Origin of the sequence: Pseudomonas sp. ES3-33 (assembly GCF_000952175.1) — a bacterium.
Lineage (GTDB): Bacteria > Pseudomonadota > Gammaproteobacteria > Pseudomonadales > Pseudomonadaceae > Aquipseudomonas > Aquipseudomonas gregormendelii.
Window position 1 is genome coordinate 54,066 of the sequence record NZ_JZRI01000104.1, and the last position, 83,174, is coordinate 137,239.

Consider the following 83,174-nt stretch of genomic DNA (forward strand, 5'->3'; position numbering starts at 1 on the left):
CGTTATGAGAGAGACACCAAAAGCCCCGCCACCGAGCGGGGTTTTTTATTGCAGGAAGAAAAGCCAACCCACGAGGAATACCCGAATGGTAAAGCGACTCACGATGCACCTGGGGGGTGGCGTTCGCCACCTGGCGTAGTCTGCGACAACCAGAAAGCCTTGGCTCGCTGTGAGGCTCGCGTTGCTGAGCCCTAGCGGCGAGCCCAGAGGCTCTGCTTCATGAGTTCAGATCGGAGATTGACTCACGGAAAGTATCAATGAAGATGCTTTGCCGCCACCGCGTGGGAACCGAGGACTAAGCCCCTACGCCCTTGGCCAGCACCTGAATCCCGATGGATAGCGCTTGGTTGAGAGCCTCTTTAGCCATTTCCTTCGCCCCGGTCTTGGTGGCAGTGGATAGCTTTTCACCCAAAGTTTCGCTGCCAAGTGATGGCTTGGGTACATGCTTGAGCGCCTGAAGTCCAAGCGAGGTCAGCACGTAGGTGCAATAGAAATGACCTTTATCTTTGCGCTGCACAAATCCTGACTGAACCAGCCAAGCCAAAGTTGCTTCGAAGAACTCGGTTTCAGGGTCGCGTTCCCCAGAGGTGACAGCAGTTTCCTCTACGGGGTCATAGCTCAGCGTTTCAGCCTCGGTGAGACCTGCTATCCGAGGTGACACGCCAGTATGCACAGGGAATGACTGGTACAGATGCGCCAGTATGCCCGCACTCATCTCATCGAAGCGCTCAATGTTTGTCTTCACCATGGTTCCGTCCATCGTTTTGCTTTAGGGGCATCGACGATAGCACGAAGCCACCATGCCGCCGTTGTGCGTGCTTTCTTTTCGGCTCCACCACACCCATTGCTCCGAGCTGGGAGTGCTGTTGGAGCCGAATTTATTACGCTCCCCGCGAGGGAGGACAGCCGGATGTCCAAGATGCCTGAGAAAAATCCCGACTTCTGGGCGCAGGTCTGGCTCGTCCTCAGTACTCCGCTTTGGCAGGGTGCAATCATGGCCTTCACCGTCTCGCTATTGCGCGTGCTGTACGAGGGGAAAGAGGCCAACAAGTGGCGCGTGATACTTGAGGCGATGATCTGCGGCTCATTAAGCCTTTCTGCCAGCAGCGTAATTGAATGGATGGCTTGGCCCTCCAGTCTCTCAGTTGCTGCTGGTGGCACTATCGGATTCATCGGTGTTACCGCGATTCGCGAACTGATAATCAAGTTCCTCGGGCGAAAGGCGGACTCAACATGAAGGCCATAGCTGCAGCATTCATCATCGCTCTGGTCGGCATCTTGCTCGTCGGCATCCAGCAGTACCGCGTTATCGCACTGCGTGGCGAGATGCAGATCGAAACCAAGAGCAAGAACGACGCACTCACGGCCAACAGCGAAAGCCAGGCCACGATCACCACGCTTCGGGCTGAGGCGCAGCGCAACACGGACTACCTGAAAGACCTGAACAGCCGGCTCAAGGCCAGTCAGGCAAAAGCCAAAAAGGCGGAGAAGAACTTTGAAGATCTCAAGCGCAACAGCAAGCCTGTTCGTGATTGGGCTGCTCAGCCTTTGCCTGACGGCCTGCGCGGGAAAGCAGCCAGTGGTGACAAAGACAACAGCGGTAAGGCTCGAACCCCCTGAGCTGGTCCCATGCGAGCGCATCGACGAAGCCCAGGCCGACCTTCGCGACAACGGTGATGTGTGGCAGTTGAAGGATCAGGCAATCAACCTGCTCGATACGTGCGCCGATCAGGTCGACGCCCAGATCAAGCGAAGTCACAGCAAGTAAGCCCACCAACCGTGATCGGAGTTGCGTATGTCTCGACTGAGAACTCTTCCCGCCCGTATGCAACAACCTGAAGGTAGAGCATTCGCTGCTCCAGTGGCGTTGGAGGGAGCGGATGGTTGGGGCTCGGGCCGTGGAGGTCGACCTTGGCGCCGTAAACGCGCCGCAATCCTCTTGCGCGATGAGTACACATGCCAGGCCTGTGGCGTCATCACGTTGCAGCTTGAGGTGGATCACATCGTGAACCGTGCCCGTGGTGGTTCAGATGATGAGGACAACCTCCAGGCTCTCTGCGTCCCCTGCCACAAGGACAAGACTGCCGTGGAGTCATCCGAGGGCGCGGGCCGAGCGTGATGTCCATCGATCTCGTCGAGCAAGCGAGAAACGGTATCGATTGGCGTCTGTGGCACGCCAGTACCCCGGGACGGGTCGAAACCGTGGAAGGTTTTGCATAGGACACCGCCCCCGACCGCACGGACAGATTTTTTCCCCCACACAGGTTTTTTGTTAATGGCGTTAACAACCAAGCAGCGTGCTTTTGTCGACGCTGTGAGGGGAGGTGCGTCCCATAAAGATGCAGCGATCGCCGCAGGATACGCGGCCTCCAGCGCTTCGGTAGCCGGTTCACGGTTGGCGAAACACCCGAATGTCATTGCAGCGCTGGCATCTTCACCCATTAACAAAAATGTTAATGGGGTGGGTCGACCTGCTAGTGCGAATTTGCCACCCCTGGATCGTGACGAGCCTGGTGACGAATCCGCTTTCGACTTTTCCAAAGCGATGACATTCACAGATCCGAAAGCATTTTTGATCGCGACGATGAACGACTTCGACGCTGACGCGAAGCTTCGGGTCGATGCTGCCAAGGCGCTGATGCCGTTCATTCATCCGCGTAAAGGCGAGGGTGGGAAGAAGGAAGAGAAGGAAGACGCAGCGAAGAAAGCAGGCAAAGGCAAATTCGGAGCTGCGCCTCCACCCCCTACACATTTGCGATCGGTGAAATAAGTGAACGAACCCACCTGGGACACTGCGTGCCCAGACTGGGAGTCGCGAATCATCAACCGGCAATCGTTGGTGCCGTTCCCGCCTTTATTTCCGAACGAAGCAGCGGCGTGCATGCAGGTCTTGAACGACCTGCGGATTGTCGACGCACCTGGTAGCCCGCTGATTGGCGAATCCTGTGCACCATGGATCAGTGATCTGGCCGGCGCGATTTTCGGGGCTTACAACTCCGACACCGGAGAACGGCTGATCCAAGAGTTCTTTCTTCTCATCAGTAAGAAGAACGCAAAAAGCACCATTGCCGCGGCGATCATGCTGACCGTGCTGATCCGCAACTGGCGCCAATCAGCCGAGTTCATCATTTTGGCGCCGACGATAGAGGTCGCGAACAACGCGTACGCCCCCGCACGCGATATGGTCAAACACGACGAAGAGCTCTCGGCCCTCCTGCATGTGCAGGATCACGTGCGAACCATTACGCATCGCGAGTCCGGCGCCACTTTGAAGGTAGTCGCAGCGGATCAGAACACAGTCGGTGGCAAGAAGGCGGCGGTCGTCCTGGTAGACGAATTGCACCTGTTCGGCAAAAACCCGCACGCAGCCAACATGCTGCGCGAAGCCACCGGCGGGCTAGCGTCTCGTCCCGAAGGTTTCGTCATCTACCTGACGACGCAGTCCGACCAGCCACCTGCGGGTGTGTTTCGGGAAAAGCTGCAATACGCTAGGGGCGTTCGTGACGGCACGATCATCGATCCTAATTTCCTGCCGGTGATTTACGAGTTTCCCCAGAAAATCCTCAGTGCCGATGATCACCGGAAGCCAGAGAACTTCTACATCACCAACCCGAACATGGGGTACTCAGTCAGCGAGAAATTCCTGATTCGAGAAATGAAAAAAGCGGAGGAGGCGGGCGAGGCTGAGGTGCTTGGCTTTATGTCAAAGCATCTCAACGTCGAGATTGGACTCGCATTGCGCTCGGATCGTTGGGCCGGTGCCGATTACTGGGTCGCTGCAGCAGAGAAGAAACTCACTCTCGATGATCTGATTACCCGATGCGACGTTATCGACATTGGGATCGACGGCGGTGGTCTGGACGACTTGCTGGGTTTCGCCGCCGTTGGACGCGACAAACGAACCCGTGACTGGTTGGTGTGGACCCATGCCTGGGCACATCCCTCCGTGCTCGAGCGAAGAAAGGCAGAAGCTCCGCGCGTCCATGATTTTGAGAAAGACGGCGACCTGACCTTGTCGAAGCGAATTGGCGATGACGTGCTTGAGGTAGCCGACTTGGTTGAGCAGGTTGAAGCGTCGGGTTTGCTGGACAAAGTCGGTGTCGATCCAGTCGGAATTGGCGCGATTTACGACGCGATGATCGAGCGCGAGATCCCACCAGAAAAAATTGTGGCCATTAGCCAAGGCTGGAAGCTGGGCGGGGCAATCAAGACCGCCGAACGCAAGTTGGCTGAAGGCGGTATGAAGCACGGCGGACAACCCATGATGGCCTGGTGCGTCAGCAACGCGAAAGTCGAGCCGCGCGCGAACTCCATCCTGATCACCAAGCAAGCCAGCGGCTCGGCCAAGATCGATCCCTTGATGGCCCTATTCAACGCAGTGACCCTGATTTCTCTTAACCCTGAAGGCCGGGGTAATGATGACTTCATGGCTGCCATTCGGAATCCGATCATCGTATGAAACCATTACACGTCTTCGTATTGACCGCTTTGTGCGGCTTCGGTCTAGCGGTTGCAGCCGTCTACATTCTGGCAGGCCTTGGTTGGTCTTTGCTGGCCGGCGCCGGCGCGTTGTTTCTCATCGCGGGCTTTGTGCGTAGGGGGCTGACCGGTGAATAGATCCTTATCGGCCGTAATCGGCCGTGCAGCCCGAAAGCCCAGCGCTTCCGTGGGAGAGTGGTTTGGAAAATCGATAAAATTGAGCGACGGGGGATTCTGGGGGCAGTTCCTGGGTGGTCAGTCCAGTTCCGGAAAAACGGTGAACGTCGATAACGCCATGAAGCTGTCGGCGGTCTGGTCCTGCGTACGGATCATCTCTACTTCGGTGGCAGGATTGCCCCTCGGCGTTTACCGTCGAGAGTTGGATGGCGGCAGGAGCGATGCCCGCGATTTCCCAATCTACGACGTCATCCACACCAGTCCCAACGAAGACATGACCGCCTTTCAGTTCTGGCAGGCGATGGTCTCTGCCATGTTGCTGCGGGGTAACGCTTTCGCCGAGATCATGCGGATTGGAGGACGGATCGTTGCATTGGATTTCCTCTTGCCATCAAGGGTCGACCTCGAGCTTGATGCTGATGGTCGTGTTGCGTATTGGTTTCGACCGAGAAAAGGCGCCAGACGTAAAATCGAGCGCGAAGACATGCTGCACATCCCCGCCTTCAGTCTCGATGGTCGAGTGGGGCTATCAGCCATCCGCTATGGCGCGGATGTGTTCGGCGCTGCGATGTCAGCGGACGACGCTGCTAACGGCACCTTCAAAAACGGTCTTCTACCTGCGGTGGCTTTCAAGGTCGACCGGGTACTCAAGCCCGAGCAGCGCGAGGAGTTCCGTGACTACGTGAAGCAAGTGTCGGGTGCGCTGAACGCCGGGCGCTCGCCTGTGCTGGAGCAGGGCATTACCCCAGAGTCGATAGGGATTAACCCGGTCGACGCTCAATTGTTGGAGTCCAGGGGTTACAGCATTGAGGAGGTCTGTCGCTGGTTCGGGGTTCCTCCCTGGATGGTCGGCAAAACCGATGCCGGTAGCAACTGGGGCACGGGCCTCGAGCAGCAAATGATCGCTTTCCTCACCTTCAGCATCAGCTCGATCACCAATCAGATACAGCAGTGTGTGAACAAGCGTCTTTTGACTGCGGTTGAGCGCCGCACTTTTTACGCGGAGTACTCCCTGGAAGCGTTTCTCAAAGCGGACAGTGCGGCCCGGGCTGCGCTGTACAGCACCATGGTGCAGAACGGCATCTATACCCGGGACGATTGCCGCGTTAAAGAGAACCTCCCCCGCAAGGGTGGCAACGCTGCCGTGCTCACCGTACAAACCAACCTCACCCCGATTGATCAATTGGGGCAAACAACCGACGGGCAGGCTGCGCAGGCTGCGTTGAAGAACTGGCTCGGCCAGAAACAGGAGTAAGCAATGGCGCTGAATATCAAAGCCAGCGGCTTCCGCTGTGAGCTGAGCCCTCGTGCGCTCGAGATGTGGAATCCGGATATCCGTGCTGCCATGGAAACCGGAACGGACACGATCACCATGTACGGGATCATCGGTGAGGATTGGTGGGGCGAGGGCGTGACAGTGAAGCGTGTGGATGCGGCACTACGTGCCATCGGCGACAAGCCCGTCACCGTGTACATCAACTCGCCCGGCGGGGACATGTTTGAAGGCATCGCGATCTACAACCGTTTGCGTGAACACTCTCAAGAGGTCACCACTAAGGTTTTGGGCCTGGCCGCCTCAGCTGCGTCCGTCATTGCGATGGCCGGCGAGAAGCGTGAGGTGGCAAAAACTGCATTCCTGATGATTCACAACTGCTGGACCTATTTCGCCGGGAACCGACATGCGATCCGCGAGCTGGCCGATACCATGGAAGAATTCGACCGCGCCATGATCGGCCTGTATGCCGACACCAGCGGTCAGGATGAAAAGGTCGTCGAAGCGATGCTGGATGCGGAAACCTACATGGGCGGTGCCACGGCCATGGAGAAAGGTTTTGCCACCGGGCTCATTTCCGCCGATGAGGTAAAGGAAGCCGCCGACCAGGAGCAAAGCCAGGCGCATTCTGCCCGTCGTCTGGATGCGGCCCTCGCCAAGTCCGGCATGCCCCGCACCGAAAGACGCAAACTACTTTCCGAAATCAAGTCCGGTACGCCTAGCGCTGCCGGCGGCGACACGCCTCGCGCTGTCGTGCCGGGTATGCCTTGCGCTGCCCTTGATGTATCCGCGTTTGAAGAAACCGCAACCCAGGCGTCTGCATTACGGAACCTCATTCCCATTCGCTAGACGACTGAATTAGCACCCCGATCAGTAACCGCCCAAGTGGCGGTTTTTTCATTTCTGAAGGAAGCAAAACCATGCCAGTAGATCTTTCCCAAATCGAAGCTTCTCAAAAGCAAACCCAGGCCGATCTGAAAGCCGTTGGCGATCAGATCAAAACCTATGCCGAGCGCACCGAGAAGGAAATCAAGGCCTCCGGTGAAATGCAGGCTGAAACCCGCGGCAAGGTGGACGAGCTCCTGCTCAAGCAAGGCGAGCTGCAGGCCCGGGTACAGGAGGCCGAACAGAAGCTGGTCAATGCCGGCAAGCAGCATGATCCAGAAATTCAGCAATCGGCCGGTCAGTTGGTGTCGGCCAAGATGCAGGAAGAGGGGGTTAGCAGCTCGTTCCGTGGATCTCGCCGGGTCGAGGTCCCTCGTGCAGCGCTGACTTCCGCCCCTGCATCGGGTGGCGCACTGGTACCCGCTGAACGCCTGGGTGTGATTCTCGCACCGCAGCGTCGACTGACCATTCGCGATTTGGTTGCCCCCGGCACCACAGGTTCCAACGCGGTGGAATACGTTCGCGAGACGGGCTTTACCAACAATGCCGCGATTGTTGGTGAGGGCCTGGCCAAGCCTTACAGTGAACTGACCTTCGGCTTGGAAAACGCCAACGTTCGCACGATCGCGCACCTGTTCAAAGGTAGCCGCCAGATCCTCGATGATGCTGCCGCTTTGCAAAGCTACATCGATGCCCGGGCGCGTTACGGGTTGCTGCTCGCTGAAGAAGCGCAGCTGCTTTACGGCAACGGGACCGGGAACAACCTGCACGGCATCATCCCGCAGGCTCAAGCATATGTTTCGCCGGCCGGCATCATCGTCGATGCAGAGCAACGCATCGATCGCATTCGACTGGCGTTGCTCCAGGCAACGCTGGCTGAATTTCCATCCACTGGCATCGTGCTTAACCCGATTGACTGGGCCGCGATCGAACTGCTCAAAGACGGCGAAAATCGTTACATCATCGGCAAGCCACAAGAGGGCACTTCGCCGCGGCTTTGGAATCTGCCCGTGGTTGAAACACAGGCGATTGTCCAAAACCAATTCCTCACGGGTGCATTCAGCCTCGCTGCGCAAATCTTTGATCGCATGGGCATTGAAGTGCTCGTCTCGACCGAGAACGACAAAGATTTCGAGAACAACATGGTCACCATCCGTGCTGAGGAGCGCCTGGCGTTTGCGGTGTATCGACCAGAAGCATTCGTCACTGGACCTTTGATTGCCGCGCCTTAATTCTCACCACTTCATGTGGAGCCGCCTAAAAGCGGCTCTTACTTTTTTGGAGACACAAAAATGGCTCGCGTCACTCAAGCAAAAACAGCATCAACGCCCGTCGTCGATGGCACTAGTGGAATGGGCAGCACTAATTCTTCGGAACTCGATCAGGACGCGACGAGCGTTGATGGGCCAACGCTCAGCTCTCCAGCATCAGAGGCTGACACTGACGACAGTCCCGGCAATCGGATGGTTATCTATCCAATTCGAAGTTACCTGGATGGCAAAGAAATTCGTCAGGCTGGTGGTGCAGGGTATGACTCACCTAAACACGAAGCGCTTTTGCTTATTGCAAAGGGGCTGGCGACTGAGACCGACCCAAAGGCTTGATATGAACGCAATCTCGACAGAGGAAGCGATGCAGCACCTGCGGGCTGAGGACGACGATCGTGACAGTGTCGAGCTGCTCTTGGCCGCGGCCGAAGACAGCGCAGCGCAGTTTCTAAATCGGCGATTTTATGCTGATGAAGTTTCGCTCGCTGCTGCATTGGCGGATGGCTCCGCTGGCAGTAAGCCGATAGTCATTAATCCTTCCATTCGCGCCGCCTGCCTGCTGATCGCGGGCAGTCTCTACGCGAATCGGGAGGATGTGGTCGTCGGGACAATTTCTTCTGAATTGCCCATGGGCTCCCGCTCGTTGTTGACGCCATATCGTGTTGGCTGGGGGGTTTAATGAGAGCCGGATCATTGCGTCATCGTTGCATCATGCAGAGGCCAGTGCGCGTTAAAAACCCATCGGCCGGCTTCGACGTCACCTGGTCGGACATTGGCAAAACATGGGCTGATATTTCTCTGCCCACCGGGCGCATCGCGCCTGTAGCAGAACAGCTGAAGGCGGTGGTCTCAGCTGAAATTCGCATTCGGCCTCGCGCTGATGTGATAGCTGGAATGCGTCTAGTGCATGTAGCCAATGGGCTCAGCGTGACCTATCTCATCGAAGCAGTTTTGCCCGACAACGCACGGTCGATGTTTCGACTGCTTTGTTCAAACGTTCCCAATTGATAGAGGTGAGCAATGAAAGTAATCGCATTAGGCAACCTGTCGGGTGCCATTGGCGAAAAAGCCAAAGGTGAGGAATTCACCGTCGACGCCAAGACAGGCACCGACCTGGTCAATCGCGGTCTTGTTCGTGAAGTCGTGGAGTCGCCTGGAACGAAAAAGACCGAGGCGGTCAAGGAGTAAACCATGGCTCGCCGCTCACGCATGTCCGGCGACTTCAAGTTACGGCGCACGCTTCGCAACATCCACCTGACAATGGATAACGAATTGGTCCCAGCGATGCAAGAGTCTGCGGACCAGATTTTGGCAACCATGCGGCAGTTGGTACCGAGGGACACCGGGGCCGCTGCAGGTGCTCTAAAGACGTTCGTTTCCAAAAGCGGCCTGGATGCACAAATCGGTATTCGCGGTAAAAGGGACATGCGCCGGTTCTTCTATTTACGCTTTCTCGAGTACGGTACCAAGGGTTACAACGGTGCGCTTTATCGACGTGCTGATGCCAACGCAGTGGGTGGACAACACACCAATAACCGGGACAAGTCGCAACTGAAAGGGCGGCACAATGCCCTGAACGAGCGGCCCACTAAGAACAAAAGTGATGGTGGCCACTTCTACGGTAACTATCCTGATATCCCGGCTCGACCTGCGCATCCATGGCTTCGACCGGCGATGGCCGTGAATCGAGAGTTCGTTCTGGCCAATATCCGCGCCGCTGTGGCCAGGACTTTGAGCAAAGCAAGCAAGGGAATTACCGATGGCTGATCCGTCTCTTGCACTTCAAGAAGCGTTGGTGGCGCGACTGGAAGCCGAGGTCTCGTGTCCTGTATACGACGGCGCGCCGATGGACACGCCGATGCCTTACATCTCGATTGATCGTGAAGTCTCGGTGAACGCCCGGCCCATCTCAGGCCGTAAGCGCGAGACTCGCATGCTCTATATGTCGGTTTGGTCTGATGCCCACGGCCAGGCTGAGGTGAAGCGCATAAACGGTGAGGTTGTTGCCGCCTTGGACGAACGCCGGCTACCTCTTTGTGTAGGTCGCGCCGTATCCGTCCGGGTCGAACAAGCCGATGCCCAGCGCGATGCTGACGGCATCACTTACCAGGGCTCAATCACGGTCCGCGTAATCACCACCCACTAAACCCTACACCCGGCCGCCCTGCGGCTTTATCCAATGCGCCTTTGGAGGACTCCCCATGGCCGATGACAACCTCAACACAGCCGCCGGCTGCCGATTCTCGATCGGCAGTAAGAACGGCGCAGACACCGAAGCGCTGTACAAAGCTGATACCTATGTCGAAGTGGGCGAGATCGAAGACCTCGGTGAGTTCGGTGACACCTTCAGCGCGGTGAACTTCACCTCCCTTCGCGACGGTCGAGTGCGCAAGTACAAGGGTACTGCGGATGCGGGCGACCTGACCCTGACCGTGGGCCTGGACAACGGCGACCTGGGCCAGGCCAAACTGAAAGTGGCGCACAAGGACCGCAGCAAAGGCGACTACAACATCAAGGTCACCCTGAATGACGGCGATCCTGATGCGACCCCGGCCGTTCTGCCGACCACCTTTTACATGCGCGGCAAGGTGATGAACAACACCGTCGCCCCCGGCGCCGCCGATAACGTGGTTCGCCGTAACGTCACCATCGGCATCAACTCCGACATTCTTGAAATCCTTCCAACGTAACTGGCGGGGCTTCGGCCCCAGCCTTTAAGGACTTGACCCATGAGTAAAACTCTTCACGGCACCATTGAGGTCACCGTTGGCGATGACGTTTACACGATGGTGCCTACCTTGGGCGCCGTTCGTGCAATCGAGGCGCACTTCGGCGGACTGCGAGGTGCCTCTCAAGTAGTGAGCGCTCTGAGTGTTGATGGGTGCGCGCGCATAATTGCGGCGGGTGCAGGCTTGTCGGGCAAGGAGGGTGAAGCGCTTGCCGAACAAGTTTGGCAGTCCGGTGTGCTCGATGTGTCCGTCCAACTCAATGCTTACTTGGTCGCGCTCTATAATCCGCGAGGGAAAGAGTCGGGAAAGAACGAAGCGGGGAAGGAGTAAGCGCTGTCGAGGACGGTAGCTATGTTGATCGGTTGTATGCCGTGGCCACGGGCTGGCTGGGCTGGTCGCCTGAGGTAGCTTGGCGTACGCCGCTCCCTGAGTTGTTTCTGGCCATGGACGCCAGGATCGAATGGGCGCAGATGACGAATCCTTTTGGCGGAAAGCCGTCCGGATCCAAGGAAAAGCCGAAACCGTCGACCGTTGCAGAAAAGCTGCGGCAGGTTCTGACGGGGCGGCAGGCATAATTTAGCCTTTTTGCTGTCCCCAATGTGATGATAGATTGCCGCCATCTACAGGGAGGGTTGAAAGTGCTGAAAGTGATATGCGTGACGGTTTTGGCGTTCGTGATTTCGGGATGTGAGACCACTCAAGTGTCTGCGGATCGCGCAAAGCAAGTAGCTCAATCAGATGTTTACGCGTTCAGCCGTCAAAAAAATCCCGACGACGCGAGGATCGTGTTCACCCAGGATGCGGGTGCAATGAGCTGTTTTGGAGCGGGGATGTCTGTTTACCTTGATGGTCAACTTGCAGCTAAGACTAGTCATGGGGAAAGTGTGAAGCTCTATCACGCGCCGGGTCCGGCGCAGCTCAGTATCAAGAACAACGCCATGTGCGCTGGCGGTGACTTGAGCGGCCTGCTGCTGGAGCTCAAGCCGGGCCTCTCCTATCAGGTTCGAGGGTACCGGGGTATGTGGGACAAGCCTGAACCGCTGCTCACCGCTCCTTCTCCTTTTAAATACACGAAGCAATAGCCTGAAGAGGGGTGGCAGTATTAGCTGCTGCCCTGAAGGCTCAACAAAAAAACAACTCGCTTCGGCGAGTTTTTTTACGCCCGGAGAAAGCAATGGCTGACACAGACGTTCAGGGAATGCTGGTCAGGATTGAGGCAACTACCGCCCAACTGCGGCAGGAAATGGCTCGGGCTGACTCCAGTGTTGCCCAAGCATCGGGCAAAATTGATAAGAGCTTGGCAGGTATTGATGAGGCGTTCGATCGAGCCGGAGAAAGCGCGCAAGGAGCTGCCGGTTTCATCAAAGGCGCGCTGGCTGGGGCGATCGGAATTGCTTCAATCAGCAAGATCGTCGAGGCGGCGGACTCCTACGGTCAGATGTCTGATCGGATCGGCATGGCCACGAGCAGCGTGGGCGAATACGACCTGGTTCAGCAGCGGCTGCTCGAAACTGCCAAGCGCACTTACCGACCGCTGAGCGAAGCGCAAGAGTTGTACATCCGGACCTCGGACAGCCTGAAGTCGATGGGGTACGACACCGGCCAGGCCCTGGACGTGATGGACAGCTTCAGCTTTTTGCTGGTGACCAACTCCGCTTCAGCTGATAAGGCCAGCTCGGCGATCGATGCGTACTCCAAGGCGTTGCAAACCGGCAAAGTTGAAGCTGATGGCTGGCAGTCGATTCTGGCAGCGATGCCGACGGTTGTGGACACCATCGCAAAATCGACCGGGAAAACAGCAGAGGAAATCCGAAGTCTCGGAGCACAAGGCCAACTGAGTTTGGATGTGCTCACTGAAGGGCTGCAGAAGTCTGCCGGGGCCAACGGTGTATTGGCTGACAGCATGAGCGTAGCAGTGCGCGATGCCGTACAAAATCTCTCGAATGCCTTCACCGTTTATCTTGGAAAACTGAACGAAACTACTGACTTCACCGGCGTCTTGGCAGGGAGTATCGGTGCGCTCGGTGACAATTTCGGAACATTAGCGGATATCGCGATCGTTGCGGCCATCGCTGCTCTGACCAAGTACGGCGTGAGCGCCGCTGATTCCGCTGGCGTGGCCATCTATTCGGCATTTCAAGATGCGGCGGCTCGCAAAGCCCAAGCGGCAGCCATTCTCCTCGCCGCAAAAGCAGAGCAAAAGAAAGCTCAGACATCGGTGTTCCTGGCTGAAAAAGAAGTGGCCGCAGCACGCGGCACGGCTGTGCAGACACAAATGTCGATCCAGCTTGCCGAAGCGCGAATGCTCGAAGCGCGGGCAACAAACGCGGTCGCCGCTGCCCAGGCCGGCCTGGGTCGGGCCGGTGGCGTCATCATGGGGCTGCTCGGCGGCCCTGTAGGTATCGCAGCTCTCGCCATTGGCGCTGCTACTGCGTTCCTCACTCTGCGCGACAACACTAGTGTTCTCGAAAAGAAGCTGGGCGACCTTAGCGATCCCATCGACAAATTGGTCGAGCGATTCAACAAACTCAACCGAGCCACCCAATCGGTCACCCTTCGCGAACTAAAGGCTTCCATCGAGGATGCTGAGAAGGATCTATCGACGGCTGCCGGTTCGATTGCGTTTGAGTTCCAAAGCAGTCTGACCAATGCAGGATTGGCAGGCGCCTCCGGCTTCATGGGTGGCATTGCGCCGCTGCCGGCTGAGTTCCAGTCTGCGATGGATGTCATCAACAAGGCCTCTGCCGACCAGTCCGCTGGTATGGTTGTCGACTGGAAATCGGTAGCGGACCAGGTACGCGTTGTCCCTGGTGTGACTGCTGAAATGGCAGACGCGCTGGAGAAAAGTGGAGGCGCTGCGGCAGAGAATGCCGAACAGGTCGCCCAACTTAAAGCCGCCCTGGCTGCGCTTACTGGCCAGACCGATGAAAACACCCGCGCCCAGCTGGAGAACGCTGCCGCCAAGGCTTCAGCCGCCGGCGTCGGCCAGAAGTACCTGGAGCAGTTGCAGAAACAGCTCGGCGCAGCTCAAGACAAAACAGCACTCCAGGCGGCAAACAGGTTCATCGCCGAGAATACGCTGCTCACCGAAGACATGATTGTCGCCATTCGCTCGGCCGCTGCCGCCAAGGATGCGCAGAAAGCTTCCGATGATGCTGCTGCCAAAGCCCTGAGGAAGAATGCGACCGAGTCCAACACTGCCGCGAAGCAGCAACTGAAGTCGTTTGACACTGCAGAGGAAGCCTACAAGCGTCAGATCGAACTGATCAACACCACCGGCGACAAGCAGAAAGACGCAACCGAGGTCGCCAAACTTTCCTTTGAGCTCCAGGAAGGCAAGCTGGGCAAATTGTCCGAGGCGCAGAAGACACGTCTGCTAGGCATGGCGGCTGAGTTGGACGCGCTGAACAAGATCAAGAAGGCCAACGAAGACGACCTGAAGTTGACCGCCTTCAAAGCGGCACAACGCACTGGCACGCAAACCTCACAGGATGGATTCGATCAAGAGCTGGCTGGTATTGGCCTGGGCGATAAAGCCCGTGATCGTATGCGCGCCGATCTGGCGCTTCGGCAGAAATATGCGGCCGACCTGGCCGCTTTGAACGAGCAACGCAACACCGGGCAGATCTCGCCGGAGCTCTATGCCAGCGAGACCCAAGTTCTGCAGGACGAGCTCGGCAAGCGCTTGTCGGCTCAGCAGAGCTATTACAGCCAGGTGGATGTAGCGCAATCCAACTGGGCCAATGGCGCGTCGAACGCTCTGCAGAACTACGTGGACCAGGCTGCAGACGTCGCGGGTCAGACGCAGGAGCTGTTCTCTAACGCGTTCGGCAACCTGGAAGATGGCATCGTCAATTTCGTGAAAACCGGGAAGCTGTCCTTCAAGGACATGGCCGACTCGATCATCGAGGACCTGATCCGCATCCAGGTCAGGCAGGCCGCTGCCGGTTTTCTCAGCAGCGCCTTCGGCTTTATGTCCGGCGGCAGCCAGGCGCTGGGGCAGGGCACGATGACCGGATTCAGCGAAGGCGCAATGGTCGCGAATGCTAAGGGCGGTGTGTACAGCTCGGCCAGTCTCTCGTCCTATTCGGGCGGTGTTTACAACACCCCGCAGACGTTTGCCTTTGCCAAGGGCGCCGGCATCTTTGCGGAGGCCGGACCCGAGGCAATCATGCCGCTCACCCGGGCCGCTGACGGATCGCTGGGTGTTCGAGCGGTGGGCGGTTCAGCGGGAGGTGCTGCCGGTAATGAAAGTGCGTCCACCACCACCGTCGGCGGGATCACCCAATACATCACGGTGAAGGGCAATGCTGATGAGTCGACCCTGGCGCAGATCCAGGACGCAGCTCGTCGCGGTGCTGAAGGCGGCTACCAACTGATGCTGAAAGACCTCAAGCAGAACGGACCAGCACTTCAATTAATCAAGCGCCGATAACCGGCTGTAGGAGTTTTATGGCTATCGTTTGGCCGGCTTCGCTGTGGCCGTCGCAAATGACCTGGGGCATGGTCTACAACAACCGGGCATTCACGTCGACGCTTTCCAATGCACAACAAATCATGGGCTACCCCGGTGCGTATTGGCTGTGCACGCTCAACTTCGACGATCTATTCGACGAGGATGAGCGCGAGCTGACAGCGTTGCTGGGCAGGCTGCATGGCATGTTTGGCACCGTGAATATCCCTGCATTCACCAGGATCAGAACCGACAACATCGGCGCCCCGGTCATCGTGACGGGTAATGCCCAGGCCACCAACCTGACCATCGGCGGCGTGACGCCCAGCAAAAAAGTCTTTGCCTACGGCGACTACATCACGATCGCGGGTGAAATGTTTGAGGTGGTTGAGGACGCCGTTTCGACGGCGCAGGGACGGGTCCAGGTGTTTCTCAACAAGCGGATCCGGCGGTCGCTGCCCGCCGGCGCCGTCGTGGAGTACAAAAATCCGTATTCGGAGATGCGCCGTGTCGACGACACCAACCAGCTGACGGTGCAGCCCGTCGTGGCCAATGGCAGCTTTCAATTCAGGGAGGCCTTCTGATGCCGTCTTCGTTCCCTTTCAGCCAAAGCGTGGTGAACATCATCGCCACCGGCAAGTTCATGCCGGTCTATGCCGTGCAGCTGGATTTTGCCGACGGCATGGTGTTCGCGCACACCGGTACCGGCCAGCTGGTAATCGACAGCATCACCTACGAGGGTGTCGGCACCTTTGGCGAGGTGAGCCAGTCGCAGGAAAGCGATAACTCCAACTCTCCCATGTCGGTCGAGCTGACCCTGAGCGGCCTCGATGCCTACATCCTGACCGAGACCAATGTGCGCGGCTGTCGTGGGCGCCTGGCGAAAGTGATGTTCGTGGTGTTCGACGAGAACGGCAACTATGCCGCTGACATCCTCTTCTCGGGTCGCATGGATGCCGCCAAGTTCTCATTTGCCGGCAATGGCCAGGAAGGCAACAGCATCACCGTTCCGGTGATTGATCGCATGGCCGAGTGGAGCCGCACCGGTACCGAACGTTTCACCGATGAAAACCACCGTGCTCGCCATGAAGGCGATCGCTTCTTCTATGCCATCGCCCAAATGTCCGAGTGGCCCATTTACTGGGGTTCCACCAAGGACGCACCAGTATTCACCTACGAGTAAAGCCATGCGCTATCAGGACTGGACCACGCGTCTGCATGACGTGATCAAGGCTGCCCAAGGGCGGCCTTTTTCGTGGGGCGAATTTGACTGCTGCCTGTTCGCCGCTGATTGCTCGGCCGCCGTTTGTGGTGTCGATCCAGCTGCGCAGTATCGCGGCAAATACACATCGGAGGCGGGCGCCAAGCGGCAGCTGAAAAAGCAGCACGGCAGCCTTGAGGCGGCTTGGGACGCATCCTTTCAGCGGGTGTCTTTAGCCTTCGTTCAGCGTGGCGACGTGGTGCTGTACGACGCCCCGAACGGGCGAAGCATGGCGGTTTTCTGGGCGGGTGACTTCTGGTCCACGACCGATGAAGGCGTTACCCGGGTTGAGTGTGAGCCGTTGGCGGCATGGAGGGTTGAGTAATGAGTGCGGGCGTAAAAAAACTTGCGCAGGTCGTGGTGGGTGCGGTTGTAGGGTTCGCCCAGGGTGGCCCTTGGGGCGCCGCAATCGGTGCGGGCCTGGCGTTCTATGCGGCTGAGCAACAGGAAAAGCTCAACACCAAGTCGCCTTTGCGCGATAACGAGCCTTCGGCGCAAACCGTCCGATCCTCAAAGGCACCAGTGCGTTTTATCCTCGGACGTGTTGCCACGGGTGGCGTGCTCGTGTGGGCCCAGGAACAAACCGGCAACCAGGCGGATGGCGAATGGCTGCACATGGTCTACGTGCTGAGCGAAGGGGATATCGACTCCCTGGAGAATATTTATCTGGGTGAAGAGGAAATCGGTTCGTTCGGCGCATTTGCCAGCTATGAGTTGATCGTCAATCCCACCCAGGTTAACGCGTTCCTCAAAACCAACTGCCCAGGCTGGAAGGACAGTCAGATCGGCCGTGGCCTGTCATTCGTGCGCGTGTCGCTGCGTTACAGCGCGGAAAAGTTTCCCTCCGGCATTCCGGATGCGCGGTTTGTGGTGAAAGGGCGCAACGATATCTTTGACCCGCGCACCGGCGCCACGGGCTACAGCGCGAACACCGCACTCCATATTCTGTGGTACCTGCGCGCACGTTGCGGCGTTCCGGATGACGAGATTGTGTTCTCGACCTTCGCCAGTGCGGCCAACGTGTGCGATGAAACTGTCACCAATGCTGATGGCTCAGTCAGTCAACGTTATCGGACGGCCTGCGTCATTGGCGCAGACGAGCAGCGCACCGGCGTACTACAGAAGCTGGAAGCGGCGTGTGCCGGCAAACTCATTCGCGTGGGCGGTCGCTGGATGCTCCAAGCGGGTGCCTATTACGGCCCGTACGATTTTGAGCTCACCGAAGACATGGTGGTGGGCACGATCACCGGCAGCACCGAGCCAGCCAATGATGCGGCGATCAACGTCGTGCGCGGTACCTTCGTTGATCCTTCGCAATCGTGGACTGAAACTGACTATCCGGAGGTGCGGGTCGATCAGTGGGTCATTGAGGATGGCGGCGAAGCGGCAGAGACGCTGACTTTTTCCTACGTCACCGACCCCTACCAGTGCCAGCGCCTCGCGAACATCGAGCTTCGGCGCCGGCGCGCCGGCGGTACCATCAACATTCCCATGAACCTATCCGGCTACAACTGCCGGCCCGGGCGCGTGATCCGGGTGAATCTGCCGTCGCTCAACATTTTGGGTGAGTTCATCGTCACCAACTGGTCGATGGGCGACAAAGAGGGCTGCAGTGTCTCTGTGGCCCAATACGAGCAGCCTATTTTCAGAGACGCGGTTGGGCAGCCCTACAACCCGATCGGCTTTATCAACCTGCCCGCCGGGGGCCTGGGCTCGCCGACAAACCTCAAATGGGCGCCGGTGGGTTCGGCTGAGGTAACGCAGGGCGTTCTGTCGTGGCTGCCGCCGACCGGCATCGTGAAGGAATACGTGGTCATCGTTCGCCAGGGCGGAATCGCGATTCAGTCGCACAACGTGCCGGCCACCTCCACGTCGTGCGCGATCAACGGTTTGGCTTCCGGCAACTACACGATGAGTGTGGCAGCAGTGGGACCGATGGCCCGATCGGGCGAAACCACTCTGTCAGTCAATGTGAACGGGCCACCGATTCCGGAGGCCTGTGTGGTTCAGTCGTCTATCGACTCGATCACCCTGATTCCGTCCAACACCCTGCGCGGTCTGAACGGTGGGACGTACGAATATTTCTTCAGTACAGTCCCTCAGTCCGATCCGAAGGACGCGGTGTATGTGGGGCAGGGCCTTTCGTTCACTCACACTGGCCTTGGGTTTTTCACCAACTATTACTACTTCGTCCGGTCCTCGAACGCCTACGGCAAAAGTGCGTTTCTGTACGTGCCGGCGTCGACTTCAAACGATGTGGGGGCCTACCTCGATGCGCTGGATGGAAAGCTCACCGAGAGTCAGTTGGGCCAAGCGCTGTTGGATCGAATCGAGCTGATTGATGGTCCGCCGGCATTGCCAGGTTCTGTGAACAATCGCCTTGAAGTCTTGGATGGTCAAATCAGTGAAGTGACTGATTACCTTCAGGAGCGCGTTAACGATGGCCAGCAAGCACTCGCCGAGGCTCAGGCGAACTTCACCGAGGCGCAGGAGACGCTGACCGAAGCTCAAGCCGCGATGCAGCTGCAGCTCAACCAGGTCAGCACTATCGCCAAATCGAGCGAGTATCAAAAGGACAAGGCCTACGGCGTCGGGGCATCCACACGCCTGAACGATCGTCTGTATCAGGCCAAGATCGCGGTACCGGTGGATGCGACCGGGGCGAAGTCGCCGCCTAATGCCACCTATTGGCTGGACGTCGGCCAGGTCGTGACGGATTCCAACGGCCTGGCCACACGGGTCAGCACCGCTGAAAGCAAAATCACCAACATCGAAGGGGTCAACACCAGCCAGGGCACGGCGATCACCGGGCTGAACAACAGTCTGACGACCACCAACGGCAACGTGACCGCGGCGCAGACTGCAGCGAATGCGGCGAACACCCTGGCCGGCGGCAAGGGCAAGGTGATCGTGCAGACCAGCGCACCGGCGGCAGCCGATCAACTGGCGCAGAACCTGTGGATAGACATCACTGGTGGAGCCAACACGCCGAAACGTTGGACGGGTTCGGTCTGGGCGGCAGTAACGGATAAGGTGGCAACCGATGCGGCAGCGGCCGCAGCCAATGCCCTGTCAGTGGCCAACACCAAGGCCGACGCGGCCGCGCTCACCAGCCTGACCACGCGAGTGGAATTTGCAGAGGGAACGATCAGTAGCCAGGGCACGGCGATCACCGGGCTGAACAACAGCCTGACGACCACCAACGGCAACGTGACTGCTGCGCAGACTGCAGCGAACGCGGCGAACACCCTGGCCGGCGGCAAGGGCAAGGTGATCGTGCAGACCAGCGCACCGGCGGCAGCCGATCAACTGGCGCAGAACCTGTGGATAGACATCACTGGTGGAGCCAACACGCCGAAACGTTGGACGGGTTCGGTCTGGGCGGCGGTGACGGACAAGGTGGCAACGGATGCGGCAACGGCGGCAGCCAATGCCCTGTCGGTGGCCAACACCAAGGCCGACGCGGCGGCGCTGACCAGCCTGACCACCCGGGTAACCTCGGCGGAAGGGACGATCAGCAGCCAGGGCACCTCGATCACTGGGCTGAACAACAGCCTGACGACTACCAACACCAACGTGACGGCAGCGCAGACTGCAGCGAACGCGGCGAACACCCTGGCCGGCGGCAAGGGCAAGGTGATCGTGCAAACGGGTGCGCCGGCGGCGGCCGATCAACTGGTGCAAAACCTGTGGATCGACATCACCGGCGGGGCGAACACGCCCAAACGCTGGACGGGTTCGGCCTGGGCGGCGGTGACGGATAAGGTGGCAACCGATGCGGCGGCGGCGGCAGCTAACGCCCTGTCGGTGGCCAGCACCAAGGCCGACGCGGCGGCGCTGACCAGCCTGACCACTCGCGTGGAGTCTACAGAAGGGACGATCAGCAGCCAGGGCACCTCGATCACCGGGCTGAACAACAGCCTGACCACCACCAACGGCAACGTGACCGCTGCGCAAAACGCAGCGAACGCGGCGAACACCCTGGCCGGAGGTAAGGGCAAGGTGCTCGTGCAGACTGCTGCGCCGGCGGTGGCGGATCAACTGGTACAAAACCTGTGGATCGATATCACCGGCAGTGCTAACACGCCAAAACGCTGGAATAGCTCGGCCTGGGTCGCCGTGACGGACAAGGTGGCAACCGATGCGGCAGCGGCGGCGGCCAACGCCCTGTCGGTGGCCAACACCAAGGCCGACGCGGCGGCGCTGACCAGCCTGACCACCCGGGTGACCTCGGCGGAAGGGACGATCAGCAGCCAGGGCACCTCGATCACCGGGCTGAACAACAGCCTGACGACCACCAACGGCAACGTGACCGCTGCGCAAAACGCGGCGAACGCGGCGAACACCCTGGCCGGTGGTAAGGGCAAGGTGATCGTGCAGGCCGCTGCGCCGGCGGCCGCCGACCAGCTGGCGCAAAACCTGTGGATCGATATCACCGGCGGCGCGAACACGCCCAAACGCTGGACGGGCTCGGCCTGGGCCGCGGTGACGGACAAGGTGGCAACCGATGCGGCATCGGCGGCAGCTAATGCTTTGTCGGTGGCCAACACCAAGGCCGACGCGGCCGCGCTGACGGCGTTGAATTCGCGAGTGACCAGCGCCGAAGGCGTGATCACCTCACAAAGCGACAGCCTGACGCAGCTCAACAACAGCCTGACGCGCTTCGGTGATAACTCGCCGACGAGCGTCTATCAGAGCTTGTTTAATGGTCTGGCGGTGGATACCTGGGCAAAAACTCAGGCGGCTGCGGCGGCCACTGATTCGCTGTCGAACGTGGAAGGCAACATCAGTGGTGCCACGCTCACTATCGACATTCCGGCGAACGCGAACTGGTGGGGTGCGACCAACAAAAAGGTCCGCTTTGATCCGACTCGTTTGTACAAGCTGGCAGTGCGAGTGCAGCAAGTGTCTGTGCGCGCAGGTACACCGCCGCAGTTTTATGCGGGCCTCGATTGCTTCGCTGATGATGGTGTGACCCGGGTGAACACCAACGGGGCCAACTCGCCAAGCTCTTCGCATTACCTGTTGGCGAACGCAAAGACCTTGGTCGTGGGTGAATGGACCGAGCTGGTCACGTATGTGAAAGGGCACACCACCGGCGCGGGCGGTTCGGGGCCGGGCACTATTGCCAGTCCTAAGCCCCTCAAGGCGGGATCACGCTACATCTCGCCCATGTTGATTGCGGGATACAACAACATGGGGGGCGTGGTCGCGCTGGACTATTTCACTATCGACGACGTGACCGATCAGGTGCAGATCGATGCAACTTCGGCCGCACTGTCGTCGCTGGATTCCACGGTGACCCAGCAAGGCGCAACGCTCAGCAGCCAGGGCACCTCGATCACGGGGCTGAACAACAGCCTGACGGCCACCAACACCAACGTGACGGCGGCGCAGACTGCAGCGAACGCGGCGAACACCCTGGCCGGTGGCAAAGGCAAGGTGATCGTGCAGACCGGTGCGCCGGCGGTGGCCGATCAGCAGGTGCAAAACCTGTGGATCGACATCACCGGTGGCGCGAACACACCGAAACGCTGGACGGGTTCGGCCTGGGCTGCGGTGACGGACAAGGTGGCAACGGATGCGGCAACGGCGGCAGCCAATGCCCTGTCGGTGGCCAACACCAAGGCCGACGCGGCGGCGCTGACCAGCCTGACCACCCGGGTAACCTCGGCGGAAGGGACGATCAGCAGCCAGGGCACCTCGATCACCGGGCTGAACAACAGCCTGACCGCCACCAACACCAACGTGACGGCCGCGCAGACTGCGGCGAATGCGGCGAACACCCTGGCCGGTGGCAAGGGCAAGGTGATCGTGCAAGCCGGCACACCGGCGGCAGCCGATCAACTGGTGCAAAACCTGTGGATCGACATCACCGGCGGCGCGAACACGCCGAAGCGTTGGACGGGTTCGGCTTGGGCGGCGGTGACGGACAAGGTGGCAACCGATGCGGCGACGGCGGCAGCCAACGCCCTTTCGGTGGCTAACACCAAAGCCGACGCAGCAGCGGTCACGGCCTTGAATTCACGGGTGACCAGCGCCGAAGGCACAATCACTTCCCAAAGTGACAGCCTGACGCAGCTCAACAACAGCCTGTCGTCGTTGCAAGGTGATGTGGCGGGGCTGGGCTTGGACCCAGCACCCAATGCGCTTTGGCAGTTCGATACCGGCGTGGAGGGTTGGACTAATGGAGGGTCCACTGTTGCCTGGGCGGATGGCCAGGTAACGATCAGCTCGACAGGTACTGACCCAACGTTCTCCAGCCCATCCGGGTTGGGGATCAGCGGCTCGCTGTATACCAAGGTTCGGGCGCGGATCACGCGAATCGCCGGTGCGGGTTGGGATGGCAAGGTGTTTTATGCCACGCCATCGCACGCTGTGGGGTCGGGTTACTACAAAACCTTGCCAAACCCAATGTTGGCCAATGGGCAAAGCGCGGTGCTGGAATGGGACATGGCTGCGCTCTCCGTGGGCGGCTCGGATTGGGTCAACTCCACTATCTCGCAGATCCGCCTCGATATTGGCGGCGGATCTGCGGCAGACGTGTTCGCAGTCGACTGGGTGGTTGTCGGTCGAGCAGGTCCGGGGGCCAGCAGCGCGGCGCTGTCGTCGATTGATTCGAAGGTCACTCAGCAAGGCGCCACCCTGACCAGTCAGGGCACCAGCCTGACGTCGCTGAGCAATAGCCTGACGACTACCAACGGCAACGTGACTGCTGCGCAAAACGCGGCAAACGCGGCGAACACCCTGGCCGGTGGCAAGGGCAAGGTGATCGTGCAAACGGGTGCGCCGGCGGCAGCCGATCAACTGGTGCAAAACCTGTGGATCGACATCACCGGCGGCGCGAACACGCCGAAGCGTTGGACGGGTTCGGCGTGGGCAGCGGTGACGGACAAGGTGGCTGCTGATGCAGCAGCTGCAGCAGCCAGCGCCTTGACCGTGGCCAACACCAAGGCAGACGCCTCGGCGGTCAGCAGCTTGACCACGCGCGTGACCAGCACCGAACAACAGATCACGGCCCAGGCTACCAAGCTGGACGGGATCTATGTCCAGGTAAACCCGACACTCGCTGGGGAAAGTTCAGGCTACGCGGGTTCGACCGGAAGCTTTGTCGGGGTGTGGTCCGAGCAATCAGCCAGGATTGAGGACGGCATTCTGTCCGCCAATCGCATCGATACGGTCGAGGCGACCGCCAACATTGCCGTGGATTTAGGTCAGCAGAACAGCACCGCCGTACAGCAGGTTAGTGCAGTCGTTCAGCAGGTCAGTCAGGCGCAGATTGCGGCGGACGGAAAGGCGTCGGCCATGTGGTCGGTCAAGATGCAGGTAAACGCCCAAGGGCAGTATGTAGCTGCAGGTATTGGGCTTGGGATTGAAAACGGACCTGCTGGATTGCAAAGCAAGTTCTTGGTGAGTGCTGACACGTTCGCGATAGTTAACGGAATAAACGGCACGCTGTCATCGCCGTTTGCCGTTACCGGCGGACAAGTGTTTATGCGCTCTGCCTTTATCCAAGACCTTTCTTTATCGTTCGGCAAGATCGCAGACAACATCCAATCCGATAATTACGTGGCAAACAGCACGGGCTGGAAACTGAGCAAGGCCGGTGGCATAGAACTCAACTCGACGGTGGCTGGCCAGGGACGAGTTCAAGTAACTAATCGGGCGGTAAAGGTTTGGGACGCGAACGGCGTTCTTCGAGTACAGCTGGGAGATCTATCGGCATGAGCTTTGGACTACGAACATGGGGTGATGATGGTGCGGTACAAATTGACGAGAATTCCTTTACGGTTCGGTTGGTGTTATCGACTCTGGTGACATTCACCACTGTAAAGGGAAATCAAGATTTCTCTGTGCCGGGTTGCAACCCAGGTAATTCAATTGCGTTTGTCGTTCCTAGTGGTCCCGTCTCAAATGATCAGCGACAGTTTGAGACGGAAATGCTTGAAGGGGTGGCTCGCGTTTACAACTACACGCGGACTTTCGACGCCAGCTCGACGAAAGGCGGAACTATGCGTTTGTTTGTCGTGAGGTTTCGCTAATGAGTTTCGGTTTGAGTTTTTCCAATAATGACGATGTGGTTGTTTTGGATTCAGAGTATTCAAGGCTTTGCATTATTTACTCTGGACGTTATGCACCAAACTATGGGCCTGGAAATTTCCAATCGCTAATTACGTTTCCCAGTCCGATCACAAGCGCAGAGCAACCATTGGTGTTTCTGCGCCCGGACACTGTAAATGGCATTGTTAAAATGGGCACCGCTGCGTACGTGCTGGGAAGTCCTGGGAACTGGACCGGCTTTTTGACCAGCATGTATGACCAAGTGGGGTTTTATCCGAATGGTCGATATGTGGTTGCTTCGTTTGGTGCTCAGGCGAGAGCTAGTTTTGGCCTGCGCCTGTTCTCGTCTGCTGGGTTGCCGATTTTTGATTCAGGCACACCTAATCTTCTATTTACGCGAGCATTTCAAAATTGGAGCTATGTTACTTATTCTCGTCTCCCGCAAGGAGAGTATGTTAACTATTACACTGTGCCATTTGATTTTCCAGAGAATGAATATTTATTGGGCAACTCATTTATGATGAGGATGAATAACGCGGACAATCTTGGTCGGTCAGTACATACGTGGTGGGATTTTCAGAATAAAATTCTGTATGCTGTAACGATAGCGCTTGTTAATCCCTACGCGTTTTGGTTGCCAGCGATGTTCGCAAAAATAAATTGATAAGCAATTTAAGTATAACGTTGTGCTTTGCAGATTCTTTACTACTAATTCAAGGGAGGCATAATGGCTAAGCAGACAATATTATTAGGCGCTGCGCCTACTGGCGTTGGCGGTGATACGCCACGCACCGCGTTCACAAAGGCTCAGCAGAATTTTGATGAGCTGTACGCCCGCGATGCACAGCTAGGCTCGGCAGCAAATGCAAACATAGGTACAGCGCTTGGTAATGTGATGGCGGTTGGGGCTTTCGGGATTGGTTCAGCCGCACCAGCTATTTCCACAACAATGAATGAATTTGTTACTCAGTGTAAGATTGTAACGCCATCCACTCAGTATGTGTCGAATCTACCTGGTTTAAGTTACGGGACGAGGTTAGACCTCGCGTATCCGGGATCGACGCTGGGCAGTCAAATTATGATGGGGATCTCGCCAGGAAACATTATTGGTTTCAGGTCGGGCGACTACGCGACTGCAGCGTTTAATATTATTTATCACACAGGCAATACAACCCGAGCTGCTGACGGCACATTAAAGGCCATCTAATTGAGGAATTATTAAATGACCACTCGCGCCGCATTAAATATTTTAGGATTTGACGGAAGTGTCATTGATGTAACTTCCCTTGGTGTCTCCACGATAACCACAGAACACCCATCAACAGGGAAATATTTGGTCTTCGGAACACTCGGTATGGCCCCGCCTCCTTTGGGCTGGGGATACGTCGTAAACCAGATGGATAACAACGCGAGCGTTGCTATCAGTTACGCCGACCAAGTGTTGACCGTTGATATTGCGGTGGATGGCCAGCCGGCGAACCTACAGCACAGCATCACGTTACATGTTGAGGTTGAGGAAATTGTTGTTATTCCACCCGTTGTCGAACCTGTGGTTGTTGATCCGGTGGCCAGCGCCGCCGCAGAGCTTGTCGCACGCAGCAGCAGCGCTGCAGTTTTTATAGCCCGGATTCTGGATCGAGTAGAAACGCTCAGCTACGGCATCGAGGCCGGCGAGGCGAGCGAAGAGGACGAGGCCGAACAAGCCGCGCTGCAGCTCAGCCTTAAAGCGTGGAAGGGCTACAAGTTCGCCTTGGGCAAGGTCGCCACACAGTCCACTTGGCCTGCTGCACCTCTCTGGCCACTTGAACCCGTCATGCCTGGCATCCCGGCCGATCCCGAGGCCATGGCTTCCGATACCCAGTAACACCCCTGCAATACCCATCACCCGCCATCGAGCGGGTTTATTTTTACCCAAATTTTGAAAACCGGAGATTCCCCATGTCCTTTATCGTTATCAACACCAGCAATAACTTCGATCCAATTCACCAGATGGAATTCGCGACCGTCGACGAGGCAGATGCCCATGCGCGGGAAATTGTGACAACGCAACCTCAGGCAGTCGTTCGCACGGCTCAACTGATCAACACCTACACCGCGAAGGTAACCGTCACTTCGAAGCCGGTGCAGATCGTTCCGGATTCGCCTGCCAGCTGACAGGAGCACGTGATTCGCGCCCGCCCCGTGCGGGCTTTTTTTCGTCTGGAGGAAAGTTATGACTGCAACTGAGAACGATCGCGACATCCTGGCTCGAACACTGTGGGGCGAGGCACGCGGCGAAAGTCTCGCTGGACAAATTGCTGTGGCGTGGACCATCCGAAACCGCGTCAACGATGGCAAAGCCAAGTCGTGGTGGGGGGAGGGCTACGCTGGGGTTTGCCAGAAACCGTACCAGTTCAGCTGCTGGAACAAAAACGACCCCAATTATGCGTACCTGAGCGGCGCGAAGCCGATCCCGTTCCGCGAGTTGGCTCAGGCAAGGATCGCTGCTGACCAGGTCATCGCGGGCAAGGTGCCAGACCCCACCGGCGGGTCGACTCACTACTACGCAACCACAATGACGAAACCGCCGGCTTGGGCGAAGGGTGCCAAGCAAACCCTGAAGCTCGGCCAACACATCTTTTTCAAAGATGTGCCCTGAGGCCAAAGTCTCAGCACGCTCGACCTAAGAGCACGGTACTCAGAAACCATCTGGTCTAACGTAAAGCCCGCAATCAAGCGTGTCAGCGCGTGGCTTTCCGGCGCCGATTCTTGATCGACAAAAGCGCCAAGACCGTGAGACTTATCGATCTGCTGTAGCTCGGTTTGAGACGAACGCATATCGAGCGCCACCGCCCGCAGGATATTCTTGGCATGATTTCTCAGACCTTTCGAATCCATCGTCGGCATCTCAGTGTCGACCGACCTAGCAAACGACTACCAAGCTTGCAAAATAAGCTCAAGGTTGTCGGAGATTAAGTCTGGAAGTCTCATGGCGATCCTATTGGCGTTCGTTGGCTATGAGAGAGAGCAAAACGAGGAATAAATTAATCAATGGAGACAGCGTAGTTGCAGATTCCAGCCTTGATGTTCCACCACCGGCGCCATGGCAATCACTCCACCAATACTGAAGCACCGCTACCGGCTATCGACGCCATGCAAGCATTACCACACCGACGGTTATCAAGCTGATGCCAATCCATTGGCGAACATCGAGCTTTTCTCCCAGTAGTGTCACTCCCAGTATGGAGACAAGTACAACGCTGAGTTTGTCTACCGGGGCAACCAGGGATGCTTGTCCGAGCTGCAGAGCGCGGTAGTAACATACCCACGAGGCCCCAGTCGCCAAGCCAGACAGGACCAGGAACACATAGCTGCGCGCCGATATCGTGCCAAGGGCCTGGTATTGTCCGGTCGCGTACACGATCAGCGCCAAGCTGAGTAAAACCACTACGGTGCGTATCAGGGTGGCGAAGTCAGAGTTGATTCCAACAATGCCAATCTTGCCAAAAATAGCCGTCATTGCAGCGAACAGTGCTGACAGCATTGCCCAGAATACCCACGATGAAAATAACGACGTGCCCATTGAAGAAAGCCTGAAGGTGAAGTGGTCGTAGTGTCCCGCGCTCCCAGGGAGTGCAACTCAGCCCTGCGCAGGGTCCGCAGAATTCGCTTTTTGCAAGCGTATCGAAACACACAAACCGCTATTCTGCGTTTCGTCCGAGAAACCTAGCTGAACGGATATTCCGGTGCGCTCCGCTATCGCCTTGACGATCGACAGGCCCAGCCCCGAACCTGCTTCATCGGTTCCCAAACTGCGGTAAAACGGATCGAACACTCGCTTGCGCACATCTACCGGGATCCCCGGGCCCGAATCTTTTACCTGCAAGATTGTAGTCTCTTGTACCCGATCAACCGAAAGGTCAATCCGTCCTCCCGGGGGGGTATAGCGGATCGCGTTCTCCACCAGATTTTTAACCAGAACCAACAAGTCCATTTCGTTGATGATGACCTGTACATCTTCGATACTTTCCACGCCGATATCGATGTGTTTACGTTCTGCCAACGGCAGTAAATCCTCTAGCACTCGTCGGTAGACCGCATGGACTGAAATGGCAGACTGTAGCCGCTCAGTATTTGATTGCGCGGCTGCAAGAGTCAGCAACTGATGGATCAGATTTCTGCTGCGCTCTATTCCCCGGGATAGCGGTAGCAGGCGCTGACGAGCAGGTTCCGGCATCTGCGTGGCAGCCAGCCGTTCGGCTTGCAGGGACAGGGCGGCCATGGGCGAACGCAGTTCGTGTGCAGCGTCTGCAATGAAGCGTCGCTGGTTTTCCCTGGACAACGCAACACGTGCAAGCAAGCGATTGATGGCAATGACGAAAGGACGGATCTCGGTCGGTAAATGGCGCTCATCCACTGGGTAGAGGGCCTGGTCATCGCGTTGATCGATTTCAGCCGAGAGGGTGGCTATGGGCCGGAACAGTTTGCGCACCAGATCGCCGACCACCAGCAGTAACACGGGGAATAGGATGAGAAAAGGTAGCGAACTACGCCAGGCGCTCTCGCGAGCCTCTTTATTGCGCGAATCGGTTTCTTGGGCGACCACGATACGGTCACCGCGGGCTGTGGTTCTGACCAATACACGAAAATCTTCGCCCGCGACATTCTGAGTCGACAGGCCATCGGCGAGAGTTGTGGGGAAAGGTAATGGCATCAAACTATCATCGTGGCCGATGGCTTGGCTGCCGTCAGCCAGATACTGCACGATGACCCTGGATTCCTCGTTGTCGCCATCAACTTCCTGAGCCGCAGAATAGTGCAAGGTCATCTGCTGCCGATCAAACAGGACGGCCACCTGACGCAAGGTATCGTCCTGCATTTCGTGAGCTTCATTGATCGCTGAAACGAACGCAAAAATCCCAGCCATCAATGCAACGATGAGGATGGCCAGAGACAGCGTCATGGACAAGCGCAATTGAACCGAATCGCTCAACCGTTTTTTAAAACCATCCATCCCAGACCTCTGACGTTCTTGATTACATGGCTGCCCAGCTTGCGTCGCAAGGCGTGAATCAGGAATTCCACCGCGTTGCTTTCTACCTCGTTGCCCCAGCCATAAAGGCGGTCTTCGAGTTCACTGCGCGAGAGAATTGCGCCAGGGCGGATCATCAGTGCCTGCAGCAAGGCGAATTCGCGACTGGAAAGCTGCATTGCGGGACTGCCTTCCACGGTGGCTTCTTTGGAAATCAGGTCCAGCGTCACCACGCCGTTGTCCAGCAGGGACAGGGCATTGCCACCCTTACGGCGCAATACTGCGCGTGTCCGGGCCAGAAGTTCCGCCATGGCGAAGGGTTTGAGCAGGTAGTCATCGGCGCCGCCGTCGAGCCCTCGCAGGCGATCACCCAGGCCATCCCTCGCGCTTATGATCAGCAGTGGCACTGCGTTGTTACGCGCGCGGATGCTGTCGAGTACATCCAACCCATCTTTGCCGGGCAATCCGAGGTCCAGCAGCACCAGGTCATAGTGTTGGGTGTCCAATGTTGCAAGCGCGGTGAGACCGTCATTCACCCAGTCAGTGGCATAACTCGCATCGTTCAGCGCGCCTTGGACTGCATCTCCGATCATCGGGTCGTCTTCGACCAGCAAAATCCGCATTACCCGCTCCCGAAAAAAACGCGACGGCTTTGGTCGTCGCGCTTGTATTGAAGCACTTGCTCAAGCGTTTGTCCGACGCCATGTCAGCGCTGCATCGAACTCATGCCTGGCTTTTCATTGAATCGAATGCGCTCAGCAGTTCCTTCATTCGGGCCTTGCATTCGCTCTGCTGCGGATCTTTGGCGCGCAAGGCATCGAGTGCGTGGTCGATCGCCTTGTCCACCACATGCCAGTCGCCTGCCGCACGGGGTTTGATCCCTGCTTCGGCGGAGTCCCAGGCGGTCTCCAGAGATTTGATCCGAGCTCTGGCGCCCGTCAGGTCATTTTCATCCACGAGGGTGGAAACGTCGGTTGCAATAGTGCGGAACTCGGAAAGGTCGCCCAGTTTGGAGCCCGATTGAGGTTGTGAAGTGACCGGGCCTGACGATGCGCCCGTATTGGGTTTGTCTGCGGGCTTCGAGCAACCGGCGGCAATGCCGAGCAAAAAGATGGACGCAACGATGGCTATGTGACGAATGATGGTCTGAATCTGGCCCATGACGGTTCCTTGAGTGGCTTCGGGATGTTTACTGAATGGCGGCTTTACGGTTGACGACGCTGATTTGCGCTACGGCAACCAGCATGACAATCACGCACAGGAAGATCGCGCTGGTCCAGGTGGCACCCATTCCGAGGCCCCCATAGGTCTTGGCCTGGGTCAGCAGGTCGCCGAGGGAGGCGCCAAATGGACGAGTAAGGATGTAGGCGATCCAGAACGTCAGTACGCTGCTGCAGCCCATGCGCCAGGCCATCAAGGCGGTGGCGATCAGGACAGCGAAAATCACGGCGCCGAGGGTAAATCCCAGGCCCAGCGCTTCGGTAGCCAGGTCACCGGCAGCAGTGCCAAGGGCAAAGGTGCAGAGCACTGTCGCCCAGTAGAACAACTCCCGTCGCGGGGTGACAATTTCGCGTATCGACAGGCTGTGTTCCACCCGGTACCAGACCAGGAAGTTGATAGCCAGCAAGATGGAAAATACGGCCGTGCTGGCGTATAGGCTCACGTCCAATATATCGGTCAGAATGTCGGTGATCTGGGTGCCGACGATGCTCACCAGTACCACCGTCAGCCAATAGATCCAGGGCGTGAAGGCCCTGGTGCGCATTTGCCAGAACAGTGCGACTGCCAGCAACACTCCCATACCGATGCTGGTCGCTCCCACGCCGAAACCGGCATCGACGGTTAGAAAATCGGCACCTGTTTCCCCCACGGTCGTGGACAGGATCTTGATCATCCAGAATGACAGGGTCACCTGCGGAACCTTGTTGAGCCAGCCCGCTGTTGCGGATTTCATCTGCCGATACCCTCTGCTGAGCAGCGCGGAATTTGCGCACAACAGAAGTTACCTGGTGAAACTTAGATGAGCCTGAGGAGATGCGGGTCGCCTTGAGGACTATTGATGCGTATTGTTCAAAGCGCACAGCTTGTACCCGATCCCATGCACAGTCTGCAGCAGTGGTTCGTCGAAGACCTTATCCAGAGCCCGTCTCAACATGTGAATGTGACTGCGAAGGCTGTCGCTGTTGGTGCGATGTCCTCCCCAGATGATGTCTTCCAGTTCGGTCCGTTTGACAACGTGCGGGCTTCTGCGCATGAGCGTTTCCAACAGCTTCATGCAGGTAGGGTTCAGCTTGATGGTTGTTCCGGCGCGGGAAATCTGCATGGTATCCAGATCGAACAGCAGATCGGCGACAACAATGGTCCGATTAACCTTGCCAACGCGCCGCGTTACTATTGTTTCGATTCTCGCAAGGATTTCGGACATGGCAAAAGGCTTGGTTACATAGTCATCCGCTCCTACTTTGAAACCGAGCAAACGATCTTCCAGTTGATCACGCGCACTTAACATTATGATCGCAATGTCAGTTTTTGAGTTCTGACGCAGGCTTCTGCAAATCTGATTACCATCGATGCCCGGAAGCATGACATCCAGAACAATCGCATCGAAGTTTTTCGAAGCGGCCAGATGAAGCCCGCTGAGTCCATCAAGCGCTCCTTCGACGTCATGCCCCTTGAGCGCGAAGAACTCCATCAGGTTGTCATGAATGTCGTGATTGTCCTCAATAATCAAAATGTTCATGGCATAGCCTTCAGGCGATTAATAAAGTTAGACAAACCAGGCGGTTGATACATCATGTCGGTAAGCCCGCGTATCGAGATCATGACCGGCTCAGGACATGCGCATGTCCTTTGGCCGAGACATGTACCACACTGCCGGCGGGCGGTGCGTACAGGCCCGTACTGCGCACCATCAGGGATCGACCTGGCAGGTCGCCCTCACCCGATGCCTGAAGCTCTACCGTCAGGGTGCAGGAATTGCCGCTGAAGTCGCGCTCGGTCACAACGGCGCGACATCCATTGGCCCCGCCGGGGGTGGAGTGGGCGTCAACCAGATGCAGTTGTTCGGGGCGCAGCATAATCCTCGCTGAACTGTTGTTCCGGTGGTTGTTGACCAGTACCCGGCCCAAGTCACAATGCGCCCAGCCCGCCTCGATTCTGGCGGGCATGACCACGGCTTCGCCGAGAAACAGTGCGGTGTGTTCATCTTCGGGGTAGCGGTACAGATCTTGCGGATCGCCAGACTGCACCAGCCGGCCCTGGCGCATTACCGCCAGCTGGTCGGCGAACGACAATGCCTCGCTCTGGTCATGGGTGACCAGGATGGTAGTGACGCCAGCGTCGGCCAGCAGCCGCCCGACCAATTTGCGCATGGTAGCCCGCAGGCCGGTATCGAGGGCGGAAAACGGCTCGTCCAGCAACATCAGCCGTGGTTGCTGTGCCAAGGCTCGCGCCAGTGCCACGCGCTGTTGCTGACCCCCCGAGAGCTCATGGGGCCAACGGTTGGTCATGTTCGCATCCAGCGCCACGCTGTCCATCAATTCGGCAATTCGCTCGTGTTTTTCTGCGCGCGTACCCGAGAGCCCGAACCCGATGTTGGCGGCCACCGTCATGTGCGGGAACAGCGCCCCGTCCTGGGGTACATAGCCAATCAAGCGCTGATGCGCAGGCACTTCATGGGTCTCGTCGACGAGTGTTTGGCCATTGAATGACAAACGGCCAGTGTCGGGCAATTCGAAGCCGGCGATCATCCGAAGCAGGGTGGTCTTGCCGGAGCCGGACGGACCGACGATCACCGTTCGACTGCCCATCGGCACCGACAGATTGATGCTCTGCAGCGCTTGATGGGCGCCATACGACTTGGAAATGCAATGGATTTCAAGAGCGTTCATCGACCAGCCGTTCGTTTGGATTGGTAATAAAGAAGCCCGGTTAACGGAAGCGATAGCAGGATCATCAACAAGGCGTAGGGCGCTGCGGAGGCGTAGTCGATCTCACTGGTGAGAGCCCAGAATCCGGTGGCCAGGGTGCGGGTTCCGTTTGGGGCGAGTAACAAGGTGGCGGTCAGCTCGTTGGTGATTGCCAAAAACACTAGTGCGGCGCCCGCGGCAGCACCCGGTGCGGCCAGTCGCAAGGTGGTCAGCCACAGCGCTCGGCCGGGAGAGCGGCCGAGGCTGCGGGCGATGTTTTCCAGCTCGACCGGTGCTTGTGCAATGCCGGCTCGCAGACTCACCAGCGCGCGGGGCAAAAACATCAGTAGATAGGCGAGCAACACGGTGATTGCCGTCTGGTAAACGGGCCGGGCGAAATGAATGGTAACGGTCACCAGCGCCAGGGCCACGACTATCCCTGGCAACGAACTGGTGATGTAGTTGCAGCCTTCCAGAATGCGTTGCAACCGGCCCGGAGAGCGCGTCGACAGCCAGGCAATCGGGATGGCAGCGCAGGTGGTGAGGACGGCGCCCGCGACACCCAACATCACGGTCTGCTGCAGTGCCGGCAGTAGATCCGCCATCTGCCAGACTTGCGTGCCGCCAGCGATCAGCCAATCACCCAAGGTGAGCAGTGGCACGCCTAGGGCCAGCGCGCAGGTGGCAACCAGCAACGTCAGCGCGAAGAGGCTGGCTTTGGGTTTCAGGTGCACCACCCGCTGCTCGCGCGCGCTGCCCGCCCCGACCCGTGCATAACGCGCCGTGCCGCGAGCGGCGGATTCGGAGGTCAACATCACCAGGCAACACAGCGCGAGCACACTGGCCAGCATGTTGGCGGCAGGTCCGTTGAAGGTGGACTTGAATTGATCGAAAATTGCCGTGGTGAAAGTGTCGAAGCGGATCATCGCGTACAAACCATATTCGGCCAACAGGTGCAGGCCCACTAACAAGGCGCCGCCGCAGATGGCCAGGCGCAGCTGTGGAAGCACCACGCGGAAAAATGTCGCCCTGGGTTTAAGACCGAGCGATTCGGCAACGTCTTCGATGGCCGGATCGAGTCGACGAAGCGTTGCGGCAACCGGCAAGTACAGGAACGGGAAGTAGGCGATCACAGAAACCAGCACTGCCCCAGGCAGCCCGTGAATCGGCGGGACCAGGCTGACCCACGCATAGCTGTGTACGAAGGCAGGCACAGCCAGCGGTGCAGTCGCCAATAATGACCACCCGCGTCGTCCGGGCAAATCGGTGCGCTCGGTGAGCCAGGCCAGTGCCACACCGAGTGTGACGCACAAGGGAATCGTGATCACCACCAGCAGCACAGTGTTGATCAACAACTCGCCAACGCGCGGCCTGAACATCAGCGGTACGAGTGTTGCCCATCCGGTTTGAAACGATACTGCAACGATGAAGCCAATCGGCAGTAACGCCAACAGCGATACCAGTACCGCCAGGCTGACCACCCAACCGTTCCAGCGCCCGGGGAAGAGTCCCCGTGAGCGCCGGCGCAAATTTGGCGATACCGCCGTTGGGAGAGCCATCGATAGCTCTTCAGGTTTCAATTAAAGCAGTCCTGCCTGAGTCATCAGTTCCACAGCTTTTTTGCTGTTGAGTTTCGACGCGTCGACGGTCGGTGCGTCGAGCTGCTGCAGGGGCACCAGTTTCGGGTTGGATTCGGCATTTGTTCCGACCGCGTATTCAAACGACTTACCGGTCTTGAGCACCTCTTGACCGTCTTTACCAGTAATCCATTGCAGGAACGCCTGGGCTTGTTCCTGATGTTTACTGGAGGCTAATACGCCGCCACCCGAGACGCTGACAAATGCGCCCGGATCCTTGTGTTTGAAGTAGTGCAGGGCGGTGTTCTTACTGTTTTCGCCGGTCTTGGCCTGATCGCCGAAGCTGTAATAGTGATAGATCACGCCGCTGTCGATTTGCCCGGCGTTGACCGCTTTGAGCACCGCACTGTTGCCACGGTAAGCCGTAGAGTTCGTTTTCATCGCTTTGAGCCACTCCAAGGTGGCGGCTTCGCCTTTGATTTCCAGCACAGCGGCGACAATGGCCTGGAAGTCCGCACCGGCCGGCGAGGTGGCCCAGCGACCTTTCCATTTCGGATCGGCAAGCTCCATCAGGGATTCTGGCAATTGGGCTTGCGCCAGTTTGCTCGGGTTGTAGACAAACACGGTAGATCGCGCCGCGATCCCCACCCATTTGCCATGCGCCGGCCGGTACGTTGCGCCGACCTGCTCCAGGGTAGCCGGAGCTACCGGGGCGAACAGCCCCGCGTTGTCTACCAGGACCATGGCCGGGGAGTTCTCGGTCAGGAACACATCAGCTGGCGACGCCACGCCTTCCTGCACCAGCTGGTTGCTCATTTCGGTATCGTCACCATTGCGCACCGTGACTTTGATCCCTTTTTCCTTGGTGAAACCGTCAATCCAAGCTTTGGTCAGGCTTTCGTGTTGCGCATTGTAGACCACAATGCCATCAGTCTCTGCCGCTTGAACTTGACCAATGCCCACCAGCGCGGTGGCCAGCAAAGCAGTTTTGAGGAATGAGGGAATAGGGGAAATCATGCTGTTGCAGCTCCTGGCTCTTTTTAGAATTCACGCGGAGGACTCGCTGGCATTCAACGCGAATCATTTGCATGTTTGGAAGTGCGGAGAATGTAGGGAGCAAAATGAGAAAAAAACGTCAAAAAAACGGTTATAAATCACTCTTTCTTTCCATCAGCTTTGATTTGTAACCTTTCGCTGCTTTTAACGAAATTTTTCTGATTTTCAGTATAGAGTCATCGCCCCTCCAAATGAGTGGCGGCTCTCTGCATCCGAAGACATGAATGTCCTCATGCACTGACTTGTCAGCCAATAGCCACAACAAATTTCAACAAGGAGGGATTACAACAAGGAGTTTCTCATGCGGTTACCTGCTTCAGCCCCTCTGCGTTTCCTGCTATTGATCACCAGCCTGTGGCTAGTGATTTTTTCTCTCACCCGCCTGGTGTTGCTCGTCACTCATCTTTCAGAAGCGGGTACCGCATTCGCGTCGATCTTTGGTATCGGCCTTTTATACGACCTGAGCTTTTTGCTATATGCAGCCTTGCCCATGAGCCTGTATGTGTTGCTTTGCCCGCCGTCGTTATGGCGTTCACGAGCGCACTCGTGGTTTTTGCAGGGGCTGCTGACGCTCAGCGTCTTTGCCATGTTGTTTACTTCGGTGGCAGAATTTCTGTTCTGGGACGAGTTCGGCGTACGCTTCAATTTTATCGCCGTGGACTATCTGGTGTACTCCGACGAGGTGCTGAACAACATCCTGGAGTCCTACCCCATCGGCAAATTACTTGGCGGCCTGGCGGTAATCGCGGTTGTCATCTGTATGGCTCTGCACAAACCTCTACAACGGGTGATTGCTGCCCCGTTGCCTTCCTGGCGCCAACGCTTGCTTAGTATTTCAGCAATACTGGCTTTGAGTGCTGTTGTACTGTTGGCCGTTGACCAGGACACCCCGCGGGGGAAAGGCGGCAATGCTTATCAACATGAACTCGCCAGTAATGGCCCGTACCAGTTTTTCGCCGCATTTCGCAATAACGAACTAGACTACGCTCAGTTTTACGGCACGTTGCCTGACAGTGAAGTTGGCCAGCACATTCGTAAGGAATTGGCGGAAGACAATGTTCAGTTCATCGGTAGAGATTCGCTGAATGTTCGCCGTACCGTGAGCCAGGGCGAAAAGCCCCAGCCCCATAACATTATTCTGGTGACTATCGAAAGCTTCAGCGCCAAGTACATGGGCAGCAACGGCAACCCCGGAAAACTGACGCCCAACCTCGACCAGCTGCGCAAAGAGAGCCTGTACTTCAACAACTTTTATGCAACTGGCACCAGAACAGACCGCGGCCTGGAAGCCATTACGTTGTCTATCCCTCCTACGCCGGGGCGCTCGATCGTCAAGCGGGTAGGGCGTGAAAGCGGTTTCGCCAGCCTGGGCCAACAGCTCAATCACGTCGGCTACGACAGCGTGTTCGTGTACGGCGGCCGTGGTTACTTCGACAATATGAATGCGTTCTTCGGCGGCAATGGTTATCGGGTTGTCGATCAGTCTAGTATTGATGAAGCTGATATCCATTTCAAAAATGCCTGGGGTATGGCTGATGAAGACCTCTACCAGCAGACGCTGAAGCTGGCAGACGAAAACTTCGCCAACAGCAAACCTTTCTTGCTGCAATTGATGACCACCTCCAATCATCGTCCCTACACTTACCCTGAAGGCAAGATCGATATTCCATCCGGTGATGGGCGCGACGGCGCGGTGAAATACACTGACTATGCAATTGGCCAGTTTCTTCAAGCCGCGCGAAAAAAGCCTTGGTTCGACGACACCATTTTCGTCTTTGTCGCGGACCACACCGCTGGCAGCGCGGGCAAGGAAGATTTGCCGATTCGTAACTACCAGATCCCCCTGTTTATTTATGCGCCAAAGCTTGTTCCTGCTCGTGAAGACGGCCAGCTGGCGAGCCAGATCGACCTGGCTCCTACTCTGCTCGGCCTATTGAACCTAAGCTACGAATCGACTTTTTTCGGTCGTGATTTGCTTCAACCTTCCACCTTGCCGCCCCGCGTACTGGTAGGTAACTACCAGCATCTAGGTCTGTTTGATGGTAAAGACCTGGCGATTCTTAGCCCGCGGGCAACGTTACGTCGACACGATGACGCGCTGGGTGCCAGTCAAGAGGTGACTGTTCAACTCGAAGACCCACTCATCGTGCGTGCGGTCACTTATTATCAGGTCGCGAGTTATGGTTTCACCCACGGCTTGTTGAACTGGTCCAATAGTGAAAACACCCCGAAACATTAGCCCTGCTCGTTGTCACGCCCCGCGCTTGTCTATAGACGTGGGGTATTGACGTGGGAAACGGGTGCTAGATTTGCTTAGCTGTGTTTACAGACCCGAGCGGTATCGACCTGAATCGTAGTCTCTCAATCGCTTGCTACTAAAATTCGGCGATAAGTCGGCGACCGACATGCGTGAAGTGAGAAATATATCTTGTGAGAGGTGTGGCGCCGCCCCAAAACAGCAGGGTAATGCGCCCTGAAAATTGGAGGTGCGGACGTCAACAAAATTCCCGCCAGCTGCAGGTGAGCTTGCGCAAAACCTCCGCTGCAGGCCACGGGTTACCGTTTGCATAAGCACAAAAAAGCTGATGTTTTGCCACCCTAGAAACGGGACTTATCCGTTTTAAATCAATAAGTTAGGCGGGTACAGTCCCCAGCATGGGGTGCTAGGGGTAGAGTGTTCGAATCACTCCGTCCCGACCATATAATTCAAAGGGTTGCGAGATTTTATCTCGCGACCCTTTTTTATTTTTGATTGTTTTTACCCCCACAAAACCACTGGCTCTAGGTGGAAACTTCACGATATCCATACAGCTTTACACCCCAGCATCTGATGGCTTTCTCGGCCCCAGTGCGCTGGCCGAGGCGATGGTGGCGGCTGGGCAATGGATCGACAGTCAGCTGCATTAGAGCGATACCGATCGTCATTCCCAAACCACATGATGATGCTCGTATCAGCCCTGCAGGTTTGCGGTTATCCATGGGGCAAGCTGCCAGGCGCCAAAGCTGGCGTGTGAGACATGGGCAGCTTTTCTATATGCACAGAAACTGACCCGATGCCGCTGCTCGACGGCCGGGCGGAGGACAGCTTCTTCGCGCTTCGCGCAGATTATGAGCGCTCCATGGGAGTTCCATTGTTGGTGATCAATGGCCACGGGCTTGATTCGAGAGAATATTTAAAGTACGCCCCTGCAAGTAATCAGCGTTAAGCGTCTTTAAGCAGTTAATGCCCTACACTGATAGTTATTTTTAACATTATGTAGGAAACCCTCTACTCAGTTTTTAGTGTTGATACAAATGTAGCCAGCAAAGGATCTTTTTCAGCATTTTGCTTGTGCCTGCCGATGAAAATCCACTCGTCCTCTGTCCAAAGAATTCGTGTTGTTTTAGGTGCTTTGCAGTCAAAAACAACCTGATAGATTTTTGTTTCTCGCTGCTGGACGACGACGCATTGCTCAAGGCAAACCAACAATCGCTGCCCGGGCTCTAGTGTCGGCACATTGAGCGGGACACACATTTTAATTTCTGTTTTTCGCATGATGACTTTCGTCCTTAAAATTCAGAAACCGTACGCGGTAAATCAAAAGCAAAGGCGATCCGTTGTGGCGAGGGACTCATCTCATGTCTTTTAAAATGACGTCCTATGTGCACTTGAAGGTGCAATCATCACGGTGAAGTAAGTCACTATGAACCCGTACAGGCAATTACCTCCAGGGTGTGGAGCTGATAGCTCATTGCTGATCGTGAGAGCTTTTTGGGTTCGGCTATGTCCTCGATCTGGCCGTCAGAGCTTTATCACTTGACGCTTACCCGCAAGGTTGTGGGCTTTCAAAGACAAAGAATTGGGTGGCAGCGCTCAGGCCGGCGTACCTCATAGAGATCGGTGGTTTTGTTCATGACTAGCCTCCGGGGGTTCATATGTGCATAATATTATCATACGGTGATAATAGAAAGGCAATCTGCTCGACCTTGCCTCAGGCGGGAGCGACGGCTTTGCTCAACTGCCGGGAGGCAAATCACGCATGAGAACAGAAAGATGTGAGCGCTTGGAGAGCTGCATGAAACGTGAGGACGTAAAAATCAAACACGCTGAAGGCATTCAGTTTGACACCCATTTAATTGCCAATCCGGCCAACACCCAGGAGTGGATCGCATTCTTTAAAAAGGAAGCAGGAAGAAGCTTTTTCCTGGTCAATGACAATGAAGAAATTGAACCCTTCCGACACCTTGATGATTTGATTCATGAGCTGCGTGAAATCGGTATCAAGGTGGCTGAAATTCATTTTTGAATTTTTTTTCTTGGAGTGTCGTCATGTCTGTCAGGGTCGAACATCTGTCTAGTCAGAGTGAAGATCTATGGTCCGTGTGTGTAGGTGTCCGGCGAATTCAGTTCCGCAATGAGCAGGGTGCAAAGGACTATGCGGCAAAGCTGAAAGAGCGTATAGAAGCTCCACATATATACCCGTATGCAGTGCCGGCAACCGGCGACAGAAACTGCAGTAAGTAATTAAATGTGTTGCCCTTGTTTTATTATAAAGATTGAAACATAAAAAAAATAACAAGATTCCCTGCTTGAGGGTGGTGCAAGACTCGACGAGTTATAAGTTCCAATCAGAGGAGCACCAGGAGGTTTTTTAATCGGGTTGCCTGTCTTCCTGTTGCGAAGGGGCGCCAGTGATTCGTGGGTAATTTTGCCTGTAGTCGGTGCTGATGGGTAAAGACCTACCCCTCTTGGGCATTTTGATTTCTCTTCAATCAAAGAGGGGCGGTAGGCGTAGCGCAGGATATAAAAACGCCAGCTCTGACTGAGCTGGCGATTACGTCTATCTAGTCACGCAAGTAGGCCACCAAGGCGTCAGCGAAGGACTCAGTCGTTCCGGTTCCCCCCATATCCGGTGTCACCTGATCGCAGGCGGTTTTCAAAACAACGCGGATAGCGGTACGAATGCGTGTCCCCTTGTCCACCATGCCCATATAATCAAGCATGTCCGCGGCAGCCAACAACAATGCACAAGGGTTTGCGATATTCTTGCCAGCGATGTCCGGTGCCGAACCGTGGACCGCTTCGAAGATGGCCGCATCGGCGCCGATGTTAGACCCGGGCGCCAAGCCCAATCCACCCACCAGGCCTGCGCACAAGTCTGAAAGGATGTCACCAAACAGGTTGGTGGTGACAATGACATCGAATTGATGGGGGTTCATTACCAACTGCATACAGGCGTTGTCGACGATCATTTCGTGGAATTCGATTTCCGGATAATCCGCAGCGACCTCGCGCGCAACCTCAAGAAACAAACCGGAGCAAGACTTTATGATGTTGGCCTTGTGCACCGCGGTAACTTTCTTGCGGCCTTTGCTACGAGCCAGCTCGAACGCGTATCGCACGATGCGTTCGGAGGCGGTGCGTGTTACGCGGATGCTCGCCAAAGCGACTTCGCCGTCTTCTGAAATACTCTGTCCTTCGGGTAAGTAAGCCCCCTCGGTATTTTCGCGCACTGTGATGATGTCGATATCTTCGAAGCGCGAACGGGTTCCCGGGAAACTGATCGCTGGTCGAACATTGGCGTAGAGATCGAAATGGCGGCGAAGGTGAACGTTGATCGATGAGAACCCACGGCCAATCGGTGTCGTCAGAGGGCCTTTAAGTGCGATGCCATGTTTGGCGATCGTATCGATAGAGGCGGGTGGCATCAGCTGTCCATGTTGCTGCAACGCCTCCAGGCCGGCCTCAACGAAGTCGTAGCGAAGATTGCAGTCAAGGGCGTCGAGTACGCGTAGCGTCGCTTGCATGATCTCGGGGCCGATGCCGTCGCCCTTGATGATTGCGATTGTTCTGCTCATGGTCTCTTCCTTAACAGAGCTTTGTCAGCCTGCTGTATTGATTGGGTCATTGAGACTGGTGTCACGAGTCTGCTGATAGGCATTGACTGTCTGACGGCTTTCACCGCGCCAGTGTGCTGTGTTTCATCCTCCGCGCCGTGACTGCGCAGGTCATCGCGGATCAAATGACGGTCATCCTGAGACGGATGTCAGATCTCGCGCCGCACAGAACTACTCGAGGATGCTGCTGTTACGGGGCGAGCTACCGGATCAAGCGTGCTGTCACTGCTCCACCGAATACGCGCATAACATTAACATATAATGTTAATGTTTGCGGTGGGCGCGCTCAGCAAAAGTCATTGGCTCACTTTCGCATGGCGCGGCGGACAAAAAGCCTGGCGTCATCAAAGGCAGGCACGATTGCCAGCGTCACCAGAACCATCGCGAGCGGTACCGTTGAGATGTAACCAATGTGCTTGAACCCAAATGCCCCCATCACGCCGCCGAAGAAAAAACTCAGCGCCAGCAGTATCAGTATTTTGAGCCGGGTCCGATTGGCGAGAACTTTTGGGTGTGTCGATGTGCTGGCGGCATTCCAGTAGAGGAGTTTTCCCAGCTCAATTCCGATGTCCGTGATGATGCCGGTGATGTGTGTCGTTCGGATTTCGGCTTTTGAAATTTTGGTGATCACCGCGTTTTGTAGCCCCATGATGAAGCACAGGAGCATCACGGTGACTGACACGAACAAACCATTCACTGTGGATAGTTGGGCGCCCAGAAAGCCAAAGCAGATAAGCAGAAAGGCCTCGACCAAAAGTGGCACTGCAAACTCACTGTGCATCCGTCTGCGTCGGGAGTAATTGACCATGACCGCAGAGCACGCAGCCCCAACCAGAAAAGACAACAATGCGCCGGCGCCACTAAGTACCAGGTCGTAGGCTCCCAGCACACTGTTGTCTGCCATCGAAGAGACGATGCCCGTCATGTGTGAGGTGTACTGATGCACTGCCAGGAAACCGCCAGCGTTGATTGCTCCCGCGACGAAGGCCAAGGAGAAGCCAAGATGTCGGTTTGCGGCGGTGGTACGCCTTCGCCCGGTGAGACTCCTGACATATTTGATCGGCATTTATTCACCCTTGTCTCAAGCAGATGAGGAGCAAAAAAGCCAACCGATTATGTATATCTGATATCACCTGGTCCTCGCGATTTGGACGGAGCTGCGCGTTGAGTGTTGAAGCCGATGGCTGCCGTTTCTTCTGATCGGTGATCAGGACTGCCTGGGATGGCAAACCTGCGTGCTGATTGCCTGCCGGGGATCGCGATAGCTTCACTTGGCGATAGGCCAAAAGCGGGTAATTTTGCAAAATGGCGGACTGTCGATATTCAGGAGGTGCAGCGGCTGGATAACCCGGGGTGCAACAGCTGCCAACCGTGAAAAAGGTCTTGTAGCTGCTGCACTTCTGCATGATTGACGTCAGCTTAAAGCGGGTAGTGCGCCGGGTAATGCAGCTTCGCAACGCCGGTGTCGATAGCGGCCTTGGCCACTGCACCGGCTATTGCTCCGAGCAGGCGAGCATCGAGCGCTTTGGGGAGGATGTAATCGCGGCCAAACTCAAGTTTATCGACGTTGAATGCTTGCAGCACTTGCACCGGTGTCGGCTCTTTGGCCAATTGGCGCAGTGCTTCCACTGCCGCAATTTTCATCGCTTCGTTGATCCGGGTTGCGCGAACATCCAGCGTCCCGCGGAAAATGAACGGAAAGCCCAGAACGTTATTGACCTGGTTAGGGTAATCAGAGCGACCGGTCGCCATGATCAGGTCATCACGTGTGGCCATGGCCAGCTCGTAGCTGATTTCAGGGTCCGGGTTCGAGCAGGCAAACACGATCGGGTTAGGTGCCATCGCTGCCAATGCTTCTGCCGGGAGGAGATTGGCTCCAGACAGGCCGACAAACACGTCAGCACCGGTCATGGCTTCCATCAGCGTACGAGGGCCACCGTCGTTAACGAACTGTGCTTTGTATTGATTGAGGCCTTCCCGAGCGGAGTGGATAACACCGACACGATCGACCATGTATAGGTTGCTTTTTTGAGCGCCGAGACTAAGCAGCAGGCGCATGCAAGCAGTGGCAGCTGCACCGGCGCCGAGGCAAACAATTCTCGCATTACCCAGGGTTTTGCCCTGAATCTCAAGTGCATTGAGCATGCCGGCGGCAGTGACGATGGCCGTACCGTGTTGGTCGTCATGGAAGACTGGGATGCTGCACTGTTCGATCAGTGCTTCTTCGATTTCAAAACACTCAGGCGCTTTGATGTCTTCCAGGTTGATGCCACCAAAGGTGTCGGCAATGCGCACGACGGTCTCGATAAAGGCCTGGGAGCTCTCGGCATTGACTTCGATATCGATCGAATCGATTCCGGCGAAACGCTTGAACAGCAATGCTTTGCCTTCCATTACCGGCTTGCTGGCCAAGGGGCCTAGATTGCCGAGGCCCAGAATGGCCGTGCCGTTGGTGATCACGGCCACCAGATTGCCTTTACCGGTGAAGCGGTAAGCGTTCTCTGGATTCTTCGCAATTTCGCGTACGGGCTCCGCTACGCCTGGGCTGTAGGCCAGTGCGAGCTGGGCGGCTGTGTCGGCAGGCTTGGTCAGCGCGATGCTGATTTTTCCTGGGATTGGGAATTCGTGGTAATCCAGTGCAGCCTTCTTGAAGTCGGTAGTCATGCGAGCACCTAATTAGATGTTGATTACAATCACATGCTAACACTATTATAATTATAGGCAACGAGGTCCTGATCCACAGACCAGGATCAAATTGTCAGTTGCGCGCTGCTGATGAAGGGGTTTATCAGCCAGCGGACCCACTCTATTGGCCCTAAGACTTCAGGGTGGGCCTGTATCTATTGGTCAATAGAGATCCTCCTATGCTTGAACCCGTCTTAGGCCACCTTGTGTGGCCATTTTTTTTGCGCGCTCGAATGCCCTGCGCGTCAGACACTCAAGTCATGGGGTGAACGAGTGGCGCGGATGAGCGCGGTGTAGCGGATCAAAATAGCGGGGAGCGAAAGGGGAGGAGGCCATGATCAACCTTTACTGACATGATCGAACGCCTTGGGTGGAACAATCAAAAATGAACTTCGGCGGACTTGATACCCAGCTCTCGAAGCTCGCGGATCAGTTCATCGAGGTGTCCAAATGACTCAATTTCCTCATTGTCATTGACCAGAAAATAGCTTCTCCCGGCTTCCTTTTTAAAAAGAATGATCCACTCGTGTGTATTGGCCGGGTTGACTATCACATGCGTGTCGAAGTGCATGCCTTCACCGTGTTTGGTTTTGACGTCTTCGCGTTTCATTCGGGGTCTCCGGGCATATGTTGCTGCGCTCTCGACACTGTATCTACAGGGTCGCTGGTGTCGTACGAGGCTAGGCCAATTGCTTTGGTATTATCACTACGTGTGAATAGTATGCACATGCCGCCAGCGTGAGGCTAGTCATGATTGCCATACGAGAAGCTTGGAAAGCGGGCTTGCTAGGGGCGCAAGCACTGGCTCCGAAATATCGTCTCGGGGGTCATAGTCGGCGTCGTGGCGTTACCCTTGGCCATGGCGTTTGCCATCGCCCCGGGCGTCAAGCCGGAGCAAGGAATCTACACGGCAATTGTTGGTGGCTTATTGGTTTCGCTTTTCGGCGGGAGTCGACTACAGATTGCCGGCCCTACTGAGGCGTTCATCGTCATTTTGGCCAGCGTGACAGCCAAGTACGGCATTGATGGCTTGCAGATCGCGACAATGATGGCGGGTGCAATATTGTTACTGCCGGCATCACCAAGCTTGGCGCACTTATCAAGTTCATTCCCGATCCCGTGATCGTTGGGTTCACCGCCGGCATCGGCGTGATCATTTGGGTCGGGCAGTGGAAAGACTTTTTGGGCTTGCCGATTCCTCAAGGACTGCCCAAAATTGGCCTTCCTGAAATAACGCTGCCGCAGATCATTGAATTGATTGGTCCTGCGTTCGCGATCGCGATGCTGGGGGCGATCGGGTCGCTGTTGTCTGCTGCTGTCGCCGACGGGATGGCCGGCACCAAACATGACTCCAATCAGGAGTTAATCGGACAAGGCATTGCCAGCCTGGTCACTCCTCTGTTGGGTGGCTTTGCTGCGACAGGCGCGATCGCTCGAACTGCGACCGACATCCGCAACGGCGGCAACAGCCCCATTGCGGGTTTTGCGCACGCCGTCACGTTGATCACTCTGCTCGAAGTTATTGAGCAGTGCGTAAACGCAGCATTGTCGTGAAGTTGTGTGAAGCCAACGAAAAAGTCCTTGGCAAGCTCGACAAGGCAGGGGTTCTTCAGGCACTCGGCTCACAGCATTATCATGCTGACTTCAGTGGTGCACTGGGCAGCTACTCCGAGCCACAGGGCTAGAGATAGGTGCAAGAGAGTAGAAGGAGCGATGAGCAGGCATTCGTCGTGCCCGCTCAGGCGCAGATGAATCACTTACCATTGGCCGCAGTTTTGCTTTTGGTGGCGTAGGACACGCCATGCGTCTCCAGATAGTCCCGAATAAGCTGACGAACGACCTGAGAGGGCGTCAGATCCTGAGACGCGCACAGCTCTTCAAGCGCTTTTTTCTTGACGGGATCAATGAGCACAGTTAGTCGTGCAGTCTTATTTTCCATGGAATTGCCAGTACCCTAAAACGGTCGATGTTAATCAAATTGTAATGGTCGGGGATTTATTTGTCACCGATTAGGTTCGTGACAGTTAACTAGATTGACCGTGATCAGAAAATGGCGACGGTACGCTTACCAGAAACGGGTAAATGAAGGGATAGATGGCCTCGCCCGAATCAATTGCCGATCTAGCCTCTGCTCCAGCTACCCCCGAATGCAGGCGCCCATCCAACGGCTTGGGAAACGTCGTCCGGATTTTTGGCTATTGCCAAGCAAGGCCGCGCGACCCCTGGGCTATACGCCATTGCCAGGTCACCTATCGTTTCGACCCGCACGCTTGATTCGACAGTGGTTTTTCCAAGTGGATAACCCTCATGACGATACGCGGCTGTGTCTATTGCCCTGTATTCATCGCTCGCCTCAGTTATGATTTTATTATCATGCTATGATAATGTGATTAGACCTAAATGTGAGTCTTTGAGGGTGCTTCATTTCAAGAACTTCTCCCATTTGCAGTACAGGCTGGTTCCGTAAATGAAGGTTTACCACGCTGGTTGGGTGATTTATTACTGTGAGTTGTCAGGCGTTGCAGCCTTCGCAGTGACTGGCACCCTGATGGCAGGGCGAAAATCGTTGGACTGGTTCGGTGTGATCACCATCAGTTTAGTCACCGCTTTAGGCGGCGGTGCCTTGCGTGACGTACTGATGGCACATTATCCGATCGAATGGGTTTCCAATGAGAATGGCTTTTTGGTAGGGGTTAGTGCTTCGCTAGGAACCATGATTTGGGCGAGGACCTTGAAAACCTTCAACGAGAGGGTGTTGTTGGTAGCCGATGCATTTGGATTGGCTGTATTTACGGTCAGAGGAACAGATATGGCTCTTCAGCAAAACCTCCCCCCCAGCATCGCAGTGATCATGGGTGTAGCTACCGCAGTCGCCGGGGGTGTGATGCGTGATGTGTTGTGTAACGAAATACCGTTGGTGTTTAAACGTGAGGTTTATGCATCCATCAGTATTTTGGGTGCAGTCGCCTACATCACGCTGTTGGATTTTCAGATTTCTCTTGAAGTGGCGTCTGCAATCGCCATTGCGTTCGTTTTTGTCAGCCGTATTGCCGCCATTCGTTGGAAATGGATGCTACCCAGGTTCCATGTAGTCGATTGATCTTGTTGCCTGGCCGACAAAGCTACGCTCTATAAGAAAACATGAGTGATGCTTAGTCATCTCTGCCCCCCCATCCTTGAGGCTGCACCTGCAGCCTTTTTTTCCTTCACCCTGTTTCCTCACGCAAGACATGGTTTGCGCGGGACAAATGGTGGTACGCGTTGCCCATTCAGGGCACCGCGAGGCCGTGATCCAGTTACCCGAGACGCTACATCCTGCGCTGTGGCTCGGCGGCGACGGTTGAGCTCTACGGGCAAACCCGCGTGCAGGCAGCGTCCGTTTAGGCCAGCTGACTGTGGTTCGCACCTTCAGTCTGGCACTCAAGATGCCGAAGTGAGGAAGAGTCCATCCCATTGCTTTTGGCCGACTCTTGCCTGTCGCGAAGGGCAGCAATTGAAGCAGGCCCTCGACGTCGCGGTGGCACAACCCAGGTATATCCGTACCTGGGTTATGGTGATGCCACGCAGTCTGAATCCAATTCAGGGACAATTGGCGAAGACCAATACCCTAACGGATTACCAGAACTTGAACGTGTAAGCGACGATCAGGCGATTTTCGTCGACATCCGTCGTTTCGCTTCCGCGATAAGTGACGTTGCGCCAGCGCAGGCTCAGGTTTCGTAAAGGCCCACTCTGGATCACGTAGCCGATGTCGGTATTACGCTCCCACTCTTTGGCGGCAACCCCTCGAATATCGAAATCATCGCCTCGCATGTAGCGGGTCATCAGGGTGAGCCCGGGGATGCCCAGGACGGCAAAGTCAAAGTCATAACGCAGTTGCCATGAGTCTTCTTTGGCGCGGACGAAGGGCTGGTAAGTGCCGTTGTTCAAGGCCCATGGGTCGGCGACCAACAGGTAGGGCAGGCCAGTGTCGCCGCTCTGGTTCTGATAGCCCAGGCCCAGGGAGTGGCCGCGGCTGCTCAAGGTGAACATGCTGCCCAGGTAGCGGTTATCGACGTTGGTCCGGCCCTCATCAGCGCTGCCGAAGTAGCGCAGGTCGGCCTTCAAGTTGACGCTTTCGCTTAAAGGCGTCTTGTACAGAAGACTGGCGGCATTCTGGCTGTAGTTGTCCTTCAGTTCGGCACGATAAAACGTAGCACTTAGGTTGGGCAGGAAGGCGTAGGTCACTCCGCCATAGTTGAAGCGGTCGGTGGGCACGCCGCCGGTGGAACCGTCGGCCGCCATGCGCAGGTCTTCGTAGTCGGACGAGTCGCGCTGATGGGCCTGGCGAAATTGCCCGGCAGTGAGGCTCAGGTTCTGAATGTCGGTGGAGACGACCTGGCCACCCCGATAGGTTTGTGGCAGCAGGCGCGTGTCATTGCGAAACAGTACCGGCATCACCGGTTCGTGGTCGCCGAGGGTAACCAGGGTCTTGGCGACCTTGAGCTTGGCGGTCGGTGCCAGGAAGCTGTACTCATCGACGGGTTCGCCGGTCCGTTGATTGCGCTGCAGCACGCCGGTCCCGCTGCTGCCGCCACCGGAGTCGAGCTTGACGCCGACCAGCCCCAGTACATCCAGGCCTACACCAACCGTCCCTTCGGTGAATCCCGAATTGCCGCGCAGGATGAAGCCTTGTGCCCAGTCTTCAGCTTTGCTTTGCGGTTTCCCGTCATGGCGCGGGCCATCAAACAGACCCGCATCGCGGTAGTCGCGGTTCATGTAGAAATTGCGTGTTTCCAAGCTCAGATGACTGTCGCCGAGCAGGTCCGCCTGGGCCTGGGTGGTGAGCAATAACGCCGAGACAAAAGGGACTTTCAAGAAATACCGGGCACGAGTCGGCCCGGCCAGATGCCCGGTGACGGGATTGGCTGTACGCATGATGAGAAGTTCCTGCCTGCTGTGAGTAGTTGTTGTTCAGCAGCCCCGCACAGGGGCTTTCAGGTTTTCATGAACAGTGACGCTTCGGCGAGGGCAGGAAGGATGGGGTCAGCCTATTGCGCCTCGTCGTCTTGCTGCTCGTTGCCGAGCGATATGGCCGCCATGTCGTCTTGTAGTTTGTTGAGAAAATGCAGCAGGCTGATGCCGTCGTCGAAACTGAAGCTTTTCAGGCCCTGCTCGTAAAACGTCTGGATCCGCTCCTGCAATGAATCCCAGAACGCCTTTCCGGTGTCAGTCAATTGCACCAGGCGCGCGCGCCCGTCGTCCGGGTGCGGCACGCGCAGCACATGGTTGTCGCGCTCCATGCGCTTGAGCACGCCGTCCAGGCTTTGTCGGCTGACGACCAGGTACTCGGTCAGTTCAAAGAACGAGATACCGCCTTCATAGCCTTGGCGTGAAAGTGCGCCAAGCACGGCCCATTGCACCGTGCTGATGCCCATTTCTTTCTGGACCTGCCTTTGCAGGACGTTGCCGGTCTGGAACAACCGGAAAAACAACCTGTTCGGGACGGATCGGGTGTCGCTGTTGTTCATGGATGCTCCTTGTCGGCTCCGTGAGGTCAAGCGCGGTTGCATGAGCGCCCGGCCTGGTAGAGCAGGCAGGGCGTCAATGGGGGACAAACTCACGGGCAATGATATTTTTCATGATCTGCGCGGTGCCGTCACCGATTTGCAGGCCAAGTACATCGCGCAAGCGCTGGGCAAACGGCAGATCCTCACCGTAACCAGTGTGCCCGTGGGCCAGCAAACACTGCTTGACCACATCGAATGCGAGCTTCGGCCCCCACCATTTGTTCATGGCCGCCTCGGCATTGTGCGGCATCTTATTATCCTTGAGCCACAAGGCGTAATAACACTGCAGGCGCGCAGCATGCACGTAGGTCTGCAATTCTGCCAGAGGGTGAGTCAAGCCCTGGAAGGTTGACAAGGCCTGGCCAAAGGCCTTGCGCTCGGTCAGCCACTGCCAGGTTTCATCCAGCGACTGCTGGGCCAGGGCCAGGCACTGCAGGCCGATCAGGGCGCGGCTGTAATCGAAGCCTTGCATGACTTGCTTGAAGCCCTTGTTTTCATCGCCCAGGCGATGGTTGACCGGTACCTGGACGTTGTCGAAAAAAATCGAGCCGCGACCGATGGCGCGCTCGCCGGTATCTTCGAAACGCGTGGTGCTGATGCCCGGCAGGTCCATCGGTACAAGAAAGGCACTGATGCCGCTGGCGCGTTGTTCCACGGTGCCGGTGCGGGCGAAGACCACGGCGACATCAGCCTGGTCGGCCATGGAAATGGAGGTTTTCTCGCCGTTCAGCACATAGACATCGCCCTTGAGCTCGGCCTTCAGGCGCAGGCTGGCGGCATCCGATCCGCCGCTGGGTTCGGTCAGGGCGATGCAGGCAACCTTGCGCCCGGCGGTCATTTCGCCCAGCCATTCTCGGGCCAGCGAGGACTCGGCGTATTGGGCGATGATCTGGCCGTTGAGCGAAGTCAGCAGCGGGATATACGCCACATTGAAGTCGCCACGGGCCAGTTCTTCGATGATCAGGCCGGCGGTGACGCAGTCCAGGTCGCTGCCGCCGAAGGCTGCCGGCAGTTCGCCGCCGAGCAGCCCCATTTCGCCCATTTGCGCAATGACTTCACGCTCGATGCGGCCCTCGCGATCACGCTGACGGTAACCGGGGGCGAGGACGTCGGCGCTGAATCGTGCAACGCTTTCGCGGATGGCATTTTGTTGTTCTGTGAAGGCGAAATTCATGATGCTCTCCAGGACATTCAGGTGCTGTGCCGGCAACGGGATGGTTGCCGGCACAGGGCTCACTTGTAGAACTTGCGGAACTCGGGCTTGCGCTTTTCCTTGAAGGCTGCGACACCTTCCTTGGATTCTTCGGTGTCGTAGTACAGGCTCAGGGCTTGCATGCCAAGGCCACCGATACCGCCGATGTTGGCGCTGTCGGCATTGAACGAGCGCTTGGCGATGGACAGGGCGGTCGGGCTCTTCTCGAGAATCTCCTCGCACCACTTCTGCACTTCTTCATCGAGCTGCTCGTGAGGCACCACGGCGTTGACCAAGCCCCAGTCCAGTGCCTGTTGGGCGCTGTACTTGCGGCACAGGTACCAGATCTCGCGGGCACGTTTTTCGCCAATCAGGCGAGACAGGTACGCGGTGCCGTAACCCGGATCGACCGAGCCGACCTTGGGGCCGACCTGGCCGAATACGGCTTTGTCGGAGGCGATGCTCAGGTCGCAGACCACGTGCAATACGTGCCCGCCGCCGATGGCAAAGCCGTTGACCCGGGCGATCACCGGCTTGGGCACTTCGCGGATCAGGTTCTGCAACTCTTCGACCGGCAGGCCGATCAAGCCGCGACCGTCGTACTGTCCTTCATGGGCGCCCTGGTCGCCGCCTGTGCAGAAAGCCTTGTCGCCAGCGCCAGTGAAGACGATGACGCCGATTTCCTTGTTCCAGCCGGCGCGGTTGAAGGCGTCGAGCAACTCCATGCAGGTCTGGCCGCGGAACGCGTTGTAGCGCTCCGGGCGGTTGATGGTGATGGTGGCGACGCCGTTGAGTTCCTGGTAGAGGATGTCTTCGTAGTTCATTGCAATAACTCCTGGTAGTGGGTCGTCGGGCTTAGCCGGCCATCGTCAGTCCGCCGGACACGCTGATCACTTGTCCGGTGATGAAGTTGGCATCGTCGCTGGCGAGTAGGGCGATGATGCCCGGGTAGTCTTCGGGCTGGCCGAGGCGACGCATCGGTACGGCATTCTTGAACGCTTCCAGAAGCTTTTCCGGGTTGCTGGAGGTTTCGGCCACGCTCTTGAGCAGCGCAGTGTCGGTCGGGCCGGGGCAGACCACGTTGACGTTGATGTTCTTGGTCGCCAGTTCCCGCGCCAGGGTTTTACTCAAGCCCACCAGGCCCGCCTTGCAGGCCGCGTACACGGCCTCGCCCGAGGAGCCGACGCGGGCGGCATCGGAAGCGATGTTGATGACTTTGCCGCCACCGGCCTCAAGCATTTTCGGCAACACCACGTGATGCATGTTCAGGGCACCGGTCAGGTTGATCGCAATCAGCTGCTCCCACTGTTTGGGCTCGGTCTTGAGGAAGGGCATGAAACGGTCGAAACCGGCGTTGTTGACCAGAACCGTCGGTACGCCCAGGTCTTTTTCGATCGAGGCCACGGTGTCGGTGATGGCGGCGTAATCGGCGATGTCGGCGGCGTAGGCAACCGCTTTGCCACCGGCTTCGCGGATCAGGTCGACGGTGGTTTGCGCGGCGGCGCTGTCGCGATCGAGCACGGCAACCAGGCTGCCTTCGGCGGCGAAACGCTGGCAGACGGCGCGACCGATGCCACCGCCACCGCCGGTGATGATCACGGTTTTTCCACTAAGGCCTTTCATAGGGGCATTCTCCAAGTCAGTTGTAATGCATGATTCGAGTGAGTGCGTCAGCGGCGCCTGACCGGGTCGATGCGAATGCTCGCGGCCCGCTCATGCAGTTTGAATTTCTGGATTTTTCCGGACGGTGTGCGGGGCAGGGCAGGCAGCACTTCCAGGTATTCGGGCAAGTAGTTGCGCGACAGGTGGTGTTCGACCAGGAAGGCCACGGCGTCTTCGAGGCTCAGGTCCGTATAACCGCCATGCAAGGTGACGTAGGCACAGACACGTTCACCGAGACGCTCGTCGGGGCAGCCGACCAGTGCCACCGCCGAAATGGCCGGGTGCTTGTAGAGCAGGTTCTCGACCTCCACTACCGGGATGTTTTCGCCGCCACGAATGACCACATCCTTGGTCCGCCCGGTGATGCGGATATAGCCCTGGTCATCCATGCGGGCCAGGTCACCGGTGGCGAACCAGCCCTGGGCATCGACGCTATAAAGATCGGGGCGCTTGAGGTAACCGACGAACAGGCTGGCGCCGCGGACTTGCAGATGACCTTCGCTGCCAGCTGGAATCTCAAGCCCGGCATCGTCGACCACCCGTACTGCCACCAGGGGCAGGGCCACGCCGTCGCTGAAAATGGCTCGCTGGGGATCGTCTTGCGGGCGGGTCATGGTGACGGCACCGGTTTCGGTCATGCCCCAGGCCGAGACGATTTTCGCGTTGAGGCTGTTGCCCGCCTTTTCCACCAGGTTTTCCGGAATCGGCGCGCCCGCCGAGACAAAAATCCGCAGGCTCGACAGCGCATCACGATGCTCAGGCGCAAGCTCGATCAGGTCGGCGAGAAAAGGTGTCGACGCCATCGTGAAGGTCGGGCGCTCGGCGGCGATGATCTTCAGCGCGATGTGCGCATCCCAGACATCCTGCAATACCGCTGACGCACCGAGGTAGATGGGCATCAGCATGCCGTACAGGAAACCGGTCTGATGCGCCATGGGTGAGGCCATGAAGATGATGTCGTCGCGGCCTAGCGCCAGGCGTTCGGCGTAGGGGCCGACGTTGTTCAGCAGGGTGCTGGAGGTATGCAGCACGCCCTTGGGCTCGCCGGTGGTGCCGGAGGTAAAGAGCAGCTGGACGATGTCATCGGCATGGGGGTGGCGCTGGGCAAACAGGCTCTGGGTATCGCAGCGTGTTTCCCATTCCTGGTTCAGCAGTTGCTGTTCAAAGCTGTTGTCGCCGTCAGCACCGATCACCAGTACGTGGCGCAGTTCCGGCAGTTCTGCGCGCAGGCCTTCCACCATGCCGGCGTAATCGAACCCCCGGAAGCGTTGCGGCACTATCAGCAAGTGACTGCGGGCGTGGTCGAGCATGAAGCGCAACTCGCGCTCACGAAAGATCGGCATCAGCGGATTGAACACCGCACCGAGGCGGGCGCAGGCCAGGAGCAAGGCGGTCATCTGCCAGCAGTTCGGTAACTGGCAAGACACCACGCCGCCTTTTTCCACACCCATGGCGGCCATCCCGGCTGCCATGCGAGTGACCACCGTATTCAGCTCGGCGTAGGTAAACGAGACAGGACTGTCCTCACCCGCCTGATAGCTGGTCAGGGCGAGGTCATCTGCGCCTCGGACAAGCTGCGTGCTCCATAAATCTGTAATGGACATGTCATTATGCGCACTAGTTCTGGAATGACGATCTGGTGGTGAGCCTGTGCAGATATTCATTTCGAGGTCGACTCTTCAGGGTTGCGGTTATTGTTTTCATTGAATCTGGATGTGCCCTTTCGATGTGCTGAAGATAATGCTTTGAAAATTAATATGTCAACATGTTGTCTTTATATTTTTCGGTGGATATAGTCGAAGCCAGCCCCGAATAACAAGAGGTAGGTGACATGGCTTTCCTGAACATCCTTGTCGAACAGCGAGCGGCCGTTGGCCTGATCCGCCTTAATCGCCCGGCCGTCTACAACGCGCTCAACGACGCCTTGATGATCGAGCTGGGCCAGGCGTTGCTTGCCTTCGAGGCCGACGAGCAGATTCGAGCCATCGTCATTACCGGCAACGACAAAGCCTTCGCGGCCGGCGCCGACCTCAGCGAATTGCAGTTCAAGGGCTTTGCCGATGTGTACCTGGAGAATTTCGTCACGGCCAACTGGGAAACCGTCACTCGCTGCCGCAAACCGGTGATTGCAGCGGTTGCCGGTCTGGCACTGGGCGGTGGCTGCGAGCTGGCGATGATGTGCGACATGATTATCGCCGCCGACAACGCCCGTTTTGGGCAGCCCGAAGTCAAGGTAGGCACGTTGCCCGGTGCCGGTGGTACCCAACGGCTGACCCGGGCCATCGGCAAGGCCAAGGCCATGGACTTGTGCCTGACCGGGCGCTTCATGGAGGTCGATGAGGCCGAGCGCCTGGGATTGATCAGCCGTGTGGTACCCCTGGCCGATCTGCTCGATGAAGCGTTGGCCGTGGCTGCGCAAATCGCCGGTCACCCGGCCATTGCGGTAAAGCTGAATAAGGAGGCGGTCAATCGCGCTTTCGAAACCACGCTGGCCGAGGGTGTGCAGTTCGAGCGGCGCTTGATGCACGCCAGCTTCGCCAGTCAGGACCAGAAGGAAGGCATGCAGGCCTTCGCGCAGAAGCGCAAGCCAGTGTGGACCCATCGCTGATTCCCGCGATTGATGGACCAGCAACATACAAACAACAAGAGCAATAGGAGCTGTCCGATGACTTCAGTCGTGCAACTGACCCGCGAGGGCGGCGTGGCCCTGATCCTGGTCAACAACCCGCCGGTCAATGCCTTGGGCCACGCCGTACGCGCCGGGCTGCTGGCAGCCTTCATGGAGGCGCAGCGCGACGAGCAGGTCGAGTTGATCATGCTCTGTTGCGCAGGGAAGACTTTTATCGCCGGTGCTGATATTCGCGAGTTCGGCCAGCCTGCCCAAGCGCCGATCCTGCAAGAACTGACCCTGGCAATTGAAAACTGCAACAAGCCTGTGCTGGCGGTGTTGCACGGATCAGTGCTGGGCGGCGGACTGGAAGTTGCCCTGGCGTGTCATTACCGCATTGCCAACGGCGCCACCCGGCTTGGCTTGCCCGAAACCCGCATGGGTCTGTTGCCCGGTGGTGGCGGCACCCAGCGCCTGCCGCGCCTGGTAGGTGTGGCCACAGCGCTGGAGATGATCATCGGAGGAGAGCCGATCGAGGCGCTACAAGCGCTGGATCTTGGCCTTGTCGATGCTCTGTACAGCGACGAGCCGCTGGTTGCTGGCCTCAAGCATGCCCGGCAACTGCTGGCCGAAAAGGCCCCCGTGCGGCGCGTTGGCCAGGCTGCGGTGCCCACTGAACCTGCCGAGGCGAACGCCTTGTTTGCCGCGCAGCGCAGCGACATCGCCCGCACTCGGCCCGATTCTTTTTCAGCGCCGCGCTGCGTCGCCGCGATCGAGGCGGCGACCCGGCTGCCCTTGATCGAAGGCCTTCAACATGAGCGCGCGCTGTTTCTCGAATGCATGGCCTCACCCCAGCGCGCGGCGCTGATCGAAGACTTCTTTGCCCGGCGCCAGGCGGCCAAGAACCGCCAGAGCTGAACCCGCGGCCAGCCTGGTGTTGGCCTGACCATCGATCGAGGACTTTGCATGGACATTCACTACACACCTGCCGAACTTGAGTTCCGCACTGAGGTGCGCGCCTTTCTTCGTGACGCGCTGCCGGCAGACATCGCCACCAAAGTTCGCCTGGGCAAGCGTCTGAGCAAAGAAGACCACCAACGCTGGCAGCGGATCCTCGCCCGGCGCGGCTGGTACGCAGCCAATTGGCCAAGGGCCTTTGGAGGCACTGGCTGGGGCGTGGTGCAAAAACACATTTTCGAAGAGGAATGCGCCGCCTTCGGTGCGCCGCGCCTGATCTCCTTCGGCGTCAACATGGTTGCGCCGGTGATCATGAAGTTCGGCAGCCCAGTGCAGCAGGCGCATTACCTGCCGCGGATTCTGTCCGGCGAAGACTGGTGGTGCCAGGGCTATTCCGAACCGGGCGCAGGCTCGGACCTGGCCAGCCTCAAGACCCGCGCCGTGCGTCAGGGCGACCACTATGTGGTCAACGGCCAGAAAACCTGGACCACCCTGGGCCAGCACGCCAACATGATTTTCTGCCTGGTGCGCACCGACAGCGAAGCCCAGCAGCAGCGGGGCATTTCCTTCCTGCTGATCGATATGACCACGCCCGGTATCAGCGTGCGGCCGATCATCACCCTTGAAGGCGAGCACGAAGTCAACGAAGTCTTCTTCGACAACGTCCGCGTACCGCTGGAAAACCTGGTGGGTGAAGAGAATCAGGGCTGGACCTGCGCCAAGTACCTGCTTACCCACGAGCGCACCGGGCAGGCCGGCATCGGCCAGTCCAAGGCCGCACTGGCACACCTCAAGCAGGTCGCCGAGCAGGAGCTGCGCAACGGTCGGCCGTTGCTGGACGACCCGCAGTTTCGCTTGCAGGTCGCCGAAGTGGAAATTCAGCTGCTGGCCATCGAGATGAGCACCCTGCGCATCCTCGCCGCAGCCCAGGCCGGCGGGGTTCCGGGCGCCGAAAGTTCGATCCTGAAGATCAAGGGTTCGGAAATCCGCCAGGCCATCAGCCACTTGCTGCGCAAGGCGCTGGGCGCCAAGGCGTTGCCTTTCGTCGAAGCGGAACTGCATGACGATTTTGCCGGAACCCCATTGCACACCGACTACAGCGCCGCCCCCGCCAGCCAGTATTTCAATCTGCGCAAGCTGTCTATCTACGGCGGCTCCAATGAAATTCAAAAGAACATCATCGCCAAGATGATTCTTGAGCTTTAAGGAGGTAAGCAATGGACTTCACACTCAGCTCCGAGCAGCAGATGCTACAAGATACCGTGGCCCGACTGGCCCGCGATCACTACAGCTTCGAAGCCCGCGAAGGCTACTACCACAGCGAAGCCGGCATGAGCCCGGCGTTCTGGAACCAGATGGCCGAACTGGGCCTGTGTTCGGTGCCGGTTGCCCAGGAACATGGCGGCTTCGGTGGCAGCGGCGTGGACAACATGCTGATCATGACCGAGCTCGGTCGCAACCTGTGCCTGGAGCCGTTCTTGCAGTCGCAGATTCACGCGGCCGGTCTGCTGCAGCAACTGGGCGATGCCAGCCAGCAGGCAGACCTGTTGCCGCAAGTGGCTGAAGGCTCGCTGCAACTGGCGGTGGCTTTGGAAGAACTGCAAAGCCACTACCAATTGCACGATGTGCTGACCCAGGCGCGCCCGGTCGAGGGGGGCTGGTGTCTGTCCGGACGCAAGATTGCTGTGGTTGGCGCTGCCAGTGCGGCGTTGATCCTGGTGTCGGCGCGCACCGGCGGTGATGCTCGTTGCGAACAAGGCATCAGCCTGTTTCTGGTCAAGGCGCAAGCCCAGGGGCTGCAGCGTCGCGATTACCCCTGCATCGATGGCCCGCGTGCCAGCGACCTGATCCTGGACGATGTGTTTGTGGCCAGCGCTGCGCTGCTGGGCGATGTCGGCGAGGCCTTGCCGGCCTTGCGTTATCAGCAGGGCCGAGCCATTGCTGGACAGTGCGCCGAAGCCATCGGCGGCATGCAGGAAGCCTTTCGCCTGACCCTCGACTACCTCAAGACGCGCAAACAGTTCGGTGCGCCGATCGGCAAGTTCCAGGTGTTGCAACACCGCATGGCCGACATGCGTGGCGAACTGGAAATGGCCACCTCGATGGCAATCCTTGCCGCCTGCGTGGCCGATCAGGCCGATAGCGATGAGCGCAGCCGGCAACTAGCCGCCGCCAAATTCGTGATTGTCCGCGCCGCACGCCTGATCGCCGAGCAAGCGATCCAGTTGCACGGTGGTATCGGCATGACCTGGGAATACAACCTGGCCCATCACGCCAAGCGCCTAGTGATGCTGGGTCATCAGTTGGGTGATGACGACCACCATTTGCAGGCCTACGCAGACTTGCTGCGCAGCGCCTGATCAATCACTGCAAAAGCGGTGACCGCCTCGGGCACAGGTCACCGCGCCAAGACGGGAACACACTATGAAAGTACTGGTGGCGGTAAAGCGTGTGGTGGATTTCAACGTCAAGGTCCGCGTCAAGGCGGACAACTCCGACGTCGACCTGGCCAACGTCAAGATGGCGATGAATCCCTTCTGTGAAATTGCCGTGGAAGAAGCGGTACGCCTCAAAGAGCAGGGCATTGCCACTGAGGTTGTGGTCGTGAGCATCGGCAGCAGTGCGGCACAGGAGCAACTGCGCACGGCGCTGGCCCTGGGTGCCGACCGCGCCATCCTCGTCGAATCTGCCGAAGATCTGACTTCCCTGGCCGTGGCCAAGCTATTGAAAGCTGTTGTCGACAAGGAACAGCCTCAACTGGTGATCCTCGGCAAGCAGTCTATCGACAGCGATAACAACCAGACCGGCCAGATGCTTGCCGCGTTGAGCGGCTACGGTCAGGGCACTTTTGCTTCGAAAGTCGCCATCAGCGGCGACAGCGTTGCGGTGACCCGCGAAATTGACGGCGGCGCACAGACGGTTGCTCTGAAACTGCCGGCCATCGTCACCACCGACCTGCGTTTGAACGTACCGCGCTACGCGTCGCTGCCCAACATCATGAAAGCCAAGAAGAAGCCGCTAGAGGTGCTCACGCCCAGCGCTCTGGGCGTCAGCTGCGCTTGCACCGTGCACACCTTGAAAGTCGAAGCGCCGGCCGCTCGTAGCGCCGGGATCAAGGTCAAGTCGGTGGCCGAACTGGTCGAGAAACTGAAAAACGAGGCGAAGGTAATCTAATGGCTATCCTGGTTATCGCTGAACACACCCACGCAGCACTGGCAGCTGCCACCCTTAATACAGTGACCGCTGCGCATCAGATCGGTGGCGACATTCATGTGCTGGTCGCAGGTCAGGGCGCTGGTGCCGTGGCAGAAGCGGCGGCGAAGGTGGCTGGCGTGACGAAAGTGCTGCTGGCCGACAACGCCGCCTACGCTCACCAACTGCCGGAAAACGTCGCTCCTTTGGTAGTCGCTCTTGTTCAAGAAGCAGGGGCTGACCGCTACAGCCACATCCTGGCTGCCGCCACCAGTAACGGTAAAAACATTTTGCCGCGAGTTGCCGCGCAACTGGATGTGGACCAGATCTCCGAGATCATCGCGGTCGAAAGCGCCGACACCTTCAAGCGCCCGATTTATGCAGGTAACGCCATCGCGACGGTGCAGTCGTCTGCCGCCGTAAAGGTGATCACTGTGCGCGGTACCGGGTTCGACGCCGCTGCCGCCGAAGGTGGAAAAGCCGTCATCGAAACGCTCGCCATGGTCATCGATAGCGGTCAGTCGACTTTCCTCAGTGAAGAACTGGCCAAGTCCGATCGCCCGGAGCTGACCGCCGCGAAGATCGTCGTGTCGGGTGGGCGTGGCATGCAGAACGGCGACAACTTCAAACACCTTTATGCGCTGGCGGACAAGCTCGGCGCGGGCGTTGGGGCGTCGCGCGCCGCCGTCGATGCCGGTTTTGTGCCGAACGACATGCAGGTCGGCCAGACCGGCAAGATCGTGGCGCCGCAGTTGTACATCGCCGTGGGCATCTCCGGCGCGATCCAGCACCTGGCTGGCATGAAGGATTCCAAGGTCATCGTGGCGATCAACAAGGACGAAGAGGCGCCGATCTTCCAGGTGGCCGACTACGGCCTGGTGGCGGATCTGTTCGACGCCGTGCCGGAACTGGAACGGGCGATCTGAGGAGGTGCTTGTGAATACTTTCAAACAAATCGGTGTGATCGGAAGCGGCGCCATGGGCCGGGGGATCGCTCAGTTGTTCGCCACCGCAGGCGTTCCGGTTCTGCTGTACGACAGCCGCAGCGAAGCGACGGAAGAGGCGCTGCAAGCCAACCGGGCTTTGCTTGAGCGCTCCGCAGCCAAGGGCAAGTTGAGCAGTGAAGCACTGGCGACCGCACTGGCTTGCATGCGACCGGCCGTAAGCCTTGAGGCCCTGGCCGATTGTGATTTGTTGATCGAGGCGATCGTTGAAAACCTCGACGCCAAGCAGGGGCTGTTCCGCGCGCTGGAGCAAGTGGTCAGGGCCGATGCGGTGCTGGCGACCAACACCTCTTCCTTGTCGGTGAGCCTGATTGCCAGTGCCTGTCAGCATCCCGAGCGGGTGGCCGGGTTTCACTTTTTCAACCCGGTGCCACTGATGAAGATCGTCGAAGTGGTACGCGGCGAGCTGACCGATCCGCAGGTGATCGAACGCCTGGCGACACTGGCCGGGCATGCGGGACATTTTGCCGCGACGACGCCAGACTCTCCGGGTTTCCTAGTCAATCATGCCGGTCGGGCCTTCGGTCCGGAGGCATTGCGTATCCTGGGCGAGGGGATTGCCACCCCGGCGCAAATCGATCGCATCCTCAAGGACTGCCTCGGATTTCGCATGGGGCCGTTCGAGCTGTACGACCTGGTCGGCCTCGACGTCTCCCATGCGGTGATGGAGTCGATTCATACCCAGTTTTATCAGGACCCGCGCTACACCCCGTCGGCGCTGGTGCCACCCCGTCTGGCCAGTGGCTTGTTGGGGCGCAAAACAGGGCAGGGCTTCTATCGCTACCAGGATGGCAGTGTCGTGGAGGAAGCGCAGCAGACGCCGCCGCAGGTGGCCATCACCCAGCCATTCTGGCTGGACTGCGGTGACTCGACAATGCGCGAGCGGATAGCGGCGGTTCTGTATGTTGCCGGCGTGGTGCTGGAACAGGGTGATCAGCCCAGTGCGAGCGCCATCTGCCTGGTGACGCCGCTGGGCGAGGATGCCAGCAGCGTGATCGCCCGCAAGCGACTGCCGCCGCGACGCAGCCTGGCGCTGGAGACCTTCGTCGGCTTCGACACGCGCCGCGTACTGATGCGCCAACCGGCGCTCGACGCGCAGGTGCTGGCGCAGGCACGCCAGGCCCTGGGCGCCGATGGCGTACCGGTGGAGGTCATCAATGACTCGCCGGGCTTCATCGCCCAGCGTGTGCTCGCCGGGATCGTCAACCTGGGCTGCGAGATTGCCCAGCGCCGTATCGCCGAGCCCGCCACTTTGGACCGTGCGGTGCAGTTGGCCCTCGGTTACCCCCATGGCCCGCTGGGGTTCGGTGACCATTACGGTGCGTTGCAGATCCAGCAGATCCTGCACCAACTGCATGAGCTGTATCAGGAGCCACGCTATCGGGTCAGCCCCTGGCTGCGTCGCCGGGTCCAGCTCGGCCTGCCACTGACCACTGCTGAGGATTGAGCATGACGGCCTATATTTATGATGGTTTGCGTTCGCCGTTCGGTCGCCACGCAGGGGCTTTGGCCGGTGTGCGCCCCGATGACCTGCTGGCCAGTGTGGTGCGTGCCCTGGTGGCGCGTAACCCGTTCGACGTGGGCGACTATGAAGACCTGATCGCTGGCTGCAGCAGCCAGGCCGGTGAGGACGGGCGCAACCTGGCGCGTCATGTGGCTCTGTTGTCCGGTCTGCCGACGGCCGTGGGCGGTTTGACCGTCAATCGTTTATGTGGCTCCGGCCTCGCCGCCGTGCTTGATGCTGCCCGCGCCGTGCGCACCGGCGAAGGCGAGCTGTTTATTGCAGGCGGCGTCGAGAGCATGAGCCGGGCGCCGTTCGTGGTGGCCAAGGCGCAAAGCGCCTGGTCCCGTGACTTCCATGTCTACGACAGCACCATCGGAGCTCGCTTTCCCAACCCGAAGGTAGAGTCCGGGTTCGGTGCCGATTCGATGCCGCAGACGGCGGACAACATCGCTCATGAACTGGGCATCACTCGCGAAGAAGCCGACACCTACGCCGCTCGCAGTCAGGTGCTGTTCGACGCGGCGGTGCGGGACGGTTTCCAGGCCGGTGAAATTCTGCCGATCGAGGTCCCCCAAGGGCGCAAGCAGCCACCGAAGCGGGTCGAACGTGACGAGCATCCGCGTCCCCAAAGTAACTTCGAAGTGCTGTCAGGCCTGCAGCCTCTGTTTGCCGGCGGCGTTGTTACCGCCGGCAACGCCTCGGGCATCAACGATGGCGCTGCTGCGCTGCTGATTGGCTCGCGCGCCATCGGTGAGAAGGCCGGCCTCAAGCCGCGCGCACGCATCCTGGCCGGTGCCGTGGCCGGTGTCGAACCGCGCTTGATGGGCCTCGGCCCGGTGCCTGCCTGCACTAAGGTCTTGCAGCGCGCAGGCTTGAGCCTGGCCGACATGGACCTGATCGAAATCAACGAAGCGTTTGCCGCGCAAGTGCTCGGCTGTGCCAGACAACTCGGCGTGGCCTTCGATGATTCGCGCCTGAACCCAAACGGTGGTGCCATTGCCATCGGTCACCCGCTCGGTGCTTCTGGTGCCCGTCTGGCCTACAGCGCGGTGCGTCAACTGGAACGCAGCAACGGGCGCTTCGCCCTGGTCAGCTTGTGCATTGGCCTGGGCCAGGGCATTGCCTGCGTAATTGAACGCCTCGACTAACAAACATCACAAGAACTAACCCGGAGAATTACCCATGGCCAACAAGGCAAGCTTCAACTGGATCGACCCACTGCTGCTGGATCAGCAACTCACCGAAGAAGAGCGCATGGTCCGCGACAGTGCCCAACAGTTCGCGGCGGACAAGCTCGCGCCCCGGGTGCTGGAGGCTTTTCGTCACGAACAGACGGACCCTGCGATTTTCCGCGAGATGGGCGAGACCGGCTTGCTCGGCGCCACCATTCCCGAGACCTACGGTGGCAGCGGTCTGAACTATGTGTGCTATGGCCTGATTGCCCGTGAGGTCGAGCGCGTGGACTCTGGTTATCGCTCGATGATGAGCGTGCAGTCCTCGCTGGTGATGGTGCCGATCAATGAGTTCGGCAACGAAGCCACCAAACAGAAGTACCTGCCGAAGCTGGCCAGCGGTCATTACATTGGCTGCTTCGGTCTGACCGAACCGAACCATGGTTCTGATCCGGGCTCAATGATTACCCGGGCGAGAAAAGTCGACGGCGGCTACCGTCTCACCGGGAGCAAAATGTGGATCACCAATAGCCCGATCGCCGATGTCTTTGTGGTCTGGGCCAAGGACGACGAAGGCCAGATTCGCGGCTTTGTCCTGGAGAAGGGCTGGCAGGGTCTGAGTGCTCCGGTTATCCACGGCAAGGTTGGGCTGCGTGCGTCGATTACCGGCGAAATTGTCATGGACAACGTGTTCTGCCCTGAAGAGAACGCCTTCCCTGAAGTGCGCGGCCTGCGCGGTCCGTTCACCTGCCTGAATTCGGCGCGATACGGCATCGCCTGGGGCGCGCTGGGTGCGGCCGAAGACTGTTGGCACACGGCGCGCCAGTACGTGCTTGATCGCAACCAGTTTGGTCGACCGTTGGCTGCCAACCAGTTGATCCAGAAAAAACTGGCGGACATGCAGACCGAAATCACCCTGGCCCTGCAGGGTTGCCTGCGCCTGGGACGGATGAAAGACGAAGGCACTGCCGCGGTCGAAATCACTTCGATCATGAAGCGCAACAGCTGCGGCAAGTCCCTGGACATCGCGCGCCTGGCGCGGGACATGTTGGGTGGGAACGGCATCAGTGATGAGTTCGGCGTGGCCCGTCATCTGGTCAATCTGGAAGTGGTCAACACCTACGAAGGCACCCATGACGTGCATGCGCTGATCCTCGGCCGCGCGCAGACCGGTATCCAGGCATTTTTCTGATGCTAGCCTGAAAAGGTTTTTCGCTAGGCCCGATACCCATGTGGGTGTCAAGCCTGAGCGAAGTGATTGGCCGAGTGGTTCTGAATACAGATTGTTCGTAGAGGGCCATTTCTCGTGCTGGCGTACCGTGCCCAAGCACGGCACCGCGATAGGCTCGCTGATCTTCAGGGATGTGGAATTTCACATCTATATCAGCAACTGGTTGGTCAGGCCAGGTGCGTTTTTTCGCGCCTGTCGCAGTGCAGCAACTGCGTTAGTGGGTCAGCAGCAATCCTCGGTTTTCCGGGTATGAACACAGTGATTGGTTCGAGGTGCCGGACGAAATAATCAACCGCCTTCAGGCTGATTGCCACCGGCGATGTGCCCGGCTCGGTCAATAGGTATTGACCCGGCGCCCAAGGCTAGACCAGGCAAGCACCATCACTCGCAACCTGATAGAGATGCTGAACCGGACTGATTGATCAGTACCGTCACCAATCACAGAAAATCGAAGCAGAACGCGTGCCTAGGGCTATTTGTTCTAAATCCGGAGACTATCCATGCATGTAGATAATGCCATACGTTCACGCAAGTCGGTCCGCCGCTTCCTGCCCCTGGGCATCTCGAAACCGGTGATTGAACATATTTTGCAAGTAGCTTCACGGGCGCCCAGCGGAAACAATCTACAGCCCTGGCATGTGCATGTGCTGACCGGCGATGCCAAGCAGGCGCTGTGTAGCGATATCCTGGAATCCACGGCGCTTGAGGCCGAGGGACATGATCCCGAATATCAGTACTATCCGAACAGCTGGTTCGAGCCCTACCAGAGCCGTCGCCGCGCCTCCGGTTTTGGTCTGTATGAAGCGCTCGGCATCGACCGCAACGACCTGCAGGCACGCGAGCGCCAGAACCTGCGCAACCTTCACTTCTTCGACGCGCCGATCGGCTTGCTGATCAGCCTTGATCGCCGACTCAATACCGGCAGCTACATAGACTTGGGCATGTTTATCCAAAACATCATGCTCGCCGCTCGCGGCCAGGGATTACACACCTGCCCACAGGCAGCATTCGCCTCGTATCACCAGATCGTCCGCCGCCATGTGCCGCTCGCGGACGAGGATATTCTGGTGTGCGGTATCGCACTGGGGCATGAAGACCGCGACGCTCCGGAAAACAGCCTGCAGACACACCGCGAACCGGTGGCCGCGTTTACCTCTTTTCATGGTTTCAAAGCGCGGGCGCAGGGTAACTAGGAGCAACCGGTTTGTGAAACCCGGGCGCGCTGCCCGGGGTCAATCAGGCCGCTCGGTAAGTCAGCAACGAACGATTACCGCAAGCGATGGGTCGCTGTCGCCGCTTACGATGGAAAAGACAACATCGACTCGTTTGGCGTGTGCTCGTAAGTTGAGGACAGCACGGTACTGAGTCGGTCGCTTAACAGGTTCCAGGCGTTTTTCTTCACTTGTGCATAGTCGTGGTGCAAGTCATGGCGCCTCACCCGAGAGCCGGCCAGTACATGATTTTGGCAGCGATCGATGACATCCAGGCTAACGCCTAAGGCTTGCATCATGGTCGCCCCCGTACGACGCAGGTCATGCGGAGTCCAGTCGCCGTTGTGGCCGTCGGCAAGGACCAGGGTATCGTCATGGCACCGTCTGGAGAGGGCCTTGCGGTTTTTGAAGCGGGCCTGGCGATCGCGAACCTGTTTGCTCACCACTTTCACGTCCACATGCCCATCATCCAGCTCGATGATCGACTCAGCCGGGTTATTCGGCACCACCAGTTGCTCGTCGTCGCTCTTCAAGCCTGGCTGCTCGTTTCGGCCGCCTCCCTTTTACCCGTTTGCCGATCCCTTATCGTAGGGGGAAACGGTGTCCTGTGCTTCACGGGGCTCGTGAAAAATCCTGCATTGCTCTCGGTATCCCCATCTCCATCAATCCCTTGCACAGCACCCCGACGCGACTTATAGTCCGCCCGTCGCCCATATGGCGTCCGGGTTTGGCGACCCGCAGTGGAATGCAAAAGCGTTTGCTTCGTTGCAGGCGTTTTTGCATGCGCAAAGTTGTCGTAATGGCAGCTGTGCGCGGGAGACCTTCGGGTCTGCCGGCTTCCACTCCGGTTCGCCAACCTGCGTACAGTTGCCACCCCTTCATTTGGCGACGATTGGTTGGTAAACCTCTAAATAGTGGAGATTTACTCATGAATGAATACATGGCTTTAACAAGCAACGCCGACGACCTTCCTTCGCTTTACGTGAATACCACGCAGCCGCTCCATTCTCTACTCAGCACCGCCAGCTATACAATTGGTGCCGTCACCCAAATGCTGGAAAATCTCGCGATGCGTGGTGACATCAACACCGACTCTGTAATCCTCAGTGACTTCGCTTTGCTCTGATGTATCCCGCTGCGCGACGGATGCGACGTTCTTGATGTCATCGCGCGGCGCATGGACAAAGAGCCCGCCTCTTCAAGAGAGTAGAGGGCTTCCGATAACATCAGGAAATAAACCCTGAGTTTTGCGTCTTGAGGTAAAGCAACCTTTGCCCAGGGTAAAACGCAGCGAGGCCTGCAGCGTAAAAGCCCGAACATAAGACTGACTCTATCAACCTTATGTTTGGGCTTTCTTGCTATCGGACAAACTCAAAACCAGCCGTGCAGACTCGGCACGAGCCGTATGTGGTAGTTCCGCACGTACGGATCTGTGCGGGGGCAGCAGGTAACTGCCTTCCCTACCGCGACCGGTGGTCGAAAACCCTATCCGCTGGAAACCATGTTGCGCATTCATTTGCTGCAAAACTGGCTCTCCCTGAGCGACCCGACGATGGAAGCGCTGTATGAAATCACGCCAATACGCCAGTCTGCACGCCTGACCCTCAGCGCGCCTACCTCCGAAGACACCACGATCATGACCTTCGGCTCCTGCTGGAAATACATAAATTGGCCCATGCGATCTTCACCATCATCAATGGTTATTTGCAGGAAAAAGGCTTATCCCTACGTCAGCTGTGTTAACGTTGTGAACGGTTTCAAGCACTTTTTCTCCTGTTTGACCGGATCGAACGCTGCCTTCCAGCGTTTTCTCGAGAACCTTCGCTTCATTGGTGGCCTGCCCACCCCCGGCCTTCTGTTTCACCGACAGATGCAGCCTTCATCACATCGCGCCATCGGTTAAGCCGATTTTAGTGCGCATCACTCAGAGCTTGATGGCCCGACCGATACCGGTACGAGCGTCACTCTTTTCCGCGTTCAGTCGTCGCTTGGGCCAAGATCCCGCGTGCGATGAAGCGCCTGAAGGAAGGAGTCTTTATGACTTTTAGAGTTGCCATTCTTGGCGCCGGCCCTAGCGGCTTGGCACAGTTACGTGCTTTCGAAGCCGCCCATTGCGACGACGCTGAATCCCCCGAGATCGTTTGTTACGAAAAGCAGAGTGACTGGGGCGGTATGTGGAATTACACCTGGCGCACTGGTTTGGATCTGTATGGCGAGCCCGTCCATGGCAGCATGTACCGGTATCTCTGGTCAAACGGCCCCAAGGAATGCCTGGAGTTCGCCAATTACAGCTTCGAAGAACACTTCGGCCGGCCGATTCCTTCCTATCCGCCACGCGCCGTGTTGCGTGACTACATCATCGGCCGCGTAGCCAAAAGCAACGTGCGCCAGCACATCCGCTTCAATACAGCGGTGCACTGGGTTGCCTATGACGAGAGCACCAGCAAGTTCGCAGTCACCGTGCGCGACCTCAACCAAGACCAACTGATCACCGAAGAATTCGATCACGTAATCGTTGCCACGGGACACTTTTCGACGCCCAACGCGCCTTACTTCGAAGGCTTGGAGCAGTTTCCCGGTCGCGTATTGCACGCCCATGATTTCCGCGATGCGTGCGAGTTCCAAGGCAAAAACTTGCTGCTGGTTGGCAGCAGTTACTCGGCAGAAGACATCGGCACGCAGTGCCACAAGTACGGCGCCAAGTCGGTTACTTTCAGCTATCGCACCAAGCCTATGGGCTTTGATTGGCCAGAGTCCTTTGCCGAAGTGCCGTTGCTCACCCGTGTGGTCGGCAAGACCGCACATTTTAAGGATGGCACCAGCAAAGAGGTCGACGCGATCATCCTGTGCACCGGGTATCGGCATCATTTCCCGTTTCTGCCCAACGAGCTGACGCTGACCACGCACAACCGGCTGTACCCGGAAGGTTTGTACAAAGGCATCGTGTCTTTGGCTAATCCGAAGCTAATGTTCCTCGGCATGCAGGATCAGTACTACACCTTCAACATGTTCGATGCCCAGGCCTGGTATGCCCGGGACATTATGCTGGGTCGTATCAAGCTGCCAGCAGAACAAGCCATGGCCAGCGACACCCGTGAATGGGTGGCCCGCGAAGAGCAAGTGGCTGATCCCTTTGAAGCCATCGACTATCAGGGTGCCTACATACTCGACCTGCTTGAGTCGACCGATTACCCACCCTTCGATGTTCTCGCCGTGTCTGATATTTTCAAGGAGTGGGAGCATCACAAAGCAGCGGACATCCTCGGCTATCGCAACAAAAGCTACCGCTCCACGCTGACCGGCACCATGGCGCCCGTGCATCACACGCCGTGGATGGATGCGATGGACGATTCACTGGAAGCCTTCCTGCACGGCAAGCAATCGAAGCCAGCAAAGGTATCTACATGAATCAGCCAAGCCTGAGCCAGGCGCGGTCGCGCTTTACCACCAGCAGCATCCGCTGGGGTTTTACGTGGGCGTTGTGGTGCGCCGTGCTCTGGGGGGCTTGGTACGTGCCAGGCTCCGCGGTTTGGTTCGAAGCGCCTTATGTAGACCTGAAGTACGACACCAATGCCGAGTTCCTGTTGGCGGCAGCCGTGTTGACCACCTTCAACGCCGTTGCCGTGTTGTTCTTCTTGTTCGTTTGGAACGGGGTACTGGGCAAGTGGGGCGAGTACGTTCGCACCATCAAACAGATGCGTTACATCTCTAAGTGGTTCTTCATCGGCGCCATCTTTGGCGGCCCGATGGCCATCTTTGGCTCGTATTTGGCGATCGGTTATATCGGCGGGGCCTTCGCGGCGATTTCCGCATTGATGTACCCCGTCATCGGCGCAACGCTGGCCAGGCTCTGGTACCAGGAGAAAATCACCCTGCGTGCAGCTGTGGGTATTTTCATCATCTTAGCCGGCGGTGTGACGGTGTATGCACCCGGCATCATTGCTGAAATCACCGGCACCGGTGACACCGGCTGGCTGGGTTATTTAGGCGGTGCAATGGCTGCTATTGGCTGGGGTGTAGAGGGCGCAATCGCCGGTCGCGGGCTCGATGTTGCCGACCCGGATGTAGGCATTACAGTGCGTTTTACCGCTGAAGTGCTGTATTGGGTCGCACTGATTTTGCCTGCCATCTATTTGTTTACCGATCAGCCGGTAGTCGAACTCGTGGTCGCCACATTCAATTGGGCCGCCATCGGCTGGCTGACGTTAGCGGGCGTGACTTTCGCCTTCTGCTACGTCTCTTGGTACAAGTCGTTCCCACTGATTGGCGTCGGCCGCGGGCAAGCTATTGCCGCGCTGTATGGTTTGTTTGCGGTGATCTTCCTCGCCGCCTTCACGCTGAAGTTTCCCGAGTGGAACTTCCTGGCAGGTTTGGTGCTGTTTGTGGCGGGCGGGTTTGTGATGTTCACCGAAAGTGATGAGGTGCTCGAAGTCGTGCGCGCCGTATCAACCGACCGCAAAAAAACTGGCACTGCCGCTGATGCAGTTACCTCGTGATGATGGGAGCAAGCCATGAATAAACTGCATATGAAGGGCCGCATTCTCCAGTTGATCAACGATCAGCAGGACGTCGGTATCTGGGACTGGCAAATCACCGATACGCTGATGAGTGAGTACGGTATTAGCGGTGCCTACTGGCGCGGTAACACCCGTGTCACCCTGACGGACCTGTTCTCCAGCGGCATCATCGAAAGTGTTGAGGAGAAGCTAGATGATCAGGCCTATTTTGGTGCCGGCCGAGTGCTGTTCAAATTCAGGGTTAACGACTTTGGTCGTCAACGCATGCGCGACACTGCGCTGGCCTGATGGTTGTTGCTACTTACTATTATCAATAAGGAAGCACTATGTCTGAATTCTGGGGTTTTCCGGGGGCCGACATGCTCGCAGTCGCCCTTATTATCGTGCTTAGCAGCTTTGCGCTGTATCAGGCGCGGACTTTTGTGACGAAGCTGTAGTTTTGTAAGGCCGCTGCTGCCACTTTGCGCTTCCAAATGTGGTGAATCGCCCCCGGGTTTCTAGACACGCACGAAGCTTCGGAGATCTATAAGCGTCCGCCGAAGTTACCTTGCATGACTCAGGCAGATACCCACCGATGCGGCAGCAGTCGTTCAATCTCACTCGCCCGCTGCGCCGGCAGTCGCGTTAGCACCTCTTTGAGGTAGGCATACGGATCGTGCCCATTCATACGTGACGATTGGCACGTGCCGAGGAAGTTACGCGCATGCTCACCGGCCCGGCTCGGGCCGAAGTCATAAACCACAGCTTTAATCACCTTTGCGGTGCTGGGTAGATGACCTGGCCGGACGTACGATTTTCCGAGGTGAGCGCCAGGCCCAGTAGACACAGCAGATTTTCCGGCATCGCTTAAGGTTCCAGAACCCTCTGCGGCAGAATTACAAGCACTTGAAGGAGCTAGAAGCGCTGCTAGGCGTTCCGCCCGGGCACATCCATTCGGTAATCGCCTTCGTCGGCGGCGGCAGCTTCAAGACCGCCATGCCGGACAATGTCACCCAAGGCGTCAGCTTCATCCGCTATATCAAGTCCTTTGAGCAGCCTGTGTTCAACGAAGTGCAGGTGAGTGCAATGGTGAAGGCGCTGGAGAGCGGGAAGAGGGACAGTACGCTCACTACCCACTACGAGCATGTACAACGCCTGAAAGAGCGAAACGACCCTTTTGCGGAACGCCGTTGCCCGCGGTGTGGGAGCGCTTTCAAAATTCGTATCCGTAAGACAGGTAATAGAGCAGGAGAGCGTTTCTGGGGCTGCAGCGCCTACCCCAAATGTCGAGCGAAACACGATTTGGATTAGTCCTCCGGGTACTTCGTCCTGTGAAGCCGCGAATGAAAGCAATTGGCGGCCACCAAGCGAACTGAACCAGTCACCGGAGCCCGATTCACTTGAGCTCGCGCGGGATGAAGTTAGCCGAGAAATTTTGCCGGACTCGAGGACAGCGAAATCAGCCAAACGGCGTCAATCTGATGCTGTTTTTGATGTTGGATCTGAGCCTTTTTTAAGAGGTCTCGCTCGTGACTCTCAGTTTTCGACGTATTTATAGCGTTTTCACACAGCCTGGACCCAAGGCTGTCAATGCGCCGCCCGCGGATTGGCGCGAGAAAATGATTGCCCTGTGCGTGGCCGGACGACTCGCCGTTTGCTGACGAAGTCCTCAAGGCCTGTCACAGGTGGATGACGGCAGCATTGGCTGCGCGGTCGTAGTGGTTCGAGCGGCCTGATTCAGATCAGCAATTGCAAGGCATCAAACAGACGTCGGTCTTCGGCCTTCGACGAGCGTGAGCGGCGACGCACCACCTGCAGGATGCATTCGATGAAGCACTGCGCGGCGCTGCCCGGCTGGCTGTTGCGCGGGGTGACGATGCCGATGGTGTCGGTGGCGAAGGATTCGGTAAGGTTCAACCGGGTCACGCGGTCGCCGAAGATCGGCACGGTCAGCATCGGCTCGGGGCAATAGCTAAGCATGTCGGTCTGCTCGGTCAGTGAAAGCATCAGTTGCAGCGAGTGGGCACGCTGCACATGCTCCACGGCGATCTGCGCGCCGTGTTGCCCGAAGAGTTCGTGCATGAAACTGTCGTGGTTGGCGTCCGGATAGTTGACGACCCAATCCTGATCCAGCAAATCGTGGATCGAGCGGCAATCCTGCCTGGGATGGCCATGGCGAGCAATCACCGTCATTTCGTAGGAAAACAACGGGTCGCAGGCGAACTCCGGGCGCGGCATCAGCGCTGAGACCAGGCCCACCGCCAATTCCATGGTGCCGTCCCTTAGCCGCGGCAAGGTGACTGCCATCAAACCCTCGAAAATCTCCAGCCGAACTTGTGGCATGTGCTGGCGGAACAACTGCACCACCTCGGGCAGCAGGGTCATGCCCATCCACGGCGAAATTCCTAGGCGCAGGTGACCTTCAGTCTGGCCCCGCAGGTGAGTCAGCTCCAGCTGTGCCAGCGCCAGTTGGCCTAGCATTTGCCTGGCGTGCAGCAGCAACGAGCGCCCATATTGGGTGAGCATCACGCCGCTGGCGTTGCGCGTTAGCAGCGGCAGTTGCAGGTGGCTCTCCAGTTCCCGCAGCGACTTCGCCACGGCGGTCTGCGAGACTCCGATCTTGCGGGCTGCAGCGCGGATGCTGCCGCAATCGGCGATCGCCACCAATGCCTGCAACTGATGCAGTTTCATGTCTTATTCCTTCGTCAGGCGTAAACCAATGGTTTTCAGTCCAACCATTTTGCGACTGCCGGCGGATGGGCCGGCTGCCTATTATCGGACCCGCAGCATGCCCGTTAATAACAACAAGGAAAACCCATGACCCAGCCATGCGTATTATCCGGTATCGCAGCGCTTGAAGAAGAAATGATTGCGTTGCGCCGACACCTGCATGCCCATCCTGAATTGAGCTTTGAAGAGTTCGCCACCAGCGACCTGGTCGCCTCCCGGCTTGAGGCGTGGGGCTACGAAGTGCACCGTGGTCTGGGCGGTACGGGCGTCGTTGGACGCTTGCGCCAGGGTGCCAGTAACCGCGTCATCGGCCTGCGCGCGGATATGGACGCATTGCCCATCGTCGAGCAGACCGGCCTGCCGTACGCCAGCCGCAATGAAGGCGTGATGCATGCCTGCGGGCACGATGGCCATACCGCAATCCTGCTGGCGGCCGCCAAGCATCTTGCGCAGAGCCGTGAGTTCGACGGCATCCTGGTGCTGATTTTCCAGCCGGCGGAAGAGGGCGATGGCGGCGCCCGGCGAATGATCGAGGACGGTCTCTTCGAGCTATTTCCCTGTGACGCCATATTTGCGATGCACAACATGCCGGGACTGCCAACAGGCAAGTTCGGTTTTCTGCCCGGCCCGTTCATGGCGTCCACCGACACTCTGACCATTGCCGTCAATGGCGTGGGCGGTCATGGGGCGATGCCCCACAAGGCCATCGACGCCATCCTCGCCGGCTCTGCGATTGTCCAGGCGCTGCAGAGTGTCGTCTCGCGCAACGTCAACCCGCTGGATTGTGCAGTGGTCTCGGTCGGTTCCTTTCACGCCGGCATCGCCCCCAACGTGATCCCTGACCACGCCGAATTGCAACTGAGCGTCAGGGCGCTGAAGCCCGACGTCCGTGATCTGCTGATCGAGCGCATCACTGCGGTGGTCCAGGCTCAAGCCGCCAGCTTCGGCGCCACCGCGACGGTCGAAGTCGATGAGACGCAGCGTTTCCCGGCGTTGATCAACGACCTCCGGAGCACAGTATTTGCCCGCCAGGTAGCGCTGGATTGGCTGGGAAGCGACGGGGTGATCACCGACATGTCACCGCTCACGGGCAGCGAAGACTTCGCAGTGATGCTGGAGCAGTGTCCGGGTTGCTACTTGGTGATTGGCAACGGTGACGGCGAGGGCGGCTGCATGGTGCACAACCCCGGTTATGACTTCAACGATGACTGCCTGGCATTGGGGGCGAGCTACTGGGTGCGCCTGGTTGAATCCTTCCTGGCCTGATCGCCCACTGTCGGCCGGGGCAGTCGCTGCGCCTGGCAAAGGAGAAAGCATGTCCGTTACTGCAACCGCGCAGGGAGGCGAGGCTAGCGCCCGTCGTCCTGCCCTGAGTTCCCGTGCAATCGCCGCCATTACCTTCGGCTCGGCGCTGGAATTCTTTGAATTTTCGGTATTCAGTTTTTTTGCCACTGTGATCGGTCGGCAGTACTTTCCCGCGCAAAGCGAGCTCGGCCAGTTGTTGCTGGCGCTGGCGACCTTCGGCTTGGGCTTCGTCATGCGCCCGCTGGGCGGCCTGATCATTGGTGCCTACGCCGATCGCGCCGGACGCAAGCCGGCGATGTTGCTGACCCTGTGCCTGATGGCGCTGGGTTCAACGGCACTGGCGCTGACCCCAACCTACGCGCAGATCGGTCTGGCGGCGCCGCTGTTGATTGTTGCGGCGCGGCTGGTGCAAGGCTTTGCCATCGGTGGTGAAGTCGGCGCCTCGACCGCGATGCTCATGGAGTATGCCGATGACCACAACCGCGGCTTCTATGGCAGTTGGCAGTTCTTCAGCCAGGGCTTGAGTTTTCTCATGGGCTCGCTGGTGAGCTTGGCCTTGAGTGCTGGCCTCAGCGACGCTGATCTGGAAAGCTGGGGCTGGCGCATCCCGTTCCTGGTGGGGGTGCTGGTGCTGCCGGTCGGCGTGTATATCCGTCGTCACCTGCAGGAAACCGCAGCCGAGCCCAGCGCGCATCAGGCGTCACCGCTGCGGCAGATATTCACCCATCATCGCGGCGTACTTATCGCCGGGATACTGATGGCGATCGGTGGTACCGCCAGCAGTTACATCGTCCTCGACTACATGACCAACTACACCGTTGCAGTGTTGCATCTGCCGCTGCAGGTCGGTATTGGCGCATCCTGCCTCGGCGCCCTCGTGCAGATTATTCTGTCGCTATGGGCCGGCAAGCTCAGTGACCGGATCGGCCGGCGTCGCACCATTGTCCTGGGCAGCGTGCCGATGCTGATCCTGATTTACCCGGCCTTCCTGTTGATGACCCATTTCCCGACGATTATCACGCTGATGCTGGTATCGATTTTCAACACCTTCCTGCTGGTGATGATCACCGTGCCGTCGGTGGTGATGCTGACTGAGATGTTCCCTCGCGCCATCCGCGCCACTGGCCTGTCCCTGGTCTACTGCCTCGGCGTCTCGATCTTTGGCGGTTTCGCCCAGTTCTTTGCCACCGGCCTGATCAGTCTGACTGGGAACAATCATGCGCCTGCGCTGTACGTGATGATCTGTCTCTGCGCCACCCTCGTCGGCGTGACGATGTCCAGGGAAACCGCAGGCAAACGCCTCGACTGAGCAATCCCCCGACGGCCTTGGCACCGATCCACGGCCGAATAATAAAAACAGGCGCTTTAGCGCTCTTAAATCTAATGGATTTGTGCATGTCCCATACTTCAAAGTTGTGGCCGTTGGCTGCTGCCTGCACGGCGATTTTTTCCGGAATCTGCGTGGCCGATGAGCAGGGCTTCCTCGCGGACAGTCACCTGACCCTGGTCAACCGTTTCAATGTTTTGAACACCCGGATCTCCGGCGACGGTCATGATCAGCGCCAGCACAATCGGCGCGATCCCCGCGACGTCGCCCTGGGAGAACGCCTGAGTTTTGCCTCCGGTTTTACCCAAGGCCCGGTCGGACTTGGCGTCGATGCGTTCGGCTACGCCGCATTCAAACTGGACGGTGGCGCCGGCCACGCCGGTTACGGCAACATCCAGCTCAATGACGAGAGCGAGCCCAAAGATGTTTTTGGCCGTGCTGGCGCCTCGCTCAAGCTGCGGTACGCGCAAAGCCAATTACGCTACGGTCAAATGGAAGTGCTGAATCCGGTGTTCGCTACCGCGGACTTACGGGTTTTACCCAGCACCGCGACCGGCTTTCTGCTGAGCAGCAAGGACGTCAAGGATTTGCTGCTCGAAGGCGGGCATTTTACCGCGGGCATCGAGCCGGCCTCGACCAGCAGCCGGGGCGGGCTGTGGGCCAACTACGCCAATGTGCAGACCGCCGCTGTCGACTTCGCCGGTGGCCGCTATGCGCTGGGCGAGCAGGGGGCCATCAGTCTGTACGGCTCTGAGTTCGAAGATCTGTGGCGCCAGCAATACATCGGCAGCAGTTATGCCTGGAAGCCCAGCGCAGGCAGCAGATTGGACCTGGAGGGCAACCTCTACCACTCACGGGACCAGGGTCAGTCCAATGCCGGCGCGATCGACACCACGGCCTGGTCCGGCCTGATGGCCTACTCGCTGCTCAATCACAAGCTCACCGTCGCCTTCCAACACGTCATCGGCGATACCCCGTTCGACTACATCGGCTTTGGCAACAATGGTTCCGGAGCCTTCGGCAACTCTATCTTCCTCAGCAACGCAGTCATGGCGTCCGACTTCAACGGTCCCAATGAAAAGTCCTGGCAAGTGCGCTACGACCTCGACTTGGCTCCCTACGGCGTGCCCGGCTTAAGCTTTATGGGGCGCTATGTTTACGGCTACGACATCACCAGCTCGCCCAATCCGCACTACGGCGCCTGGGCCAATGCCGACGGCGCCTCGCACAAGGAACTGGACCTGGAAGCACGCTACGTCGTGCAAAGCGGTCCGGCCAAGGACATGCGCGTGCGCCTACGCCGGGGCATGCACAACGCCATTGGCGGCCAGCCGGATGGGGACATCACCATGAACATTGTCGTGGTCGAGTGGCCGCTGCGGATCTTCTGACCGCAGTGCTGCCGATCCAAAACCGTTTCCAACAACAAAAAACAAAAGGGATACCTACCGATGAAATTTCCAGCCCCTCTTGGCCTCGCCATATTCGCGGCCATGGCGCCCACGCTGTGCAACGCTGCCGATGCACCTTGGGTTAATCCGGCCGTCGCCGCAGCCAGTGCGCAAGTGATCGACCTGCGCCACAGCATTCACCAACACCCGGAACTGGGAAACATGGAGGCCCAGACCTCCGCGCTGGTCGCCCAGCAACTGAAATCCTGGGGCATCGAAGTACGCACCGGCGTGGGCAAGACTGGTGTAGTCGGGGTATTGCGCGGTGGGAAGCCTGGCGCTGTAGTCGCCCTGCGTGCCGACATGGATGCATTGCCGGTCAAGGAAATGACCGGCCTGCCATTCGCCAGCAAGGCGGAGGGCGTGCGCCTGGGCAAGACCGTGCCGGTAATGCATGCCTGCGGCCATGATGCTCACACCGCGATGTTGCTGGGCGCTGCCCGGGTCCTGGCCGAACACCGTGAGGATGTGCCAGGCACCGTGGTGTTCCTGTTCCAGCCGGCGGAAGAGGGCGCGGCTGACGTCGACGATTTCGATACTCACGCGGTGATCGGCGCCAAGGCGATGATCCGCGACGGCGCGCTGGATTCACCCAAAGTTGAAGCGGTGTTCGGCGTGCACGTGATGTCCGGCTACCCGAGCGGGCACCTGTACTACAAGCCAGGCACCGCGTTGAACAGTGCCGACGATTTCCGCATCACGGTCAACGGCAAGCAGACCCATGGCTCGGCACCCTGGACCGGGGTCGACCCGATTGTCGCCAGCGAGAAAATCGTCGACGGCCTGCAGACCCTAGTCAGCCGTCGCATCGACTTGACCAAGGGTATGGGCGTGATCAGTGTCGGCTCGATCAACGGCGGCACCGCGACCAACATAATTCCAGAAACCGTGATCCTGTCCGGCACCATCCGCACCAACAACGCCGATATCCGCGACACCATCCTGGCTAAAATGCCGACCCTGGTCAGCGGCATCGCCACTGCTTATGAGGTCAAGGCCGACCTGGAAGTGATGCACTACGCACCGGTGACCACCAATAATCCTGGCTTGACCGAAGCGATGGTCCCGGCGCTGGAGTTGGCGGCGCCGGGCAAAGTCGAGCGGCTGCCGGCTCCACTGTCGCCCAGCGAAGACTTCTCGCTATACGCGGAAAAAGTCCCGGGGCTGTTCGTGTTTCTCGGCGCGACGCCTGAGGCGCAGGACATGAACAAGGCGGCACCCAACCATAGCCCGTATTTTTCGGTGGACGATGGAACACTGACCACTGGGGTCAAGGCGCATGTGCAGTTTGTGTTGAACTATGTGGGGCGGGTTGGTGGTAAATCCTGACGGATCAGCGTAGGCGGTTCATGCCTTTGAGGGAGCGTGCTTGACTGCGATGAACCCGAGACTGCCGCGGAGCTCCAGTTACTCCGCGTCATCGTTAACGGCCATCGCGGGCAAGCCAACTCTTACAGGGAGGTGTCCGCAATATCGGGCTGTGCAGTTGGTTGCGCCGACGCCTGGGCGGCAGTGACAACTCGGCGGCCCTGGCCCAGAACACGTACATTCGGATGTTGAGCCAACGTAAGGTATTCCGATGTTTCTGCCCTATGCCTCCCAAACCATCATCACTGCCTGACGGGTTCGAGTGGGTGCTGTAAGCGGGCGTGGGGTAAGTACAATCGGCGCGGTGTGGTTCATTGGTTGTTTGCGGCGGGGGAGCCATTGGGTTTTACCCCATGCGGCGCAGCAGGCTGCAGCGCCGCGTGGCGCTTACTTTGCGTTAGTTTTTTGCTTCGGTTTTACCGTCGTAACGCGCTCGCCATTTCTCCAGCACTGCGGCCCGCTGCCCGCCCGCCTGGTCGAAATCGACAGTAATCAGTCGGTCGTAGTATGCGTCGGGCATTTCCGCCAACTTGCTGTTGAATTCCGGGCGAGCCAATGCGGCTGCATTGGGTTGATACAGCAGGAACGCTTGTTCGCTGACTGCGAAATCCTCGAGTTTTTTGGCCGCTTCAAGGTTTTTGCTGCCTTTCATCAGCGCCACCGCGTTGATGTCCAGACCCAGGCCTTCGGTCGGCAGCACAATGTCCAGCGGCGCACCTTGACGTTTCAAGGTGACTGCCCGGTAATCGAGGGAAATGCCGATCGGGTATTCACCCATTGCTGCCTGAGTGCAGGGCTTTGAGCCGGAGTGGGTGTATTGGCCAATGTTGGCGTGGAGCCTATCCATGAAAGCCCAGGCCTTGTCTTCACCCATTATTTGCAACCATGCATTGACGGCTGAATAGCCCGTGCCTGAGGAGGCAGGGTTAGGCATGACGATTTTGCCTTTGTAAATCGGCTTGGTCAGGTCTTCCCAACTGGTGGGAATCGGGAGGCCCTGTTTTTTGGCTTCTACCGTGTTCACGCAGACGGCGGTCGCTTCCACTCCATTGCCGACCCATTGAGGCGGATTTTGCCTGTCACGAAAGCGCTGATCTACTTTCTCAACATCTTTGGGCGCATACGCTTGAAGCATGCCTTCCTTGCCCAGCAACGCCACACTCGATGCGTACAGGCCCCAGATGGCATCTGCCCGCGGATTGGCTTTTTCAGCCAGCAACTTGGCCGTGATGATCCCTGTCGAGTCCCTCACCCATTTGATCTGAATATCGGGGTTCTTGGCCTCAAAGGCTTTTTTGTATCCAGCAAGCTGCTCGTTTTCCATGGCCGTGTAGACGGTCAGTTCCGTGCTGGCGAAAGCCGTGCTGGCGATGCCGGCACCAAGAATGGCGGCAACGAGGGTAGTCCAGGATTTGATCATGGTAGGTCTCATTCAGTGGGAGGGTGACAGCAGAAATTACCGATTCAAGCGGTTCCGGTTCGCCAGTGTTGGGTGTACCTGACCAGGCCGCGCGACAGCATGTAAAGCACTATGGACACAAGGGCTGAAGTCAGGAGGATCAGCGTAGACAAGGCGGCAGCCGCGCCGATGTTGCCTGCGTCGTCCAGATTGAGTACCGCGACTGCCGCCAAAATTGTGTCGGGGCTGTATAGAAAAATCAGCGCCGATACCGAGGTCATCGAGGAGACGAAAAGGTAGCGAAACACCTCCAGCAATGCAGGCAGGCAGATGGGCAGCGTCACTCGCCGGTAGGTGGTGAGCAGTGGCACTTTCAGAGAAAGCGAAGCGGATTCAATCTCTTCGTTCAGTTGGCGCAAGGCTGTGGTCGCGGTCATTTGTGCCGGCGTCAGGAACCGCATTACGCAGCACACAACCATTAACGCTATGCCACCGTACATGCCGTTCAAGGGGTTGGCAGGATGGTTGAAGAAAAATACATACCCAAGTCCCATGACCAGACCAGGCACTGCCATCGGCAACATGCACAGCAATCGCAGCAGGTTATCAAGCCAGCCGCTGCGGGTTTTCTCCATCAGGTAGGCACAGGTGAAAATCACCGGTGTACCGATCACGGCGGTTAGACTTGCCAGCAACACGCTGTTGCCGTACGCCAACCACCCGACATCACCGCCTGATTCGAAATTGTAGTGCCGTAGTGAAACCGTCAAGTCGTACGGCCAGAAGTTGATCAGGGACGCCCCGACCGCAACCACCACCAGACTCAGGAGCGCTAAGCCGATCGCCCCGGCGATCAATAACAAAATAGAATCACGCAGCCGATTGCTCGGCGCTACATAAGTGGCTGCCTGGCTACTGACCTGGCTGCCACGCAATCTGCGCATCCATGCATCAACCGCAAAGCTGATGAGGGCCGGAACCAACAAGACGCTGCCAATCAGCGCGCCTTCAGAAAATTTTTGCTGGCCCACCACCGACTTGTACGCCTCCATCGCCAGCACTTGGTAGTCGCCGCCGATAACAACCGGGATACCAAAGTTGGTGATGGTTTGCGTGAACACCAGGCAACTGGCGGCAAACACCGCGTAGCGGGTGCCGGGCCATGTGACATTAAGGAAGGTTTTCCAATGGTTCGCCCCCATACTGATAGACGCGTCGTACAGGCGTGCATCGGCCAGGCCCAAAGAAGAGATGAGGATCATCAGGGCCATTGGGAAGTTGTAAAACGCTTGCCCCAGCACGATACCGGAATAGCCGTAAATGCCGTCCGCGAACCACGATTTCAGCAGTCCCTGGTTTCCGAACAAGTAGATCAGCGCGATAGCTGACAGCATGGACGGCGCCATCAGCGGCAACAGCGATAGGCTTCGAAGCAACGCTTTGCCTGGTATCCAGCTGCGTTGCAGGGCATAGGCGAATACGTATGCAGCGGGCACTACCAATGCAACGGTGCTCAGAGAAACCTTGACGCTGTTGCCCAGCAACCACAAAAAGCGTGAGCTCGTGATCATCTGCCAGACACCGGCAAGACCGTTTTGTACATCGACTACTTTACTCAGCATGCTCATCAGCGGCAGTGCGAGTCCAACGACCAGCAACAGCACCATCAACAGCTTCACGCCGCGGGTGAATAGAAGGTCAAGGAGTACGGCTTTAGGCGACCGCGTCAAAGGTTCTGGCTGCAGAGGAGCTGTTTGAGGTAACTGCAAGCTGGTCATCGCACCGCTCCTGGAAAGGCCCGCAAGCTGTGGGATGGAAGCGTCAGCCATACCCGTTCGGCATCTATTGGCGGGGCGTTGAGGTCAGCACTGATCTCCGCAACAATAGGCTGGCCTCGAAGCTGGTCCAGCTCTACCGTGAGCCGGTAGCGATTGCCCAGAAACAGTTTTTCGATGACCTGTGCGGCCATGCTGTTTGAAGCTTGGGGGTAATTGTCGATGCGTAATGCTTCCGGCCTGCAAAATAGCCGGCCTGGTCCGCCAGCAGTGTCTTGGTCAATGTTCAGAGACGCAGCACCCAGGTGAGCTTGGCCGTTACTCAGGCTCTGGTAGTCGAGCCAATTGGCATGGCCGATGAAGTTGGCGACAAAAGGTGTTGCGGGCGAGCGATAGATATTTTCCGGAGTGTCGAATTGCTCGATGCGGCCTTGATTCATCACCGCGATACGGTCCGCCATGACCATCGCTTCATCCTGGTCATGAGTGACCATGACCGTGGTGATACCGAGCTTGCGTTGCAGGGAGCGCAGTTCGTGACGCAGATGTTCGCGAACTTTTGCATCCAGTGCAGACATCGGTTCATCAAGTAGCAACAGCGAAGGCGAGGGAGCCAAAGCACGGGCCAGGCCCACACGCTGCTGCTGTCCGCCGGACAATTGTCCTGGGTACTTGCCAGCCATAGCAGTCAGGCCGACCAGCTCAAGCATTTCCTGGACACGTTCGCGTACTTGAGAGAGCAGGAGGTTACGCGTGCTCAGGCCATAGCCAATATTTTGCGCAATGGTGAGGTTGGGGAACAACGCATAAGACTGAAATAAGATCCCGTAGTCACGCTCCTGAGGGTGAGCGCGAGAAATGTCTCTGGGGCCAATCATCAGACGACCGGCGTCTTGTTTTTCCAGGCCGGCGATGATCCGCAATAGCGTGGTTTTTCCACACCCTGAAGGCCCGAGCAAGCACACAAGCTCGCCCGCCTTGACCTCAAGCGAGACATCATCGAGTACGCTGAGTTTACCGAATGATTTACCTATGCCTTGAACCGAAAGCGGCACGTTAGAGAGTTGGGCGATGGTAGAAGCCATGGTGAATCCCTATGCAATGCCAGCCACCAAAACCAATGGTGGCACCGATGAAAAACAACGGTAGTGAGCGAATGACTGGCAGATAGGAAGTTAGCGAATGTCGGCAATCTGTTGTTGCCGTACGGAAGTTAGCTCGCTTGGATTTGATGTATCACGCACAAAAATGCCCCGCAAATATAAAACTGAAAAAAACACCACACACCGAATTTAGCACTCGTCGGCCAGAACTAGATTTTTATCAATAGCTATTAAAAAC

At 57.9% G+C, this 83,174-nt stretch carries 75 protein-coding genes and 7 pseudogenes; 54 read left to right on the forward strand and 28 right to left on the reverse strand.

The genetic code is table 11. The features are described from left to right. Positions 1–295: 295 nt before the first annotated feature. Positions 296–748, reverse strand: a complete 453-nt coding sequence (locus tag UB23_RS17985) for a hypothetical protein (RefSeq protein ID WP_045060647.1) — start codon at positions 746–748, stop codon at positions 296–298. Positions 749–910: 162 nt separating this feature from the next. Between UB23_RS17985 and UB23_RS17990 the strand changes: the two genes are divergently transcribed. The 29 genes from UB23_RS17990 to UB23_RS18110 all read left to right on the forward strand — a co-directional run bounded on the left by UB23_RS17990 (position 911) and on the right by UB23_RS18110 (position 27,224). Further along, positions 911–1,237 carry a phage holin, lambda family gene (locus UB23_RS17990; protein WP_045060648.1) on the forward strand — a complete coding sequence of 109 codons (327 nt, stop codon included), beginning with the start codon at positions 911–913 and terminating at the stop codon, positions 1,235–1,237. Further along, positions 1,234–1,620, forward strand: coding sequence for a hypothetical protein (locus UB23_RS17995; RefSeq protein ID WP_045060649.1), 387 nt, complete (start codon positions 1,234–1,236; stop codon positions 1,618–1,620). Before UB23_RS17990 ends, UB23_RS17995 begins: the two co-directional genes overlap by 4 nt. Further along, positions 1,583–1,768 carry a hypothetical protein gene (locus UB23_RS18000; RefSeq protein ID WP_177328570.1) on the forward strand — a complete coding sequence of 62 codons (186 nt, stop codon included), beginning with the start codon at positions 1,583–1,585 and terminating at the stop codon, positions 1,766–1,768. The genes UB23_RS17995 and UB23_RS18000 overlap by 38 nt, the downstream gene beginning before the upstream one ends. A gap of 57 nt (positions 1,769–1,825) precedes the next feature. After that, positions 1,826–2,119, forward strand: coding sequence for an HNH endonuclease (locus tag UB23_RS28665; protein WP_236695868.1), 294 nt, complete (start codon positions 1,826–1,828; stop codon positions 2,117–2,119). 156 nt (positions 2,120–2,275) lie between these two features. After that, on the forward strand, positions 2,276–2,770 hold the full coding sequence (locus UB23_RS18010; RefSeq protein WP_045060652.1) for a terminase small subunit: 495 nt from the start codon (positions 2,276–2,278) through the stop codon (positions 2,768–2,770). Next, positions 2,771–4,459, forward strand: a complete 1,689-nt coding sequence (locus UB23_RS18015) for a terminase large subunit (protein ID WP_045060653.1) — start codon at positions 2,771–2,773, stop codon at positions 4,457–4,459. 150 nt (positions 4,460–4,609) lie between these two features. After that, on the forward strand, positions 4,610–5,911 hold the full coding sequence (locus UB23_RS18020; protein WP_045060654.1) for a phage portal protein: 1,302 nt from the start codon (positions 4,610–4,612) through the stop codon (positions 5,909–5,911). Between the two features lie 3 nt (positions 5,912–5,914). Further along, positions 5,915–6,778 carry a head maturation protease, ClpP-related gene (locus UB23_RS18025; protein WP_045060655.1) on the forward strand — a complete coding sequence of 288 codons (864 nt, stop codon included), beginning with the start codon at positions 5,915–5,917 and terminating at the stop codon, positions 6,776–6,778. A 71-nt stretch (positions 6,779–6,849) separates the two neighbouring features. Further along, positions 6,850–8,046 carry a phage major capsid protein gene (locus UB23_RS18030; protein WP_045060656.1) on the forward strand — a complete coding sequence of 399 codons (1,197 nt, stop codon included), beginning with the start codon at positions 6,850–6,852 and terminating at the stop codon, positions 8,044–8,046. Between the two features lie 60 nt (positions 8,047–8,106). Next, entirely contained in the window at positions 8,107–8,418 is a 312-nt protein-coding gene (locus tag UB23_RS29470; protein WP_152644290.1) for a hypothetical protein, read from the forward strand. A 1-nt stretch (position 8,419) separates the two neighbouring features. Next, on the forward strand, positions 8,420–8,761 hold the full coding sequence (locus tag UB23_RS18040) for a head-tail connector protein (RefSeq protein ID WP_045060658.1): 342 nt from the start codon (positions 8,420–8,422) through the stop codon (positions 8,759–8,761). Further along, positions 8,761–9,090: a head-tail adaptor protein gene (locus UB23_RS28670; RefSeq protein WP_177328572.1), complete on the forward strand. Its 330-nt coding sequence runs from the start codon at positions 8,761–8,763 to the stop codon at positions 9,088–9,090. The genes UB23_RS18040 and UB23_RS28670 overlap by 1 nt, the downstream gene beginning before the upstream one ends. Before the next feature lie 12 nt (positions 9,091–9,102). Continuing rightward, positions 9,103–9,270: a hypothetical protein gene (locus UB23_RS29950; RefSeq protein ID WP_177328573.1), complete on the forward strand. Its 168-nt coding sequence runs from the start codon at positions 9,103–9,105 to the stop codon at positions 9,268–9,270. 3 nt (positions 9,271–9,273) lie between these two features. Further along, complete coding sequence (locus tag UB23_RS18045; protein WP_045060659.1) at positions 9,274–9,849, forward strand: HK97-gp10 family putative phage morphogenesis protein; 576 nt, start codon at positions 9,274–9,276, stop codon at positions 9,847–9,849. Continuing rightward, on the forward strand, positions 9,842–10,228 hold the full coding sequence (locus tag UB23_RS18050; RefSeq protein ID WP_045060660.1) for a DUF3168 domain-containing protein: 387 nt from the start codon (positions 9,842–9,844) through the stop codon (positions 10,226–10,228). Before UB23_RS18045 ends, UB23_RS18050 begins: the two co-directional genes overlap by 8 nt. Positions 10,229–10,283: 55 nt before the next feature. Beyond that, positions 10,284–10,772, forward strand: a complete 489-nt coding sequence (locus UB23_RS18055; protein ID WP_045060661.1) for a hypothetical protein — start codon at positions 10,284–10,286, stop codon at positions 10,770–10,772. Positions 10,773–10,811: 39 nt separating this feature from the next. After that, on the forward strand, positions 10,812–11,141 hold the full coding sequence (locus tag UB23_RS18060) for a hypothetical protein (protein WP_045060662.1): 330 nt from the start codon (positions 10,812–10,814) through the stop codon (positions 11,139–11,141). 308 nt (positions 11,142–11,449) lie between these two features. Continuing rightward, entirely contained in the window at positions 11,450–11,893 is a 444-nt protein-coding gene (locus UB23_RS28030) for a hypothetical protein (protein WP_152644291.1), read from the forward strand. Between the two features lie 92 nt (positions 11,894–11,985). Continuing rightward, positions 11,986–15,246 (forward strand): phage tail tape measure protein, encoded by a 3,261-nt coding sequence (locus UB23_RS18070; protein ID WP_045060663.1) that lies wholly within the window; start codon positions 11,986–11,988, stop codon positions 15,244–15,246. 17 nt (positions 15,247–15,263) lie between these two features. Then, on the forward strand, positions 15,264–15,848 hold the full coding sequence (locus tag UB23_RS18075; protein WP_045060664.1) for a hypothetical protein: 585 nt from the start codon (positions 15,264–15,266) through the stop codon (positions 15,846–15,848). Then, the gene (locus UB23_RS18080) at positions 15,848–16,447 is read left to right on the forward strand and encodes a hypothetical protein (protein WP_045060665.1); all 600 of its coding nucleotides are present in this window, start codon (positions 15,848–15,850) and stop codon (positions 16,445–16,447) included. The genes UB23_RS18075 and UB23_RS18080 overlap by 1 nt, the downstream gene beginning before the upstream one ends. Positions 16,448–16,451: 4 nt before the next feature. Further along, positions 16,452–16,850, forward strand: a complete 399-nt coding sequence (locus UB23_RS18085) for a DUF6950 family protein (protein WP_045060666.1) — start codon at positions 16,452–16,454, stop codon at positions 16,848–16,850. Continuing rightward, positions 16,850–24,253, forward strand: coding sequence for a phage tail protein (locus UB23_RS30830; RefSeq protein ID WP_045060667.1), 7,404 nt, complete (start codon positions 16,850–16,852; stop codon positions 24,251–24,253). The genes UB23_RS18085 and UB23_RS30830 overlap by 1 nt, the downstream gene beginning before the upstream one ends. Continuing rightward, on the forward strand, positions 24,250–24,567 hold the full coding sequence (locus tag UB23_RS30330; RefSeq protein WP_082069208.1) for a hypothetical protein: 318 nt from the start codon (positions 24,250–24,252) through the stop codon (positions 24,565–24,567). Before UB23_RS30830 ends, UB23_RS30330 begins: the two co-directional genes overlap by 4 nt. Further along, complete coding sequence (locus tag UB23_RS28685) at positions 24,567–25,250, forward strand: hypothetical protein (protein ID WP_082069209.1); 684 nt, start codon at positions 24,567–24,569, stop codon at positions 25,248–25,250. The genes UB23_RS30330 and UB23_RS28685 overlap by 1 nt, the downstream gene beginning before the upstream one ends. A gap of 63 nt (positions 25,251–25,313) precedes the next feature. Beyond that, positions 25,314–25,793 carry a hypothetical protein gene (locus tag UB23_RS18095; protein ID WP_045060668.1) on the forward strand — a complete coding sequence of 160 codons (480 nt, stop codon included), beginning with the start codon at positions 25,314–25,316 and terminating at the stop codon, positions 25,791–25,793. A 15-nt stretch (positions 25,794–25,808) separates the two neighbouring features. Beyond that, positions 25,809–26,450, forward strand: coding sequence for a hypothetical protein (locus UB23_RS28035; protein ID WP_052673003.1), 642 nt, complete (start codon positions 25,809–25,811; stop codon positions 26,448–26,450). A gap of 74 nt (positions 26,451–26,524) precedes the next feature. Beyond that, positions 26,525–26,740, forward strand: a complete 216-nt coding sequence (locus UB23_RS18105) for a hypothetical protein (RefSeq protein ID WP_045060669.1) — start codon at positions 26,525–26,527, stop codon at positions 26,738–26,740. 58 nt (positions 26,741–26,798) lie between these two features. Continuing rightward, on the forward strand, positions 26,799–27,224 hold the full coding sequence (locus UB23_RS18110) for a cell wall hydrolase (protein ID WP_045060670.1): 426 nt from the start codon (positions 26,799–26,801) through the stop codon (positions 27,222–27,224). Between the two features lie 483 nt (positions 27,225–27,707). On the opposite strand, the gene UB23_RS18115 is transcribed toward UB23_RS18110, so the two are convergent. The 9 genes from UB23_RS18115 to UB23_RS18155 all read right to left on the reverse strand — a co-directional run bounded on the left by UB23_RS18115 (position 27,708) and on the right by UB23_RS18155 (position 36,099). After that, on the reverse strand, positions 27,708–28,148 hold the full coding sequence (locus UB23_RS18115; protein ID WP_045060671.1) for an EamA family transporter: 441 nt from the start codon (positions 28,146–28,148) through the stop codon (positions 27,708–27,710). A 57-nt stretch (positions 28,149–28,205) separates the two neighbouring features. Continuing rightward, positions 28,206–29,579 (reverse strand): ATP-binding protein, encoded by a 1,374-nt coding sequence (locus UB23_RS18120; RefSeq protein ID WP_045060672.1) that lies wholly within the window; start codon positions 29,577–29,579, stop codon positions 28,206–28,208. After that, entirely contained in the window at positions 29,555–30,220 is a 666-nt protein-coding gene (locus tag UB23_RS18125) for a response regulator (protein ID WP_045060673.1), read from the reverse strand. Before UB23_RS18125 ends, UB23_RS18120 begins: the two co-directional genes overlap by 25 nt. Before the next feature lie 100 nt (positions 30,221–30,320). Further along, on the reverse strand, positions 30,321–30,758 hold the full coding sequence (locus UB23_RS18130) for a hypothetical protein (protein WP_045060674.1): 438 nt from the start codon (positions 30,756–30,758) through the stop codon (positions 30,321–30,323). 28 nt (positions 30,759–30,786) lie between these two features. Then, positions 30,787–31,551, reverse strand: coding sequence for a COG4705 family protein (locus UB23_RS18135; protein WP_045060675.1), 765 nt, complete (start codon positions 31,549–31,551; stop codon positions 30,787–30,789). Between the two features lie 99 nt (positions 31,552–31,650). Beyond that, positions 31,651–32,337 (reverse strand): response regulator transcription factor, encoded by a 687-nt coding sequence (locus tag UB23_RS18140; RefSeq protein WP_045060676.1) that lies wholly within the window; start codon positions 32,335–32,337, stop codon positions 31,651–31,653. Positions 32,338–32,416: 79 nt separating this feature from the next. After that, complete coding sequence (locus tag UB23_RS18145) at positions 32,417–33,487, reverse strand: ABC transporter ATP-binding protein (protein ID WP_045060677.1); 1,071 nt, start codon at positions 33,485–33,487, stop codon at positions 32,417–32,419. Further along, positions 33,484–35,064, reverse strand: coding sequence for an ABC transporter permease (locus UB23_RS18150; RefSeq protein WP_045060678.1), 1,581 nt, complete (start codon positions 35,062–35,064; stop codon positions 33,484–33,486). Before UB23_RS18150 ends, UB23_RS18145 begins: the two co-directional genes overlap by 4 nt. Positions 35,065–35,085: 21 nt before the next feature. After that, positions 35,086–36,099 carry an iron ABC transporter substrate-binding protein gene (locus UB23_RS18155; protein ID WP_045060679.1) on the reverse strand — a complete coding sequence of 338 codons (1,014 nt, stop codon included), beginning with the start codon at positions 36,097–36,099 and terminating at the stop codon, positions 35,086–35,088. A gap of 340 nt (positions 36,100–36,439) precedes the next feature. Here UB23_RS18155 and UB23_RS18160 point away from each other — a divergent pair, with 340 nt between their 5' ends. Continuing rightward, the gene (locus UB23_RS18160; RefSeq protein WP_045060680.1) at positions 36,440–38,377 is read left to right on the forward strand and encodes an LTA synthase family protein; all 1,938 of its coding nucleotides are present in this window, start codon (positions 36,440–36,442) and stop codon (positions 38,375–38,377) included. 1,029 nt (positions 38,378–39,406) lie between these two features. On the opposite strand, the gene UB23_RS29485 is transcribed toward UB23_RS18160, so the two are convergent. Beyond that, positions 39,407–39,673, reverse strand: coding sequence for a hypothetical protein (locus UB23_RS29485; protein ID WP_149658773.1), 267 nt, complete (start codon positions 39,671–39,673; stop codon positions 39,407–39,409). A 520-nt stretch (positions 39,674–40,193) separates the two neighbouring features. On the opposite strand from UB23_RS29485, the gene UB23_RS18170 reads away from it, so the two are divergent. Then, positions 40,194–40,424 (forward strand): hypothetical protein, encoded by a 231-nt coding sequence (locus UB23_RS18170; protein ID WP_045060682.1) that lies wholly within the window; start codon positions 40,194–40,196, stop codon positions 40,422–40,424. Between the two features lie 538 nt (positions 40,425–40,962). Here UB23_RS18170 and UB23_RS18175 read toward each other — a convergent pair. The 4 genes from UB23_RS18175 to UB23_RS18190 form a co-directional block, all read right to left on the reverse strand. Continuing rightward, the gene (locus UB23_RS18175) at positions 40,963–41,976 is read right to left on the reverse strand and encodes an isocitrate dehydrogenase (RefSeq protein WP_045060683.1); all 1,014 of its coding nucleotides are present in this window, start codon (positions 41,974–41,976) and stop codon (positions 40,963–40,965) included. Positions 41,977–42,319: 343 nt separating this feature from the next. Further along, a complete protein-coding gene (locus UB23_RS18180) occupies positions 42,320–43,081 on the reverse strand; it encodes a YoaK family protein (RefSeq protein ID WP_045060684.1) in 762 nt (253 codons plus the stop codon). A 353-nt stretch (positions 43,082–43,434) separates the two neighbouring features. Next, positions 43,435–44,679, reverse strand: coding sequence for a malic enzyme-like NAD(P)-binding protein (locus UB23_RS18185; protein WP_045060685.1), 1,245 nt, complete (start codon positions 44,677–44,679; stop codon positions 43,435–43,437). Between the two features lie 400 nt (positions 44,680–45,079). Further along, positions 45,080–45,310, reverse strand: coding sequence for a hypothetical protein (locus UB23_RS18190; RefSeq protein ID WP_045060686.1), 231 nt, complete (start codon positions 45,308–45,310; stop codon positions 45,080–45,082). A 140-nt stretch (positions 45,311–45,450) separates the two neighbouring features. Here UB23_RS18190 and UB23_RS18195 point away from each other — a divergent pair. Continuing rightward, positions 45,451–46,215 (forward strand): annotated as a pseudogene (locus tag UB23_RS18195) (SulP family inorganic anion transporter); the annotation flags it as partial. A 238-nt stretch (positions 46,216–46,453) separates the two neighbouring features. On the opposite strand, the gene UB23_RS18200 reads toward UB23_RS18195, so the two are convergent. After that, on the reverse strand, positions 46,454–46,639 hold the full coding sequence (locus tag UB23_RS18200) for a ribbon-helix-helix protein, CopG family (RefSeq protein ID WP_045060687.1): 186 nt from the start codon (positions 46,637–46,639) through the stop codon (positions 46,454–46,456). Between the two features lie 528 nt (positions 46,640–47,167). Between UB23_RS18200 and UB23_RS18205 the strand changes: the two genes are divergently transcribed. Continuing rightward, positions 47,168–47,800: a trimeric intracellular cation channel family protein gene (locus UB23_RS18205; RefSeq protein ID WP_045060688.1), complete on the forward strand. Its 633-nt coding sequence runs from the start codon at positions 47,168–47,170 to the stop codon at positions 47,798–47,800. Positions 47,801–47,930: 130 nt separating this feature from the next. Next, positions 47,931–48,054: pseudogene (locus UB23_RS30835) on the forward strand (efflux RND transporter periplasmic adaptor subunit); the annotation flags it as partial. A gap of 261 nt (positions 48,055–48,315) precedes the next feature. Here the strand turns inward: UB23_RS30835 and UB23_RS18210 are convergent. From UB23_RS18210 to UB23_RS18235, 6 genes are all read right to left on the reverse strand, one after another. After that, complete coding sequence (locus tag UB23_RS18210) at positions 48,316–49,617, reverse strand: OprD family porin (RefSeq protein ID WP_052673004.1); 1,302 nt, start codon at positions 49,615–49,617, stop codon at positions 48,316–48,318. A gap of 113 nt (positions 49,618–49,730) precedes the next feature. Next, on the reverse strand, positions 49,731–50,210 hold the full coding sequence (locus tag UB23_RS18215) for a MarR family winged helix-turn-helix transcriptional regulator (RefSeq protein WP_045060689.1): 480 nt from the start codon (positions 50,208–50,210) through the stop codon (positions 49,731–49,733). 73 nt (positions 50,211–50,283) lie between these two features. Further along, a complete protein-coding gene (gene aliB / locus UB23_RS18220; protein ID WP_045060718.1) occupies positions 50,284–51,423 on the reverse strand; it encodes a cyclohexanecarboxyl-CoA dehydrogenase in 1,140 nt (379 codons plus the stop codon). Between the two features lie 59 nt (positions 51,424–51,482). Beyond that, entirely contained in the window at positions 51,483–52,265 is a 783-nt protein-coding gene (locus UB23_RS18225) for an enoyl-CoA hydratase-related protein (RefSeq protein ID WP_019689441.1), read from the reverse strand. 31 nt (positions 52,266–52,296) lie between these two features. After that, a complete protein-coding gene (locus UB23_RS18230; RefSeq protein ID WP_045060690.1) occupies positions 52,297–53,064 on the reverse strand; it encodes an SDR family NAD(P)-dependent oxidoreductase in 768 nt (255 codons plus the stop codon). 47 nt (positions 53,065–53,111) lie between these two features. Next, positions 53,112–54,707: an AMP-binding protein gene (locus tag UB23_RS18235; RefSeq protein ID WP_152644292.1), complete on the reverse strand. Its 1,596-nt coding sequence runs from the start codon at positions 54,705–54,707 to the stop codon at positions 53,112–53,114. Between the two features lie 227 nt (positions 54,708–54,934). On the opposite strand from UB23_RS18235, the gene UB23_RS18240 reads away from it, so the two are divergent. The 10 genes from UB23_RS18240 (at position 54,935) to UB23_RS18285 (ending at position 65,964) form a co-directional block, all read left to right on the forward strand. Further along, on the forward strand, positions 54,935–55,711 hold the full coding sequence (locus UB23_RS18240) for an enoyl-CoA hydratase (protein WP_045060692.1): 777 nt from the start codon (positions 54,935–54,937) through the stop codon (positions 55,709–55,711). A gap of 57 nt (positions 55,712–55,768) precedes the next feature. Continuing rightward, positions 55,769–56,629 (forward strand): enoyl-CoA hydratase/isomerase family protein, encoded by an 861-nt coding sequence (locus tag UB23_RS18245; protein WP_045060693.1) that lies wholly within the window; start codon positions 55,769–55,771, stop codon positions 56,627–56,629. Positions 56,630–56,677: 48 nt separating this feature from the next. Continuing rightward, positions 56,678–57,874 (forward strand): acyl-CoA dehydrogenase family protein, encoded by a 1,197-nt coding sequence (locus UB23_RS18250; protein WP_045060694.1) that lies wholly within the window; start codon positions 56,678–56,680, stop codon positions 57,872–57,874. Positions 57,875–57,885: 11 nt separating this feature from the next. Continuing rightward, the gene (locus UB23_RS18255) at positions 57,886–59,028 is read left to right on the forward strand and encodes an acyl-CoA dehydrogenase family protein (RefSeq protein ID WP_045060695.1); all 1,143 of its coding nucleotides are present in this window, start codon (positions 57,886–57,888) and stop codon (positions 59,026–59,028) included. Positions 59,029–59,092: 64 nt separating this feature from the next. Next, positions 59,093–59,842 (forward strand): electron transfer flavoprotein subunit beta/FixA family protein, encoded by a 750-nt coding sequence (locus tag UB23_RS18260; protein WP_045060696.1) that lies wholly within the window; start codon positions 59,093–59,095, stop codon positions 59,840–59,842. Then, on the forward strand, positions 59,842–60,786 hold the full coding sequence (locus tag UB23_RS18265; RefSeq protein ID WP_045060697.1) for an electron transfer flavoprotein subunit alpha/FixB family protein: 945 nt from the start codon (positions 59,842–59,844) through the stop codon (positions 60,784–60,786). The genes UB23_RS18260 and UB23_RS18265 overlap by 1 nt, the downstream gene beginning before the upstream one ends. A 10-nt stretch (positions 60,787–60,796) precedes the next feature. Further along, entirely contained in the window at positions 60,797–62,311 is a 1,515-nt protein-coding gene (locus UB23_RS18270; RefSeq protein WP_082069210.1) for a 3-hydroxyacyl-CoA dehydrogenase, read from the forward strand. 2 nt (positions 62,312–62,313) lie between these two features. Then, positions 62,314–63,516, forward strand: coding sequence for a 3-oxoadipyl-CoA thiolase (locus tag UB23_RS18275; RefSeq protein WP_045060698.1), 1,203 nt, complete (start codon positions 62,314–62,316; stop codon positions 63,514–63,516). A 34-nt stretch (positions 63,517–63,550) separates the two neighbouring features. Then, positions 63,551–64,732 (forward strand): acyl-CoA dehydrogenase, encoded by a 1,182-nt coding sequence (locus UB23_RS18280; protein WP_045060699.1) that lies wholly within the window; start codon positions 63,551–63,553, stop codon positions 64,730–64,732. A gap of 539 nt (positions 64,733–65,271) precedes the next feature. After that, positions 65,272–65,964 carry a nitroreductase gene (locus tag UB23_RS18285; RefSeq protein ID WP_045060700.1) on the forward strand — a complete coding sequence of 231 codons (693 nt, stop codon included), beginning with the start codon at positions 65,272–65,274 and terminating at the stop codon, positions 65,962–65,964. A gap of 104 nt (positions 65,965–66,068) precedes the next feature. On the opposite strand, the pseudogene UB23_RS18290 reads toward UB23_RS18285, so the two are convergent. After that, positions 66,069–66,455, reverse strand: a pseudogene (locus tag UB23_RS18290) (site-specific integrase); the annotation flags it as partial. A gap of 455 nt (positions 66,456–66,910) precedes the next feature. Here UB23_RS18290 and UB23_RS18295 point away from each other — a divergent pair. From UB23_RS18295 to UB23_RS18310, 5 genes and pseudogenes are all read left to right on the forward strand, one after another. Further along, positions 66,911–67,192 (forward strand): annotated as a pseudogene (locus UB23_RS18295) (short-chain dehydrogenase). Between the two features lie 246 nt (positions 67,193–67,438). Continuing rightward, positions 67,439–67,716: pseudogene (locus tag UB23_RS28690) on the forward strand (transposase); the annotation flags it as partial. 303 nt (positions 67,717–68,019) lie between these two features. After that, positions 68,020–69,390, forward strand: coding sequence for a flavin-containing monooxygenase (locus UB23_RS18300; protein ID WP_045060701.1), 1,371 nt, complete (start codon positions 68,020–68,022; stop codon positions 69,388–69,390). Next, positions 69,387–70,478, forward strand: coding sequence for a DMT family transporter (locus tag UB23_RS18305; protein WP_045060702.1), 1,092 nt, complete (start codon positions 69,387–69,389; stop codon positions 70,476–70,478). The genes UB23_RS18300 and UB23_RS18305 overlap by 4 nt, the downstream gene beginning before the upstream one ends. Before the next feature lie 15 nt (positions 70,479–70,493). Further along, positions 70,494–70,787, forward strand: coding sequence for a hypothetical protein (locus UB23_RS18310; protein ID WP_045060703.1), 294 nt, complete (start codon positions 70,494–70,496; stop codon positions 70,785–70,787). 268 nt (positions 70,788–71,055) lie between these two features. Here UB23_RS18310 and UB23_RS28695 read toward each other — a convergent pair. Further along, positions 71,056–71,226: pseudogene (locus tag UB23_RS28695) on the reverse strand (transposase domain-containing protein); the annotation flags it as partial. A gap of 65 nt (positions 71,227–71,291) precedes the next feature. Here UB23_RS28695 and UB23_RS18315 point away from each other — a divergent pair. Then, positions 71,292–71,789: pseudogene (locus UB23_RS18315) on the forward strand (NERD domain-containing protein); the annotation flags it as partial. A gap of 426 nt (positions 71,790–72,215) precedes the next feature. Here the strand turns inward: UB23_RS18315 and UB23_RS18320 are convergent. After that, on the reverse strand, positions 72,216–73,169 hold the full coding sequence (locus UB23_RS18320; RefSeq protein ID WP_045060704.1) for a LysR family transcriptional regulator: 954 nt from the start codon (positions 73,167–73,169) through the stop codon (positions 72,216–72,218). Between the two features lie 126 nt (positions 73,170–73,295). Here UB23_RS18320 and UB23_RS18325 point away from each other — a divergent pair, with 126 nt between their 5' ends. From UB23_RS18325 to UB23_RS18340, 4 genes are all read left to right on the forward strand, one after another. Beyond that, positions 73,296–74,474, forward strand: a complete 1,179-nt coding sequence (locus UB23_RS18325) for a M20 aminoacylase family protein (RefSeq protein ID WP_045060705.1) — start codon at positions 73,296–73,298, stop codon at positions 74,472–74,474. A 49-nt stretch (positions 74,475–74,523) separates the two neighbouring features. Further along, positions 74,524–75,822 (forward strand): MFS transporter, encoded by a 1,299-nt coding sequence (locus UB23_RS18330; protein ID WP_045060706.1) that lies wholly within the window; start codon positions 74,524–74,526, stop codon positions 75,820–75,822. 86 nt (positions 75,823–75,908) lie between these two features. Continuing rightward, positions 75,909–77,231: an OprD family outer membrane porin gene (locus tag UB23_RS18335; RefSeq protein WP_052673005.1), complete on the forward strand. Its 1,323-nt coding sequence runs from the start codon at positions 75,909–75,911 to the stop codon at positions 77,229–77,231. 60 nt (positions 77,232–77,291) lie between these two features. Continuing rightward, positions 77,292–78,620 carry an amidohydrolase gene (locus UB23_RS18340; protein ID WP_045060707.1) on the forward strand — a complete coding sequence of 443 codons (1,329 nt, stop codon included), beginning with the start codon at positions 77,292–77,294 and terminating at the stop codon, positions 78,618–78,620. Between the two features lie 436 nt (positions 78,621–79,056). Here the strand turns inward: UB23_RS18340 and UB23_RS18345 are convergent, their stop codons facing one another. From UB23_RS18345 to UB23_RS18355, 3 genes are read right to left on the reverse strand one after another with little or no spacing between them, the layout of a single operon-like run. Then, entirely contained in the window at positions 79,057–80,079 is a 1,023-nt protein-coding gene (locus UB23_RS18345) for a putative 2-aminoethylphosphonate ABC transporter substrate-binding protein (RefSeq protein ID WP_045060708.1), read from the reverse strand. Positions 80,080–80,123: 44 nt separating this feature from the next. After that, complete coding sequence (locus tag UB23_RS18350) at positions 80,124–81,827, reverse strand: putative 2-aminoethylphosphonate ABC transporter permease subunit (RefSeq protein ID WP_045060722.1); 1,704 nt, start codon at positions 81,825–81,827, stop codon at positions 80,124–80,126. 5 nt (positions 81,828–81,832) lie between these two features. Further along, positions 81,833–82,918: a putative 2-aminoethylphosphonate ABC transporter ATP-binding protein gene (locus UB23_RS18355; protein ID WP_045060709.1), complete on the reverse strand. Its 1,086-nt coding sequence runs from the start codon at positions 82,916–82,918 to the stop codon at positions 81,833–81,835. Positions 82,919–83,174 lie beyond the last annotated feature (256 nt).

What these genes read in the sequence shown, in the direction of transcription:
- UB23_RS18010 (WP_045060652.1), top strand. Translation starts at nt 2,276, where the DNA reads ATGGCGTTAACAACCAAGCAGCGTGCTTTTGTCGACGCTGTGAGGGGA.
- UB23_RS18055 (WP_045060661.1), top strand. Translation starts at nt 10,284, where the DNA reads ATGGCCGATGACAACCTCAACACAGCCGCCGGCTGCCGATTCTCGATC.
- UB23_RS18205 (WP_045060688.1), top strand. Translation starts at nt 47,168, where the DNA reads ATGAAGGTTTACCACGCTGGTTGGGTGATTTATTACTGTGAGTTGTCA.
- UB23_RS18215 (WP_045060689.1), bottom strand. Translation starts at nt 50,210, where the DNA reads ATGAACAACAGCGACACCCGATCCGTCCCGAACAGGTTGTTTTTCCGG.
- UB23_RS18040 (WP_045060658.1), top strand. Translation starts at nt 8,420, where the DNA reads ATGAACGCAATCTCGACAGAGGAAGCGATGCAGCACCTGCGGGCTGAG.
- UB23_RS17990 (WP_045060648.1), top strand. Translation starts at nt 911, where the DNA reads ATGTCCAAGATGCCTGAGAAAAATCCCGACTTCTGGGCGCAGGTCTGG.
- UB23_RS18135 (WP_045060675.1), bottom strand. Translation starts at nt 31,551, where the DNA reads ATGAAATCCGCAACAGCGGGCTGGCTCAACAAGGTTCCGCAGGTGACC.
- UB23_RS18310 (WP_045060703.1), top strand. Translation starts at nt 70,494, where the DNA reads ATGAATAAACTGCATATGAAGGGCCGCATTCTCCAGTTGATCAACGAT.
- UB23_RS28685 (WP_082069209.1), top strand. Translation starts at nt 24,567, where the DNA reads ATGAGTTTCGGTTTGAGTTTTTCCAATAATGACGATGTGGTTGTTTTG.
- UB23_RS29485 (WP_149658773.1), bottom strand. Translation starts at nt 39,673, where the DNA reads ATGCGAAAAACAGAAATTAAAATGTGTGTCCCGCTCAATGTGCCGACA.
- UB23_RS18130 (WP_045060674.1), bottom strand. Translation starts at nt 30,758, where the DNA reads ATGGGCCAGATTCAGACCATCATTCGTCACATAGCCATCGTTGCGTCC.
- UB23_RS18200 (WP_045060687.1), bottom strand. Translation starts at nt 46,639, where the DNA reads ATGGAAAATAAGACTGCACGACTAACTGTGCTCATTGATCCCGTCAAG.
- UB23_RS18175 (WP_045060683.1), bottom strand. Translation starts at nt 41,976, where the DNA reads ATGAGCAGAACAATCGCAATCATCAAGGGCGACGGCATCGGCCCCGAG.
- UB23_RS18225 (WP_019689441.1), bottom strand. Translation starts at nt 52,265, where the DNA reads ATGAACTACGAAGACATCCTCTACCAGGAACTCAACGGCGTCGCCACC.
- UB23_RS18110 (WP_045060670.1), top strand. Translation starts at nt 26,799, where the DNA reads ATGACTGCAACTGAGAACGATCGCGACATCCTGGCTCGAACACTGTGG.
- UB23_RS18125 (WP_045060673.1), bottom strand. Translation starts at nt 30,220, where the DNA reads ATGCGGATTTTGCTGGTCGAAGACGACCCGATGATCGGAGATGCAGTC.
- UB23_RS28670 (WP_177328572.1), top strand. Translation starts at nt 8,761, where the DNA reads ATGAGAGCCGGATCATTGCGTCATCGTTGCATCATGCAGAGGCCAGTG.
- UB23_RS18045 (WP_045060659.1), top strand. Translation starts at nt 9,274, where the DNA reads ATGGCTCGCCGCTCACGCATGTCCGGCGACTTCAAGTTACGGCGCACG.
- UB23_RS18030 (WP_045060656.1), top strand. Translation starts at nt 6,850, where the DNA reads ATGCCAGTAGATCTTTCCCAAATCGAAGCTTCTCAAAAGCAAACCCAG.
- UB23_RS18150 (WP_045060678.1), bottom strand. Translation starts at nt 35,064, where the DNA reads ATGGCTCTCCCAACGGCGGTATCGCCAAATTTGCGCCGGCGCTCACGG.
- UB23_RS28035 (WP_052673003.1), top strand. Translation starts at nt 25,809, where the DNA reads ATGACCACTCGCGCCGCATTAAATATTTTAGGATTTGACGGAAGTGTC.
- UB23_RS18120 (WP_045060672.1), bottom strand. Translation starts at nt 29,579, where the DNA reads ATGGATGGTTTTAAAAAACGGTTGAGCGATTCGGTTCAATTGCGCTTG.
- UB23_RS18185 (WP_045060685.1), bottom strand. Translation starts at nt 44,679, where the DNA reads ATGACTACCGACTTCAAGAAGGCTGCACTGGATTACCACGAATTCCCA.
- UB23_RS18320 (WP_045060704.1), bottom strand. Translation starts at nt 73,169, where the DNA reads ATGAAACTGCATCAGTTGCAGGCATTGGTGGCGATCGCCGATTGCGGC.
- UB23_RS30830 (WP_045060667.1), top strand. Translation starts at nt 16,850, where the DNA reads ATGAGTGCGGGCGTAAAAAAACTTGCGCAGGTCGTGGTGGGTGCGGTT.
- UB23_RS18085 (WP_045060666.1), top strand. Translation starts at nt 16,452, where the DNA reads ATGCGCTATCAGGACTGGACCACGCGTCTGCATGACGTGATCAAGGCT.
- UB23_RS18025 (WP_045060655.1), top strand. Translation starts at nt 5,915, where the DNA reads ATGGCGCTGAATATCAAAGCCAGCGGCTTCCGCTGTGAGCTGAGCCCT.
- UB23_RS18245 (WP_045060693.1), top strand. Translation starts at nt 55,769, where the DNA reads ATGACTTCAGTCGTGCAACTGACCCGCGAGGGCGGCGTGGCCCTGATC.
- UB23_RS18250 (WP_045060694.1), top strand. Translation starts at nt 56,678, where the DNA reads ATGGACATTCACTACACACCTGCCGAACTTGAGTTCCGCACTGAGGTG.
- UB23_RS18145 (WP_045060677.1), bottom strand. Translation starts at nt 33,487, where the DNA reads ATGAACGCTCTTGAAATCCATTGCATTTCCAAGTCGTATGGCGCCCAT.
- UB23_RS18210 (WP_052673004.1), bottom strand. Translation starts at nt 49,617, where the DNA reads ATGCGTACAGCCAATCCCGTCACCGGGCATCTGGCCGGGCCGACTCGT.
- UB23_RS18105 (WP_045060669.1), top strand. Translation starts at nt 26,525, where the DNA reads ATGTCCTTTATCGTTATCAACACCAGCAATAACTTCGATCCAATTCAC.
- UB23_RS18115 (WP_045060671.1), bottom strand. Translation starts at nt 28,148, where the DNA reads ATGGGCACGTCGTTATTTTCATCGTGGGTATTCTGGGCAATGCTGTCA.
- UB23_RS18240 (WP_045060692.1), top strand. Translation starts at nt 54,935, where the DNA reads ATGGCTTTCCTGAACATCCTTGTCGAACAGCGAGCGGCCGTTGGCCTG.
- UB23_RS18340 (WP_045060707.1), top strand. Translation starts at nt 77,292, where the DNA reads ATGAAATTTCCAGCCCCTCTTGGCCTCGCCATATTCGCGGCCATGGCG.
- UB23_RS18140 (WP_045060676.1), bottom strand. Translation starts at nt 32,337, where the DNA reads ATGAACATTTTGATTATTGAGGACAATCACGACATTCATGACAACCTG.
- UB23_RS30330 (WP_082069208.1), top strand. Translation starts at nt 24,250, where the DNA reads ATGAGCTTTGGACTACGAACATGGGGTGATGATGGTGCGGTACAAATT.
- UB23_RS18345 (WP_045060708.1), bottom strand. Translation starts at nt 80,079, where the DNA reads ATGATCAAATCCTGGACTACCCTCGTTGCCGCCATTCTTGGTGCCGGC.
- UB23_RS18275 (WP_045060698.1), top strand. Translation starts at nt 62,314, where the DNA reads ATGACGGCCTATATTTATGATGGTTTGCGTTCGCCGTTCGGTCGCCAC.
- UB23_RS18265 (WP_045060697.1), top strand. Translation starts at nt 59,842, where the DNA reads ATGGCTATCCTGGTTATCGCTGAACACACCCACGCAGCACTGGCAGCT.
- UB23_RS17985 (WP_045060647.1), bottom strand. Translation starts at nt 748, where the DNA reads ATGGTGAAGACAAACATTGAGCGCTTCGATGAGATGAGTGCGGGCATA.
- UB23_RS18050 (WP_045060660.1), top strand. Translation starts at nt 9,842, where the DNA reads ATGGCTGATCCGTCTCTTGCACTTCAAGAAGCGTTGGTGGCGCGACTG.
- UB23_RS18095 (WP_045060668.1), top strand. Translation starts at nt 25,314, where the DNA reads ATGGCTAAGCAGACAATATTATTAGGCGCTGCGCCTACTGGCGTTGGC.
- UB23_RS18070 (WP_045060663.1), top strand. Translation starts at nt 11,986, where the DNA reads ATGGCTGACACAGACGTTCAGGGAATGCTGGTCAGGATTGAGGCAACT.
- UB23_RS18060 (WP_045060662.1), top strand. Translation starts at nt 10,812, where the DNA reads ATGAGTAAAACTCTTCACGGCACCATTGAGGTCACCGTTGGCGATGAC.
- UB23_RS18285 (WP_045060700.1), top strand. Translation starts at nt 65,272, where the DNA reads ATGCATGTAGATAATGCCATACGTTCACGCAAGTCGGTCCGCCGCTTC.
- UB23_RS18160 (WP_045060680.1), top strand. Translation starts at nt 36,440, where the DNA reads ATGCGGTTACCTGCTTCAGCCCCTCTGCGTTTCCTGCTATTGATCACC.
- UB23_RS28665 (WP_236695868.1), top strand. Translation starts at nt 1,826, where the DNA reads ATGCAACAACCTGAAGGTAGAGCATTCGCTGCTCCAGTGGCGTTGGAG.
- UB23_RS18280 (WP_045060699.1), top strand. Translation starts at nt 63,551, where the DNA reads ATGGCCAACAAGGCAAGCTTCAACTGGATCGACCCACTGCTGCTGGAT.
- UB23_RS18325 (WP_045060705.1), top strand. Translation starts at nt 73,296, where the DNA reads ATGACCCAGCCATGCGTATTATCCGGTATCGCAGCGCTTGAAGAAGAA.
- UB23_RS18180 (WP_045060684.1), bottom strand. Translation starts at nt 43,081, where the DNA reads ATGCCGATCAAATATGTCAGGAGTCTCACCGGGCGAAGGCGTACCACC.
- UB23_RS29470 (WP_152644290.1), top strand. Translation starts at nt 8,107, where the DNA reads ATGGCTCGCGTCACTCAAGCAAAAACAGCATCAACGCCCGTCGTCGAT.
- UB23_RS18330 (WP_045060706.1), top strand. Translation starts at nt 74,524, where the DNA reads ATGTCCGTTACTGCAACCGCGCAGGGAGGCGAGGCTAGCGCCCGTCGT.
- UB23_RS18190 (WP_045060686.1), bottom strand. Translation starts at nt 45,310, where the DNA reads ATGAAACGCGAAGACGTCAAAACCAAACACGGTGAAGGCATGCACTTC.
- UB23_RS18155 (WP_045060679.1), bottom strand. Translation starts at nt 36,099, where the DNA reads ATGATTTCCCCTATTCCCTCATTCCTCAAAACTGCTTTGCTGGCCACC.
- UB23_RS18075 (WP_045060664.1), top strand. Translation starts at nt 15,264, where the DNA reads ATGGCTATCGTTTGGCCGGCTTCGCTGTGGCCGTCGCAAATGACCTGG.
- UB23_RS18260 (WP_045060696.1), top strand. Translation starts at nt 59,093, where the DNA reads ATGAAAGTACTGGTGGCGGTAAAGCGTGTGGTGGATTTCAACGTCAAG.
- UB23_RS18170 (WP_045060682.1), top strand. Translation starts at nt 40,194, where the DNA reads ATGAAACGTGAGGACGTAAAAATCAAACACGCTGAAGGCATTCAGTTT.
- UB23_RS18355 (WP_045060709.1), bottom strand. Translation starts at nt 82,918, where the DNA reads ATGGCTTCTACCATCGCCCAACTCTCTAACGTGCCGCTTTCGGTTCAA.
- UB23_RS18305 (WP_045060702.1), top strand. Translation starts at nt 69,387, where the DNA reads ATGAATCAGCCAAGCCTGAGCCAGGCGCGGTCGCGCTTTACCACCAGC.
- UB23_RS18335 (WP_052673005.1), top strand. Translation starts at nt 75,909, where the DNA reads ATGTCCCATACTTCAAAGTTGTGGCCGTTGGCTGCTGCCTGCACGGCG.
- UB23_RS18230 (WP_045060690.1), bottom strand. Translation starts at nt 53,064, where the DNA reads ATGAAAGGCCTTAGTGGAAAAACCGTGATCATCACCGGCGGTGGCGGT.
- UB23_RS18300 (WP_045060701.1), top strand. Translation starts at nt 68,020, where the DNA reads ATGACTTTTAGAGTTGCCATTCTTGGCGCCGGCCCTAGCGGCTTGGCA.
- aliB (WP_045060718.1), bottom strand. Translation starts at nt 51,423, where the DNA reads ATGAATTTCGCCTTCACAGAACAACAAAATGCCATCCGCGAAAGCGTT.
- UB23_RS17995 (WP_045060649.1), top strand. Translation starts at nt 1,234, where the DNA reads ATGAAGGCCATAGCTGCAGCATTCATCATCGCTCTGGTCGGCATCTTG.
- UB23_RS18255 (WP_045060695.1), top strand. Translation starts at nt 57,886, where the DNA reads ATGGACTTCACACTCAGCTCCGAGCAGCAGATGCTACAAGATACCGTG.
- UB23_RS18080 (WP_045060665.1), top strand. Translation starts at nt 15,848, where the DNA reads ATGCCGTCTTCGTTCCCTTTCAGCCAAAGCGTGGTGAACATCATCGCC.
- UB23_RS18235 (WP_152644292.1), bottom strand. Translation starts at nt 54,707, where the DNA reads ATGTCCATTACAGATTTATGGAGCACGCAGCTTGTCCGAGGCGCAGAT.
- UB23_RS29950 (WP_177328573.1), top strand. Translation starts at nt 9,103, where the DNA reads ATGAAAGTAATCGCATTAGGCAACCTGTCGGGTGCCATTGGCGAAAAA.